The sequence below is a fragment of the Paraherbaspirillum soli genome (assembly GCF_042654985.1).
Taxonomy (GTDB): Bacteria; Pseudomonadota; Gammaproteobacteria; order Burkholderiales; family Burkholderiaceae_D; genus Paraherbaspirillum; species Paraherbaspirillum soli.
This window is the reverse complement of sequence record NZ_JBHSMT010000026.1, coordinates 231,684-347,026: the sequence shown is the minus strand read 5'-3', so window position 1 is coordinate 347,026 and position 115,343 is coordinate 231,684. Positions and strand designations below refer to the sequence as shown.

General features: G+C 58.2%; 97 protein-coding genes and 1 tRNA gene (2 of these 98 cut by a window edge). 48 read left to right on the top strand and 50 right to left on the bottom strand.

Annotated elements, in window-relative coordinates; all coding sequences use genetic code 11:
• Positions 1 to 481 carry the 5' end (the start) of a sodium:proton antiporter gene (locus ACFPM8_RS15410; protein WP_378998536.1) on the bottom strand. The gene continues 929 nt to the left of window position 1, outside the view, so only the first 481 of its 1,410 coding nucleotides appear in the window; the start codon lies at positions 479 to 481; its stop codon lies beyond the left edge, outside the window.
• Between the two features lie 834 nt (positions 482 to 1,315).
• Complete coding sequence (locus tag ACFPM8_RS15405) at positions 1,316 to 2,269, bottom strand: cation diffusion facilitator family transporter (protein WP_378998534.1); 954 nt, start codon at positions 2,267 to 2,269, stop codon at positions 1,316 to 1,318.
• Positions 2,270 to 2,547: 278 nt separating this feature from the next.
• On the opposite strand from ACFPM8_RS15405, the gene fdxA reads away from it, so the two are divergent.
• Positions 2,548 to 2,871 (top strand): ferredoxin FdxA, encoded by a 324-nt coding sequence (gene fdxA / locus ACFPM8_RS15400; protein WP_378998532.1) that lies wholly within the window; start codon positions 2,548 to 2,550, stop codon positions 2,869 to 2,871.
• Positions 2,872 to 3,099: 228 nt separating this feature from the next.
• Entirely contained in the window at positions 3,100 to 4,191 is a 1,092-nt protein-coding gene (locus ACFPM8_RS15395; protein ID WP_378998530.1) for an NAD(P)/FAD-dependent oxidoreductase, read from the top strand.
• A 253-nt stretch (positions 4,192 to 4,444) separates the two neighbouring features.
• Here the strand turns inward: ACFPM8_RS15395 and pnp are convergent, their stop codons facing one another.
• Positions 4,445 to 6,589 (bottom strand): polyribonucleotide nucleotidyltransferase, encoded by a 2,145-nt coding sequence (gene pnp, locus ACFPM8_RS15390; RefSeq protein ID WP_378998528.1) that lies wholly within the window; start codon positions 6,587 to 6,589, stop codon positions 4,445 to 4,447.
• 274 nt (positions 6,590 to 6,863) lie between these two features.
• Positions 6,864 to 7,133 carry a 30S ribosomal protein S15 gene (rpsO, locus tag ACFPM8_RS15385; RefSeq protein WP_014007042.1) on the bottom strand — a complete coding sequence of 90 codons (270 nt, stop codon included), beginning with the start codon at positions 7,131 to 7,133 and terminating at the stop codon, positions 6,864 to 6,866.
• Positions 7,134 to 7,324: 191 nt separating this feature from the next.
• Between rpsO and ACFPM8_RS15380 the strand changes: the two genes are divergently transcribed.
• Entirely contained in the window at positions 7,325 to 7,828 is a 504-nt protein-coding gene (locus ACFPM8_RS15380) for a hypothetical protein (RefSeq protein WP_378998526.1), read from the top strand.
• Positions 7,829 to 7,835: 7 nt separating this feature from the next.
• Here the strand turns inward: ACFPM8_RS15380 and lolD are convergent, their stop codons facing one another.
• Complete coding sequence (gene lolD / locus ACFPM8_RS15375) at positions 7,836 to 8,561, bottom strand: lipoprotein-releasing ABC transporter ATP-binding protein LolD (RefSeq protein WP_378998690.1); 726 nt, start codon at positions 8,559 to 8,561, stop codon at positions 7,836 to 7,838.
• A 22-nt stretch (positions 8,562 to 8,583) separates the two neighbouring features.
• Entirely contained in the window at positions 8,584 to 9,849 is a 1,266-nt protein-coding gene (locus tag ACFPM8_RS15370) for a lipoprotein-releasing ABC transporter permease subunit (RefSeq protein ID WP_378998524.1), read from the bottom strand.
• 345 nt (positions 9,850 to 10,194) lie between these two features.
• Between ACFPM8_RS15370 and ACFPM8_RS15365 the strand changes: the two genes are divergently transcribed.
• The gene (locus ACFPM8_RS15365) at positions 10,195 to 10,947 is read left to right on the top strand and encodes a COG4705 family protein (protein WP_378998522.1); all 753 of its coding nucleotides are present in this window, start codon (positions 10,195 to 10,197) and stop codon (positions 10,945 to 10,947) included.
• A 58-nt stretch (positions 10,948 to 11,005) separates the two neighbouring features.
• On the opposite strand, the gene ACFPM8_RS15360 is transcribed toward ACFPM8_RS15365, so the two are convergent.
• A complete protein-coding gene (locus tag ACFPM8_RS15360) occupies positions 11,006 to 11,371 on the bottom strand; it encodes a hypothetical protein (RefSeq protein ID WP_378998520.1) in 366 nt (121 codons plus the stop codon).
• A gap of 244 nt (positions 11,372 to 11,615) precedes the next feature.
• Here ACFPM8_RS15360 and ACFPM8_RS15355 point away from each other — a divergent pair, with 244 nt between their 5' ends.
• Both ACFPM8_RS15355 and recJ read left to right on the top strand, forming a co-directional pair.
• The gene (locus ACFPM8_RS15355) at positions 11,616 to 12,695 is read left to right on the top strand and encodes a hypothetical protein (protein ID WP_378998518.1); all 1,080 of its coding nucleotides are present in this window, start codon (positions 11,616 to 11,618) and stop codon (positions 12,693 to 12,695) included.
• Positions 12,692 to 14,386 (top strand): single-stranded-DNA-specific exonuclease RecJ, encoded by a 1,695-nt coding sequence (gene recJ, locus ACFPM8_RS15350; RefSeq protein ID WP_378998516.1) that lies wholly within the window; start codon positions 12,692 to 12,694, stop codon positions 14,384 to 14,386. Before ACFPM8_RS15355 ends, recJ begins: the two co-directional genes overlap by 4 nt.
• A 239-nt stretch (positions 14,387 to 14,625) precedes the next feature.
• On the opposite strand, the gene ACFPM8_RS15345 is transcribed toward recJ, so the two are convergent.
• On the bottom strand, positions 14,626 to 15,630 hold the full coding sequence (locus ACFPM8_RS15345; RefSeq protein WP_378998514.1) for a GlxA family transcriptional regulator: 1,005 nt from the start codon (positions 15,628 to 15,630) through the stop codon (positions 14,626 to 14,628).
• The gene (locus ACFPM8_RS15340; protein ID WP_378998513.1) at positions 15,618 to 16,220 is read right to left on the bottom strand and encodes a DJ-1/PfpI family protein; all 603 of its coding nucleotides are present in this window, start codon (positions 16,218 to 16,220) and stop codon (positions 15,618 to 15,620) included. The genes ACFPM8_RS15345 and ACFPM8_RS15340 overlap by 13 nt, the downstream gene beginning before the upstream one ends.
• A gap of 340 nt (positions 16,221 to 16,560) precedes the next feature.
• Here ACFPM8_RS15340 and prfB point away from each other — a divergent pair.
• The 9 genes from prfB (at position 16,561) to ACFPM8_RS15295 (ending at position 26,916) form a co-directional block, all read left to right on the top strand.
• Positions 16,561 to 17,665, top strand: a protein-coding gene (prfB, locus tag ACFPM8_RS15335) for a peptide chain release factor 2 (RefSeq protein WP_378998511.1) whose coding sequence is annotated in 2 segments (ribosomal slippage) — positions 16,561 to 16,641 and positions 16,643 to 17,665 — 1,104 coding nt in all. Because the reading frame shifts where the segments join, the coding sequence is not laid out codon by codon here.
• 61 nt (positions 17,666 to 17,726) lie between these two features.
• Entirely contained in the window at positions 17,727 to 19,253 is a 1,527-nt protein-coding gene (gene lysS / locus ACFPM8_RS15330) for a lysine--tRNA ligase (protein ID WP_378998510.1), read from the top strand.
• 312 nt (positions 19,254 to 19,565) lie between these two features.
• The gene (gene eco, locus ACFPM8_RS15325; RefSeq protein ID WP_378998508.1) at positions 19,566 to 20,090 is read left to right on the top strand and encodes a serine protease inhibitor ecotin; all 525 of its coding nucleotides are present in this window, start codon (positions 19,566 to 19,568) and stop codon (positions 20,088 to 20,090) included.
• Between the two features lie 57 nt (positions 20,091 to 20,147).
• Positions 20,148 to 20,525: a carboxymuconolactone decarboxylase family protein gene (locus ACFPM8_RS15320; protein WP_378998507.1), complete on the top strand. Its 378-nt coding sequence runs from the start codon at positions 20,148 to 20,150 to the stop codon at positions 20,523 to 20,525.
• Positions 20,526 to 20,552: 27 nt separating this feature from the next.
• Entirely contained in the window at positions 20,553 to 22,883 is a 2,331-nt protein-coding gene (locus ACFPM8_RS15315; protein ID WP_378998505.1) for an ATP-binding protein, read from the top strand.
• Between the two features lie 566 nt (positions 22,884 to 23,449).
• Positions 23,450 to 23,896 (top strand): S-adenosylmethionine decarboxylase, encoded by a 447-nt coding sequence (gene speD / locus ACFPM8_RS15310; protein WP_378998504.1) that lies wholly within the window; start codon positions 23,450 to 23,452, stop codon positions 23,894 to 23,896.
• Positions 23,897 to 23,919: 23 nt separating this feature from the next.
• On the top strand, positions 23,920 to 24,984 hold the full coding sequence (locus tag ACFPM8_RS15305) for a fatty acid desaturase family protein (protein WP_378998502.1): 1,065 nt from the start codon (positions 23,920 to 23,922) through the stop codon (positions 24,982 to 24,984).
• A gap of 52 nt (positions 24,985 to 25,036) precedes the next feature.
• Positions 25,037 to 25,900, top strand: coding sequence for a DMT family transporter (locus tag ACFPM8_RS15300; RefSeq protein ID WP_378998500.1), 864 nt, complete (start codon positions 25,037 to 25,039; stop codon positions 25,898 to 25,900).
• A gap of 17 nt (positions 25,901 to 25,917) precedes the next feature.
• On the top strand, positions 25,918 to 26,916 hold the full coding sequence (locus tag ACFPM8_RS15295) for an isopenicillin N synthase family dioxygenase (RefSeq protein ID WP_378998498.1): 999 nt from the start codon (positions 25,918 to 25,920) through the stop codon (positions 26,914 to 26,916).
• Positions 26,917 to 26,948: 32 nt separating this feature from the next.
• On the opposite strand, the gene ACFPM8_RS15290 is transcribed toward ACFPM8_RS15295, so the two are convergent.
• Entirely contained in the window at positions 26,949 to 27,827 is an 879-nt protein-coding gene (locus tag ACFPM8_RS15290; RefSeq protein ID WP_378998496.1) for a LysR family transcriptional regulator, read from the bottom strand.
• Between the two features lie 127 nt (positions 27,828 to 27,954).
• On the opposite strand from ACFPM8_RS15290, the gene ACFPM8_RS15285 reads away from it, so the two are divergent.
• Together ACFPM8_RS15285 and ACFPM8_RS15280 are read left to right on the top strand one after the other, a co-directional pair.
• Positions 27,955 to 28,713, top strand: a complete 759-nt coding sequence (locus ACFPM8_RS15285) for an SDR family NAD(P)-dependent oxidoreductase (RefSeq protein ID WP_378998495.1) — start codon at positions 27,955 to 27,957, stop codon at positions 28,711 to 28,713.
• Positions 28,714 to 28,790: 77 nt separating this feature from the next.
• Positions 28,791 to 29,612 (top strand): SDR family NAD(P)-dependent oxidoreductase, encoded by an 822-nt coding sequence (locus ACFPM8_RS15280; protein ID WP_378998493.1) that lies wholly within the window; start codon positions 28,791 to 28,793, stop codon positions 29,610 to 29,612.
• A gap of 131 nt (positions 29,613 to 29,743) precedes the next feature.
• Here the strand turns inward: ACFPM8_RS15280 and ACFPM8_RS15275 are convergent, their stop codons facing one another.
• The 6 genes from ACFPM8_RS15275 to ACFPM8_RS15250 form a co-directional block, all read right to left on the bottom strand.
• The gene (locus tag ACFPM8_RS15275; protein WP_378998491.1) at positions 29,744 to 30,094 is read right to left on the bottom strand and encodes a hypothetical protein; all 351 of its coding nucleotides are present in this window, start codon (positions 30,092 to 30,094) and stop codon (positions 29,744 to 29,746) included.
• 396 nt (positions 30,095 to 30,490) lie between these two features.
• Positions 30,491 to 32,113, bottom strand: a complete 1,623-nt coding sequence (locus ACFPM8_RS15270) for a GMC family oxidoreductase (RefSeq protein ID WP_378998489.1) — start codon at positions 32,111 to 32,113, stop codon at positions 30,491 to 30,493.
• Complete coding sequence (locus tag ACFPM8_RS15265; protein WP_378998487.1) at positions 32,110 to 33,357, bottom strand: mandelate racemase/muconate lactonizing enzyme family protein; 1,248 nt, start codon at positions 33,355 to 33,357, stop codon at positions 32,110 to 32,112. The genes ACFPM8_RS15270 and ACFPM8_RS15265 overlap by 4 nt, the downstream gene beginning before the upstream one ends.
• 179 nt (positions 33,358 to 33,536) lie before the next feature.
• Entirely contained in the window at positions 33,537 to 34,961 is a 1,425-nt protein-coding gene (aldA, locus tag ACFPM8_RS15260) for an aldehyde dehydrogenase (RefSeq protein ID WP_378998485.1), read from the bottom strand.
• A 33-nt stretch (positions 34,962 to 34,994) separates the two neighbouring features.
• On the bottom strand, positions 34,995 to 35,498 hold the full coding sequence (gene fae / locus ACFPM8_RS15255) for a formaldehyde-activating enzyme (protein ID WP_378998484.1): 504 nt from the start codon (positions 35,496 to 35,498) through the stop codon (positions 34,995 to 34,997).
• A gap of 13 nt (positions 35,499 to 35,511) precedes the next feature.
• Positions 35,512 to 36,513, bottom strand: coding sequence for an aldo/keto reductase (locus ACFPM8_RS15250; RefSeq protein ID WP_378998482.1), 1,002 nt, complete (start codon positions 36,511 to 36,513; stop codon positions 35,512 to 35,514).
• Between the two features lie 224 nt (positions 36,514 to 36,737).
• On the opposite strand from ACFPM8_RS15250, the gene ACFPM8_RS15245 reads away from it, so the two are divergent.
• From ACFPM8_RS15245 to ACFPM8_RS15235, 3 genes are read left to right on the top strand one after another with little or no spacing between them, the layout of a single operon-like run.
• Positions 36,738 to 37,760, top strand: a complete 1,023-nt coding sequence (locus ACFPM8_RS15245) for an ABC transporter substrate-binding protein (RefSeq protein ID WP_378998481.1) — start codon at positions 36,738 to 36,740, stop codon at positions 37,758 to 37,760.
• Positions 37,761 to 37,773: 13 nt separating this feature from the next.
• A complete protein-coding gene (locus tag ACFPM8_RS15240; RefSeq protein ID WP_378998479.1) occupies positions 37,774 to 38,646 on the top strand; it encodes an ABC transporter permease in 873 nt (290 codons plus the stop codon).
• 6 nt (positions 38,647 to 38,652) lie between these two features.
• Positions 38,653 to 39,513 carry a quaternary amine ABC transporter ATP-binding protein gene (locus ACFPM8_RS15235; RefSeq protein WP_378998477.1) on the top strand — a complete coding sequence of 287 codons (861 nt, stop codon included), beginning with the start codon at positions 38,653 to 38,655 and terminating at the stop codon, positions 39,511 to 39,513.
• On the opposite strand, the gene ACFPM8_RS15230 is transcribed toward ACFPM8_RS15235, so the two are convergent.
• Entirely contained in the window at positions 39,467 to 40,441 is a 975-nt protein-coding gene (locus tag ACFPM8_RS15230) for a LysR substrate-binding domain-containing protein (RefSeq protein ID WP_378998475.1), read from the bottom strand. The genes ACFPM8_RS15235 and ACFPM8_RS15230 overlap by 47 nt on opposite strands.
• A gap of 297 nt (positions 40,442 to 40,738) precedes the next feature.
• On the opposite strand from ACFPM8_RS15230, the gene ACFPM8_RS15225 reads away from it, so the two are divergent.
• Positions 40,739 to 41,428, top strand: a complete 690-nt coding sequence (locus tag ACFPM8_RS15225) for an outer membrane lipoprotein (protein WP_378998473.1) — start codon at positions 40,739 to 40,741, stop codon at positions 41,426 to 41,428.
• Positions 41,429 to 41,528: 100 nt separating this feature from the next.
• On the opposite strand, the gene iscX is transcribed toward ACFPM8_RS15225, so the two are convergent.
• The 9 genes from iscX to iscR all read right to left on the bottom strand — a co-directional run bounded on the left by iscX (position 41,529) and on the right by iscR (position 47,821).
• On the bottom strand, positions 41,529 to 41,723 hold the full coding sequence (gene iscX / locus ACFPM8_RS15220; protein ID WP_378998471.1) for a Fe-S cluster assembly protein IscX: 195 nt from the start codon (positions 41,721 to 41,723) through the stop codon (positions 41,529 to 41,531).
• Between the two features lie 17 nt (positions 41,724 to 41,740).
• Positions 41,741 to 42,079, bottom strand: coding sequence for an ISC system 2Fe-2S type ferredoxin (fdx, locus tag ACFPM8_RS15215; RefSeq protein ID WP_378998469.1), 339 nt, complete (start codon positions 42,077 to 42,079; stop codon positions 41,741 to 41,743).
• Positions 42,080 to 42,111: 32 nt separating this feature from the next.
• Entirely contained in the window at positions 42,112 to 43,977 is a 1,866-nt protein-coding gene (hscA, locus tag ACFPM8_RS15210; RefSeq protein ID WP_378998467.1) for a Fe-S protein assembly chaperone HscA, read from the bottom strand.
• 3 nt (positions 43,978 to 43,980) lie between these two features.
• Positions 43,981 to 44,595: a LysE family translocator gene (locus ACFPM8_RS15205; RefSeq protein ID WP_378998465.1), complete on the bottom strand. Its 615-nt coding sequence runs from the start codon at positions 44,593 to 44,595 to the stop codon at positions 43,981 to 43,983.
• Between the two features lie 19 nt (positions 44,596 to 44,614).
• Complete coding sequence (gene hscB / locus ACFPM8_RS15200; protein WP_378998463.1) at positions 44,615 to 45,130, bottom strand: Fe-S protein assembly co-chaperone HscB; 516 nt, start codon at positions 45,128 to 45,130, stop codon at positions 44,615 to 44,617.
• A 102-nt stretch (positions 45,131 to 45,232) separates the two neighbouring features.
• Complete coding sequence (iscA, locus tag ACFPM8_RS15195; protein WP_378998461.1) at positions 45,233 to 45,556, bottom strand: iron-sulfur cluster assembly protein IscA; 324 nt, start codon at positions 45,554 to 45,556, stop codon at positions 45,233 to 45,235.
• An 83-nt stretch (positions 45,557 to 45,639) separates the two neighbouring features.
• Positions 45,640 to 46,044 (bottom strand): Fe-S cluster assembly scaffold IscU, encoded by a 405-nt coding sequence (gene iscU, locus ACFPM8_RS15190; protein WP_378998459.1) that lies wholly within the window; start codon positions 46,042 to 46,044, stop codon positions 45,640 to 45,642.
• 25 nt (positions 46,045 to 46,069) lie between these two features.
• Positions 46,070 to 47,323: an IscS subfamily cysteine desulfurase gene (locus ACFPM8_RS15185; RefSeq protein ID WP_378998457.1), complete on the bottom strand. Its 1,254-nt coding sequence runs from the start codon at positions 47,321 to 47,323 to the stop codon at positions 46,070 to 46,072.
• An 18-nt stretch (positions 47,324 to 47,341) separates the two neighbouring features.
• Complete coding sequence (gene iscR / locus ACFPM8_RS15180) at positions 47,342 to 47,821, bottom strand: Fe-S cluster assembly transcriptional regulator IscR (RefSeq protein WP_378998456.1); 480 nt, start codon at positions 47,819 to 47,821, stop codon at positions 47,342 to 47,344.
• A gap of 316 nt (positions 47,822 to 48,137) precedes the next feature.
• Here iscR and ACFPM8_RS15175 point away from each other — a divergent pair, with 316 nt between their 5' ends.
• Entirely contained in the window at positions 48,138 to 49,145 is a 1,008-nt protein-coding gene (locus ACFPM8_RS15175) for a TetR/AcrR family transcriptional regulator (protein WP_378998454.1), read from the top strand.
• A gap of 14 nt (positions 49,146 to 49,159) precedes the next feature.
• On the opposite strand, the gene ACFPM8_RS15170 is transcribed toward ACFPM8_RS15175, so the two are convergent.
• Together ACFPM8_RS15170 and uvrB are read right to left on the bottom strand one after the other, a co-directional pair.
• Positions 49,160 to 49,966 (bottom strand): uracil-DNA glycosylase family protein, encoded by an 807-nt coding sequence (locus ACFPM8_RS15170; protein WP_378998452.1) that lies wholly within the window; start codon positions 49,964 to 49,966, stop codon positions 49,160 to 49,162.
• A gap of 63 nt (positions 49,967 to 50,029) precedes the next feature.
• On the bottom strand, positions 50,030 to 52,111 hold the full coding sequence (gene uvrB / locus ACFPM8_RS15165) for an excinuclease ABC subunit UvrB (RefSeq protein ID WP_378998450.1): 2,082 nt from the start codon (positions 52,109 to 52,111) through the stop codon (positions 50,030 to 50,032).
• A gap of 126 nt (positions 52,112 to 52,237) precedes the next feature.
• On the opposite strand from uvrB, the gene ACFPM8_RS15160 reads away from it, so the two are divergent.
• The 17 genes from ACFPM8_RS15160 (at position 52,238) to ACFPM8_RS15080 (ending at position 68,580) form a co-directional block, all read left to right on the top strand.
• On the top strand, positions 52,238 to 53,455 hold the full coding sequence (locus ACFPM8_RS15160) for an amino acid aminotransferase (protein ID WP_378998448.1): 1,218 nt from the start codon (positions 52,238 to 52,240) through the stop codon (positions 53,453 to 53,455).
• Positions 53,456 to 53,559: 104 nt separating this feature from the next.
• Positions 53,560 to 53,635: transfer RNA gene (locus ACFPM8_RS15155), tRNA-Asn, on the top strand.
• Positions 53,636 to 54,389: 754 nt separating this feature from the next.
• Positions 54,390 to 54,680, top strand: a complete 291-nt coding sequence (locus tag ACFPM8_RS15150) for a DUF1330 domain-containing protein (protein WP_378998446.1) — start codon at positions 54,390 to 54,392, stop codon at positions 54,678 to 54,680.
• Positions 54,681 to 55,594: 914 nt separating this feature from the next.
• Positions 55,595 to 55,780 (top strand): Flp family type IVb pilin, encoded by a 186-nt coding sequence (locus tag ACFPM8_RS15145; protein WP_378998445.1) that lies wholly within the window; start codon positions 55,595 to 55,597, stop codon positions 55,778 to 55,780.
• Between the two features lie 168 nt (positions 55,781 to 55,948).
• On the top strand, positions 55,949 to 56,563 hold the full coding sequence (locus ACFPM8_RS15140; RefSeq protein ID WP_378998444.1) for an A24 family peptidase: 615 nt from the start codon (positions 55,949 to 55,951) through the stop codon (positions 56,561 to 56,563).
• An 81-nt stretch (positions 56,564 to 56,644) separates the two neighbouring features.
• Positions 56,645 to 57,511 carry a Flp pilus assembly protein CpaB gene (gene cpaB / locus ACFPM8_RS15135; RefSeq protein ID WP_378998442.1) on the top strand — a complete coding sequence of 289 codons (867 nt, stop codon included), beginning with the start codon at positions 56,645 to 56,647 and terminating at the stop codon, positions 57,509 to 57,511.
• Positions 57,512 to 57,566: 55 nt separating this feature from the next.
• Positions 57,567 to 59,174, top strand: a complete 1,608-nt coding sequence (locus ACFPM8_RS15130; RefSeq protein WP_378998440.1) for a type II and III secretion system protein family protein — start codon at positions 57,567 to 57,569, stop codon at positions 59,172 to 59,174.
• Positions 59,175 to 59,184: 10 nt separating this feature from the next.
• On the top strand, positions 59,185 to 59,508 hold the full coding sequence (locus ACFPM8_RS15125; RefSeq protein WP_378998438.1) for a hypothetical protein: 324 nt from the start codon (positions 59,185 to 59,187) through the stop codon (positions 59,506 to 59,508).
• 78 nt (positions 59,509 to 59,586) lie between these two features.
• Positions 59,587 to 60,828 (top strand): AAA family ATPase, encoded by a 1,242-nt coding sequence (locus tag ACFPM8_RS15120; protein WP_378998436.1) that lies wholly within the window; start codon positions 59,587 to 59,589, stop codon positions 60,826 to 60,828.
• A 60-nt stretch (positions 60,829 to 60,888) separates the two neighbouring features.
• Positions 60,889 to 62,262: a CpaF family protein gene (locus ACFPM8_RS15115; protein WP_378998434.1), complete on the top strand. Its 1,374-nt coding sequence runs from the start codon at positions 60,889 to 60,891 to the stop codon at positions 62,260 to 62,262.
• Positions 62,263 to 62,275: 13 nt separating this feature from the next.
• Positions 62,276 to 63,253: a type II secretion system F family protein gene (locus ACFPM8_RS15110; RefSeq protein ID WP_378998432.1), complete on the top strand. Its 978-nt coding sequence runs from the start codon at positions 62,276 to 62,278 to the stop codon at positions 63,251 to 63,253.
• Positions 63,254 to 63,485: 232 nt separating this feature from the next.
• Complete coding sequence (locus tag ACFPM8_RS15105) at positions 63,486 to 64,436, top strand: type II secretion system F family protein (protein ID WP_378998430.1); 951 nt, start codon at positions 63,486 to 63,488, stop codon at positions 64,434 to 64,436.
• Positions 64,437 to 64,474: 38 nt separating this feature from the next.
• Entirely contained in the window at positions 64,475 to 64,987 is a 513-nt protein-coding gene (locus tag ACFPM8_RS15100) for a TadE/TadG family type IV pilus assembly protein (RefSeq protein ID WP_378998429.1), read from the top strand.
• Positions 64,984 to 65,586 (top strand): TadE/TadG family type IV pilus assembly protein, encoded by a 603-nt coding sequence (locus ACFPM8_RS15095; RefSeq protein ID WP_378998427.1) that lies wholly within the window; start codon positions 64,984 to 64,986, stop codon positions 65,584 to 65,586. The genes ACFPM8_RS15100 and ACFPM8_RS15095 overlap by 4 nt, the downstream gene beginning before the upstream one ends.
• 19 nt (positions 65,587 to 65,605) lie before the next feature.
• Positions 65,606 to 67,000, top strand: a complete 1,395-nt coding sequence (locus tag ACFPM8_RS15090; protein WP_378998425.1) for a VWA domain-containing protein — start codon at positions 65,606 to 65,608, stop codon at positions 66,998 to 67,000.
• Positions 67,001 to 67,033: 33 nt separating this feature from the next.
• The gene (locus tag ACFPM8_RS15085; RefSeq protein WP_378998423.1) at positions 67,034 to 68,233 is read left to right on the top strand and encodes a LytR C-terminal domain-containing protein; all 1,200 of its coding nucleotides are present in this window, start codon (positions 67,034 to 67,036) and stop codon (positions 68,231 to 68,233) included.
• 119 nt (positions 68,234 to 68,352) lie between these two features.
• Positions 68,353 to 68,580 (top strand): hypothetical protein, encoded by a 228-nt coding sequence (locus tag ACFPM8_RS15080; RefSeq protein ID WP_378998421.1) that lies wholly within the window; start codon positions 68,353 to 68,355, stop codon positions 68,578 to 68,580.
• A 50-nt stretch (positions 68,581 to 68,630) separates the two neighbouring features.
• On the opposite strand, the gene ACFPM8_RS15075 is transcribed toward ACFPM8_RS15080, so the two are convergent.
• The 10 genes from ACFPM8_RS15075 to ACFPM8_RS15030 all read right to left on the bottom strand — a co-directional run bounded on the left by ACFPM8_RS15075 (position 68,631) and on the right by ACFPM8_RS15030 (position 86,776).
• On the bottom strand, positions 68,631 to 71,084 hold the full coding sequence (locus ACFPM8_RS15075; RefSeq protein WP_378998420.1) for a PepSY domain-containing protein: 2,454 nt from the start codon (positions 71,082 to 71,084) through the stop codon (positions 68,631 to 68,633).
• A gap of 194 nt (positions 71,085 to 71,278) precedes the next feature.
• Positions 71,279 to 71,545 (bottom strand): hypothetical protein, encoded by a 267-nt coding sequence (locus tag ACFPM8_RS15070; RefSeq protein ID WP_378998419.1) that lies wholly within the window; start codon positions 71,543 to 71,545, stop codon positions 71,279 to 71,281.
• A gap of 656 nt (positions 71,546 to 72,201) precedes the next feature.
• Positions 72,202 to 75,324 carry an autotransporter family protein gene (locus ACFPM8_RS15065; protein WP_378998417.1) on the bottom strand — a complete coding sequence of 1,041 codons (3,123 nt, stop codon included), beginning with the start codon at positions 75,322 to 75,324 and terminating at the stop codon, positions 72,202 to 72,204.
• Between the two features lie 366 nt (positions 75,325 to 75,690).
• Positions 75,691 to 76,956: a tetratricopeptide repeat protein gene (locus tag ACFPM8_RS15060; RefSeq protein ID WP_378998415.1), complete on the bottom strand. Its 1,266-nt coding sequence runs from the start codon at positions 76,954 to 76,956 to the stop codon at positions 75,691 to 75,693.
• Between the two features lie 81 nt (positions 76,957 to 77,037).
• On the bottom strand, positions 77,038 to 77,469 hold the full coding sequence (locus ACFPM8_RS15055; protein ID WP_378998413.1) for an ExbD/TolR family protein: 432 nt from the start codon (positions 77,467 to 77,469) through the stop codon (positions 77,038 to 77,040).
• Between the two features lie 169 nt (positions 77,470 to 77,638).
• Positions 77,639 to 78,064, bottom strand: a complete 426-nt coding sequence (locus ACFPM8_RS15050; RefSeq protein ID WP_378998688.1) for an ExbD/TolR family protein — start codon at positions 78,062 to 78,064, stop codon at positions 77,639 to 77,641.
• An 8-nt stretch (positions 78,065 to 78,072) separates the two neighbouring features.
• Positions 78,073 to 78,990, bottom strand: a complete 918-nt coding sequence (locus ACFPM8_RS15045; protein WP_378998686.1) for a MotA/TolQ/ExbB proton channel family protein — start codon at positions 78,988 to 78,990, stop codon at positions 78,073 to 78,075.
• Positions 78,991 to 79,064: 74 nt separating this feature from the next.
• Positions 79,065 to 79,718: an energy transducer TonB gene (locus tag ACFPM8_RS15040; RefSeq protein ID WP_378998411.1), complete on the bottom strand. Its 654-nt coding sequence runs from the start codon at positions 79,716 to 79,718 to the stop codon at positions 79,065 to 79,067.
• 356 nt (positions 79,719 to 80,074) lie between these two features.
• The gene (locus tag ACFPM8_RS15035; RefSeq protein ID WP_378998409.1) at positions 80,075 to 82,792 is read right to left on the bottom strand and encodes a TonB-dependent receptor; all 2,718 of its coding nucleotides are present in this window, start codon (positions 82,790 to 82,792) and stop codon (positions 80,075 to 80,077) included.
• A 1,122-nt stretch (positions 82,793 to 83,914) separates the two neighbouring features.
• Positions 83,915 to 86,776, bottom strand: a complete 2,862-nt coding sequence (locus ACFPM8_RS15030; RefSeq protein ID WP_378998407.1) for a TonB-dependent receptor — start codon at positions 86,774 to 86,776, stop codon at positions 83,915 to 83,917.
• A 507-nt stretch (positions 86,777 to 87,283) separates the two neighbouring features.
• Between ACFPM8_RS15030 and ACFPM8_RS15025 the strand changes: the two genes are divergently transcribed.
• From ACFPM8_RS15025 to ACFPM8_RS14985, 9 genes are all read left to right on the top strand, one after another.
• Positions 87,284 to 89,011 (top strand): ABC transporter substrate-binding protein, encoded by a 1,728-nt coding sequence (locus tag ACFPM8_RS15025; RefSeq protein ID WP_378998405.1) that lies wholly within the window; start codon positions 87,284 to 87,286, stop codon positions 89,009 to 89,011.
• A gap of 113 nt (positions 89,012 to 89,124) precedes the next feature.
• The gene (locus tag ACFPM8_RS15020; RefSeq protein WP_378998403.1) at positions 89,125 to 90,927 is read left to right on the top strand and encodes an ABC transporter substrate-binding protein; all 1,803 of its coding nucleotides are present in this window, start codon (positions 89,125 to 89,127) and stop codon (positions 90,925 to 90,927) included.
• A 241-nt stretch (positions 90,928 to 91,168) separates the two neighbouring features.
• Positions 91,169 to 93,187 (top strand): M3 family metallopeptidase, encoded by a 2,019-nt coding sequence (locus ACFPM8_RS15015; protein ID WP_378998401.1) that lies wholly within the window; start codon positions 91,169 to 91,171, stop codon positions 93,185 to 93,187.
• Positions 93,188 to 93,196: 9 nt separating this feature from the next.
• Positions 93,197 to 94,135: an ABC transporter permease gene (locus ACFPM8_RS15010; protein WP_378998399.1), complete on the top strand. Its 939-nt coding sequence runs from the start codon at positions 93,197 to 93,199 to the stop codon at positions 94,133 to 94,135.
• 9 nt (positions 94,136 to 94,144) lie between these two features.
• A complete protein-coding gene (locus tag ACFPM8_RS15005; protein ID WP_378998397.1) occupies positions 94,145 to 95,335 on the top strand; it encodes an ABC transporter permease in 1,191 nt (396 codons plus the stop codon).
• 8 nt (positions 95,336 to 95,343) lie between these two features.
• Complete coding sequence (locus ACFPM8_RS15000; RefSeq protein WP_378998395.1) at positions 95,344 to 97,062, top strand: ABC transporter ATP-binding protein; 1,719 nt, start codon at positions 95,344 to 95,346, stop codon at positions 97,060 to 97,062.
• A gap of 221 nt (positions 97,063 to 97,283) precedes the next feature.
• On the top strand, positions 97,284 to 98,726 hold the full coding sequence (locus ACFPM8_RS14995) for a TldD/PmbA family protein (RefSeq protein WP_378998393.1): 1,443 nt from the start codon (positions 97,284 to 97,286) through the stop codon (positions 98,724 to 98,726).
• Positions 98,726 to 100,057, top strand: a complete 1,332-nt coding sequence (locus tag ACFPM8_RS14990) for a metallopeptidase TldD-related protein (RefSeq protein WP_378998391.1) — start codon at positions 98,726 to 98,728, stop codon at positions 100,055 to 100,057. The genes ACFPM8_RS14995 and ACFPM8_RS14990 overlap by 1 nt, the downstream gene beginning before the upstream one ends.
• Positions 100,058 to 100,201: 144 nt before the next feature.
• On the top strand, positions 100,202 to 100,630 hold the full coding sequence (locus tag ACFPM8_RS14985; protein WP_378998389.1) for a TOBE domain-containing protein: 429 nt from the start codon (positions 100,202 to 100,204) through the stop codon (positions 100,628 to 100,630).
• 24 nt (positions 100,631 to 100,654) lie between these two features.
• Here the strand turns inward: ACFPM8_RS14985 and ACFPM8_RS14980 are convergent, their stop codons facing one another.
• The 12 genes from ACFPM8_RS14980 to ACFPM8_RS14925 all read right to left on the bottom strand — a co-directional run.
• Positions 100,655 to 101,308, bottom strand: coding sequence for a hypothetical protein (locus tag ACFPM8_RS14980; protein WP_378998387.1), 654 nt, complete (start codon positions 101,306 to 101,308; stop codon positions 100,655 to 100,657).
• A 277-nt stretch (positions 101,309 to 101,585) separates the two neighbouring features.
• Positions 101,586 to 101,936, bottom strand: a complete 351-nt coding sequence (locus ACFPM8_RS14975; RefSeq protein ID WP_378998386.1) for a hypothetical protein — start codon at positions 101,934 to 101,936, stop codon at positions 101,586 to 101,588.
• Between the two features lie 426 nt (positions 101,937 to 102,362).
• On the bottom strand, positions 102,363 to 102,503 hold the full coding sequence (locus ACFPM8_RS14970) for a hypothetical protein (protein ID WP_378998385.1): 141 nt from the start codon (positions 102,501 to 102,503) through the stop codon (positions 102,363 to 102,365).
• A gap of 490 nt (positions 102,504 to 102,993) precedes the next feature.
• A complete protein-coding gene (ldcA, locus tag ACFPM8_RS14965; protein WP_378998383.1) occupies positions 102,994 to 103,935 on the bottom strand; it encodes a muramoyltetrapeptide carboxypeptidase in 942 nt (313 codons plus the stop codon).
• A gap of 16 nt (positions 103,936 to 103,951) precedes the next feature.
• Positions 103,952 to 104,419: a tRNA adenosine(34) deaminase TadA gene (tadA, locus tag ACFPM8_RS14960; RefSeq protein ID WP_378998382.1), complete on the bottom strand. Its 468-nt coding sequence runs from the start codon at positions 104,417 to 104,419 to the stop codon at positions 103,952 to 103,954.
• Between the two features lie 102 nt (positions 104,420 to 104,521).
• Positions 104,522 to 104,980 (bottom strand): 6-carboxytetrahydropterin synthase QueD, encoded by a 459-nt coding sequence (gene queD, locus ACFPM8_RS14955; protein ID WP_378998380.1) that lies wholly within the window; start codon positions 104,978 to 104,980, stop codon positions 104,522 to 104,524.
• Positions 104,981 to 105,008: 28 nt separating this feature from the next.
• On the bottom strand, positions 105,009 to 105,644 hold the full coding sequence (queE, locus tag ACFPM8_RS14950; protein ID WP_378998378.1) for a 7-carboxy-7-deazaguanine synthase: 636 nt from the start codon (positions 105,642 to 105,644) through the stop codon (positions 105,009 to 105,011).
• A gap of 456 nt (positions 105,645 to 106,100) precedes the next feature.
• Positions 106,101 to 110,606, bottom strand: a complete 4,506-nt coding sequence (locus tag ACFPM8_RS14945) for an EAL domain-containing protein (protein ID WP_378998376.1) — start codon at positions 110,604 to 110,606, stop codon at positions 106,101 to 106,103.
• 100 nt (positions 110,607 to 110,706) lie between these two features.
• Entirely contained in the window at positions 110,707 to 111,846 is a 1,140-nt protein-coding gene (locus ACFPM8_RS14940; protein ID WP_378998374.1) for an ABC transporter substrate binding protein, read from the bottom strand.
• Positions 111,847 to 111,856: 10 nt separating this feature from the next.
• Positions 111,857 to 113,968, bottom strand: coding sequence for a TonB-dependent receptor plug domain-containing protein (locus ACFPM8_RS14935; RefSeq protein WP_378998372.1), 2,112 nt, complete (start codon positions 113,966 to 113,968; stop codon positions 111,857 to 111,859).
• Between the two features lie 231 nt (positions 113,969 to 114,199).
• Entirely contained in the window at positions 114,200 to 115,012 is an 813-nt protein-coding gene (locus ACFPM8_RS14930) for a citrate synthase family protein (protein WP_378998370.1), read from the bottom strand.
• Positions 115,009 to 115,343, bottom strand: partial view of a citrate synthase family protein gene (locus ACFPM8_RS14925; RefSeq protein WP_378998369.1) — the 3' end only. It continues 475 nt past the right edge of the window; 335 of the gene's 810 nt are visible here — the last part of the coding sequence; its start codon lies beyond the right edge, outside the window; the stop codon is at positions 115,009 to 115,011. The genes ACFPM8_RS14930 and ACFPM8_RS14925 overlap by 4 nt, the downstream gene beginning before the upstream one ends.

The window sequence follows — 115,343 nt, the reverse complement described above, 5'->3', positions numbered from 1 at the left end:
CCGAGTGTTTGCGATTATCGTTGGCGCGGATCAGCGGCCGGATCAGCAGCATCGACGCGCCGGTAGTTCCCATCAGGCTGGCCAGCACCGCACCCAGCGCCAACAAGCCGGTATTCAACGCCGGCGTGCCATGCAGGTTGCCGCGCAGGCAGATCCCGCCCGCCACCACGAACAGCGCCGCCAGCAAAATAATGAACGGAAAATACTCCGCCGCAAATGCGTGCACCACGCCGGCCGCCGCCGTCGGCACGCCATACCATATCGCACAGGGAATCAAGAAAGCCAGCGACCAGGCTACGGCGATCTTGCCGTAGTGGTGATGCCAGAAGGCCGGCATCAGCAACGGTCCGACCGCAATCGACAACAGCAAACCGATGAACGGCACGCCCCACCAAACCGACAGCTGGCTGCCGTCAAGTTCTGCGGCCTGCGCCGCGATGGGGAGGAAGGCTAGCAGGATAGGGAGTATTTTTTTATGCAATGGTGGCTTTCAAAAGTTGTCGAGAAGCGAAACAATGATCATGCAATCTAGTGTCCTGCTCCGCAAACAAGTTCAATAAACTATTAAAGATCCAGTGTATTAGCGTCTGTGCGAGGGCTATGAGCGAATGCGTTTTGAGGAGTGACGGCGGATCTGAAATAGCGTTAAATCTTACAGCCCCTCCCTCTTATAGCTCCACCGCATTATTGCCGACAGTCGCTGCGATAACGTTCTTCCAGCGTACTGCGTGAGGTGCGTAACGATAGGATATCAAGCAGGCTCGTGCCGCTGTTTTGATTACGCTCGCGAAAAACCGGCACCCCCTCGGGGGTCAGCACTACGGTGCTTCGAGATTCAGAACCCCCACGCTTGCTACCGTCCCAGGAAGCTCCAGCTCCATTCAACAACGCGCCCCCGGGATAACTTCCCGACATTCTCGGCATGGGGTCTGTGGCGCGGTTGATTTCCCGCTTGAGCTCACTGCAATGACTCGTTGTCAGCCGGCTTTGCCCCTTCCCAGCGTCATTCTGCGCAGACTCTCTGGCTTGTTGTATCAACAAATCCCTGCGCACCTCTGGCGGCAAAGCGTTAAAGGCATCAGCCGCAGACGAACCGGCTGTCATACTTCTTGCAGTGCGGGGGTTCGATTCGACGGCCGATACAGGCATGACGGTCAAGCCAGCGGCAACAACCAATGCTGCGTGAAGAAATTGGGACGAGCATTTGCTCATGAAAATGTTCCTTATTAAATGAAATGCCGGCAAGCGTGCAATTGAGCATGGTTCTGTGCCGAGGCGTAAAGATCTTTGGTTGGCGACCGGCCCGTCAAACTGATCAGGCCTTGGCGATCCCGGCCGGCTGCGGCTCGTCCCCCTCCGACAGCGCATGATCCGGCTCAAAGAAGCACCAGCGCACCTGCGGCCACTTGGCTTGTATGCCGGCCTCAATCAGGTTGATCGCATCCACCAGCGCCACATCCGAAGGCTGCGGCCGCATCACGGCTTGCACCGCGATCATCACCTGCTCGCCCCACTGCATCGAAATCATGTTCCTGATGCTGTCGACTGCCGGATGCGCTTCGATGTGTTGCTTGATCGCCGCATGGACCTCGGGCGCGGCCGACTCGCCGGTCACCATTGCTTTCACTTCCCGAATCACCATCACTGCGACGATCATCAACAACACGCCGACCGCAATCGTTCCGCACGCATCCCACAGCGGATTGCCGGTGACCACCGTCATCACCACCGCCAGAAATGCCAGCGCCAGACCAGCCAGTGCCGCGATATCCTCGCCCGCCACCACCATCAATTCCGATTGCCGGGTTTCACGGAACCATTGCATGAACGATTTGCCGTTTGCAATCTTGCGGATCTCGGTCATCGCCCCGTACAGGGAAAAAGCCTCCAACAGCACCGACACCCCCAGCACGCCAAGCGCCACCCACGGGTTGCTGATAGCTTGCGGGTGCTTGAGATGCTCAATACCTTCCATCACCGAAAAGGCGCCGCCGACGAAGAACAATAGCAAGGCCACCATCATTGCCCAGAAATAAACTACCCGCGCATAGCCCATAGGATGCGATTGGTCGGCCGGCTTTTTGGCTTCTTTCAAGCCGATCAGCAGAAAAATCTGGTTGGTGCAGTCGGCCAGCGAGTGGATCGCCTCCGCCAGCATGGCGCCGGAACCGGTCAATAGCGATGCGGCAAACTTTGCCAGCGCAATGCCGCCGTTAGCGCCGAGCGCATAAAAAATGGCCTTGGTGGAGCCGTCCGAATGAGATGACATAATTATTCCGTAGCAATAAAGAGGAACACATTAGCCAATTCGACAACGCTGCGCAAGGGGAGCTTGCGCCGGCAACACACGCAGATCGGCGTAAATTCGGGTAAAGGCCAACGCTTCCCGATAAATGCAATTTGCGCATTTACTTATATGGATTCTATATAACGGCTGTTTGTGGGAAACTTAGAATTACCTTAAAATACAAGGCTTTGCAGCGCATTGCTGCCGAATGCGGCTCACCATCAGCCGCCTCAAGACTCTTTACAGATAGGACTGTTGTTATGACCCACGTTGTCACCGAATCCTGCATCCGCTGCCGCTATACGGACTGCGTGGATGTTTGCCCGGTTGATTGCTTCCGCCAGGGCCCGAATTTCCTGTCGATCGACCCGGACGAATGCATCGATTGCGCAGTGTGCGTCGCCGAATGCCCGGTCAACGCGATCTACGCCGAAGAAGATGTGCCTGCGGATCAACAGCAATTCATCAAACTGAATGCGGATTTGTCGCGCCACTGGCCGTCGATCACCAAGACCGTGTCGCCGTTGCCGGAAGCCGAAGAATGGAAAGATGTGAAAGAAAAGCTGGAGTTTTTGCAGCGCTAATCGACACATCCATCAGGCCCGCTACCGGGATCGTCTTGCCTCGGTAGCGGCAGCAGCTAGTGCCAGCGCTTTGCCTGGATCGCCTCTAGCCTTTACACCCCCAGCCATGAGCGCAATTCGTTCGCAGCCAGGCCAGAAAATCGCCAAATACTCAATGCCAATCGCCGTCGCAGTCAGCACTGCCGCGGCGCTTTGGGGGACCAACTGAAACAGGAATCAGATAGTCGTATGGATACCAACGCCCAAATTGATGCAGTACCCAACTCGATCAACAACGCACTCCCGATTGAGGCGGATGCCGTCATCATCGGCGCCGGTCCGGTCGGCCTGTTTCAGGTGTTTGAACTCGGCCTGCTGGAAATCAAGGCGCACGTGATCGACTCGCTGCCGGTAGTCGGCGGCCAATGCGTCGAGCTCTACCCGGACAAGCCAATTTACGACATCCCGGCGGTACCGGTCTGCACCGGCCAGGAGCTGACCGACAATCTGCTGAAGCAGATCGAACCGTTCGAGCCTACTTTCCACCTGGGCCAGGAGGTCACGCTGGTCGCGCGCCGCGAAGATAACCGCTTCGACCTGGAAACCTCGGCCGGTACCCGCTTCATTACCAAGACCATCTTTATCGCCGCCGGCGTCGGTTCGTTCCAGCCGCGCACGCTGAAGGTTGACGGCATTGAGCGCTTCGACAATTCGCAATTGTTTTACCGGGTCAAGGATCCGGTCCAATTCCACGGCAAGAATCTGGTGATTTGCGGCGGCGGCGATTCGGCGCTGGACTGGGCGCTGAATCTGGTCGGCAAAGCGGAATCCGTGGTCCTGCTACATCGTCGCGAAGACTTCCGCGCTGCGCCGGCCTCGGTCGCCAAGATGAAGGAATTGTGCGACGCCTACGAAATGCAGCTGTTGATCGGCCAGGTGACCGGCCATGAAGTCAAAGACGACAAGCTGAGCGAAATCAAGGTCACGGCCCCGGACGGCGTCACCCGCCGGCTGCCGCTGGATACCCTGCTGGTGTTCTTCGGTCTGTCGCCAAAACTCGGCCCGATCGCCGAGTGGGGCCTGGATATCGAGCGCAAGCAATTGAAAGTGGTCGATACCGAGAAATTCGAAACCAATGTTCCAGGCATCTTTGCGGTCGGCGATATCAACACCTATCCGGGCAAGAAAAAGCTGATCCTGTCGGGCTTCCATGAAGCTGCACTGGCGGCATTTGGCGCTGCGCCATACATCTTCCCCGAGAAGAAAATCCATATGCAGTACACCACCACGTCGCCGAAATTGCACAAGATTCTGGGTGTGGCATCGCCTGTGTTTGACTAAGATCGAAGTCAGTAGAACGGTGGAAGGGTGTAGCAGGGGTTTCAGATGGCATGCCATCTGCCTGCGGAACGATATCCGCTTGCAAGCGGATATGCGCCCTGCAAGGGCTGCGCTTTTCCACCCTACGATTTGCGTGATTTGAAAAAGCCGCCGTAGAAGATCATTCTCCGGCGGCCTTTTTTTCGGGTAAAAAAAAGCCCGGGATGCTTGCGCATCCCGGGCTTTTTCACATCCCCAACTAAGCTGGATCTGCTTAAGCAGCTGGCCCAGCCGATGCCGGTGCAGCTTCGCCGGCTTCATCAGCCTGCGCAGCCTTCATCGACAGTTTCAGGCGGCCACGGTCATCGGTTTCAAGTACCTTGACGCGCACTTGCTGACCTTCTTTCAGGTAGTCGGCGACCGCATTGACGCGCTCGTTGGCGATCTGGCTGATGTGCAGCAGACCGTCCTTGCCCGGCAATACCTGGACAATCGCGCCGAAGTCCAGCAACTTCAACACGGTGCCTTCGTAGACCTTGCCGACTTCAACCGACGCTGTCAGTTCTTCGATGCGACGCTTGGCTTCCTGGCCGGCGGCAGCATCCACCGAAGCGATGGTGACCACGCCTTCGTCGCTGATGTCGATCTGGGTGCCGGTTTCTTCGGTCAACGCGCGAATCACAGCGCCGCCCTTGCCGATCACGTCACGGATTTTTTCCGGATTGATCTTGATGGTGATCAGGCGCGGTGCGAAGTCGGACAGCTCGGTCTTGCCATGCGGTACCGCTTCCTGCATCTTGCCGAGGATATGGATGCGGCCTTCCTTGGCTTGCGCCAATGCGACCTGCATGATTTCCTTGGTGATGCCCTGGATCTTGATATCCATTTGCAGCGCGGTGATGCCGTTGGCAGTACCCGCCACCTTGAAGTCCATGTCGCCCAGGTGATCTTCATCGCCCAGGATGTCGGTCAGGACGGCGAACTTGCTGCCTTCCTTGATCAGGCCCATCGCGATACCGGCGACGTGCGCTTGCATCGGCACACCCGCATCCATCAACGCCAGGCAGCCGCCGCAGACCGAAGCCATCGACGACGAACCGTTGGATTCGGTGATTTCCGATACCAGACGTACCGAGTAGCTGAACTCTTCCGGTGCCGGCAATGCCGCTTGCAGGGCACGCTTGGCCAGACGGCCGTGACCGATTTCGCGGCGCTTAGGAGTGCCGACGCGGCCGGTTTCGCCAGTCGCGAACGGAGGCATGTTGTAGTGCAGCATGAAGCGATCCGAGTACTCGCCCATCAGCGCGTCGATCTTTTGTTCGTCGCGTGCGGTGCCCAGCGTGGCAACGACCAATGCCTGGGTTTCGCCGCGAGTAAACAGTGCCGAGCCGTGAGTACGCGGCAACACGCCGGTACGGATCGAGATCGGACGCACGGTGCGGGTGTCGCGGCCGTCGATGCGTGGCTCGCCGTCCAGGATCTGCGAACGCACGATTTTGGATTCCAGCTCGAACAGGATACCGCCGACTTCTGCCGCGTCCGGTGCTGCCGCGCCGATCGAAGCCGCTTCAGCAGCCAACGCCGCGTTGACTTCGGCGGTGGCATCTTTCAGCTTGGCGGTACGGGCTTGCTTGTCTTTGGTTTGGTAGGCTTCGCGCAGCTTGGCTTCGCCGAAATGGGCAACCCGAGCGATCAGCGCGTCGTTCTTCGGCGCAGGGCTCCACTCGACTTCCGGCTTGCCGCCGTCGCGCACCAGGTCATGGATGGCGTTGATCACGGTCTTCATTTGGTCGTGGCCGTACACCACCGCGCCCAGCATGATTTCTTCCGACAATTGCTGCGCTTCGGATTCCACCATCAGCACCGCGGTTTCGGTACCGGCAACTACCAGATCCATGGCTGACTTGGTCAGTTGCGAAGTGGTTGGATTCAAAACATATTGACCGTCGATATAGCCGACGCGCGCAGCGCCGACCGGGCCCGCGAACGGGATACCGGCGACCGACAAAGCAGCCGAAGCGCCGATCATCGCAGCGATATCCGGATCGATTTCAGGATTGACCGACAGCACGTGAAGAATCACTTGCACTTCGTTCATGTAGCCTTCCGGGAACAATGGACGAATCGGACGATCGATCAGGCGCGAAGTCAGCGTCTCTTTTTCCGAAGGACGACCTTCACGCTTGAAAAAGCCGCCGGGGATGCGGCCTGCGGCATAAGTCTTCTCAACATAATCAACGGTCAGCGGGAAAAAATCCTGACCTGGCTTGGCATCTTTACGTGCAACCACGGTAGCCAGCACAACGGTATCTTCGATCGACACCAATACGGCGCCGGAAGCTTGGCGAGCGATTTCGCCGGTTTCCAGCGTAACTTGATGCTGGCCATACTGGAAAGTCTTGGTAACTTTATTAAACACGGTGTTTCCTTTCTATTTTGCCGACAGATTTTCAGGCGCTGTCGTTCACCTCACCACAGACGGCTGCATCACCGGTTATTCCGGATGAATTGCCGCCTCATTACATAAAACAAACTTCTTACAACTTGCGAGCAGCCAATTCAAGCTGCCAAAAGCAAAAATGCCCGCATCAGAGACTGACGCAGGCATTTTACCTATCGGTCGACCAACGACGTCGTCACGAAAAATCGAAACAAGATGTCGATGAGGATATCGAGGATCGGTGATAAGTCGATTACTTACGCAAGCCGAGTTTTTCGATCAGCGAACGGTAACGGTTGAGATCTTTACCTTTGAGGTAGGACAGCAGGCTTTTACGACGGTTAACCATCATGATCAGGCCGCGGCGGGAATGATGATCCTTGGCGTGGGCTTTGAAGTGACCGTTCAGATCGTTGATACGGGCTGTCAGCAGCGCAACTTGCACTTCTGGGGAGCCGGTGTCGTTTTGACCGCGCGCATTATCAGTGATAATTGCGGCCTTGGCTGTTTTTTCGATAGTCATGCTTTACCTTTCACAAGCGGTGTACAGAGTACGGAACCCTATATACCGTGAACAAACAATTAAAAAAGCTGGTCGAACTTGACCAGACGCGCAGTATATAGCAAAACCCTTGCCGATTCAAACCATTAGCTCGGCCTTTACGGGCCAATTCGCGCCATCCGGCGCATCTTGACCATTTTTTGGAGCTTGCCATGAAACACTTCCCTGCCGCCATCGTCGCCAGCCTGATGCTGACCCTTGGCGGGTGCGCTTCGCTGATGGCGCCGCCGGTCAATCCCGGCGAACCGGAGCCGCAAGTCATCGCCCGCTTGGGGACGCCTACCGGCATTTATCAAGACAACAACGATAAATTATTGGAATATTCGCGCGGCCCGTTTGGCCAGTACACCTATATGGCGCGGATTGGCCCGGATGGCAAATTGATTTCCTACGAACAGGTATTGACCCTGCAAAAATTTGCCACGATCAAGGTAAATCAATTCAACAAGGCCGATGTCCTGCGCACCATCGGCAAACCGAACGATACGATCTATTACAGCCGCACCAAACTGGATGGATGGAATTACGGCTACAAGGAAAACGGCGTCTGGAACTCACAGATGACCGTCTATTTCGACGACGCCGGGATTGTCCGCAAGCTTGAAAACGGCCCCGATCCGCGTTATGACCATGATCGGTCTGGCTTCAGGCGATAAGTACCTATTACTCCAGGTAAGGCTGCAAGCCATTCTCCGACAGCCGCAGGATGCGGCCGCAGCGGCGCGCCAGTTCAACGTCATGGGTCACGATCACGAACGCAGTACCCAGCGTTTGCGATAGCTCCAGCATCAAATCGAAAGTCATCTGTGCGGTCGAGCGGTCCAGATTGCCGGTCGGCTCGTCGGCCATCACGCAGGCCGGCCGAGTGACCAGCGCGCGCGCCAGTGCGACCCGCTGTCGTTCACCGCCGGACAACTCGCCCGGCACATGGATCACGCGCTTGGCCAGCCCTACCCGCGACAGGATCTCGCGCGCCTGCTCTTGCGCATCGCTGCGCTTTACGCGGCGGATCATCAGCGGCATGGCAACGTTGTCCAACGCCGAGAACTCCGGCAGCAAATGATGGAATTGATAGACGAAACCCAGTGCGCTATTGCGTAAATCGCCACGCGCCTTTTCGCCCAGCGTCGTAAAGTCTTTACCCAGCAAAGTCACGTTGCCGGCAGTCGGCGTGTCCAGCCCGCCCAGCAAATGCAGCAAGGTCGACTTGCCGGAGCCGGAGGCGCCGACGATGGCGACTTGTTCGCCCTTGACCACATCGAGGTCGATTCCGCGCAATACCTCGACCGAATAATCGCCTTGTGTAAACGTCTTGCCCAAACCGCGGCCGGACAGCACCGCCTGATTCGCACCGCCATTGATGGCGCCGTGCGCCGCTGCGACATCCATGACAGCGCCATTTGTGATCGTTTTATTCATAGCGCAATGCCTCCGCAGGTTTTACTCGAGCCGCCCACCAGCTCGGATACAAGGTCGCCAGGAAAGCCAGCACCACGGCGACGCCGCCGATGGTCCCGACATCCGGCCAGCGCAGGTCTGACGGCAATTCGGTAATCACATAAATACTCTTGGGCAGGAACTGCACATGCAACAGGCGCTCCATGAACGGCACGATGACGTCGATATTCAACGCCACCAGCACCCCGAGCCCGACCCCGATCGCAGTGCCGATCAAGCCCACCAATGCCCCCTGGACCATGAAAATTTTCATGATGGAAGCAGGCGATGCGCCCAGCGTGCGCAGGATCGCGATATCGGCTTGCTTGTCGGTCACCGTCATCACCAAGGTCGACACCAGATTGAAAGCCGCCACCGCAATGATCAGCGTCAGGATGATGAACATCATCCGCTTTTCGGTCTTGACCGCCGCAAACCAGTTGCTGTTCTGCTGCGACCAGTCGCGCAAATACAAATTGGCCGGCAAGGTGGTCGACAGCTGCTGCACCACTTGCGGTGCTTGCAGCATGTCGGTAATTTTCAGCCGGACGCCGGATGGCGAACTCTGCCGGAACATCTTTTCCGCATCGTCGAGATGAATGAAGGCCAAGGTGGAATCGTATTCGTAATGGCCGGCTTCGAAGATGCCCGCCACCGTGAACTGCCGATTGCGCGGGATCACCCCGGCCGGCGTGACCTGCCCTTGCGCCGCCAGCAGCATCACCTTGTCGCCGATGCCGACGCCCAAGGCGCGCGCCAGCTCAACCCCCAGCACGATATTGAATTCCCCGGCTTTTAGGTCGTTGAAGCTGCCGTGCGTGACCTTGCTGGCGACCTCCGACACTTTCGGCTCTTCCGACGGCAACACGCCACGCACCGCCACCCCACGCAACACATCGTCGCGCACCAGCATCGCTTGCGCATCGACGTAGGGCGCGGCGCCGATCACTTCCTTGTTCTGGAATGCCTCCTTGGCAACCAATTCCCAGTTCGGCATCGCGCCGGAGGCGTCAAAGACCTCGATATGCGCCAACACCGACAGCATGCGGTCCCGCACATCCTTCTGGAAACCGTTCATGACCGACAACACAACGATCAGCGCCGCCACCCCCAGCGCAATGCCAGCCATCGAAATTAACGAGATGAAAGAAATAAAGCTGTTGCGGGCGCTGCGCTTGCCAGCGCGGGTGTAGCGCAAGCCGACCAGCCACTCAAACGGTAAATTTTTTAAAATGCTCAATGCCAGGCTCCCGAAATCAGCCCGCAGTTTGCCACACAATCCGGCTGAAGGCAGCGGAATCAGATGCTTATCGTGCCTCCCAAGAACCTCCCGGATTATCCACAGAAAATGTGGACAGGCTTGTGGACAACTATCAAGAAGAACACCTATGCAATTGATTTATATAGATTTTTTATCGATGCCCAAATTTGATATCATTCGAACTTTAGCCGGTCGCGCCTGCGTATTGAAGCAAAACCCTATGTTTTTCCTAAGTTTCATCCTTCATAGTGCTTCCTGCCAACGGCCTTCCTTCAAACCTCATTCGCCGGCCGCTTATTTCAGCCACCACTAAAAAGAATACAGATGAACAAACTTCCTCAAATCACGCTCATTTTCTGGATCATGAAGATCTGCGCCACCACCCTGGGCGAAACCGCAGGCGACCTTTTGGCGCAGACCATGAACGTCGGCTATGCCGTCAGCTCGCTGATTTTGATTGGCGTGTTTTTTACCGCGCTGGCATCGCAACTGGCGTCAAAAAAATTCCACCCGCTGCTGTACTGGACCGTCATCCTGGCCACCAGCACCGCCGGCACCACCATGTCCGATTACATGGATCGCACCCTGGGACTGGGCTATGCCAAGGGCTCGATGATCTTGACCGCCATTCTGTTGGCGATATTGGCGTTCTGGCGTTTTAGCGAAAAATCGCTGTCGGTCGACAACATCAAAAGCTTCAAGGGCGAATTACTGTACTGGGCAGCGATTCTGTTTTCGAACACCTTGGGTACCGCCTTGGGCGACTTCCTGGCAGATGATTCCGGGCTTGGATTTGCCGGCGGCGCATTCTTGATCGGCGGCCTGCTGGGGCTGGTGGTGTTGGCGGCGTTTTATACCAAGATTTCCAAAGTCTTGCTGTTCTGGCTGGCCTTCGTGTTGACCCGCCCGTTCGGCGCAACCCTGGGTGATTTCCTGACAAAGTCGGTCGACAAAGGCGGCCTGGATTTGGGCACCCTCAACTCGTCGCTGCTGCTGGCGGCTGTGCTTGGCGCGTTCATCGTTTACAGCACTTGGGATAAGAGCCGGGCGAGGCGCCAGGTTCAGCTTCAGTCATAACGACGAGCAAACGGGAGCCGTCCGTTGACCGCTCCCGCCAGGAGATGCGCCAAAAATACTAACGGGTGGTGGAATCGATATCCGCCAGACATTCGCGGCCCTTTTGGGTGATGTCGAAGCCGCCGCCCGCCTCACTCGGCTTTATGTGCCCTTTCTTGCCGAGGAAAGTCGCAACCTCGACCGCAAGCTTGGCCAGCGGATCATCCGCAACGGCGCGCAGTCCGTCGATGCAGCTTTTGACAAACAGCGTTTGCTTGCCCTTGTCGGTTATTACCAGGCTGCCATCTCTTTCGCGCGTGACGAATTTAAGACCGGCCAGACGCTTGGCGTTCCTGGCGACGCACGCGCTTACGCGTCCGTGCCGCGGCGCCTTACTGATTTGTCCAAGCGCGTCGTATTCATCTTTTGTCAAACTGTCGTCCATCACTGCTTCCTATAAAAACTTCTGATTCTGTTTGCGGCCCCTATGGTACGCCAGCGGCGTGGGCATAGGCTTTTGGGCACCTCTAGAAACCGTAGCGAGCGGCCCAAGGTCGGGGCGACGAAGTTGCAACACCTGCAACTGTACGGAAGTACAGCGAGCATCGCAGCCCCGAGATTGGGTCGCGTAGTAGGTTTATAGGGGTGCCCTTTTCGCGAAACCGGCCAGTTTGCCATACAATCGCGCCATGATTCATATTGATATCCTATTACCGTTCGGCCTGCCCCCGCCTGAACTGGCGCGCGATGTGTTGCGCGACTTGAAAGTACCTGCACTTGCCACCCTGCTGGCCCGCTCCAACTGCAAGCGGCAAACCTTTGACGAGTTTGCCCGTGCCTTGCCGCATGAAGCCTGGCTGGCGTCGCAAGCCGGCCTGCCGGCGTCCGCTCCCAGCGATAGCGAGCATCAAAGCAGTCCGCCGATCGCCGTCGCCGCCATGCGCGCGCTCGGCTTGAGCGTCGATCAAGGCATCTGGTTCATGCTGCACCCGGCCCACATCCATGTTGCCCGCGACCACCTGGTTCTGACCGACCTGCGTCAGGTGAATCTGACGGACGCCGATGCACGGCAATTGTTCGATGTCGCCATACCGCTATTCGAGGAAGCCGGCCGCTCCCTGGTCTATGGCAACGCCAATACCTGGTTCATGCGCGCCGACGATTGGCACGACTTGCGCACCTCCACCCCGGATGCCACCTGCGGCCACAACATCGACATCTGGATGCCGCAGGGCGAAGGCGAGCGCGCCTGGCGCAAATTGCAAAACGAAGTGCAAATGGCGTGGTTCACCCATCCCTTGAACCAACAGCGCGAGGCGCGCGGATTACAGAGCGTCAATTCCTTGTGGCTGTGGGGCGGCTCAGCCGCCGCGCCGTTGCCCAGCACGGGGCAAGCCACATATCGTGAAGTGTTCAGCCCGGCCGGCATGTCGTCCGGCTGGCTGGCCGCCTTCGGCCAATTCGCCGCAACCGCCGTCGCCGATTGCCGCGCCGGCGACATCGTCAGCGCCGCTCCCCAGCATGGCTTGCTGATACTGGATCAGTTGATCCAGCCAGCCCTGACGGCAGAATGGTCGAGCTGGCTGCAGCAACTGCGGACGCTGGAGAGCGACTGGTTCGCGCCGTTGCTGCAAGCACTCCAGAGCGGCAAACTGGATCGCCTTTCACTTGTTTTTACCGACAACACACGCATCACCGCATCGACCGCGAGCCGGCTCTCGCTCAAAAAATTCTGGGTAAAACCAGCTTTGACAGGCCTACTATCATGACCCGCATCGTCACCCGCCCCTATTCGTTTAGAGATTCCGAGCGCCTGCGTCAAAGCGGCGTGCATCCGGTCCTGGCGCGCGTCTATACCGCGCGCGGCCTGCTCGATGTGAAAGAACTGGAAAGCGAACTGGGCTCGCTGATCGCCCCTGCCGGTTTGCTGCACATCGACGCCGCCGCCAGCTTCCTGGCCGACGCCATCGCCGCGCAAAAGAAAATGGTGATCGTCGCCGACTACGATTGCGACGGCGCCACCGCCTGCGCGGTCGGGCTGCGCGGCTTGCGCATGCTGGGCGCAAACATCGACTTCATCGTGCCGAACCGGTTTGAATACGGTTACGGCCTGACTCCTGAAATCGTCGAACTGACCGCACGCGAAAAATCGCCCGACATCATCGTCACCGTCGACAACGGCATCGCCAGCATCGACGGCGTGGCCGCAGCCAACCGGCGCGGCATCGAAGTGGTGGTCACCGACCATCACTTGCCGGCCGATACGCTGCCGGCGGCGCGCGTGATCGTCAATCCGAACCAACCGGAATGCGGCTTCCCCAGCAAGAACCTGGCCGGCGTCGGCGTCATGTTCTATGTCTTGCTGGCCCTGCGCGCAGAACTGCGCAAGCGCGGCGTGTTCGATGCCAAAACCCAGCCGAAACTGGATGTGTTGCTGGATCTGGTGGCGCTCGGCACGGTCGCCGACGTCGTCAAACTGGACGCCAACAACCGCATCCTGGTGGCGCAAGGCTTGAAGCGCATGCGCGCCGGCCGCATGCATGCCGGCGTCGCCGCATTGTTTCGCGCGGCCGGCCGCGAAGCCCGGCGCGCCACGCCGTTCGATCTCGGCTTCGCGGTAGGACCGCGCCTGAACGCCGCCGGCCGCCTGGCCGACATGGCGCTCGGGATCGAATGCCTGACCACCGACGACGAAGGCCGCGCCTGGGCCATCGCCCAGCAGCTAGACAGCATCAACCGCGAACGACGCGATATCGAAGCCGACATGCAAGATACCGCGCTGGCGCTGCTGGACGATTTCAAACCGCAAGACAGCACCACCATCAGCGTGTTCGACGCCTCATGGCATCAGGGCGTGATCGGTATCGTCGCGTCCCGCCTGAAAGACAAGTTCTACCGCCCGACCATCACCTTCGCCCCCGGCGGTGAAGGATTGATCAAGGGCTCGGGCCGTTCGATCCCCGGCTTTCATCTGCGCGACGCCTTGGATCTAGTGTCCAAACACGCTCCCAGCCTGATCGAGAAATTCGGCGGCCACGCGATGGCGGCCGGCCTGACGATACGGGCCGACGCCTTCGACGCCTTTGCCGCGGCATTTGAAAAAGTCGGCCGTGACTGGCTCGGACAAAGCCAGCTGGAACGCGTGATCGAAACCGACGGCCCGCTGGAAGATGCCTACTACACCACCCAGTTCATCGAACTGATGGAGGGGCAAGTATGGGGACAAGGATTTGCGCCGCCGGTTTTTTGCGACGAATTCAAGGTGCTCAGCCAGCGCATCCTAAAAGAAAAGCACCTCAAATTGCTCTTGGAGAGAAACGGCACGCGCTACGATGCGATCTGGTTCGGCCATATCGACAACCTCGGCGCACACGCCAAGGTCGCGTTCCGGCTGGACGCCAACGAGTACAACGGCGTCACCAAAGTGCAGTTGATGGTGGAACACGCGGAAGCCATATAAGAGCCTATTCAAAATCTACAACCTGTAGGGCGGATGAGCGTAGCGTTATCCGCCGTTGGATGTACCACATGCGTTTGACGCATCCAGAACGGCGGAAGACGCTGCGCTTTTCCGCCCTACTTACTGTTCAAAATCCGCAACCCGTAGGGCGGATGAGCGCAGCGTTATCCGCCGTTGGATGTACCACATGCGTTTGACGCATCCAACACGGCGGAAGACGCTACGCTTTTCCGCCCTACTTACTGCGCCATCCTCTGCTGACTAGGCGACAACTCCTCGAATTTCTTCCACACGCGGCGCAATTGGCGGGTCGAATGAAACCCGGCCTGCTCGGCCACATGCTCCATATTCAATGTCGATTGCGTCAGCAATTCACGCGCCAGCGCCACCCGGATGCGCTGGATGTAATCGACCAGGCTAGTGCCGGTATGTTCGCGGAACAAGCGCGTCAAATGGCGCTCGCTGGTGAAGGCAATTTCCGCCAATTGCGCCAGATCCCAATCGTTGGCCGGATTGCCGATGATGGCGTCCTGCACCCGATGCACCGCCGGATGCATATGATTGCGACAAGCCAGCCACGGCGACAGTTGCGGATCGCTGCCGGAACGCCGCATATACACCACCAATGAACGCGCAATCGAAGCACTGCGTGCGTGGCCGGCAATTTGGGCCACCACATGCAGCGCCAGATCAATCCCGGTGGTCACCCCGGCGCTGGTGTAGATATTGCCGTCTTCGACAAAAATGCGATTTTCCAGCACCTGCGCGCGCGGCGCGATACGCCGCAAGTCGTCGCAATGGCTGTGATGTGTGGTGCAACGACGACCGTCCAGCAAACCGGCATATCCGGCCAGCAAGGCCCCGGTACAAATACACAACAACCGGTGCGAAGGCCGCCAATGCTTGCGCAGCCATTTCACCGCACGCTGATCGGCAGCGCTGCTGAAGTCATCATCCCTGCCGGTGCAACCGTTCAGCACCAGGATGGCGTCGCCCGGCAGGCTGTCCGGCAGATCGCCGAAGCCGGTCAGGCAAAGTCCGATCGACATATTGATGTTGGACTCGGCACTGATGTAGCGCACATCGAAAAAGTCGGCGCGGCCTTCCCGTTCGGCGATCCGGTTGGCGTAGCGCAGCACTTCCGCCGGACCGATCAGGTCAAGCGCCATGGTCGCTTCGCGCAACAGAAAATAGACCGGCACGGTGGTTTCGGCAGCGTGCATTTGTTCGCTTATTGCAACCATCGATACTCCATTTGTTTAGCGGTGGCAGTCGCCAGCGGCCGTCCCGCCAGCCGCGCAACCAGATGCAAGCTCATATCGACGCCAGCCGAAATGCCGCCCGAAGTCAGCACTTTACCGCAATCGACCCAGGCCACATCGCGCTGCAAAGTGAGCTTGGGAAAGCTGCTCTGCAACTCATCCAGGTCTTCCCAATGAGTAGTGACATCCAGTCCGTCCAGCACGCCGGCCTTGGCCAGCAGGAAGGCGCCGGTGCAGACCGAGGCAATGATTTCCGTACTGCGCGACTGCTCGGCAATCCAGGCGATCACCGCGTCGTTATTGCGGATGACCGACACATCGCCGCCCGGCACCAGCAGCACATCAATATCGGCCACCGGCGGCAGCACGCAATCCGGCAACACCAGCATCCCGCCCCGAGTGCGTATCGGCCGCATGCTGGCCGCCACCAGGAAGCAGCGAAACAGCTGGCCGGCGTCAGCATGGCCATTGGTCCGGCCATGCACCCGGGCCGCGGTCGAAAACACTTCATACGGCCCGGAAAAATCCAGAATTTCGACATCGTCAAAAACCAGTATCCCTACGCTCAACATGATCAGACCTCATCCGAAACACGGGCGATCCGGGAACGGACTGCCATCGTTTGACAGCATGTTAGAAGAGGATCGCCTGTAGCGAAATGCTTGCGCCAGACATAGTGCGGACAAAACCGGACATTCCAGGCCAGCAGCATTGAGCGCATTGCCGGCCTTTTGGATCATTTCAATTTGCTCACTTTCCTGCCTGGAAGAAATTGACGAATCAGCAATCGCGCTTCAATTTGTCGCTTGGACCTGCCTTTTACCCATAAAACCCAACCGTTACGCCGATATAGCGGCGTAACCGCCTATGCGCTGGCGTATAATTTAGGGTTTGATTGCACGAGAGCCCATCATGGAAGCCGAACGCTTAAATTCCCTACAAAACCTGCTCGCCGACTTGACCACGCGCGAAGCCGAACTACGGAGGTATCTTTGACTTCGATACCAAGTCAGAGAAACTAGACCAGGTAACTGCCGAACTTGAAGATCCGGACGTCTGGAATGACCAGAAGCGCGCCCAGGAACTCGGCAAGGAAAAGAAATCGCTGGAAGCGATCGTGTTGACGCTGACCAAGATCGAGGCCGATCTGCGCGACACCGCCGATCTGTTTCAGATGGCGCGCGACGAGCAGGACGAAGACACGGTGGCAGCGGTCGAGGCCGATACCGAGTCTCTGAAAAAGCTGGTGGAAGGCATGGAATTCCGCCGCATGTTCAGCAATCCGATGGACCCCAACAATTGCTTCATCGACATCCAAGCCGGCGCCGGCGGTACCGAAGCGCAGGACTGGGCCTCGATGCTGCTGCGTCAATACGTCCGCTATTGCGAACGCAAGGGCTTCAAGGTCGACATCCTGGAACAATCGGACGGTGAAGTCGCTGGCATCAAGACCGCCACCCTGAAGGTCGAGGGCGAGTACGCCTACGGCTTTTTGCGCACCGAAACCGGCGTCCACCGGCTCGTGCGCAAGTCGCCGTTCGATTCCGCCAATGGCCGCCACACCTCGTTTTCCAGCCTGTTCGTGTATCCGGAAGTGGACGACTCGATCGACATCGAAGTCAATCCGGCCGATGTCCGGGTCGATACCTATCGCGCCTCCGGCGCCGGCGGTCAGCACATCAACAAAACCGATTCCGCGGTACGCCTGACGCATGGTCCGTCCGGCATCGTCGTGCAATGCCAGAACGACCGCAGCCAGCACCGCAACCGCGCGGAAGCCTGGGATATGTTGAAGGCCAAGCTGTACGAACTGGAATTGCGCAAGCGCATGGGCGAGCAACAGAAACTGGAAGACTCCAAAACCGACGTCGGCTGGGGCCACCAAATCCGCTCCTACGTACTGGATCAGTCGCGGATCAAGGATCTGCGCACCAATTTCGAGAGCGGCAATACCAAGGCAATCCTCGATGGCGATCTCGATGATTTCATCGCCGCATCGCTCAAGCAAGGCGTTTAAGGCGAATTCAACTCGACCTTAAACCGCCCTGCTCCACCGCACCAATTAAAAAGAAACTGACATGACGACAGACAATCAGCAGCAACCTGTCCCGCAAGACGAAAATAAAATCATCGGCGAACGCCGCGCCAAACTGTCCGCACTGCGCACGCAAGGCGTGGCCTTCCCGAACGACTTCCGGCCGACCCACAAAGCGGCCGACCTGCACGCGCGCTATGCCGAACTCGACAACGAAGCGCTGGATGCGGCTGCGGTCAAAGTCGTGGTGGCGGGCCGCATGATGTTGAAACGGGTGATGGGCAAAGCCTCGTTCGCAACCTTGCAGGATGCCTCCGGCACCAAGGCCGACGGCCGGATTCAATTGTTCATCACCAAGGAACAAGCCGGCGAAGCCGAATACGAGGCCTTCAAGCATTACGACCTGGGCGACATCCTCGGCGCCGAAGGCACGCTGTTCAAAACCAAGACCGGCGAACTGTCGATCAAGGTCAGCGCCCTGCGCCTGCTGACCAAATCCTTGCGGCCGCTGCCGGACAAATTCCACGGCTTGGCCGATCAGGAAACCAAATACCGCCAGCGCTACGTCGACCTGATCATGAACGAAGACACGCGTCGCACCTTCAAGGCCCGTACCGCAGCGATGTCGTCGATCCGCCGCTTCATGGAAAAGAACGACTTCATGGAAGTCGAAACGCCGATGCTGCACGCGATCCCGGGCGGCGCCGCAGCCAAGCCCTTCATCACCCACCACAACGCGCTCGACATGCAAATGTTCATGCGCATCGCGCCCGAGCTGTACCTGAAGCGGCTGGTGGTGGGCGGTTTCGACCGCGTGTTCGAAGTCAATCGCAATTTCCGTAACGAAGGCGTGTCGCCGCGTCACAATCCGGAATTCACGATGATGGAATTCTATGCCGCCTACGTCGACTATCAGTGGCTGATGACCTTCACCGAACAAGTGATCCGGCAAGCCGCGATTGATGCGCATGGCACTGCCTGCCTGACCTATCAAGGCCGCGAGCTGGACCTGGGCAAGCCGTTCGAGCGCCTGACCATCGTCGGCGCGATCAACAAATATGCGCCGCACTACCAGGATGCGCAGCTGCAGGATGCCGAATTCATCAAGGCCGAACTGAAGAAATTCGGCGTCAAGCCGCATGCCCACGCCGGCCTCGGCGCACTGCAATTGGCGCTGTTCGAAGAAACCGCCGAAGCGCAGCTGTGGGACCCGACCTACATCATCGACTATCCGGTCGAAGTATCGCCGCTGGCGCGCGCCTCCGATACCGTGCCCGGCATTACCGAGCGTTTCGAATTGTTCATCAGCGGCCGCGAAATCGCCAACGGCTTCTCCGAGCTGAACGACGCCGAAGACCAGGCAGCACGCTTCCAGGCGCAGGTTGCGGCCAAGGATGCGGGCGATGAAGAAGCCATGTTTTACGACGCCGACTACATCCGGGCGCTGGAATACGGCATGCCGCCGACCGGCGGCTGCGGCATCGGCATCGACCGCTTGATGATGCTGATCACCGATTCGCCGAACATCCGCGACGTCATCCTGTTCCCGCATCTGCGCAAGGAAGACTGATTCAGCTTGAATCGCACGCGGCAGGTTGAACCACAGCCTGCCGCATCCCCCTCCCCCTTCTTGTCCGGACTACGTTTTTCGAGTCCTGCCCCTCCCCTCTGCAACGCCGCGCTCCTGCTCATTGAATATATTGACATTCGTCATATTGACTATTGGAAATAAATCAAATCTAATCAGATCCTGTATTTGTTTACAGGGTCTATTTGACATCTCCAAAAAACCGTAGCGAGCAGCCCCGAGATTAGCGGGCTTGCCAAACCCTGCAGTCGGTTTTTAGAGGTGCCCTATTGCTATTGATTAAAGGAGCGCTTGATGAAAAAAATGATTTGCACCCTGCTGGCCGCCCCGTTCGCCATCGCGATGTCCGGCTGCGGCGCAGTGCCTACCTCGCAGCAAACCAATGAGGACGGCGCCCAGCCGGCGCTCAAGCCGTTGGCGCAGATCGCCCCTTATCCGGCCGCTGCCGCCGGTCAAACCAGATGGGTGATTCGCTTGCCGCAGGAAGCCGACGAAAAGGCGCTCCAGCTTGAATTGGTGGCCGGCAAAACGATGGATGTCGATTGCAACCGGCAATGGTTTTCAGCAGACATGAAGGCGGAAACCCTGGCCGGCTGGGGCTATACCTATCACGTCCTGCAAGATGTCAAAGGGCCGGCATCGACCTTGATGGCGTGCCGGGGACAGCCGAAAAAACCCGGCTTTGTGCCGGTAAGCGGCGCCGGCTACCTGCTGCGCTACAACAGCAAACTGCCGGTAGTCGCCTACCTGCCTGAAGGTTTTACGCTGCAATACCGGATTTGGCGGGCCGGCGATAACGTCACGGCGAAGGAAGAGTAATTGCCGCGCTGCCGAGTATCGCTTGATGTTCCATAAACAAATATAAAGGAGGACGACATGGGTACAGCAGAATATGAACGCGGCAGCAAACGCCTGGCAGCCGTTACCGGCAGCGCAGGACAGAAAGTGGTCGACGGCTTGCGCAATATCAGCCCCGATTTCGGCCGCTACATCGTCGAATTCGCCTATGGCGAAATCCATTCCCGGCCAGGCCTGACGATGCAGCAGCGGCAATTGATCACGATTGCCGCATTGACCGCGTTGGGCAATGCTCAACCTCAACTAAAGATACATATCGCAGCGGCAATCCATACCGGCGTCAAACGCGACGAAATCATAGAAGCCATCATCCAGATGGCGGTATATGCCGGTTTTCCCGCCACCTTGAACGGCCTGTCTGCAGCCCAGGAAGTGTTCACCGCAAGCGGTTTGTAACGTTCGTGCTTCCAGAGGAACAGCCTGATGCCGAAATTCCCGAATAATCATTTCGCGCGTCCGAGCTGGGCCAGGCTCGGCATCAACAGCCTGTTCGTGGTGGCCATGCTGGGCCTGGCTGCGCTCGGCAGCCACCCGGCTTTCAACCTGATGTTCGGCTCCATCGACAAAGTCCAGTTCGATACCGTTGCCCAGCATTTCGCCCATCCCAATTCGCACAAGGTGGCGGTCATCAACATTGATGAAAAAACCTTGCGTGAACTGGGCCCAAAAAACCTCTACAAATATTACGACCCGCTGTTTGCGCAGCTGACCGATGCCGCCAGCGTCGCGATCGACATCCTGTTCGTGCCGTACACCCCGACCGGCGAACTGGCGCAGGCCATGAGCAAAAACGGCAAGGTCGTGCTGCCGCTGTCGACCGGCGGCACCGATGGCCGCGGCAATCCGCTGGTGCCGCCGCCGCCCGCATTGCAACAGGCGGCGGCAGCGCTCGGACAGCGCGCCGTGACCAGCGGCCACTTCGGCAGCGTCGACGGCATCATCCCTTACCAACAGGTCGGCAACAAGATTTACAGCCACATCACACTTGAGGCGATGCGGATCGCCGGCCTCGGCATGTCTGTCGATGCGCTGCAGACCAATCTGCAAGCGCACACCTTGTCGATAGCCACCGCCACCACCAACTCGATCCTACTGATGCTGCCGCGCAGTTCCGCCCTGTCCCAATATTCATACATCGATGTGGTCCAGGGACGGGTGCCGGCAACCGCCTTCGCCGGCAAAATCGTGTTCATCGGCCACTCGGTGTTCGGCGAGGCCGGCACCTTCCAGACCTCGTCGCTGAACGTCGACGAAGTCAACCGCGCCCAACTCGACGCCTTGCTGACCGAGGCCCTGGTGGACGGCAACATGGTGCGCGAGCTGTCGCGCGCGGAAACGATCCCGATCTACCTGGCGCTCGCGCTGGGCATGCTGCTCATCTGCGCATTAACGCCGGGGCTGCGGATGCACTTGCTGGCGCTGGCCTGGATAGTCTTGCTGTTTGCCGGCTCCATGCTGTTGCTGGCGAACGCCCATATCTGGTTGCGGGTCGGCGTGATGCCCATCATCTACGCCTTGATTTATGCGTTTTACGCCTGGGGCCGACTAGCCCGCACGCACCGTTTATTGCACCATGAAATTCGAGAACTGCGCGGCATCTCGGCGGCAGTCGGCAGCAGCCCCACCCTCGATTCGGCGGTCAGCTTCGATCAAAATAGCAGCGACCCGTTCGAAGAAATCAAGACCGCGATGCGCCAGATCCGGGCCTGGCAAGAAGCCTATGTGAACGTGATCAACCTGCTGCCGTCCCCAATCTTCCTTGAAAAAGACGGCCAGATCGCGCTCTGGAACGACAAGGCGGCAATGCTGCTGGGCGCCGAGGAAATCGCCCAGGGCAGCGCCGGCACCATGATCCCCGCGATCCAGGAATGCGTCAAAAGGAATCGGGGCCAGGAAGGCCCGGCCGACATGGAAATCGAACTGAACGGCCGCGTTCACATGCTGCTGTCGGTGCCGTTCGCCCCGTTCGACCCGCTGATCAGCGGCGACGGCATCGCCAACCTGATCTGCCTGGTCGACATCGCCGACGTCAAGCAAACCGTCAGTCACGACCGCCAGGCGCTGCGCCACATGGCGCACGACTTGCGCAACCCGTTGACCACCATCCTGGCCTTGATCGAAGAGCAAAGCAGCGCGGCCCAGCCGAGCGGCGCCGGCCAGGACGAAAAATTCATCGGCGAGCTGCGCCGGCAAGTCGATTACAGCCTGCGCGTGGCGCAGGATTTCATGCAACTGTCGCGCGCCGAACAAATCGATGCGCAAGACTTCCTGCCGGTATCGCTGCACGATCTGGCGGCCGAGGCAGTCGATCAAGTGGCGCCGGCCGCCGAGCAAAAATCCATCGCGCTGCTGGCCCCGGAAGACACTGGCCAGCCGCTGTTCTTGCTCGGCAATTGGAATATGCTGATGCGCTCGCTGGTCAACGTGCTAGACAACGCCATCAAGTATTCGCCGCCCGGCAGCGCGATCACGGTCCGGCTCGCCCGCGAAAACGGCGACCAGGGCGAGCTGGCGACGATCCACGTCATCGACCAGGGCATCGGCATCCCGGCGGACGCGCTGCCGCACCTGTTCGAACCCTTCTTCCAGGTCGACGGCCGGCACGACGGCAAGACCGGCATCGGCCTCGGACTGCCGTTCGTGCTGACGGTGGTGGAACGGCACGGCGGCACGATCAGCGTCGCCAGCCATGCCGGCCTAGGAACGGATTTCCGGATCGCGTTGCCGTTGGCGGTGGTGGCTGACACCGCGTAGGGCGGATGAGCGCAGCGTTATCCGCCGTTTCACCGCATTAGGCACATCAAGCGGCGGATAACGCTACGCTCATCCGCCCTACCGACCTTGACCGTACACGGCTACACTTTGCGCTGCCCACTAAGGGGCTCCCTACCTCGCCGCCCGTGGAGGACGACAAGGAGCGTGCACGTAGAAAACCGCTAGCTTTCATCGCGACCAGACGTTGGACTTTGCAACCCAACGACACCACCGGCACAGGCGCCATGCCTGCCGATCTGATCGCCAGACCATCAACAACAGCTGATAAAGCTGTCAGTCAACCGCAATGTCAACTGCTAAGCATGACAGTTTCCAATGTCGTCGCAGCCTATTATCTTTTGCAGCTTGACGTTGCTCCGCCGGCTTGCTTGACGGTCCGGCATCGGCCTGTAGTTCGCACCTGTAGTTGACACATCAAGCACCATTTCAAATAGCACATTGTCGATAATTTCAGAAGTTCCGAATCGGAATCCGGCCGCTCGATAGGCGGCTTGGATGATATGGCGAATGCTTGTTTCAAGCACACAAAATAGGATGGAGACCGTATGACTGTCGTTGAACAACTGCACCTGGAAAAAAATCTCAAGCAAGTCGAAGTACAACATTTTGGAGAGCATCTGACGATCGACGGCTATCTCGGCGATCACGACAAACTCAATGACAAGTCGCTGGTGCTGCATGCGCTCAATACGCTGCCGGAACTGCTGGGGATGAAGAAGCTGACCACGGCCGAGGTGCATTTTGCCAAGGGCAACGACATCAAGGATCCGGGCGGCTGGAGCGGATTTGTGGTGATCGAGGAAAGCCATATCAGCATCCACACTTTCCCCGGCACCCGATTTATCAGCGTCGATGTGTACACCTGCAGAAACGGACTGGACAAGCCTTACATCCTCGACTTCTTCAAAAATACTTTCGACATCGAAGAATTCGAAACCAACTTCATTCAGCGCGGCAAGCGCTATCCGGGATTGCAGGCAGCGGCGCGCTGATCGTTTGTTTGCCGGAGCGCCATATGATCGTTTATTCCGAATCCCAATATGTAGGGCCGCTCGGCCATCCCGCCACCCGCGCCGCAGTGACGCAATTGGTGGCGCAGCGCGCAATGCTGCCTAACCTGTGTGTGTTTGCCGCGATCAACCTGCTGTTCCTGGCCGGCGTCTGGGATTTGGCCGCCGGCTCGCTGCTGCAGTCGGCGATAGCGGTGCCCTTGCTCAGCGTGGCGATGATTCTGGCCTGGTATCTGGGCCACGACTGTGCGCATTCCATCGTTTTCGAAAACCGGAAATGGAATTATCGTCTCGGCAGTTACCTGGCCTGGATCAATGGTTTCGCGTATTTCAGGTTCCGCGATTATAGCCACGACCATATCCGCCATCATGCGCAAAAGGTCGATCTGCTGGGAACCGATGTCAATCAGCTGCTGGCAAGCTTCCCGGGATGGATCAGGCGTCTCGTGTTGCGGCTGGAGCACAGCTATTTTCCGGTGCTGCATTATCTGATCAAGATCGACGGCGCGATCGCCATCCTGCGCGCTGATGACAAATGGTATCGAATGCGGGTGTTGGCCATGGCGGCGCTGTCGGCCGGATTTCTGGCGCTGATCACGCTAAAACATTGGTTCGCATTGCCACTTTATTTTGCGGCACAAGGCATCCGGATTCACTGCACCCGCTTCGTCGATGCGTTCCAGCATAGCTACATCGAGGCGGACCCGGCCGACCATACGGCGCCGGGGGACAAGTTGTACGAGCACAAAAACACATTCTCGTTCCCGGTCGCGTACCGGCATCGCTGGCTGAATCTTCTGATCCTGAATTTCGGATTTCATAATGCGCACCACAGCATGCCGAGCTGCCCCTGGTATCACCTGCCCCGGCTCGACACCCTTCTCACCTCGCATGACTGCGGTGCGCCGCAGGACCTGGCTAACGTAACAATGCGGAATTTGCTGGCGGCCTATCACCGGCATCGCAAAGTACGGGTGACGGCGTCGGATGAGGGGCAGCCATACGATGCCGGGGGACGATTCTCGCTGGAGAAATTCACCGGCGCCTTTACGGACAAGCTGTTGGGTTGATGAGTGCGATCGGCATCGACCTGACTTTAAAACATATGTGGATAGGCCGAATATGAACAGAAATTATTTAACTCACAGCTTGATACTGCTGGTGGCAACTGCCATTTTCGCGCTCGAGTACATCTCGCTGGAATGGTCTTCCGCCGGGCCTTTGTGGACGATTGAGCTGAGCCTGATTGCATCGACAATCCTGATCGTGCCGTTCTTTCCGTGGAAGAGTTTCAAGGCCTGGGATATCTCTTTAAGCTGCGGGCTGTTGTTCGGCATCTTTCTGTTTCTGCAGGCGTTCTCACTGAAATACACGTCGATCAACAAATCCGCTTTTCTGATTTCCGCCTCCGTTTTGTTTATTCCCGTGATTGGGCGGATGTTCGGCAATCGCAGAACCACGTTGATCGAATACGCCACCTGCCTGGTGGGTTTGATCGGTATCGCGATCATGTGCAAACCCACGGTCGACGACATCAATTTTGGCGATGTCGCCGCATTTATGGCGGCGTTGTCGCTGGCGGGTTATACGATCGCGATCGACCGCGCGGTGGAAAAAGTGACCGACATGTGGACCTTCTCGCTGGCGCAACTGATCGTCGCCACCCTGGTCAGTCTGCCCCTGGTGGTGATGACGGAGCCGGCCCTGCCGATCGTCCGTCCGCTATTGCCGAACATCGCCAACATCCTTTTTATCGCGGTCGCCTGCAATTTTATTGCGAGCTATCTGCGCAACCGGTCGCAGGAAGTGTTGCGGCCGACCACGGTCGGTATCGTGGTCTTGTTTGAATCGCCGCTGGCGCTGTTGTTTTCATGGGTCATGATCAGCCAGAAACCGGAAGGCCATGAAATCTTGGGCGCGGTCATCATCATATTTTGCACGCTGTTCGCGGTCGGCATCGCGTCGAAGAACCAAGCCGAAATTTAAATACAGGAGGAATTGTCATGCCGCACCAAGCTGCCAGCTCGCCATCCATTCCAACCATCGACATCGCCCCGCTGTTCGGCGGCAATCAACGCGATGTCGATCACATTGCAGAATCGATAGCGGATGCCTGCAAGACGGTTGGTTTTTTTACCGTCGTCAACCACGGCATTGCGCCGGCGCTGATCGACAGCATGTTTCAGGAATCGAAAAATTTCTTCGCCCGTCCGCTGACCGAAAAAATGTCGATCAGCAATGACAAATCGCCGCACATGCGCGGCTATTTTCCAGTCGGCGCCGAAACCCCGGAGTACGAAGCCAAAGGCGATCTGAAGGAAGGTTTCGACATGTGCTCGGATCTGCCGCCGGACGATCCCGACGTGCTTGCCGGAGCGACGCTGCACGGCCCGAATGTGTGGCCGCCAGGCTTGCCCGGCTTCAAACGCACGATGACCGAATATCACGCGCAAATGCTGCATCTGTCGCGTCGCTTGCTGGCCGTGTTTGCACGCGGCCTGGGCAAGCCCGACGATTTTTTCGACGACAAGCTGACCAAGCCTTTGGCGCAACTGCGCCTGCTGCATTATCCGCCACAGCACGGTCCGGTCAGCCGCGAGCAAATGGGTTGCGGCGAGCATACCGACTACGGCACCATCGCCTTGCTGTCGCAGGATATCGAGGGACTGGAGATTCTGGCCAAGGATGGCAGCTGGATCACCGTGCAACAGAATCCGGCCGCCTTCATCGTCAATATCGGCGATCTGATGGCGCGCTGGACCAACGACCGCTACGTCGCCAATCTGCACCGCGTGATCAACGCCAGCGGCCGCGACCGCTATTCGGCGGCATTTTTCCTGGATCCGGATTACCACGCAAAGATCGAGTGCATCGACACCTGCGTGTCGGCCGACGCGCCTGGAAAATACGCGCCCATCATTTTTGGCGAATATGCGGAAGCCAAACTGGACGCGACATTTCAATTCCGGCAGGCTGAACCGGCTGCGGCGGTATCGGCCTGAATCGCCCAACAGACAAGAGTTTCCTGCGTCGCTCAGCAAAACCGCTCCACCAAAAAATCCACAAAGCTGCGCAGCTTGGGCGAGCGATACCGATCCGGCAGGTAGACCACGCTCATCGGGCGGCTGGCAAGTTCATACGTGGGGAAAAGTTGAACCAGACGGCCCGCCCGGACATCGGCCTCCAGCAGGATCGCGGGCTGCAACACGATACCCAGGCCATGCAATGCCGCCACGCGCAGCGCTTGGCCGTGATTGACCTGCAAGCGGCCCGAGACCGGAACGCGACATGCGCCGTCTTCGTCCGTCAGGCGCCAATGCGCCAGGGCTGCGGGAGAGAAAGACAGGCACTCATGCCGGCTTAGATCCTCCGGCTTGTCCGGCGTACCCTTGCGCGCCAGGTACTCGGGGGATGCGCAGATCATCAGCCGATACGGTGCCAGCGCCTTGGCGATCAACGCCGAATCCGGCAACTGGCCGATACGGATGGCCGCCTCGAACCCTTCCTCCACCAGATCCACCACGCGGTCGCACAAGGCCACCTCGACGCTGACCTCGGGATAGCGCTCCAGGTACACAGACAAAGCAGGCATCAGCGCTTCGGTGCCGAATGTGACGGGCGCGGTGACGCGCAGCTTGCCAGCAGGAGCCAGTTGCAGGTTCTGCGCTTGCGCATCGGTTTCGGCCACCAGCCTGAGGATTTCCTTGCAGCGCGTGTAGTAGTCCTGGCCGAAGGTGGTCAGATGCTGGCGCCTGGTGGTCCGGTTGAGCAACTGCATGCCCAGGCGTTTTTCCAGCGTCCGCAGGTGGTTGCCGGCCATCGTCGCCGAGATGCCGCAAGCGGTCGCGGCCGCGCTCAAGCTGCCTTTTTCCACGGCCAGAACGTACACCTCCATGCTGTCCAGCAAATCCATTCATAACTCCTGATTTCAAATCTATCAATCAAAACGCGGTTTATCTCGCATTGATTCTAAATGAAACTGACGCCTTTCCCGCAAGCGGGCTTGCGGTCAACTGCCAAACATAGATAGAGGAGTCACCATGGAATTAAATCTCAAAGGACGTACCGCGCTGGTTTCGGGCGCCAGCGCCGGCATCGGCGCCGGCGTTGCGCGGATACTGGCCCAGCAAGGCGTCCGAGTCGCCATCACGGCGCGGCGACGCGACCTGCTTGAACAGCTCGCCGCGCAAATCGCCGCCACTGGTGCTGAAGCGCCCATCGTCGTCACCGGCGACGTGACCGCTGCCGATGATGCCAAGCGCATCGTGGCCGAAGCTACGGCCGCCCTCGGTCCGATCGACATCCTGGTCAATTGCGCGGGCGGTTCGCGGCCGACGCAACAAGATGCCGCCGACGCCGACTGGGATGAAGCCTTTGCGTTGAACTTCACCGCAGCGCGCCGGCTGACACAAGCAGTGCTGCCGGCGATGCAGGCGCGGCAGTGGGGCCGCATCGTCAACATCAGCGGCTCGATGGAGCCGCGCTCGCTCAATGCCGCCAGCGCCGCCAAGGCGGCGCTGCACCTGTGGGCCAAGGGCCTGTCCTGCGACGTGGCGGCACACGGCATCACCGTCAACACCATCCCGCCCGGCCGGATCAACAGCGAACAGATTCGCGACAAACTGCACCCGAGCGAGGAAAGCCGGCGCGCCTTCATCGCCCGCAATATTCCCATCGGCTACTTCGGCGAGCCGGAGGACATCGGGCACCTTGTGGCCTTCCTGGCCTCGCCGCTGGCGCGCTACATCACCGGCGCCGTGATCCCGGTGGATGGCGGCATGCATTACTACGCACACTAAGTTTTGGCAGACAAGCCGAATCCCGATCGTTCATCAATGGGTGGGCTGTACCCACCCATCATTTGGAGAAATTGAAAATGACTACAAACACATCCCCGGAAAAACGATTTACCGGACGCACGGTTCTCATCACCGGCGGCGGAACCGGCATGGGCAAGGCGGCCGCGCTGCGCTTCGGGCGCGAAGGCGCCAATGTCGCGATTGCGGGCCGACGGCCGGCCGAGTTGAATCAAGTCGTCGCCGACATCACGGCTGCCGGCGGCATCGCCCTGGCCATCCCGACCGATGTGTCCGATGCCGAGCAGGTCGAGGCGCTGGTGAAGCAGACGGTGGCCACCTTCGGCGCCTTGCACATGGCCTGGAACAATGCCGGCGTGCTGGGTACATTCACGCCGCTCAAGGATATGAGTCTGGCCGACTTCGATGCGGTGACGGCGACCAATCTGCGCGGCGTGTTCGCCTGCCTGAAGTATGAGATTGCCGCCATGCTGGAGGCCGGCGCCGGCGGCGCAATCGTCAACACTTCATCGTGGACGGCGCATGGCGCAATGCCGGGGCTGGCGGCTTATGCAGCGGGGAAAGCGGCGCTGGATGCGCTGACCCGCACCGCCGCGCTGGAACTTGGTCCGCAACAGATCCGCATCAACAACGTCAGTCCCGGCATCATCGCCACGCCGATGGCCAGCGGCGTGCTTGCCACCGAAACGGCCGCGCTGCCGTTCCGCAAGCACACACCGTTGCAACGCATCGGCCAACCGGAGGAAGTCGCCGACGCGGTGGTCTGGCTGCTCTCCGACGAGGCCCGTTTCGTCACCGGCCAAAGCCTGCTGGTCGACGGCGGCTTTACGCTGGGTGGATTGCGTCCCTGGTTCAACAACTTTGTGGCCGAACATGTCTGAACCTCAAGGTCACGCGTAGGGCGGATGAGCGTAGCGTTATCCGCCGCTTGATGCACCATCTGCATTCGGTGTGTCTAATACGGTGAAACGGCGGATAACGCTGCGCTCATCCGCCCTACCGACGGTGGCGGTCAGCGGTTGGTCGGGCGCTGTCTGGCTATCAGGTCGTTCAGGTAATTAACGCTGGTCTCGGATTTCCCCAACACCGCCTCGGTCGAGCCCATCATCCAGCGCAGCAGCAGGTCGACATCGCAAGCATTCAATGGCGGCGGACAATCGAGGTCGCCGTGCTCTTGCGCCAGATGGTTGGCATGCAGCATAGCCAGCCCCTTATAAATGCCTTGGCACATGTCCAGCGTGAACGCGATGCATTGCGCCGCTTGGTCGGTGCGCAGGTCTTTGTCCAGCCATGAGAACGGCTGGTGCTCTGGAATATCTGGGATGGGTGGGAATGGACGAGGCTTCTTCTTACTACTAGTCATGTCGGTCTCCTAGCGGTGGATGAATCCGCGCCCCGCCGTCTGGCGTGGGTGGGCGGCGAAGGCAGGATTAGACGACCGGTCAAAAGCTTTAACACCCTCCGGCAGCCCCCGAGGGGGCTCCCTACCTCGCCGCCCGTGGAGGACGACAGAGGGTGGCACGTAGAAAACCGCAAGCCGCGGTCCGTGCGCTTTTGATAGTGGCGTCTAAACCACGTCCAGGATTTTTCTCTCAGGGACGGGACCGACTATAAACGCTATCGGATGCGATGGCAATTATTAGCATCATGCTATTTTTAGATGCGTTGCGAAGAAGCGATTTGATCGCCGTCGGCGATAAAAAACCCAGCGCGTGGCTGGGTTGGGGATTGGGTGTTTCGGGCTACTGTGGTCTATTGTTCACGCCAACCCATCATGCTCGACCAGGATTTGCTCCGCCCCTTTTTCCGCCACCATCATCACCGCCGCATTGATATTGGCGGAGGTGATATTGGGGAAAATCGACGCATCGACCACCCGCAAACCGGCCATGCCATGCACCTTCAGCGTGCTGGAGACCACCGCGGTTCGCGGGTCCGGTCCCATCGCGCAGGAGCCGCACAGGTGATAGATGGAGCCGGCTTGCTCGCGGAAAAATTGCAGCAGGCCGGCGGCGTCGGTCACGCTCGCGGCCGGCCTGAGCTGTTGCGCGGTGATGCGTTGCAGTGCCGGTGTTGCGGCCAGCCGGCGTATCAAGCGGCAGCCCTGGATCGCTTCGTCGACATCTTTTTGCGTGCTGAGGTAGTTGGGCTGGATCCGGGGCGGGAGCATGACGTCGTTGGCGGCGATTTGCACGCTGCCGCGGCTGCTTGGACGGCAAGCATTAAAAAACAGCAGGAAGCCGGAGTAAGGGTCGGGCTTCAATTTCGCCTGCGGATTATTGGGGACGGCATACGACAGCGGATTGAAATAGAGCTGCAAATTGGGGTGCTGTTCCTGATCCGTGCCTTTGAAAAATCCGCCCGCCTGATTCACGCTGAGCGCCAGCGGGCCGCTGCGTTTGAACAGGTATTGCAAGCCTGCCTTGAGCTGTCCGCCTAGCGATCCCAGATCGTCATTCAACGTCTTTCGGTTGGCCTTGAAATAAAACGATGCGCACAAATGGTCTTGCAAATTGCGGCCGACCGCCGGCAAGTGATGCATCAGCGGAATCGCATGGCTGGCGAGCAGCGCGGCGTCTGCCACGCCGGACAATTGCAGCAGCTTGGGCGAATCGACCGCACCGGCGGCGACGATCACTTCGCGCCGGGCTTTGAACACGCGGCTGACGCCATGCTGCCGCACCGCGACGGCGGTGGCGCGTTTGCTTTCGTCGAACAGGATGCGTTCGGCCAAGGCGTGGTATTCGAGCTTGAGATTGGGCCGCGGCAAGGCCGGATGCAAATAGGCGGCGCTGCTGGAGTCGCGCCGGCCGTTGCGGATGTTGGCGTCGTAGATGCCGGCGCCTTCGAACTGTGCGCCGTTGAAATCATCGTTGAGCGGATAGCCCATTTGCCGGCAGGCTTCCAGGTAGTCGTCGCAAATCGGGTGCGCCTGCTGTCTCATCTGGCTGATGCCGATCGGCCCGCTGGCGCTGTGAAAGGCGGTGTCGCCGAGCGGATGTGATTCCAGTTTTTTGAAATACGGCAGCAGGTCCCGATAGCCCCAGCCCGGATTGCCGGCCGCTTGCCAGTCGTCGAAATCATGCGGCTGGCCGCGTACATAAATCATCGCGTTGATGGCGCCGGAGCCGCCCTGCACTTTGCCGCGCGGCGCGTACAGGCGGCGGCCCGCCAGCTGCGCTTGCGGCTCGCTGTGGTACATCCAGTTGTATTTCGGGTTGGCGTAGGTTTTGGCGAAACCCAGCGGCAGTTTGAACCAGTACGAGCTGTCTTTGCCGCCAGCTTCCAGCAGCAGGACACTGTAGCGGTCGGATTGGCTCAGTCGGTTGGCGAGGATGCAGCCGGCCGATCCGGCGCCGACGATGATGAAATCGAAAGTCATGCGACCTGCTCCGCGTGCCAGCGCTTGTTCCAGCTGTCGGACGCTGCTTGTTTGACGTCGAACGGTTGCGGGTCCATAGCCAGATGCAGCTGGTCGCCGCTGTACGGCGAGTGCGCCGCCACCACGTCCATATCGAGTTCGACTCCCAGGCCCGGCTCTTGCGGCGGAATAATGAATCCGTCTTGCCACTGGATCGGCTTTTTCAGGATATCGGCATGGAAGCCCTGCCAGCGCAGGATGCTTTCCTGGATCAGGAAATTGGGGGTGGCGGTCGCCAGCTGGATGCTGGCGGCGGCGCCAATCGGGCCGTTGTATAAATGCGGTGCGATCTGGGCGTAATAGGCTTCGGCCATGGCGGCGATTTTCTTGGCTTCCAGGATGCCGCCGACCCGGCCCAGATTCATTTGCAGGATAGACGCCGCGCCGCGCTTCAACAAATCGAAAAATTCGTACTTGGTGGTCAGCCGTTCGCCGGCGGCAATCGGGATACTGGTTTTGGCGGCGACGCTGGCCATGGCGTCGCTCTGCCCCGGCGGCACCGGTTCTTCAAACCATAGCGGGTCGTATTTCTCAAGCCGCTTGGCCAGGCGCACCGCCGATGCCGGCGTCATTTGTCCGTGCGTGCCGATCAGCAAATCACAGCGATCGCCGACCGCGGCGCGGATCTTGCGGCAGAACTGTTCCGATTTTTCCAGCAATTCCAGCGAAATATGATGACCGGAATAGCTGCTGTAAGGACCGGCCGGATCGAACTTCAACGCGGTGAAGCCTTGCTCCATCAATGCCACCGCGGATTCCACCGCCAGCTCGACATCGTCGTAGTCAGGCTCGCCGCGGCTGTTTTGCGGATATAGATAGGTGTAGGAGCGCAGGCGCTGGTGGACCTTGCCGCCTAGCAGTTGGTACACCGGCTGGTTGGCCGCTTTGCCGATGATGTCCCAGCAGGCCATTTCCAGGCCGCTGACGATCCCCATCATGGTCAGGTCCGGGCGCTGGGTGAAGCCGCTGGAATATGCCTGGCGGAAGAAGCGTTCGATATGGTGCGGGTCGTGCTCCAGCAGATAGCGTTCGAACACATCGGCGATCGCCGCCGCCATCACCTTCGGGTGAAAGGTCGAAGCGTAAACTTCACCGACGCCTTCAATCCCGCAGGCTGTTTTGAGGGTAACGAATATCCAGTATCTGCCGCCGAGATACGGCGGCGGTACGGCTACCACGTGGGATTGCATTGATATGATTTTCATGGCTGGGCTTTTTGTTTTGAACACGATCTGTGCAGCGCAGTATTTGGAAATGGGACTGTATTAATGTAGGGCGGAAAAGCGTAGCGCCTTCCGCCATGCATACCTCTGTCGCATGTTGTGCGGGCTATACGGCGGATAACGCTGCGCTCATCCGCCCTACTCCCACTTTTTCAGTCCGATTAATACTTCATGACCACTAGACGGGTCTGGGTAAACTCCAGCATCCCGTGTTTGCCATCGTCGCCGCCCAGGCCGGAGCGTTTCCATCCCGCGTGATAGCCCTGGTAGGGATCGGCGGGAACGCGGTTGATGTACAGTTCGCCGGCCTCGATATTGTTCGCGACCAGCATGGCCGAACGATAGTCCGCGGTGTAGAGGACAGAGGACAAACCGAACTGGTGATCGTTGGCCAGTTCCAGCGCTTGTTCGATGCTGTCGTATGGCAGCACGCATAGCACCGGGCCGAAAATTTCTTCTTGCACGATGTCCATCTCCTGACGGCAGTCGGTCAGCAATGTGAGCGGGTAAAAGAATCCTTTACCACTGGGTATCGCGCCGCCCATCTCCAGCGTGGCGCCGTCGGTCACAGCGCGCGCCACCATTTGATGCACCCGGCGCCGCGCCTGCAGGTTGATCAACGGCCCCATGTGATCCGGATTTTGCGCCCGGTCGCCGCATTGATAGCCGGTCAGTTTTTGCTTGAGCAGCGCCAGGAATTGTTGGTAGACGTCGCGCTGCACATAGACTCTTTCGACTGCGGTGCAAAGCTGGCCGCAGTGCGTCGCTTTTGAGTTGGCAATCGCGCCGGCAGCTTGTTCGAGGTCGGCGTCGGCCGCAATAATGGCCGGGGTTTTGCCGCCTAGCTCCAGTGACGTTTTGGCGATGTTGGCTTGCGCATATTGCAGCACCTTGCGGCCGGCGGCGACACTCCCGGTCAGCGTAATCATGCCGAGCCGGGCATCGGTGCACATGCTGCCGGCGGCCGGGTGGTGCATCGCCAGGATATTGATCACGCCGTCCGGCAGCCGCGCATCGCGCACGGCCGCGGCGATCTCGAAAGCCGAGCATGGCGTGTTGCTGCTGGGACGCACCACGACGGTATTGCCGGCGATCAGTGCCGGAGCGATTTTGCGCAGCAAGGTATACACCGGGTAGTTGAACGGGATCAGGCAGGCCACCACGCCGATCGGCTCGCGCTGCAGCAGCATGGTTTCCGACGGCGAGTCGCTGGGGATGATTTCGCCTTCGATGCGACGCGCCCACTCGGCGTGGTAACGGGTGATTGCCGCGGCGTGGACCACTTCGTTGGTGGCGTCATCCAGGCTCTTGCCCGATTCCAGCGTCAGTACCTGGGCTATGACGCCAGCACGCGCCAGCAAGGCATCGGCAAATCGCTGCAAATATCCGGCGCGTTCAATCGCGGGTAGTTTGTGCCACATTTTTTGCGCGGCCGCAGCGACATTCACCGCACGCAGCGCTTGGGCTGCCGTCGCCGCGGAAACCCGTCCGACCAGTTCTTCGGTAGCCGGGTTGTGCACGGCGATGACGTCGTCGCTGTACGGCGCGACGAAGGCATTGTTGATGAAGTTTTTATAGGTTCGCATCGTCATCTCCTCCGACAGAAAATTCGGCTGAATTCAGTTTTTCGGGGTGTAGAACGGATTGGAAATACTGCCCAGCGCTGCAGCCAGTTCCGCCCGGCTGGGCCAGCCTGTAGTCAGTGCGCGTTGCGCCGCCAGATAGATCGCATCGCAATTATTTTGATATACCTGATCGGCATCGTCGGCCAGCGGGTTGACCCACACCGCGGCCACGGCGATCCAGTGCTCCTCGGCTTCCGGCGGCAACACGCGATCCAGCAAAGCTTTGGTCATACCGTGGGCGACGCCGGCCTGGGCCGGGCCCCAGCTCATGTTTTCATGATGGGGAGTGGTCAATACCGCCTTGGCGATGAACAGCGTGGTCGGCTTGACCGGCAGATTCGGCTTCAATACCGTTTGGAACGGAATATGCCCCGGCCCCGGCGAACTGGCTGCGGTCACTACTGCGCCGCCCATCGGGCCGCTCTTCGGACCGATGAACAGATTGATATGCGCAGCGTTGGGTCCGCTTCCGCAAAACCCTTCTCCGATTTTGATCATGCCAATTCCTTAGCTAGTGACAGTTGTCCAGCGCACGCGGACGCCGCACCGGGTTGTAATCGTTGATCATGTCGCGCGGACGATACGGTTGTTCCAGATAGCCGCATTCATCGGCGCTCAGAACAATGTCGCCGGCCGCGACCGCCAGTTGCAATTGCTGAGGGCTGTCGGCGCCGATGATGGGCACATTTGAATTGCCGTTTTGCGCCACCCAAGCCATTGCAATCTGTGCCGGATGCACATCGCGATCGTTGGCGACTTCCAGCACGCGCTCGGCGATCTCGACGTCGATCTGGTCGCCGAAGAATTGCGACAGGAAGGGGTCGTGTTCGGTGCGAGCGCTTTTTTTCAACGCCGTCAGGTAGCCGCGCGCCAGCGGGCTGAAGGTGGAAACGGCGATGTCCCGGTGCCGGCAGTACGGCATCATTTCGCGTTCCTCTTCGCGATACAGCAGGCTGTACTGGCATTGCATGTTGACGAATTCGGTCCAGTTGTTTTGGCGGGCGATTGCATTCATTTCTGCAAATTGCCATGCATACATGGTGGAGGCGCCGATGTAGCGCGCCTTGCCGGCCTTGACGATGTCGTGCAGGGCTTCCATCGTCTCGCGCATCGGGGTGTGCGGATCGAACGCATGCACCATGTAGATATCGACGTAATCGGTGCCTATCCGTTGCAAGGAGCGATCAATCGACGACAGCAGATGTTTGCGCGACAAGCCCTGGTCATTCGGATCGTCGCTCATCGGATAAAAAACTTTGGTGGCCAGCACCAGGCTGTCGCGCGGCTTCAATTTCAACAAGGTGCGCCCCACCACTTGTTCGTTGGCGCCCTGCGAATACCAATCAGCCATGTCGAAGAAATTGATGCCCAGATCCAGTGCGCTTTTCAGAATCGGCACCGATTTTTCTGTATCCAGTACCCAGCCTTTCCAAGCCGGGTCCCCCATCGACATGGTGCCGAGACAGAAGCGCGAGACCTTGAGGCCGGTGCGGCCAAAACGAACAGTTTGCATGGCGTGTTTTTCTTAAATCGGTTTTGAGGTGCACTCATCGTAGGAGCAGGCGGCGGCGCGTGACAAACGCAAAATACAGATTGCTCCATCTAAAAAATGCATAGCCGGGGCAAGCGTTTACGCATCGTAATTTTCGATAGGGCTATCTAATTATTGTGTTGGGCGAGATCGGCCTTTGCGTTGAAGATAGGCGCAGGCTGTTATAAAAATTCCAAGGAGAAGAAATGAAATGGAAGCCAATGATCGCGGCTGCGGCGCTGGTGTCGGCCGCCTCTGCCGCGCAGGCAACGGCGGTGCCGCAGTGGTGCGCCGAAGGCAAGCCGGTCAGGTTCGCCGGCGTCACCTGGGAGAGCGCGCAATTCTTTACCGCCATCGCCAGCTTCATCGTCGCCAACGGTTACGGCTGCAAAATTGAAAGCGTCAGCGGCAGCACCGCCGTCACGGAAGCCGCGCTGGTTGCCAACGATCTGCAAGTCTGGATGGAACAGTGGGAGCGCACCAATGTGATCAAGCAAGGCCGCAACGACGGCAAAATCGCGCTGGTCGGCAGCATCCTGACGGGCGGCACGCGCGAGGGCTGGTTTGTCCCCGCTTACCTGGTCCACGGCGATCCGAAACGCGGCATCAAGGCCAGCGCGCCGGAGCTGAAATCGGTGGCCGATCTGCCGCGCTACAAGCATTTGTTCAAGGACGATGAAGAACCGACCAGAGGCCGCTTCCTGAACTGCCCGAGCGGCTGGGATTGCGAACGCATCAACAACCAGAAATTCAAGGCTTACAAACTGGCCGCCAGCTACACCAACTTCCGCCCCGGCACCGGCGGCGCGCTGGACGCCACGATTTCTTCCGCTTACGAGCGCGGCAAACCCATCCTGTTTTATTACTGGTCGCCCGCGGGCTTGATGGGCAAATATCAATTCATCCAATTGCAGGAGCCGGAGTTTAGCGAGAAATGCTGGAGGACCTTGCAAAACAATACGACCGATGCAGTCTGCGGCAGCGGCACGCCGTCTTCCAAATTGACCATTGGCGTTGCCACCCCGTTCATCAAGGGTGCGCCCGACATCATTGCTTTCTTCGATAAATTCTCGGTGGCTGGCGACATCGTCAATCATGCGATTACCGAGATGCGGGAACGCAAAGTCGACGCCGCGGTGCTGGCCAGGGATTTCCTGCAAAAGAATAAGGCGCTGTGGAAACAGTGGGTGCCGGCCGACGTGGCTGAAAAAGTCGACAGCAAGCTGTAGCGAGGGAACCGGCATGTCTTTCGAGTTCTTTATCCCTGTCAGCTTTTCCGAAGTGTTAAATCACGGCATCGCCGGCATCGTGCAGGACTATGGCGATGCGCTGCACGACGTTTCCAGCTTCATGCTGCGCTTTCTGCTGGTGCCGCTGGAAAGCTTGCTGCAGTCGATACCGCCGTGGCTGATCCTGACGGCGGTCGGTTTGATCAGCTATCACGCGCTGCGGCGGATCGGTTTGAGTTTGTTGTCTGTCGCTGCGCTGTACTTTATCGGCTGCCTCGGGTTGTGGGAAAAAACCATACAGACCCTGAATATCATGCTGGTATCCATCATCATTTGCCTGCTGATCGGCATCCCGGCCGGGATCCTGATGGCCAGGAGCAAATTGCTATCGCGCCTGTTGCTGCCGGTGCTCGATGTGATGCAAACCTTCCCGATGTTTGTCTATATGCTGCCGGCGGTCATGCTGTTCAGTATCGGCAAAGTACCCGCGGTGCTGGCGACCGTGATCTATGCGCTGCCGCCGCTGATTCGCCTGACCGAACTGGGCATCCGTCAGGTCGATGAAGAAACCCGCGATGCAGCCTGGTCGTTCGGCACCACTGGTTTGCAGTTGCTGCTGTGGGTGCAGCTGCCGCTGGCGCGTCCCAGCATCATGGCCGGCATCAATCAAACCACCATGCTGGCGTTGGCGATGGTAGTGGTGGCGTCGATGATAGGCGCGCGCGGCCTGGGTGAAGATATCTTGCAAGGGTTGACCAATCTCGACTTCGGCAAAGGCGCGCACGCCGGCATTGCGGTGGTGATCCTGGCGATCGTGATTGACCGCATTACGCAAGCCTATGGCATGAATCGCCGTCAACGCGCTCAACTGAAACAGCCGGAGTAGACCGCCATGCACACCACCGCCGACAGCGTTGCACAAACTGCGTGCAGCAAAATTTCAGTACGTAATATTTACAAGGTATTCGGCGCGCAAACCGCACCCGCACTGGCCTTGCTGAGACAGGACAAAAGCAAGGCGGAAGTGTTGCAACAGACCGGCTGCAATGTCGGGCTGCGCAATATTTCGCTCGACATCCCGGAGGGGAAAATCGCCGTCATCATGGGTTTGTCCGGATCGGGAAAATCGACGCTGGTGCGGCACTTCAATCGGCTGATCGATCCGACCATGGGAGAAATCCTGATCGATGGCGCAAATATCCTGGCGCTGGATGCCGACGGCCTGCGCCGGCTGCGCCGCAACAAAATCAGCATGGTGTTCCAGAGTTTTGGCCTGCTGCCGCATTGGTCGGTATTGGACAATGCCGCGTTTGCGTTGCTGACTCGCGGCGTCAAGAAAAAGGAAGCGCACGAGCGGGCGCAGGAATGGCTGGAGCGGGTTGGGCTGAAGGCGTATTCAAAAGCTTATCCGGATCAACTGTCAGGCGGCATGCGGCAACGGGTCGGCTTGGCGCGGGCGTTGGCGGCGGATACCGATATCATCCTGATGGACGAGGCGTTCAGCGCACTCGATCCCTTGATCCGCGCCGAGATGCAGGATCAGTTGCTGGCATTGCAGCAGCGCTTCCATAAAACCATCGTCTTCATTACCCACGATCTGGATGAGGCGATTCACATCGGCGCGCAAATTTCAATCTTGCGCGACGGCGTGCTGGTGCAGGTGGGAACTGCCGACGACATCCTGCATCGGCCGGCCGATGAGTATGTCAGGCGCTTCGTTGAACGACGCACCAGCGGCGGCAGTCGTCATTGATCGGTGAGGATTCCGTTACCGGCGCAGGGACGCTGAAGCGCTGGATCATCCACGAGCGAAACGACGCAATCGCCTGATCCAGCAAGTCATCGGAATGGGTCAACAAATAATAGCCATAGCCGTCGTCGACCCAGACATCGAACGGCTGCACCAAGGCGCCGGTACCCAGTTCTTGCTGGAACAGCAAAGGATCGAGCAGCGCAATGCCGCTGCCGCTCATCGCATATTGCGCCGCCAGATTGGCGGTTTCGAACACCAGCCCGCGATCCACTGCCAGGTTCGGCAACTCGGCTTGCCGTACAAAGCGATCCCACAAGCGGTGTCGAGGCTGGCCTTCCAGCAGCACGTGGACGATCTCGTTGCCGGCGATGAAGGCGCTCAGGCATTCCGCTTGCGTCCCCTTCAGCAAAGATGGATGACACAGCGGTGTCAGTCGCACATGCCACAACAGGTCGGCGATCAGGTGATTGGCTTCCGCTTTGGAATACACCACGGCGACGTCGCCGTTAACCTCCGGCATGCCGACCTTGTTGGGGATCATCAGGTCGAGCATCACTTCGGGAAAGGCGTTTCTGAATTCACGCAAAATCGGCACCGCCAGATTATGTGCAAAGGTCGATGGCATTTGTATATGCAGGATGCGATGCGGGGCCGCGCCGTCTTTCAAAATGTCTTTCAACACGTGTTCGATGCGGTCGAACGATTTATTCACGACCGGCAACAGGGCCCGACCCGCCGCGGTAAGCATCAGGTGCTGATGCTTGCGCTCGAAAAGCTTGACGCCCAACAATCCCTCCAGCGTCAGGATATGGCGGCTCACCGCACTTTGCGAAACGAACAAACTGTTCGCCGCCGCCGTCACGCTCAAATACCTGCCGGCTGCCTCGAAAGCGCGCAACGCATTTAATGGTAAGCAACGACGGTCCATATTGATCTCCCACGTTGTTTTGATCCTGACGACGTCTGACGATGACAATTGCGCATTCAAATTTAATTGCGTATTTGTCATGCATTCTACTGACTGTGGGCCGATCAGGTGAGACACGATGCTTTTTAATAACGTTTTTACGGCCGCAATTGTGATAGCCTGCAGCCGAATATTTCGCGTGTCGCAACGAACCGTTACATAAGATTACATTTGACACACTATCTGGATATTCTTCGCTTGCCGAAGCTTCGATAATGTAATGATCGTAATCAATAAAAAAACCCACAGGAGGTAATTATGGACAGCCCAAAACCAAGCAATCGCATTCATCCGCTAGTCGCTACTGCCGCGGTAGCGGTAACCATGGCTAGCCTGGTCGGCGTCGCCGCCATCACTGGCCTGATTCCAGGCGCAAACAGCTCGAACCCGGCCCCAGTCGCCGCCATGTCGGCTCCGGCACAGGGCTACAATTCCAATGCCTTGCCGCCCAACCAGCCGCTGCCAGGCCCAAATAGCAATTACGCGCAAGCGCCGGCAAATTATGCGCAGGCGCCAGCTCCGGCAAATTACGCACAAGCACCGGCCCCCGCACCGGCAACCCGTCCCAACTACACTGAAGAACCACGCCCGCAACACGCGGCACAGCCAGCCGTCTGCCACACTTGCGGTCATGTCGAGTCGGTCCAGGCGATTCAGCACGCGGCCAAACCTAGCGGCGTAGGGATCGCGGCGGGTGCGGTACTGGGCGGTATCCTCGGCCATCAAGTCGGCCACGGTCGCGGCAATACGCTGGCTACTGTTGCAGGTGCGGTCGGCGGCGGTTTTGCCGGTAATGAAGTAGAAAAACGCACGCACACCACGACCACTTATCAAGTCGAAGTGCGGATGGAAGACGGCAAGATGCGCAGCTTCCCATCGTCGCAATCGGAATGGCGAGTCGGCGATCCGGTCCGTGTAGTGAACGGTCATCTGGAATCGCGCGGTTAACACGTAGCGTCAAATCCGCAGTGTTCATTTTCTGCGGCGCATAAAAAAACCTCTGTCACTACAACAGCGACAGAGGTTTTTTTCTGCAATGTACGACGGTTTACTTTGCTTCTTCAATCCAGGCGGCCTGGATCGCTTCCAGGATTTTCTCGCCGGAACGATGCCGGTCGTCGTCAAACCCATCCAACTCGCCCACCCAATTATGCAAATCGGTAAAGCGAATCTTGGTCGGGTCGATGTCCGGAAACTTGTCGTATAAGGCTTCTGCGATCAGCAGTGAATCGGTCCATTTCATTTTTCCAGTCCCCCTTATCAATGGTTTTCGCTGGCGTGGTTGATCGTGTATTTCGGGATTTCCACCACCAGATCTTCTTGTCCCAGAATAGCCTGGCACGACAGGCGCGATGTCGCTTCCAGTCCCCAAGCCATATCCAGCAAGTCTTCTTCCTTTTCGTCCAGTTCGTTCAATGATGCGAAGCCTTCGCGCACGACCAGATGACAGGTAGTGCAGGCGCAGGATTTTTCGCAAGCGTGTTCGATTTCGATATCGTGGTTGAGCAATGCGTCGCAGATGGACTGCCCGCTTGGCGCATCAATCACGGTACCTTCAGGACAGAAGGTTGGATGGGGTAGTACGACGATTTGTGGCACTTGGTTTACCTCGGGAATATGTTTAAAACAATTTACGAAACTTGGTCCAGCGTCTTGCCGGTCAGGGCGTCGTGCACGCTGCGGTCCATCCGGCGCGCGGCGAAATCTTCGGTGCCATGCGCCAGCGCATCGACCGCGGCCTTGATCGCCAGATGATCGTCGCCCTGCGCCTTTGCGCGCACGTCGGCAATCAGCGCCGCAATCGAGACCCGCTCCTGCTCCGACAACAGCGCGGCATCAACCGTCAGCGCCGACTCGGTGGCAAGGATGATCCGCTCGGCCTCAACCTGCTCTTCTTTCAATGCGCGCATGCGCATGTCGATATCGGCCGACGCAAACGAGTCCTGCAACATGCGGGCGATTTCATCGTCGCCCAAGCCATAGGATGGCTTGACGCTGATCGACGCTTCTACGCCGGAACGCAATTCGCGCGCGGAGACCGACAGCAAACCATCCGCATCGACTTGATAAGTCACCCGAATCCGCGCCGCGCCTGCAGCCATCGGCGGAATCCCGCGCAGTTCGAATTTGGCCAGCGAACGGCAGTCGCTGACCAGCTCGCGTTCGCCTTGCAGCACCTGGATCGCCATCGCGGTCTGACCATCCTTGAAGGTGGTGAATTCTTGCGCGCGGGCGCATGGGATGGTCGAATTGCGTGGAATCACTTTGTCGACCAGGCCGCCCATGGTTTCGATACCGAGCGACAGCGGAATCACATCGAGCAGCAACCAGTCGTCGCCCGGCGCCCGGTTGCCGGCCAGCAGATTGGCCTGGATCGCGGCGCCCAGCGCCACTACTTTGTCCGGGTCGATATTGGCCAGCGGCGTGGTCTGGAAATAAGCACCGACCGCTTTGCGGATGCTCGGCATGCGGGTAGCGCCGCCGACCAGCACCACACCATCGACATCATCGACGCTCAGGTCGGCATCGCGCAGCGCCTTCCTGGTCGGGGTCAGGGTCTTGGCTACCAGGTGTTGGGTAATCTGGTCGAAGATCGCGGTGGTCAGCCGCAGATGCACCTGTTCGCCGGAACTCAGCGCGGCGTCGATGCTGACTTCGGCGTGCGTCGACAGCAGTTCCTTGGCTTCGCGTGCCTTGACCATTAGCACCCGCGTATCCTCGTCGGACAGCGGCGCCAGTTGCGCCTCTTCGCTGATCCAGCAAAATAATCTATGGTCGAAATCGTCGCCGCCCAGCGCTGAATCGCCGCCGGTAGCCAGCACTTCAAACACGCCCTTGGTCAACTTCAGTACCGAGATATCGAAGGTGCCGCCGCCCAGGTCGTAAACCGCATAGACGCCTTCGGAAGCGTTGTCCAGGCCGTAGGCGATCGCGGCCGCGGTCGGTTCATTCAGCAAACGCAAGACGTTGAGGCCGGCCAGTTTGGCGGCGTCCTTGGTGGCCTGACGCTGTGCATCGTCGAAATAAGCCGGCACTGTAATCACCGCGCCGACCAGGTCGTCGCCGAGCGCGTCTTCCGCCTGCTGACGCAGCGTTGCCAGGATTTCGGCAGAAATCTCGACCGGACTTTTGACGCCGGCGACGGTCTTCAATTGCACCATGCCCGGCACATCCAGAAAATCGTAGGGCAGGTTTTCGGCGTAAGCGATGTCTTTCAGGCCGCGTCCCATGAAGCGTTTGACCGACACGATGGTGTTCTTGGGGTCGGTGGTCTGGGCCGATTGCGCCTTGTAGCCGATGTGCGCGTTACCGTTCGGCAGGTAGCGCACGATGGACGGCAGCAATGAGCGCCCTGCCTCATCGTTCAATACCTCGGGAATGCTGTTGCGCACTGTGGCCACCAGCGAATTGGTGGTGCCGAGATCAATCCCTACCGCCAGCCGATGCTGATGCGGGGCGGTGGACATGCCAGGTTCGGAGATTTGGAGGAGAGCCATAATTTATTCCGGCAAAGCGATGCGAATACCGAGTCCGATAAACGCACAGCCAGCCAATCGATTCAAGTAGGTGGCGGCCGAAGCTTTGCGTTGGAAAAACGCTCCGACCATGCCAGAAAAACAGGCGATCGCGCTAAAAATTGCCAGCGCCTGCAAAATAAACACCGCCGCCAGCAATAGCATCTGCGCTGGAATATGGCCGGCGTGGGAGTTCACGAACTGCGGCAAAAATGCGATGAAAAACAAGGTCACTTTCGGATTCAGCATATTCGCAATCACGCTTTGCCAGTAAATCCGCGGCAGCTTCAGCGACGTTGGGTTGCCTGGCACATGAATCGCCGGATGTGAGCGCAAAGTGCGAATCCCGATGTACACCAAATAGCCGGCGCCGGCATAACGCAATAGCGAATACGCGGTCGGCGAAGCCTTGATCAGCGCGGCGAAACCCAGCACCGCCAGCATGGTATGAAAAATCAGACCGGAGCTGAAGCCGAGCGCGGCGACCAGACCGGCTTTTTTTCCCTGCGCAATGCCGCGCGTCAGCACATAAATATTGTCCGGACCGGGCGCTATCGTCAGCGTCATCGCGGCAACTAGAAACAACCCAATCTCAGGCATGCTCGATCTCGACTATCCGCTATGACTCGATAATGGCAAACGCATTACCGATCTCTTCGCCGAATTTTTCCAGGAACATCAACTGCCGCACATGTTGCGCCGCCGTCACGAAATCATGCGCATCCAGCAAGCCGGCAATCTTCAGCAGATCGGCCTTGCGCGCGGCACGCAATTCGCTGTCCAGTTGCTCCAGCGCCGGCAAGTCTTTGGCGGCACGCGCGTCTTCAAGCGTTTCGCGCCATTCCATCTGCTGCATCAGAAACGCGCCCGGCATCGCCGTGTTCGACTCGGCCTGTAATGCCACGCCGTTCAACTCGCATAAATAAGCGGCGCGTCTGAATGGGCTTTTTAGCGTCTGATAGGCTTCATTGGCGCGTGTCGTCCATTGCATCGCAACGCGCTTTTCGGCGCCGGTCGCATTGGCGAAACGATCGGGATGCGTTTGGTTTTGCACCTCGTGATAGGCCTTTTCCAGCGCCGAAGTATCAAGCGTGAAGCGTTGCGGCAGGTGGAATAACTCGAAGTGGTTTTGCATAGTTACTTAAAACAAAAGCCTGTTGTATTGCAACAGGCTTGCGAATTCATCTGCTCCATCATGTGGCGGTCTGTTTGCCGTCAAGCCCAGGCAATGCCAATCTCAAATCCGGAAACTCTCACCGCAACCGCATTCATCCTTGACGTTCGGATTGTAGAACTTGAAGCCTTCGTTCAAGCCCTCGCGCGCGAAATCGAGCTCGGTGCCGTCGATGTAGGGCAGGCTTTTCGGATCGACGAAAACGTGGATGCCATGCGATTCAAAGACGGCATCTTCATCCGTCTTTTCATCCACATATTCCAGCTTGTAGGCCAGACCGGAACAGCCGGTGGTGCGCACGCCAAAACGCAAGCCGATACCTTTGCCCCGCCGCTCGAGGTAGCGGTTGATATGTTTCGCTGCTTTTTCAGTAAGTGTGATTGCCATAACCCGTCGATCTCTTTTCCGGTCGTTTCAGCCTTCCGGCAACCGCGACGATGCGTCGCCGGTTACCGGGGGATGCCACGTATTTACGCTGCTTGCTTTTGCTCAGTCGTGCCGTGCTTGGTCTTGTAATCCTCGACCGCGGCCTTGATCGCATCTTCCGCCAGGATCGAGCAGTGAATCTTGACCGGCGGCAGCGCCAGCTCTTCGGCGATCTGGGTGTTCTTGATCGACAAAGCCTGGTCCAGCGTCTTGCCCTTGACCCACTCGGTCACCAGCGACGACGAAGCAATCGCCGAGCCGCAGCCGTAGGTCTTGAACTTCGCATCCTGGATCACGCCGTCTGCGCCAACCTTGATCTGCAATTTCATGACGTCGCCACATGCTGGCGCGCCGACCATTCCGGTACCGACGGTGTCGTCGCCTTTTTCGAAGGCGCCAACGTTGCGCGGGTTTTCATAGTGGTCGAGAACTTTTTCTGAATATGACATTTGCTACTCCTTGTTGACGCTGCGATTAGTGCGCTGCCCACTGGATCGTACTGATGTCGATCCCGTCCTTATACATATCCCACAACGGCGACAGCTCACGCAGTTTCGCCACTTTTTCCTTGATCAGGTTGATCGTGAAGTCGATGTCTTCTTCGGTCGTAAAGCGGCCGATGGTGAAACGGATCGAACTGTGCGCCAATTCATCGCTGCGCCCTAGCGCACGCAATATATAAGAAGGCTCCAGGCTGGCCGAAGTACAGGCCGAGCCGGACGACACCGCGATATCCTTGATCGCCATGATCAGCGACTCGCCTTCAACATAATTGAAACTGACGTTCAGATTGTGCGGCACGCGATGTTCCATGTCGCCGTTGACGTAGACCTCTTCCATCGTCAACAGACCGTTCGCGAGACGATCGCGCAAGGCCTTGATGCGGACGGTTTCGGTTTCCATTTCTTCTTTGGCGATACGGAAAGCTTCACCCATGCCGACAATCTGATGGGTCGGCAAAGTACCGGAACGCAGGCCGCGCTCGTGACCGCCGCCATGCATTTGCGCCTCGATACGGACGCGCGGTTTGCGCCGCACATACAAAGCGCCGATGCCTTTAGGTCCATAGGTTTTGTGGGCGGTAAAGGTCATCAGGTCGACCTTCCATTTTTCCAGGTCGATCTCGACCTTGCCGGTTGCCTGGGCCGCATCGCAATGGAAAATAATGCCTTTTTTACGGCACAGTTCGCCGATTTCCGGGATCGGCTGGATCACGCCGATTTCATTATTCACCAGCATCACCGACACCAGGATCGTGTCCGGGCGGATCGCCGCTTCCAGTTGCTCCAGCGTGATCAAGCCATTGTCCTGCGGTTGCAGATAGGTCGCTTCGAAACCCTGGCGCTCAAGTTCACGCACGGTATCCAGCACAGCCTTGTGCTCGGTCTTTACCGTGATGATGTGTTTGCCCTTGGTTTTGTAGAAATTGGCTGCGCCCTTCAATGCCAGGTTGTCGCTCTCGGTCGCGCCGGAGGTCCAGATGATCTCGCGCGGGTCGGCGTTGACCAGTGCAGCGACCTGCTCGCGTGCATCTTCAACGGCTTTTTCAGCGGTCCAGCCATACATGTGGCTGCGCGAAGCCGGATTGCCGAACTGCTCACGCAAATACGGGATCATCTTGTCGGCAACACGCGGATCGATCGGCGTGGTTGCCGAATAATCCATATAAATTGGGAAGTGCGGCGCCTTCAAGGTATCTATCAGGCTTTGTTCCAGAGGGGCATTCATACTTTTTCCAGGCTCCAATCAGGCAATCAGGTGGGAACGGTGCATCACCACCACATTTTGTTCAAGGGTCTTTTGCTGCGCATGCTGCTGTTCTACCAAGTCTTTCAGCGAAACCGAATCCAGGTATTCGACCATCTTGGCATTCAAGGTCGACCACAGATCGTGCGTCATGCAGCGGCTGCCGCCTTCATGATCCGGGCTGTGACAGTTTTCCTTGCCACCGCATTGGGTCGCATCGAGCGGCTCGTCGACGGCGATAATGATGTCGGCCACGGTGACGTCTTCGGCACGGCGCGCCAGGTTATAGCCGCCGCCCGGTCCGCGTACCGACTCCACTATCTGATGCCGGCGCAGCTTGCCAAACAGCTGCTCCAGATAAGACAAGGAAATTTCCTGCCGCTCGCTGATTGCGGATAAAGTCACCGGACCTTTACCCTGGCGCAATGCCAAGTCAATCATGGCGGTCACCGCAAACCGTCCTTTAGTAGTCAGACGCATGTAATCTCCGCTCGCAAACCAATCCGCTGTGTCCTTACCCTGATGAATCCCTGAACAATTCGAACAGTATATCAAACTTGAGTGATTTCATCAGGTATTGCCCATTTTTCAGATCTCCCTATGAAAACCCGTCCGAATACATTGCCGCCAAGGTAACTTTTCGAAAAATATCGGCACTTTTCCCCCATAACAAACATCGCCTTCAGGACCAGCCAAAAAGAATCCGGATTCAAAAAGCTGAAAAAGGAGCTGATGTTCAACCTATAATAGCGCCCCTCTTCCCGCAAAGAATCCTTTAGTTAGAACAGTATTCAGCATGGTCCTTCGCAAATCCAAAACACCGCAATCGCCCACTCAAAGAGCAGAGCAAAAGCGCGCCGATATCCTGAAATCCGCGGGAAAGTGTTTCCGCAAGACCGGATTTCACCAAACTTCGATGCAGGAAATCTGCACCGAAGTAGGACTCGGGCCCGGTGCGGTTTATCGCTACTTCACCGGCAAGGATGCGATTATTGCGGCGATGGCGGAGGACGAGCGGCGCCAGGCGCGCACCTTATTATCGGAATACCACGATACCGATGACCTGCCCCAGGCCTTGTCGGCAATTACCAAAGCCTTCGCCAGCCGCTATACGGTCGTCAGCGACGCCGGCCTGATGACCGAGATTTACGCTGAAGGCCTGCGCAACAAGCGCGTAGGCACCGTCATCAAGAAGGCTGAAGCGGAATGGATAGCCGGTCTCGCCGACATGCTGCGCACCGCTCAGCAACGCGGCCAAATCGACCCGGCACTCGACGCGCAGCAGGCCGCCCTGTTATTGACGGCGATGTGGGATGGAATAGTCATTCGACAAGCCTATACGCAAGATCAGCCGCAAGCGATGCTGGCGCTGTTCGACGACATGCTGAGACATTGGCTGGGACGCGAAGGCAAGATCGAAAAACGTGCAAAACCCGCACCAATATTGGCGAAAGCACCCGCACCTGAGCTTGCACCGGCTCCGGAAGTTGCACCAACTCCTGTGGTTGCACCCACACCGGTGATTGCATCTACCCCCGTGGTTGCACTTGAGGTTGCAACTGCACCCGTAGCTGCACCTGCACCTGTGAAAGCGCCAGCACCTGCGAAAGCACCGGCTTCAGTAAAAGCGCCGGCACCTGCAAAGATACCAACCCAGACAAAAACACCAGCTCCAACCAAAACGCCCACACCGGCACAAAAAACGCAAAAACAAAAAGTACCGGCCATCAAAATTCCCAGCGCGACCGTCGACAGCATGCAGGGCCAGGTCGAAATCGACTTGCGACAGCTCAGCCTGATTTGATTCGCGCCTAACTATTAGGCAGGCGTGTGTTGCGCGCTCTTTTTCAACAATTGCATCGGACCGAACAAAGCCTGCATCCCTGTATTGGCGATAAACGTCAGGTTATACGGATGCTCCGCCACGGCTTTTGGGAAGCGTGCAGTGAGCGGATAAGCATTCAGCTGCTCCGCAATCTTTCCCCACAGCACCAAGGTCGGCAACGCGACCGCATGACGCTCGGCATGATCGGCGATGCCTCGCAGCACAGCTTGCATGAACGGCTGCCAGGCCTTGGCCTCCTTCACCGGCGGCACATCCGGCCGGAACACCAGTGTTGCATTGAGCAGCAAAAATCCGTGCGCCGTCATATTTCCCTGCAAATCGGCCAGCGCCTGGATCATCGTTGAAGCCGTACCCTGCGCCCGCTGCGCCACCGCCACCATGGCGTCGCCGGTGGTACTGTCGACCGCCAATTGACCGTCGGCGACCAGCAACATTTTCATAAAATTACGCAAGGAAGTGGCGCGATTGACCTGCTTGGACAAACCCTTTTCCGACCACAGGGAACCGACCGCGCCATCCATGAAACACACCCCGGTCGCGCTTGCCGGACGAGGATACGGCCCCTCCCCCACCAGCACATAGCGGACCGCATTGAGCGGCTGGGCGAACGCCGCAAACAGTCTGCCTTCGGTCGGCAAATAGTCCGTCAACGCCAAGTCCGACAAATAAGCCGGATGCGCCTGCGCAACTGCGCGCAAACCCTCCAGCACGATCGGCTGCCAGGATGAATGGGCCACTTGCAACGCTTCACGAATTGAAACAGGGAGAAAATCAGTCATAACTCTTCAAAAACGGTTTTTACCAACACATGGAACCGAGCGCATCTTCAAACGCTCAAGCAATTACAAAGCAATGCTGTCCGCGCCAGGCGCGCCAAACAATTGCTGCTTCAGCACATGCAATTGGTCGCGCACCTGCGCCGCTTTTTCGAACTCCAGGTTCTTGGCGTGATCGAGCATCAGTTTTTCCAGCCGCTTGATTTCCTTGCTGACCTGCTTCTCGCTCATCGCCTCGTATTTGGCCTGGTCCTGCGCCGCATGCAATTCTTCACGCGCTTCTTGCTGGCTGTAGACGCCGTCGATCAACTCCCTGACTTCCTTGCGGATACCCTTTGGCGTAATGCCGTTGGCGGCATTGAACGCGATCTGCTTGGCGCGGCGACGTTCGGTTTCATCTATCGCACGCTTCATTGAATCGGTCATCCGGTCCGCATACAGGACCGCGGTACCGTTGAGGTTACGCGCGGCGCGGCCTATGGTTTGAATCAGGCTGCGCTCGGAGCGCAAGAAACCCTCCTTGTCGGCATCCAGAATCGCCACCAGCGACACCTCGGGAATATCCAGACCTTCGCGCAACAAGTTAATCCCGACCAGCACATCGAATGTCCCCAAACGCAGATCGCGAATAATCTCCACCCGCTCGACGGTTTCGATGTCGCTATGCAGATAGCGCACCTTGATGCCGTTATCGCTGAGGAACTCAGTCAATTGTTCTGCCATGCGCTTGGTCAGCGTGGTGACCAGCACCCGCTCATTCTTCTTGATGCGCGCGGTCGCCTCGGTCATCAGGTCATCGACCTGACTCAAGGCCGGACGCACCTCGACCGCCGGATCGATCAAGCCGGTCGGACGCACCACCTGCTCCACCACTTGATCGGCGTGCTGCTTCTCGTATTCGGATGGGGTCGCCGAAACAAAAATTGTCTGCCGCATCTTGCCCTCGAACTCGTCGAAACGCAGCGGCCGGTTATCCAGCGCCGACGGCAGCCGGAATCCATAGTCGACCAGGTTGGTTTTGCGGGCGCGGTCGCCGTTGAACATGCCGTTGAGTTGTCCGATCAGCACATGCGACTCATCCAGGAACATCAGCGCATCCGGCGGTAAATAATCCACCAGGGTCGGCGGCGGCTCGCCCGGCAATGCGCCGCTCAGATGACGCGAATAATTTTCGATGCCTTTGGTAAAACCGATTTCCTGCATCATCTCCAGATCGAAGCGCGTGCGCTGCTCGATCCGCTGTTCCTCGATCAACTTATTTTCCTTGCGGAAGAATTCCAGGCGTTCGCGCAGTTCGGCCTTGATGGTTTCAATCGCGCGCAGCACGGTGGCGCGCGGCGTGACGTAATGCGAGCCCGGATAAACCGTAAAGCGCGGGATTTTTTGCCGCACCCGGCCGGTCAGCGGATCGAATAATTGCAAGCTTTCAATTTCATCATCGAAAGTTTCAATTCGCAGCGCCAATTCGGCATGCTCGGCCGGAAACACATCCACCGTATCGCCGCGCACGCGGAAGGTGCCGCGCCCGAAATCGATTTCATTTCGGTTGTATTGCATCTGGATCAGCCGCGCGATCAGGTCGCGCTGGCTGACCTTGTCCTTGGCGCGCAAGGTCAGGATCATCTGGTGATATTCATTCGGGTTACCGATACCGTAAATCGCCGACACCGTTGCCACAATCACCACATCGCGCCGCTCCATCAGCGACTTGGTGCAGGACAGCCGCATCTGCTCGATATGCTCGTTGATCGACGAATCTTTCTCGATAAACAAGTCGCGCTGCGGCACATACGCTTCCGGCTGGTAATAGTCGTAGTAACTGACAAAATATTCCACCGCATTGCGCGGAAAGAATTCGCGGAACTCGCTATATAACTGCGCCGCCAGTGTCTTGTTCGGCGCAAACACGATTGCCGGCCGCCCCATGCGGGCGATCACGTTGGCCATCGTATAAGTCTTGCCGGAGCCGGTAACGCCGAGCAAGGTCTGATAAAACAGGCCGTCCTCCACCCCTTCGGTCAATTTGGCAATCGCGGCCGGCTGGTCTCCGGCCGGCAAGAAGGGCTGAAAAAGCTTGTAAGGCGAGTTGGGAAACGTGACGATTTTGGACTCGTCGATCGTGCTGGGAACCTGTGATATGTCAGTCATGGACCTCGACCTTTGGTAGAATAGGCAGCAGTAAATCCGCGCCGATTCGTGATTTATTCGCAACTCGGCACAGCATTCAACCCGACTGCAAAACCCGCTTTGCAGCCAACTTTTTATGTTATCACGATGAACGCTCCCCAATCATCCTCCCTCTTCGCCGCCATCGAAATGGCGCCGCGCGATCCGATCCTCGGCATCACGGAAAGCTTCAATGCCGACCAGAATCCGAACAAAACCAATCTCGGCGTCGGCGTCTACTACGACGACAACGGCAAAGTGCCCCTGCTGGAATGCGTGCGCAAGGCTGAAGCGCAATTGATTGAAAAACTGTCGCCCCGCACTTACCTGCCGATCGACGGCCTGGCGGCTTACGACAAGGCGGTGCAAGAGCTGGTATTTGGCGCCGACAGCTCGGTAGTTAAAGAGAAACGCGCGATCACCGTGCAAGCCATCGGCGGCACCGGCGCACTGAAGCTCGGCGCCGATTTCCTGAAGCGTTTCGCGGCCGACAACGCGCAAGTCTGGATCAGCGATCCAAGCTGGGAAAACCACCGCGCACTGTTTGAAACTGCCGGCTTCACCGTCAACAATTATCCGTACTACGATGCCGCCACTCGTGGCGTCAATTTCGCCGCCATGCTGGCAGCGTTGAACGCCATGCCAAGCGGCGCCATCGTGGTGCTGCATGCCTGCTGCCACAACCCGACCGGCGCCGACCTGAGCGACGACCAGTGGACCGAAGTGATCCAGGTCGTCGCGCAACGCGGCCTGATTCCATTCCTCGACATGGCTTATCAAGGCTTTGGCGACGGCATCGACGCCGACGGCCAGGTAGTCCGCCGCTTCGCTGATGCCGGCGGCCCGCTGTTCGTTTCGAACTCGTTCTCCAAATCGTTCTCGCTGTATGGCGAACGGGTTGGCGCGCTTAGCATCGTCGCCGCCAGCACGGAAGAAGCCGGCCGCGTTTTGTCGCAACTGAAACGCGTGGTGCGCACCAACTACTCCAACCCGCCGATCCACGGCGGCCAAGTGGTTGCCACCACACTGGCATCGCCGGAACTGCGCAAGCTGTGGGAAGAAGAACTGGCCGGCATGCGCGTGCGGATTCGCGAAATGCGTCAACTGCTGGTACAGAAATTAAAAGAGCAAGCACCTGCCCACGACTTCGATTTCGTCATCAAGCAACGCGGCATGTTTTCGTACTCTGGCCTGACCAAAGCGCAAGTGGATCGCCTGCGCGACGAGTTCTCAATCTACGCGGTAGATACCGGCCGCATCTGCGTCGCCGCATTGAATTCAAAAAATATCGATAATATTGTCGCCGCAATCGCAAAAGTGCTGTAATATTCGGTCCCCGGGGAGTTGTTAAGGACTTCCCGGAAATGCAGAAAAGTTTAGAAAAAAGCTTTGACAAAAAAGAAGATTCAAGACTATAATTCTGCTTCTTTTCCCTGATAGCTCAGTCGGTAGAGCGACGGACTGTTAATCCGCAGGTCCCTGGTTCGAGTCCAGGTCGGGGAGCCAAGAATATCAAGGGGTTACGTGAAAACGTAACCCCTTTTCTTTTGGCCTTTTAGACAGTTTGTTAGACAGTGTCTAACAAACTTGAATTGGCACGCTTTCTTGCCTATCGGTTTTGCGCTTGATTCTTCACTCGCCGCCCTCGTTATTTCTTCGCCGATTGCCTTATCAATGATGGCTGTATCAAATGAAATAAATGAGTAGTGGATTGCAATCTGAGATTCTTCGGCGAACAACGGATTGCAAGCATGGGACCCAAAATCCCGCGTTGGAGACAGCGTGCCGGTTCAATTCCGGCTCTCGGCACCAATAGATATAAGGCTTCCAGATTTGGAGGCCTTTTTCTTTTGCTCCTCAATTCTAGCTTTGCCCCCGCCCTTGCCGCTTAGCCAGTCATGCGACACCAGCACATTGCGGGAGAAGGAATCGAATTCGGCCGGCGTCAACTCCTTGACCTCGGCAATACAGACCTTCTTTACTGCGGATCGACCCCTGCCCTATCCGCAAGATCAACGAGCGTCGCCCCCTCGGCCGCACCGATCCCAACCAAGAGGCTGAATTGCTCGGCCGTCAGCCTGAGCGGCTTGAAGCAGGCATTGTAGTATCGCGTGAGTGCACGCGCCGTTGCGCGAGCCTGGAAGCCCGGACACTCCCTGCGACGCCCTTCAAAGATTCTGGATCAGAACCGTTCACGTCTACCCCATTGACAAGCCCATCCTCGCATAATAGTGTATATACATTATTAATGGAGGACACAATGCCAGCATACGTACACGTCAATCTACGCGTCATCGATTCCGCCAAGCAGGCCGCGCTCGCTCCACGCTTTCAGGCGGCGCTAAAAGAGGCGGGCGGGCAGATTCTACATTTCGGTCCTGTTGCGCAGATTCTAGAGGGGGATGAGGTGCCGCTGCCGATGGCCGGCGTGTTTGAGTTTCCGACTCTCGCCCAAGCGCAAGCCTTCTACAATTCCGAGAGGTATGCGCCGATCAAGGCCGAACGTCGGGAAGCCCAGCAAGCGCGGATGTTCATAGTCGAAATCGCGTGAAGCGCCCGTCCTGAACATTTCGCGCTTTACGGCTATGACCGCTCGTGGCCGATTGCGGTCCTTCAAACAGCGACTTGGCACTTTAGCCTGATTTCAACCAGCAAAACCACGTCCATTTCCCGTCTAACCAAGGAACGCCCCTCCAATATACATGCGGGTCTTGGCGGGGCAGAAAATCGACTTTTGTTAGACAGCGATCGCCCACAAATGCTATACCCCGCGCGGGTTAGCGCCATGAAAGACCGTGAGCTTGTTAATCCGCAGGTCCCTGGTTCGAGTCCAGGTCGGGGAACCAAGACATATAAGGGCCTAGTTGAAAAACTAGGCCCTTTTCTCGTTTACGCGACAAAATTAAATCCGACCGCGCCCTGGTCATTTCCGTCATTTCGCTTTCGCATGAAATTACGGGCTTGTAATTCAAGAAGTTGTTTTTAAATTTACAGCGCGCCGATTTCTGCTCGCCACATTTTGAAAGCAGCCTCTTCACATCGCAGAATCAGTCACTGGCACCAGCACACGCTTCCAAACAAATTCTTCAACATCACGAGTCGCGGACTTTGCAAAATAAATAGCTTTGCACGAAGGCCAAGGTGTATGCCCATCACGACGTTCTTCGCGCATGCACAATAATTTTTCCAACACCCTGTTAACTCACGCATCAAAAAAGCCTGACCTCACTCTGCAAGCAATGCGAATAAAGGTTTCATGATTCAGGTGAAGCTTATTAAATGCATAAAGCTTGCTTGCATTATTGACGATACGGAATATATTCAAGTCAACTGATGTGAATGAATGTTGCCGAAAGGGAGAGTAACAATTCAGTCAGACTTCACCGCCAAGTGAGTTGGACTCCCTCGTTCTCGTATCAATGATCCGCATCAGGATTTTCTATTCATCTTAATGAAGGAATAATCATGAGCACATTTTTTACACACGCAAAACGCTTTGCACGCGATGAAGAAGGTGCATCAGCCGTTGAATATGGATTACTGGTAGCGCTGATCGCCGCTGTCATTGTCGCTACCGTTGCCACCCTGGGCACCAAGATCAAGACTGGATTCGTGGCCATCTGTACCGCACTCGCCGGCGCCGCTTGCTGAAATTTTAAAACACACAGATACCCCGCCTGCTTAAGGCCAAACCCTGAGGCGGCGCGGGGTACGCAACGATGACGTGATAAATAGCGTGACATTGGCAGCAAACATAGCAATGCCACGACCTCTATTGATTTTCCGGCTGGATGTCAGGCGTTTGAATAGAGAGAAAACATGGCGCATCTCACCCCAGCACTGCTTGCCGACATCGTCCTCCTGGTCCTGTGCGGGTTGCTGTCAGCGGCGGTCTGGAGCGATATACGCAGCCATCGCATCCCCAACCTACTCGTATTGTCCGGCGCGGCCCTGGGGCTGGCGCTCAATAGCGTACTGCCGGAAGGCTACGGCTTCATCAGCGCCCTGCCCGGCGCACTGGGATTCTGGACCGCGCTGGCCGGCATCGGACTGAGTGTGGCGATTTTGCTACCGCTCTACCTGCTGCGCGCGATGGGTGCCGGTGATGTGAAACTGATGGCAATGGTCGGTGCGTTTCTCGGACCGAATGCGATGATCGGCGCCATCCTGCTGACCTTCATTCTCGGCGGCGTGCTGTCCCTGCTGGCGGCACTGCGCTACGGCACGCTGGGCCGCATGTTAGGCAATGTACGCACGATGCTGACCAGCAGTTTTTTCAAAATGACTTTTCATCAGATGCCGACCCTGGATGGCGTATCGGCATCGGCTGGCAAACTGCCTTATGGTCTTGCCATCGCGTTGGGAACATTCGCCTACATTGCACTTGAACAGGCTGGTCATATGAATTTCCTGAAATTTTTCTGGCCCTACTAGCCGGAGGAGGCGAGGCATGAGCAAACAACACACCTGATTGATCCACATCGGATTGCTGATAACCGGAACCCAGGGGGCACCATGAAAAATTCCAGAGCCATTGTGATGATAGGCATATCGATCCTGGCGGCGCTGCTGGCAGTCGTGCTGGCAGCGCGCTGGATTTCGCAGCAAGCCAGTCTCAGCACCAATAAAGTGGCGGTGGCGGCAGTCGACATCAATCTGGGAACGCGCCTGACGCCGGACATGATCCGGCTCGCCGACTGGCCGGCCGGCAGCATGCCGCAGGATAGCTTTACCGACCTCAAGCAACTCGATACGCGCGTCACGCGCACCAGTCTGCAACGCGGCGAGCCGCTGACGGAATCGAAACTGGCGCCGCACGGTGCCACCGGCGGCCTGTCTGCGGTGGTGGCGGAAGGCAAGCGAGCAATGACGGTGCGAGTCAACGACGTGATCGGCGTCGCCGGTTTTGCGTTGCCTGGTAATTTCGTCGATATCCTGGTCAGCACTCAGGAAGAAAACAACGACAAGAGCAGCGGCAGGGAATTGAGTATTTCCAAGTTGGTGCTGGAACGCATCCTGGTGTTAGCGGTGGCGCAGGAAGCCAGCCAGAACGAAACCAAACCCAAGGTAGTGAGCGCGGTCACGCTGGAAGTCTCGCCTGAACAGGCAGAAAAACTGGATCTGGCGCGCAGCATCGGCCAGCTCTCATTAGTGCTGCGCAACCAGGTCGATCTGCAACCGACGCAAACCGACGGCGCCACCAAACACTCCTTACTCGAGCGCTCCGCCGACGCGCCGCTCGCCACGGCATTGCCAAATCCGATGCTGAAGCCGATTCCGACCAAGATCGGCAAAGCTCCAAAAAACCGCACACCACGCCCATCGGAGGAAGCGTGCCAGCAAGTCATCACCGGCAGTGGACGCATCACCCAGTGCTATTAACGCAGGGGCATTAACAAGATGCGCATAACTTAACTGGTGATTCCAGAGGGATACCATGAACAACAACAAAATTTGTGAGATGAAAATGGTTGGCGGGGCTAGCTGGACACGCATTGGCAAATCGTTGCTGATGGCGACGGCCGGTCTGGCAATGGCACTGACGACCGCCATCCAGGCCCAGCCCGCAATGGAAAGCACAGCGCCGATGAGTGCGCTGCCACTGCCGGCCATCGCAGCGCCAGGCACGGCCGCAACCGCAGCGGCCGCACCGGCGCGGCGGGGCGTGACCCCTACTTGTATTGGCGAATTTGCGCCAAGCGCCAACGTCAATCTGCCCGAGGGAAAATCGGGCCAGCTCGATTTGCAGCAATTGCATTTGCCGGCGCCGGCCTGGTTGCGCACCATCGGCAATCCCGAGGTGGTGCAAGTGGAACCCCTGACCTCACCCACCCCGCGCACCACCTTTTTCCTGTTCGGGAAAAAAGTCGGCTCAACCAATCTGATGTTCCAGAACAGGGAGGGACGCTGCGCGATGGTCGAAGTCTCGGTGGGAATCGATACCGCGTCAGTGCAGTCGAAAATAAACCAGCTGATGCCCGAGGAAAAAAATATCAAGGTCGGCGCTGCCTCGGATTCGCTGGTGTTGAGCGGGGTAGTGGCCGATACGATGGCAGTCGACCGCGCGCTGGCCATCGCCAATGCCTACGTGCGCAAAGGCAGCGGTGGCGCGGGCGGTAGCGGCGGCGAAAGAATCGTCAATATGCTATTGGTTTCCGCACCTCAGCAGGTCATGCTGGAAGTGAAGGTGGCCGAGATATCAAAAACCCTGCTCGACCAGTTGGGCGCGAATTTTTCCGCGATCCTGCACCGGGGCAAATGGGCAACCAGCCTGGCATCCAACTTCCTGACCGGCGCCAACGGTGTGCTCAACGTGACCAAATCGACACCCGGCGATTCGCTGACCATCGACGCCGAGAAAAAAGACGGCTTCGTGAAAATCCTGGCTGAACCGAACATCATGGCCATCAGCGGACAGGAAGGCAGTTTCCTTGCCGGCGGCAGGATTTTCATTCCGGTTCCACAAAGTTCCGCTAGCGGTATCGCAACCATCACACTGGAAGAAAAGGAATTCGGGGTTGGCCTGCGCTTCACGCCCACCGTACTCGACGGCGGCCGCATCAATCTGAAAGTCGCGCCTGAAGTCTCCGAGCTGTCGGGACAAGGGGCCAGTATTTCCGGCATAGGCACGGCCGCCTCCATTATTCCGCTGATCACGACACGCCGCGCTTCGACCACGGTGCAGCTATTCGATGGCCAGAGTTTCGCAATCGGCGGATTGATCAAAAACAACGTCACGCAAAACGTCAGCGCCTTCCCGATCCTGGGTGAAATCCCGGTGCTGGGCGCACTGTTTCGCAGCAGGAGTTTTCAGACCGACAAAACGGAACTGGTGTTCATCATCACCCCACGCCTGGTAAAACCGCTGCCGCCGGATTATCCGCTGCCTACTGACGGTTTCATCGAACCGAGTCGCGCGGAGTTTTTCCTCGAAGGGAAAATGGAAGGCGCAGCTCCGGCGGCCAAACCTGCCCCGGCCCCGGCAGCAGCGATGCCGATGCCGGCGGCGGAGACCGTCCCCCCTTCCGGCTTCGAACTCAAATAAGGAGATGGCCATGAAGATGGACAAGAAGACGGACAGAAGCGCGCATCTGATTCCGTGGCATGTCATTGTTGCCGCTACCTCCTTGCTGACGCTGGCCGGCTGCGTATCGCTGACGCCCAACCTGGATAGCCAGTTCGGCAACAGCGTCAATCTGCTCAAGGCGGAGCAGACCATCGCCCCGAACGCCTCCGCCAACACCGCCGCAGTGCGTATGGACGGACAAGCGGCACGGGAGGTCGTCGATCGCTATTACAAATCGTACAAAGCGCCGACGCCGCAGCCGAACGTGTTCGCCATCGGCGTCGGCGGCAGCAGCAATGGCGGCGGGCCGTAATCGGCGTCGACAACCTTCGGCCAACAAGCCGCGGGGAAGCAGCGAGCATAAACGTTCTTGCATAGCAATGAGGAAAACATGAACAAATCCATGCAATCAAGCGCAACGCCAGAAAACCGCGACAAGGCGAGCGGCAACGACGCCTTGCGCATCACGGTGGTATCTCCCAACAAACAGCATCTGGACGAGATCGTGCGCGTACTGGGCGATGCCGCCGGCAGCGCCAGCGTCTCCACCATCGAAGGCAAGCTGAATCAACACGGCATGCTGACCTCGGTACTTCCCGTTCAATCCGTGCCGGACATCCTGATCGTCGACAGCGCGTGCGACGGCCGTGCCGATCTGGCACCACTGGAGCGGCTCGGGCAGGTCTATCCGAACATGGCTTTCATCGTCTTGTGCGAACAGCAATCGCACGATTTTTTGATCCAGGCAATGCGGGTCGGAGTGCGTGAGGTGTTGCCGTCGCCGGTCAATGCCGACGCGCTCAAAGCGGCGATTGAGCGGCTCCAGCACAGATTGGATTTTTCACCGGCGACCGCGGGCAAAGTACTCGCCTTCATTTCCTGCAAAGGCGGCAGCGGAGCGACTTTCCTGGCGGCCAACCTGGCCTATGCGCTGGCGGCGCAAAGCAGCAAGAAAGTGGCCTTGTTTGACTTCAACCTGCAGTTCGGCGATGCACTGTTGTTCCTGTCGGAACAGAAGCCGAGCGCGACGCTGGCGGACGTGGCGCGCGGCATTCATCGACTGGACCCGGCCTTCCTGGCGTCGAGCATGATCCATGTGGCGCCGAACCTGGGCGTGCTGGCAGCGCCGGAAGATCCGGCCCACGGCATCGCGGTCCTGCCTGAACACATCGAAACGCTGCTGAAGATGGCGCGCAGTCAATATGACTTCATCATCATCGATGCCGGCCGCAGTCTCGATGCCCAAACCATCACTGCACTCGATCAGGCGGACATGATCTTTGCAGTGTTGCAGATTACTCTGCCGTTCATACGCGACGGCAAGCGGTTGCTGGATGTTTTCCGCACGCTCGATTACCCGAAGGACAAAGTCCATCTGATCGTCAACCGCTTTGAAAAAGGCGGCGATATTGCGCTCCATGACCTGGAGCAGACGCTAGGCAGCAAGGTATTGCGGACCATCCCCAATCATTACGAAGCGGCAGCCGCTTCGGTGAATCAGGGCATACCGATCAACAAACTATCCCGCAACAGTCCCATCGCCAAGGCATTGAATGAATGGAGCGAGCAGCTTTTGCGCGAACCTGAACCAGAAAGCAGCAGCTGGCTGACGCGCGTGTTCAAGCACGTTTGATGAGCAACGGGCAATACTGACAGGTCCTGCCGCAGGTCATCAGCATCGGGGAGAAACATCATGTCTTTGCGCGAACAGTTGGGCACGAATACTAGCGGGATCGGAGTCGGCAGCGCCGCCGCCGCGCACCTGCATACCAAAACCGTCGACAACCACACCTACCGCGAATTAAAGACTCGCATCCTTGCCACCCTGCTCGACCGCATCGACCTGCAAGCGATGGAAAGCCTGACCCCGCCTCAGCTCAGGGATGAATTGAAAAAACTGGTGGAAGAATTGCTGAGCGCGGAAAAAGTGGTGGTCAACGAACACGAGCGCAAAAACCTGGTGCGTGACATCCAGTACGAAATGCTCGGTCTCGGACCGCTCGAACTGTTGATGGCCGACCCCGCCGTTTCCGACATCCTGGTCAACACCTACAAGCACGTGTACGTCGAGCGGTTCGGCAAACTGGAAACCACCGATGTCTGCTTCAACGACAATGCCCACTTGATGAAGATCATCGACAAGATCGTCTCGCGCGTGGGACGCCGGGTGGATGAATCGAGCCCGATGGTCGATGCGCGCCTGCCGGATGGCTCGCGGGTCAACGTGATTATCCCGCCGCTGGCGATCGACGGCCCGCAGATGTCGATCCGCCGCTTTGCCGTCAAGCCGTTGACGATGGACGACTTCATCCTCTACCAGAGCCTGATTCCAGCCATGGCGCAAATGCTCGGAGGGCTGGTCAAAGCCAAGGTCAACATGATCATCTCCGGTGGCACCGGCAGCGGCAAAACCACGCTGTTGAATATTCTTTCCAGCTTTATAGGCGCCGCCGAACGTATCGTCACGATCGAGGATGCGGCCGAACTGCAGTTGCAGCAGCCGCATGCGGTGCGACTTGAATCGCGGCCGCCGAACATCGAAGGCAAAGGCGAGGTCACGCAACGCGCGCTGGTACGCAACGCCTTGCGCATGCGCCCCGACCGCATCATCCTGGGCGAGGTGCGCAGCGCGGAAGCAGTCGACATGTTGCAGGCCATGAATACCGGACACGACGGATCGCTGGCGACGATCCATGCCAATACGCCGCGCGATGCACTGACCCGGCTGGAGAATATGATCGGACTGGCCGGCATGAACTTGCCCACCAGGGTGGCGCGGCACCAGATCAGTTCGGCCATCACGGTTGTGATCCAGATCGCCCGACTGGCGGACGGCAAACGCAAGCTGGTCAGCATCCAGGAAATTACCGGGATGGAAGGCGACATCATTACGATGCAGGAGATCTTCGCCTTCCGGCAAACCGGCATTACCGGCAACGGCGCAGTGGCTGGACATTTTTGCGCCACCGGCGTACGGCCGCACTTCGCCGAGCGTTTGCGGGTGAATGGCATCGAGCTGCCGGATGTGCTGTTCGACCCGGTCCGGTTGTACACGGTCAAAACCTGAAGCGGGGCCAGCCATGGACTATCTCTTCATTTTCTTTGCGGTCGCGATCTTCATTGCCGTGGTGCTGTTGGTCGAGGGCCTCTACGTTTCGTGGAACAGCTCGCGCGGGCCGGAAGCAAAACGGATTGCGCGGCGCTTGCGCATCATGTCGGCCGGCGCACAAAGCGGTCAGGAAGATGTGTCGATTCTTAAAAAGCGGCTGCTGAGCGACGCTCCTGCCATGCAACGCCTGCTGCAGCAGTTTGTGCGCTTGCACTCGCTGGACCGTTTGCTGGAACAGTCCGGTTTGACGCTCAATGTGTCCCAGTTCTGCCTGGCATCGCTGGCATGCGGTGGCGCAGTGTTCGCGCTGCTGCTGTTTGTGTCGGGTCAGCTGTTCGTTTCGCTGGTGCTAGGACTTGCGGCAATCGGGCTGCCGCTGCTGCTGGTGATGGGGAAGAAAAGGAAGCGGCTGGCGCGGATCGAAGAGCAACTGCCTGCCGCGCTCGACCTGATGAGCCGCGCGCTGCGTGCCGGTCACGCTTTTTCATCGGCGCTACAGATGGTCGGCGATGAAATGCCCGATCCGATCGGCAGCGAATTCCGTACCGTGTTTGATGAAGTCAACTATGGCATCCCGATGCAGGACGCGCTCAAAAGTCTGTCTACCCGCGTGCCCGGCACCGATGTCGGTTACTTTGTGGTGGCGGTGCTGATCCAGCGCGAAACCGGCGGCAGCCTGGCCGAACTGCTGGGCAGCATCGCCAGCATCGTGCGCGAGCGCTTCAAGCTGTTTGGCCAGATCAAAGTGCTGTCGGCCGAAGGCCGTTTATCGGCCTGGATCCTCAGCCTGTTGCCGGTTGGCCTGGCGGCGGTGCTGCAAGTCGTCAATCCTGATTTCTTGAAAGTGCTGTGGACCGATCCGATTGGCCGACAGATGCTCGGCGTGGTCGCAGTGATGATGGTGGTCGGCGTGCTCTGGATGCGCAAGCTGATTCGCATCAGGGTGTGAGTAAGGCGGAAAAGCGCAGCTCTTGCAGGGCGCGTATCCGCTTGCAAGCGGATACCGTTGCGCAGGCGGATGGCATGCCATCCGAAACCCCTGCTTCACCCTTCCACCGTTTGAGATGCGTCAAACACGTGCGGCACATCAATGGCGGATAACGCTGCGCTCATCCGCCCTACTTGTTACAGACTTTGTGTAAGCAAATTTTGAACAGGTTCTGGAACGAAAGGACAACACCATGCCCGCGATCTACCTGTTTTCCCTGGTCGTCATTTTCTTCGCCGTGTTCGGCATCGTCATGCTGTTGCTGCACTACCTGACGCCCAACGTGGTTCAGAAGCGCTTGCAACTTTATACGGAAGGCGCGGTGACCGGAACTGGCGCAGTATCGGCCAAACCGACCGATACCTGGGTCGCCACGATTGCCAAACTATCGAGTCCTTTTGCAAAACTGGCGGCCCCTGAGGAAGGCTGGGACAAGTCGGCGCTACGGACCCGTTTCATGAATGCCGGCTTTCGCGGCGAGCATGCACCGATCATTTATTTTGGCCTCAAGACGCTGCTCGCCATTGCATTGCCGATCCTGCTGTGGCTGCTGCTCCTGGCGTCGGGTACCAGCCTGAGTTCCGAGTTCCTGATGCTGTACCTGGTGCTGGCCGCAGCGGCGGGTTTTTATTTTCCCAATCTGGTGCTGGCCCGGATAGTGGCGGCGCGCCAGTTGGAAATTTTCGAACACTTTCCCGATGTGATGGATTTGATGACCGTTTGTATCGAGGCCGGCTTGGCGATGGATGCGGCTTTTGCCCGGATTGCGGAGGAAATGGCATGGACCACCCCGTTGCTCAGCGAAGAGTTGCATCTGGTCACGCTGGAAATGCGCGCCGGTAACAGCAAGGAAAAGGCGCTGCGCAATCTGGCGCTGCGGACCGGCGTGGATGACGTCGATGCGCTGGTCGCGATGCTGATTCAAGCCGAGCGTTTCGGCACCAGTATTGCCGATTCGCTGCGCGTGCATTCTGATTCGCTGCGCACCAGACGACGCCAGATCGCCGAAGAAACTGCTGCAAAAATTGCACTCAAACTGCTGTTCCCATTGATTTTCTGTATTTTTCCGGCGCTGCTGCTGGTGGTGCTCGGCCCGGCAATGATCCAGATCTATCGCACCCTGCTGCCGGGGCTGGGTACTTAATGAGCGGTTCCGGATGGTGCTGAAGATGGAGGTTGTCGATGTTGGCGAAAATACGCGCTGGAAAAAGAAGGCAGGAGCGCGGCGCGTCGGTAGTCGAGTTCGCGTTGATCGCGCCGCTGTTTTTCCTGTTGCTGTTCGCCGTGTTTGATTCCGGCATCATGTTCTGGGTCAATCTGACCATGCAATATGCGGTCCGGGAAGGCGCGCGTTACGCCGTTACCGGGCAGTCCAATCTCGATCCGAACCAGTTGGCGCAGCAACGTTACCTGGCCGTGATCCAGGAGATCAAGAATAACTCGCTGGGCTTGTACGACACGCTCAACCCGGTCATCACGATCACCAATTACGGCAGCGACGGCAGCAGCAAAACTACCCAGACTTACGACCCCAAAAATCCGTCCTCCACCATATTCGGCGGCCCCGGCGACATCGTGGTGCTCCAGCTCGACAATTGCACCTGGTCGAACCTGACCGTGCTGGCGCCTTTTTTCCCGAACCGGAAATACCAATTCAATGTCGCCGCCACCATGCGTAATGAAGCCTTTCCATGAACCGCCAACAACGACTACGCCCCGCCTGCGCCGGGATCGCCGCAATCGAGTTTGCCCTTATCTTGCCGCTACTGCTGCTGTTGGCGCTGCCGATAGTCGACTTGGCGCGCGCCATCCAGGCCAACATGATCCTGATCAATATCAGCCGGGAAGGCGCCAATATCGCGTCGCGCAGCGCACAACTCGACAGCGTCTCCAGCCAGAATGTGATGAATGCGCTGGCCGCGACCACGCCGCCGCTGGACATGAGCAAACAGGGCATGGTGTATATCACCAAGGTCATGGGGCATCTGCAGGCAGGCGTCGTCAGGAACGTGATCCTGGAACAATACCGCTGGACCGGCAACCCGGGCTATGCCCCGGCCAGCACGGTCTGGACATGCGCCAGCTGGGCCAACGATGGCAGTTGCAGCGGCATCCCGGCCAACCCCGACAACGCCGGCACCGCCAATACCATGACCGGACTGCTGGCTGACGGCGACGTGGTCTATGCGGTCGAAGCCTTTTACAATTTCAACACCATGTACGCCGGCTTGAATCTGGGATTCGGCAAGCTGCCAGCGATCGGGCCCAATCTTTACTCGAAGACCATATTCTGACTTTCTCTCAGGAGTTGTCATGAGAACGTGCAAGGCAGCAAAACAACAAGGCCAGGTCTTGTTTATCGTTGCTCTTTCCATGGTCGTGCTGCTCGGCACGCTGGGCTTGGCCATCGATTCCGGCATGGGATACATCAGCAAGGCCAAGTTGAATGCGGCAGTCGATTCCGCCGTTATCGCCGCCGCCAGGGCGGTGACGCAGGGCGCCACCCAGGCCGAGCAGACCGCCAACGCGCAACAGGCGGCACGGAATTTTTTCAGCGCCAACTACCCTAACAATTTTCTCGGTTCCAACCCGGTATTTCCCGACCCCACGGTGACCTTCAACGGCGGCCAGGTGACCATTGATGCCTCGGCCACCGCCACCGTTCCGGTCTCGTTGATGGGAGTAATGAACTTCAAGTTCCTGAATGTAGCTGCCAGCGCGCAAAGCGTCAGGAAGGATCTCGACCTGGCGTTTGTGGTGGACACTACCGGCTCGATGGCGGTTGATCCGACCGTGCCGCCCAAAGTGCGGACCAATGCAAAATTATTCCTCACCAAGTTCAATCAAACGCTGGACCGGATAGCACTGATCCAGTTCGCCTACGGCGCGGTGGTGCGGGACCCGTTCAAACCGGTCCTGAGAGGCTTCGACATCAACAGCATGAACACGCATATCGACGCCTTTAATTTTGCCGGCTCCACCAACTCGGCGGAAGGAGTCTGGCAGGCGCGCGATCAACTCAACAATGTCATCGCCCCGACCAAACGCTCCAGCCTGCGCGTCATTGTTTTCTTTTCCGACGGCGCGCCGAACTCCTTCGCCTCCTATTTCACTTTTAAAACGCCGGCCGACTGCATTTCTGCCGGTACCCTTTCCACCGGCGACCAAACAACGCCGAACTGGCCGGCCGGCCTGCGGCATGATGACCAGATCAACTCCCAGCTGCCGTTGAAATGTTGGCAGAACGCGAGCATTGTCAATACGACGAACACCAGCTACATCACCAAACTCCCTGACTGGTACAACGCGCATAACCCATTGAATCTTCCGGCCCTGCAGGAATTCCCGGTGGTAACGGCGACGCCGCGCGTGGTCACCAACGACACCAGCACGCAAACCAATGCCTGGCGCAATGTGAACCGGGCATCCAGAAACCTGCTGGAGGCAATGGCGGCCAAATCGAGAAACGAAGGCGTGTATGTGTTCACGCTCGGCCTCGGCCAGGAGTTGACCATACCGGAGGGCGCAGACGGTGAAATCGGCGAAAACGTGCTCAAGTGCATGGCCAACACAGCCGATGCCTTGCCGCGCTGCGTCACCGCCGGCGCCGGCCAACCGGTCGGCCTGTATTGCCATGCGGTCGACGCCAATGGATTAAAACCTTGCTTCGACAAACTGGCGTCGGCCATTCTGCGCATCACCAAGTGAGCGGCATCGCCGGCGAATAAAAGGGGAATCACCATGAACAAGATTTTCTTGCTGTTGCCGCTGGTATGCGGCGTACCGGCGCTGTCAGGCTGCAGCAGTGCCATCCCACGCACCGAAAAGGCAATGCGCGTCCAGCCGGTATTGAGCGTCCGCAATTCCGACAGCAGCGCGCGCGGCTTCTATCAGTTGGGCTTGTACTATCAAGGCCAGAATCGCTTGGAGCCGGCGGCCGATGCCTACCGCAAGGCGCTGGCGCTGCAGGGAAGCTATATCGAAGCCCACAACGCACTCGGGACGACTTATTCGCTACAGGGAAAATTCGACCAGGCGATTGCCGAATTTCAGCTGATTTTGCAAACCAAACCGCAACTGGCGCACATTTATAACAACCTCGGCTACACCTACTATTTGCAACAGCATTTCGGCGAGGCGATAGCCGCCTACGAAAAAGCGATCGCACTGGATCAGAGCAATCCGAGAACCTACAACAACCTGGGGGCGGCATATGCCAAGCTGGGCGAGACGGAAAAATCACGGCTGGCAATCGCCCGCAGCGTCGCATTGAACGCGCACCATGCCGAGGCCGCCCCAGCCGCAAGCACCAACGCAGACATCGAAGCCGGCGCTGCGCTGGCGCTGACCCAAGATACGGGCAGTGTTGCGCTGCCCCCTCTGACCAGCGGCGCATCGGTGGCTATGGGCAGCGACACGATTGAGGTCGCCGCCTCCGCAGAGCACGCGCAAGACGGCCGTGCCCCTATCGCCCGGGCCTTGCTGCAGTATGAAAGATGGGGCCAGCGGCTAGACCCGGCCACGCCCATGGCCCCGATCCAGGCTATGTCGCCCGCTATCCACCGCAGCACGCGTGACGGTAAAACATTCCGGCTCGAAATCGCCAACGGCAACGGCATCGCCGGCCTGGCCAGGAAAGTCAGCGATACGCTTGCCAGCCACGGCTTGCCGATCTCCAATCTGATTAACCTGAAACCCTATCGCCAGCAGAAAACATCGATCCAGTATCGCAAGGGCTTCCGTGACGAAGCGCTACGCCTGAGCCGCAAATTGCCCACTTCTCCCAGCCTGGTCAGCAACGACCATTTGCGCGATAGCGTGGACGTGCAGCTGATTCTGGGGAAGGATGTCACCAGCCTGGCGGCGCTGTCCGGAGCGGATGCTGCAACCGTCATACAGTTGTCTGGAAAAATGCTGGCGGAGCAAGATAAGGGGCATTGATGCGGCGGCGACGCGGATGAATTCCGTTGCAAAAACCTGTGAAAAATATGCTATCGTTCTTTTCCTTTTGGAAATAAACATCCCTGTTTTTCACTCCTTGCCACCAATCAGATAGCCCCATGAAAACAACCATTATTTGCGCGCTTACCTTACTCACCTTATCTGCTTGCGCAGCCCCTGAGACCGAACCGGAGAACGTGTCCCCACGCGCGGAAGCAAGCTACACCACTGGCAGCAATCTCCCGAGAAAGATCGCCAAAAAGGACTCAAGCGTGCAAGTCATCTCTCCCGCCGATGCGGCAGACATGCAAGGCTTCACGTATAGGCCTGCGGCCAAAAACAACTAAGCTGCGGCGATGGTGGGAGGCAGGTCATGACGACAACCTCCCTTCATGACTTAGTAGATGTCGCGCCGATAGCGCCCTGCCGCGGTCAAATCGTCCAGCATCGCGCTGCCGAGAATGTCAGCCAGCGCCGCATCCACCCCAGCCGCCATGCCATCCAGGCTGCCGCACACATAAATCAAAGCGCCATCGTCGACCCAGGCCCGCAGCGCAGCGGCAGCGGCTGGCGTGCGCAACTTGTCCTGGACATAAATGCGCTCCGCCTGATCGCGTGAAAACGCCAGATCGACCCGCTCCAGAAAACCGTCCGCCTGCCAGCGCTCGATCTCATCCCGATAGTGAAAATCATGAGTCCGGTTGCGTTCGCCAAACAGCAGCCAGTTGCGCCGATGTCCGTTGCGCACCCGCGCTTGCAGGTGCCCGCGCAAGCCGGCCAGACCGGAACCGTTGCCGATGAAAATACAAGGCGCATCCCCCGCCGCCAGTTCGAAACCGGGATTGGGCAGCAAACGCATCTCGATCACGCTGCCGAGCGGCATCCGTTCGGTGAGCCAGCCCGAGGCCAGCCCCAGGCCATGCGCATGCCTGACCTGGCGCACCAGCAAATGCATGCGGCCGGCAGCCGGGATCGACGCGATCGAATAGCGGCGCGCTGCTGGTAGTGGTGGCGGCGAATGATCCCCAGATGTTGGCAGCGAATGCTCAGGCGCATGACGCGGCACGATTTTCACCAAGCCGCCGGAAAGCCAAGCCGGCGTCGACCGGTCCGCGGCCTCGAATTCAAGATGAAACATGGCGCCGCCCTGGCTGCCGGGATTCAAGCAGCGCCTTTCGCTCAAGCGCCATGCGCTGTACGACACCTGCTCCTGCATGCTCGCTGCAAGCTGACCATCGGCGATCCCGGCCAAGCCGCCCAAGGCCTGCTGCCATTGCTTCAGCGCCGCAGCAGCGGCAGCCGGGTTGCCATGGTCCAGTTCGATCATCGGAAACAAAACGCGTGCGCCCTGCCCGCTCAAGCACTGGACCAGGCTATGCGCGAAGCCGCAAAATCTTTGATAATGCCGCTCCCCAAGCGCCAGCACGGCGTACTGCATATGACCGAGGCCGCTGCCGGCCTGCTGCGCCAGCTGCCGGGCGAAGCGGCGCGCGCTATCGGGCGGATCGCCGTCGCCGAAGGTACTGACCACGAACAGCACCCGCTGGTAATACCGCAAGCGCTCGGGAACAAGCTGAGCCAGCGATTGCACTGCCACCGGCATTTCCGCCGCCTGCAACGCGGCGGCCGTGCGCAAGGCCAGCCGTTCCGACTGCCCGGACTGGCTGGCGAAAGCGACCAGGATCGTATCCTGCACGCGGTCGTGCGCCGCCGCGGATGAACCCAGTTGCGCACGCTCGGCCAGCACCCTGCGTTGCTTGCGGCGGCGATCCAGATACAGCATCCAGCCGCTGATGCCGAACAGCGGCAAGCCGCCGCCGGCCAGCATCATGACGATCCGCCCCGGCCAGCCGAAATACGTCCCCACATGCAGCGGATAGACGCTCGCCAGCAAGCGGCCGGCCGCCGTCTTGTCGGCATACCGTTCATGCAGGGCGACTTGGCCGCTCGACGGCTGCACCGACATCCGGTTGCGCGCCTGCTCATGGGCCGGATCGGGATCGAGATAATTGATCTGGACCGGCTGGCCGAGCTGTTCCGGCAACCGCAATTGGGCGCTGCTATAAGCGCCCCCTGTCTCCCGCAAAAACACGCTCCAGGTTAATGTCAGATCGGTGGGCACGCTAGGACGCGGCGCCGCCTTTGCCAGCTTCTTCGGCGCCCCCTGCGGCGCTGATTGCCCGGCCAAAAAGTCCGCCGCCTGCTTGAACCAGCCGAAGGCGAAATACATCCCGGTCAGGCTGAACAACAGATACACCAGCAACACCCAGGTGCCGAGCACCGCATGCAGATTCCATAAAAGCGAGCGCCCGCTCAAGCCGAAATCCAGCTTGATCCAGTTGCGCCACGCCAGCGGCCGACGCGGCCAGCGCAGGTACAAACCGGACAGCGCCAGCACCAGCAGACATAGCGTGGCGCTGCCGGTCAGCACCTTGCCCAACTCGCTGGACGCCAACAACCAGCGGTGCAGCCGCTCGACGAACTGGAAAAAATCATTACCCTTTAATCGCGCCAGCAAAGCGCCGGTATAGGGATCGACAAAACGCGTTTCACCGCGTCGCACTCCAGGCGGCGGCGCCAACATGATGCGCGCCGATGCGTCGGCCTCACGCGACACCCGCACCGACACCACGCGCATATCCGGCTCGGAAACTTGCAACCGCGCCAGCAACTCGGCCGGCGTCAACAGCGCTGCTGCACGCGGCGCCACATGCATCACAGCCGGATTAAACAGATCCAGGAACTCGTCGCTAAACGACAGCAAAGCCCCGCTCACCCCCACCACCATCAACACCGATCCCGCAGTAATGCCGAGCAGCCAGTGCAGTTGAAACCAGATTTTCTTGAACATGTTTATTTTCAGGCGTGACGGTGCTTCGCGGGATGGAAGCAAGCGGGAGTCGGAATTTTGGGTCCCGGCATTATAGCAATTGAATCTAAATGGTAATCATTATTATTTGTGTGTTTTGATCTTCGACTGTGGGGGAAGAACCCGCCTCTGTAGTGTGTGGGGACATAGTTTATGAGGCGCCGTAGCGGGCCGAATTACTGTGTCCCCGCACACGGGCTACGGAGCGCCGAGGGGTTGCTGTTGACGTTGCTGTTGAAGTTGTTGTTGAAGTTGCTGTTGAAGTTGTTGTTGAAGTTGCTGTTGAAGTTGCTGTTGAAGTTGCTGTTGACGTTGACGTTGCCTTTGACGTCGAATTCCGCATTGGGACGCTGCCAAATGGGATGACTGGCAGTCGGGAATTGTGGGAAGGCATGTTTGAGCGCAGCGAGTTTGCCTTCACACCCGGCTGACAGTTGGCCCATTTGGGGACCCGACCAACGGGAGGGCAGTGGCTTGCGGTCGCCTTTTCTTTGCTTCCTTTCTTTTGGCGAAGCAAAAGAAAGGGAGTCGCCGTCAGGGCGAAAAGCTGAGATCGCCAAGACCAGCAAACATAAAAACAACCCCTCGGCGCTCCGTAGTCCGTCACTCAGGGACACAGTAATTCGGCACGCTACGGTGCCTCTTAAACTATGTCCCCGAGTGACTAAGCAAAAGCAAGTGAATCGCCGTCAGGGCGAAAAGCTAAGTCCGCCAAGACCAATACAAACCAAAGCAACCCTCTGCACTCCGTGGTCCGTCACTCAGGGACACAGTAATTCGGCACGCTGCGGTGCCTCTTAAACTATGTCCCCGAGTGACTAAGCAAAAGAAAGGGAGTCGCCGTCAGGGCGAAAAGCTGAGTCCGCTAAGACCGACAACCGCAAAGGCAACTACAACACCTCGGCGCTCCGTAGCCCGTTAAAAGGGGTCAGAGTAATTTTCGTCAAACTGCCGACGAAAAGAAACTCTGACCCCATTTAACTATGTCGTCGCTGCATTCTGACCCCGGCGAGCTACTTTTTGGGGTCGCGGTCAGCATTGGAGATGCGGCACATCCAGCGGCGGATGAGCGCAACATCATCCGCCCTCTCGACATTTATTACCAGATCAACCGCACCCCGACCTTGCCATCGTAAGCCCGGCTATGACGGCTCCCGATCCCTTTGTCGTAGCCGACGCTGCCGAACACCGACACCGCTTGCGTGACTTGCGCAGTCACGCCGCCAGTCAACTCCAGCCAGGAACCGCCCAGGTCGGACTGGAACGACACCGGCGCCGCCGTGCTGGAAAACCCAGTCTTGGCATCGCCGCGGAATTCGTGCCACAGATTGGCCCGCAACCAAGTGGTCAGCATGCGAGCCGTGGTGCCCGAATCCAGTTCTATGCTTTTGGCGATGCGCGCGCCGACCCGAGCCGCAAGCGAATCGGCATCGGCGAAGCTGACGTCAGCGCCAACGTCGCTGGCGCTGTTCAGCTTGACCTTTTGATAGACCAATTGCGCCTGCGGCTCGATCACCAAGCCATTGCCAAACTGCAGCGGATAACCGCCCTCGACCGAGGCGGCAATGCCGACGCCGTCAGTCCTCAGACTGGGCAAGCGGCTCGATGCTGCCGACACCTCATACCAGCTGCGCTGCAAGACACCGTCCAGATACCAGCCGGCGGCACCGATATGGGTCCAGTAAGCGCCCAGCGTCGTGGTGTCGATGGTGTCCTGGCCGGCACGCATGCCGCTGACGTGCTGCACGTCGCCGTCAATCCAGCCGGTGGCGGCATAGATGCCGGCGTAGTCGCGGCTGTGGTCGGCGTGCTCGCTACGGTAGAAATCCACCCCGGCCTGCAGCGCGGAGATGTTGTAGTTGAAGCCCGGACCGCTGCTATAGATGCCGTCGCGCGCGCCGTCGTCGCTGCCGTGTTTGCCGATCGCCCGCGCCCAAGCGCCATTGCCGCTGCTGTTGCCAGCCTGGCCGCCGGGAGCGCGCAACTCGCCGACCCGCTCATGCAAGGTGTCGAGCAAGCTGCGGCCGTAGAGCAGAGACATCGACGGTATCGCGGTGTACAGCGAAACTTCCTTGCGATAGTCCGGCTGCGACATGATAGGGGTCCCATCGGCGTTGGTTGTCGGTATGCCTGGGACTTTCGGCGTACCGTCATTCACGTCGCGCGTGATAGGCGTCTGCGATTCCGAGCGCAGATACCAGCTTTGCGGAGCGCTGCTGTCCTTGCTGCCGCGGTACAGCGTGTATTCATAGGGACCGACGACCACCGGTGCGGCCAGCTTGAAGGCGCTGGCGGCGGTACTGCCGCCATTGACCGCGTCCACCACCAGGATGCCGTTGCCGCTGGTGATGGCGCCGCTGCCGCCGACGTTGTTGATCTTCACCTTCGACGAACCGCTGGCCGTGCCGCCGTCGATGACCAGCCGATCGGAAGGCGAGCCGTCTTTGCCGAGGTAAGTATTGAGCGAGATGCTGCCGTTCTGGCCGACATAATTGCCCGTCACCCGCAGCGCATTGCCGACGCCATTGCCGCCGATATTGACGAGGCCGCTGTTGATCAGATTGCCGTTGATGGTAAAGCTGCCGTTCGGCCCGGTCGCAGATGCCGCCAGAGCATTGGCAACGCTGATGGTGCCGTTGTTGGTGACGGCGCCCTTGACGCTGCCGTAACCGCCCAGGGTGCCGGTCGCCGCGATAGTGGTCGCGCCTCCGCCGGACAGCGCCGCGTTCGGATGCGCGGCGTCGCCCACTGCCAGCGTCCCGGCAGTGACCGTGGTGCCGCCGGTGTAAGTATTGTCGGCAGTCAGGGTTAATGTGCCCTGGCCGGCTTTGGTCAAGCCGCCGATGCCGCTGATGCCCTGGGCGATGTTGGAGTTGAAGCTCTGGGTGTCGATGGTGCCGCCGCCGGCATTGAGCACGATTGCGCGGCTGGCGGCAAGATCGAAGCCGCGGTTGAGCTGCAAGGTGCCGCCGTTAAAAGTCAGTCCGCCGCTTGCCGCGCCCAACACATTATCGGCCGCCACTGCGAGCGTGCCCTGATTGAGGAAGGTGCCGCCGGAATAGGTATTGTTGCCGGCAGCAGGCGCCAGCGTGAGCGTGCCGGCACCGTTTTTTTCGACGGCGCCGGTGCCGCTGATTTGTCCCGCATACGTGGCCGCATCCGCTTGCGTAAAACGCACCAGGCCGTTATCGGTGATGGTCGGCGGCAGACTCTGCGCCCGCGCCTGCAAAATACCGGGTTGCTCAACCAGTACGCTGCCGGTATAAGCCGCGTTATTCCCGCTCAAAATCAGCGTCCCCTGCGCCACTTCAGCCGCAGTCACGCCAGTGATGCTGCCGGTCAATTCCCAGGTGCCGCTGTCGTTCTTGACCAGCGTCTGGAAATTCTTGATCGCGCCCGGCATCGATTGCATGCCGGCGCCGTTCAGCGAGATGGAATTGGTACCGCCGCCGCCGTCGAACGAACCGGTGATGGTGGAGCCGGTGTAAAGATGCAAGGCGTCGTCGCCGCCCGCGAACACCAGGTCGCCGATCACCGTGCCGCGGTTGGTGAAATCGACAGCACCGTTGCCGGAGCCGCCGATCACATTGCCCGGCGCCTGGATCACGCCGGTCGCGTTGTTGATGATGGCGTTGCGGCCGGAGACGTTCTGGAACCAGATGGCCGTCGCGTGCTGGGCCTTGATGGTGCCGTCGTTAGTGATCGTGTTGCCGGTACCTTCGACGTTGATGGCCTCGGCGCTGCCTTGCGTGCCGTTCGCCAGGATCTGCGCGCCGGCATTGATCTGCAGTGTGCTGTTGTTGCCGAATTCAACCGTATTGCCGCCGGTGGCGTAGAGCCCGTTGGCGCTGACGGCCGTGCTTTGCACAATCGCGCCGTTCGACAACTTGATGGTGGCGTTATCGCCGAGCGAAATCGCGTTGGCGTCGCCCACTACAATCTGCGCGTTTGGATTGAGCGTGACGCTGGCGCCCGTCGCGCTAGCGGGGCCCTGGCCAACCGTATTGGCAAAAGGATTGGGCGCGGCCGCGTCGCAGGTGGTGATGACACCGGCTGTACTGCAGTTGGCCCACGCTGATGCCGGCACCAGCATCGCAGCCAGCAGCACCATGGCGGCAGCGGCATGGTTGCGCTCGCGGCGTTGAAATTGCGTCGTTTCGGATTGATATAAATCCGCCACCTGCAAGCGCAAAGCTCGTGTATTTCTGTTCTTATGTTCCATCTGTTCTCATTCCCTCTATGTAATCCAATGCATCGCCGTACGACGATGCATTTGCCGCTCTTTTGTGATTATTTAATGTCGGCGATTGTAAAATTGCGGCAATTCTAATGGGGAATGGTTGCCAGATGGAACTCTTTGCCGGTCAAAACAACACTTTGGCTCGATAAGTAACAACCTTTTACATTCGTGTCTGTATACGTAGTCGCTGATGGCAAGCCCATGAAAAAAGCCGCCACTTTTGCAAGTGGCGGCTTTTCGTACGGGTTTTAGAGGTGCCCGGTAGGGCGGATGAGCGCAGCGTTATCCGCCGTTTTGACACCTCAAATGGTGGATAACGCTACGCTCATCCACCCTACTTCTTTTCGCTCAATTCATCGGGTGGTTGACCAGGATCTGCCACAGGCGCGCCAAGTCCGCTACGCCATCGGCGCCTTGCACCGTTTTGAACGTTTGAATCGCATTCTCTTTCTGGCCTGCCAGCTGATAAGCAATCCCCAAATGCAATTTGGCGTCTTCGCTACGCTTGACGCCGCCTTTGCGTATGCCGTCCTGCATCAGCGCAATCCCTTTTTCAAACTGGCCGCTGGTCACCAGCGCATAGCCAAGGTTGATCTGGCCTGTGCCTTCTTTTGCCTTGGCTACCCCGGCTTCGCTTTGGGCCATGGTCTTCAGGTCGTCGGCGGCGGTTTTTGTCGCCAGGTCGCGCAAGCGCTTTTGCTTGGCGCTATCTGCGCCCGATCCCAGCAGGCCGGACTGGAAACCCTGATCCAGCGTTTTTTTCGCCTCGGCGGGAAATCCGGCATTCAACGCCAATTGCGCCATGTCCATGTAGTCGGCAGCTGATTGCAGCTGGACTGTAGCGGCTTTCAAGCGATACATATCAAGCACCAGATGCTCCGAGAAACCGGGTTTTGCCTGCACCCGATTGAGCAGATCGGCCCAGTATTCCTTCTTCGGATAATAGGTGTTCAGTTTCTCCAGCGCCGTCAGATAAGCCGCTTTGTCTTCGGTCTTGATGGCGCAGCTGATCAGCAATTTCAGGTTCATCTCGCTCGGCGTGCGGCCGGCGCTCTCATCGGCGGCCAGGTCCGATTTCAATTCACTGGCGGCGCGGGCGATATCGTTATTCAGGTAGTAGGACTGGACCAACAGGCTGCGCGTTTGCGGATCGCTGCCACTGTCCTTCAGGGAACGCGACAGCCAGGTGATGGCTTTGGGATAGTCTTTAGCTTCGTAGTACAGGCTGCCCAGTCCCTGGATAATCTTCGCTTGCTCAGGCGCCGGCAGACGGCCGGAAGCGATCACGGCTTCGAACGATTTGCCTGCCTGCGCAGTGTCACCGGCACGTGCCGCGACGGCGCCGCGCAGGCGTTCAATCGCGAAAACTTCATAGCCTGTCTTGTCGCCGACCGCGTCGGTTTCGGCGATCTTCGCCAATGCTTCTTTGTACTTTTGTTCTGTCGCCAGACCTTGCGCGGCCTGCAGCGGGGCGCCTACTTCCGCCCGCACTGTTTCGGTTGCGGCCGGGGCATCCGCGGCTGCAGCGGTAGCAATCGGCGCAATGCCGGCGGCAGTGGTGAATCCGATAGCGGCCAACAGCAGGCAAATGGGAGCAATTCGTAGCTTGGACATGATGGTTATTCTTTCAATCGAAAACGAAAATGGGCAGGCATCAAGCCTGCCCATTTTCTGGTGCGGAAAACAAATATTTACTTATTGATCCAGGTACTGCTCATTGCCGACGATACCTATCTTGGTCACGCCAAGCCGTTGCGCCGACGCCATCACGGCCGCGACCGACTTGTACTCCACCAGTTTGTTCGGCCGTATATGCACCTCGTCCTGGTTCGGCATCGCCGCCACCGCCTGCAACTTGCCTTCCAGCGCAGCCCGGCTCGGCATCGGGGTGCCGTTCCACAGGACCGTTCCGGCCGGATCAATGTCGATGACGTCGACTACCGGCGGTGTGGTTGGCTTGGACGGAGTGCTAACCGGCATATTCAACTTGATCGCATGATTCTGGATCGGAATCGTGATGATCAACATGATGATCAACACCAGCATCACGTCGATCAGCGGCGTCATGTTCATTTCCATCATTGGCTCTTGTTCGCCAGAATTGCTTGAACCGACGTTCATACCCATAGAGTGCTCCTAAAATTTGGGGGCGGAGTAATTCGGCATGCTGTGGTGCCTCTTAAACTTCGTCCCGTAATTGCTTTTCATTGCAATTTATACGTCTTGCCTGATCAGTTGGGGACAGAGTAATTCGCCGCGCTTCGGCGGCTCTTAAACTCTGTCCCACAATGAATATTTAACCGCCCCGCGCAGGCGGCTCGGTAATGAACCCGATCTTGGCGATGCCTGCCCGTTGCGCGGTCAGGATTACCTTGCCGATGGATTCATACTTCGTTTGCTGATCGCCGCGAATATGCAATTCCGGTTGCGGCACTTGCACCGAGACTTCCTTCAACTTCGCCAGCAACGCCGTGGTGTTCGGAACCAACTGCTCGTTCCAGAACATGTCGCCGTTTTTATTCACCGCCAGATTGATGTTCTCTGGCTTGGTTTTATAAGGCTCGTCGAATTCGTTAGGCAGCTTGACCGGAATGGTATGCGTCACCACCGGGATCGTGATCAGGAAGATGATCAGCAACACCAACATGACGTCCACCAGCGGCGTCGTGTTGATGGTGCTGTTCACCTCGTCTTCATCTCCATCAGGAGAGCCGAGTGCCATCCCCATGATTAGCCAATCTTCTTTTTAATGTTGGCGACTTGGCCGGCCGAGCTGGACGACATCACGCCGCTCAGCAATACCGAATGCAGGTCGGCGCTGAACGAACGGATTTCTTCCATCGCGCTCTTGTTACGACGCACCAGCCAGTTGTAGCCAAGTACCGCAGGCACAGCGACTGCCAGACCGATTGCGGTCATGATCAGCGCTTCACCGACCGGGCCGGCGACTTTGTCGATCGAAGCTTGGCCGGCGATACCGATCGCGGTCAACGCATGGTAAATACCCCAGACGGTACCGAACAGGCCGACGAACGGTGCGGTCGAACCAACAGTTGCCAGGAAAGCCAAGCCGTCTTGCAGGCGGCTTTGCACTTTTTCAACCGAGCGCTGGATCGACATGGTGACCCAGGTGTTCAGGTCGATCTGTTCCAGCAAGGCGCCGTCGTGGTGTTCGGTCGAAGTGCTACCAGTTTGAGCGATGAAGCGGTAGGCGCTGGCTGGCTTGAGGCCGGCAATGCCTGCCTCGACCGATGGCGCTTTCCAGAATGACTTCTTGGCATCTTTAGCCTGGCCCATCAATTTAACTTGTTCGATCAGTTTGGTGATGATGATGTACCAGCTGCCCATCGACATCAGGACCAGGATGATCAAGGTGCCACGTGCCACGAAGTCGCCGCCCTTCCACAGCGCATCCAGGCCGTAAGGATTGTCGACGGTTTCCTTGGCTGCTGGTGCAGGTGGTGGGGCTGGGGTGGCTGTGATGTCTGCCGCCGGTGCGCTGCTGTCAGCGGCTTTTGGCGCGTCGGCAGATGCGGATGCGGAAGCTGCTGCCGAAGCTGGTGTCTGGGCGCCTGCGATCGGGGCTGCGATGGTCGCTGCGGAGATCAGCAAGGCTGCAATGAAAGCGGAAAAACGGTTACTAGTGATAGACATACATGCTCCAAATTTTTATAAATTAGATTGCTGGGATATTAGATAGAAGAGTGGTTTCTAGGATCTGCTTATTCCAGCTTCCAGGCGTACTGCATTTTTGTCCAAGACTGCTCGGGTTTGCCATCGGTCGTCGCAGGCTTGAATTTGCAAAGACTCAAGCCGGCTTGTGCCGCCCGGTCGAGGTCTCTGAAACCACTGGATTTTTCTACCTTGGAGTCGACCACGGTGCCATCGACGCCAATCAAAAACGCCAGCGTTACAGTGCCTTCTTCTTCATTGCGTAATGAAGTTCTTGGATACTCCGGTTTTTCACAACCCCGCGCATCTACCACGGCGGCGGTATGCGACGGCGCTGCCGGTGCTGCCGGAGCAGTTGGGGCAACGGTTGTAGGTAAATCATTGGTTGCCGGTTTGACATTAGAGACCGCTGCAATCACGTTTTCCTGCGGCTGCTGCTGAACCTTGACCTCTGGCGGAGGCACGAACGGCGGCGGCGGCGCCATAGACTTAGGCGGCGGCGGTACTGGCTTGTCCGGCGGTGGCGGCGGTGGCGGTTTGAATTCTTCGATGATCTTGGTCTCGACCGGTTGTTGTATGACTTCAACAACTTTACGGGCAAGTCCGGTCATCAGTGCATAAACGATAAATACATGCAGAAGAACCACCACGCTGATACCAACAAAATTCTTGGAGGGGTTCTTCCCATCCTGCGTGAAATCCATGCCTCTTTCCTCCAATCCAACATTATTCAAATGCCAAAAAGTCCGCAATTTGATTTGATGAGTAAATTACTAGCCGACGACGATCCCGCAAAAACTGCTTGAATCATGCAGCAACTACCCTGCCGCATGATTCAAACTGAGATGAATGACTTGGGTTCCTTTTATTAGCATTCAAACAAAGGAGCTCCCGTACATCATCATTAATTAATGCGTGGTCGTGAATCCTACATCAATCGGCGATAAAACAGCAGGACATTATTACCTCAGCAGTGCAATCCGAAAAGCTAAAACCACCTGTAAAAAATCCCAGGTGGCCCAGTTACGGTAAATAGCTTCAACCGATCAGATCCTGTTTGTTAGAAGAACTGATAGTTGGCACGGACGAAGAACGCACGGCCGATTGGATCGGTGTAACGCGCATCGTAACCATACTGGAAGTTATCGGTCACGTTACTAGCTGGCGGATCGGTATTGAACAGATTCTTGATACCTGCAGTCAAGCTCAGGTTCTTGAAACCGGTGTAAGTACCGGACAGGTTGTAGCGTGTGTACGAAGCAACCTGGTGCTCTTTGTACGCAGCCGCAACGGTTTTGCTGTTTTGATCCCTATACCCAGTGGTGAAGGATTGCTGCAACACTGCGCTCCATGGACCTTTGCTCCAGTTCAGCGTAGCGGTGTGACGCCAGCGAGCAACTACACCGCCGGCATTGCCGACACCGCCTGCATACACGGCCAGGTTGTTCTTGTATTCGCCGCCGCGCTCCGCCTGGTAGTCATACTGGGTGACGTAAGTGCCATCCAGCGCCAAGCCAAAGTTACCCCATGCAGTCTTCGGCAGACGCCATGCGAAGCCCAGGTCGAAACCTTGCGTGTGAACGTTACCCAGGTTGACGTTGGTGTCCGTGATGTAGTCCAGGGTGCCATCTGGCTTACGCACAAAGTTTTCTGCGTACTTGACTGGATTGCCAAAAATATCCGACGCAGGCACGACGGAAATCTGGTTCTTGATTTTGATGTTCCAGTAGTCAACAGAAACCATCACGTCCTTGACCGGCTCAAACACCGTGCCCAGCGAAAACGAGGTGGATTTCTCCGGTTCCAGTTTCTTGTTGCCGCCGCCCAGTCTGAGGAACTGCTGTTCACAGTCGCGCGCTGAAACACCGTTCGGGGCAACCTTTCCACCTGGGCACAACACTGGGTCGTTAAATTGGCTGGCAGTAAAGGTTTTCGAATTTGGATCATTCATTTCGTACAGGCTTGGCGCACGGAAGCCGGTGCTGTACGAAGTGCGGAACATCAGATCCTTGGCAGGCTGCCAGCGTAATGCGACCTTAGGATTAACCGTGTTGCCGACATCGCTGTAGTGGTCGCCGCGCAACGCAACTTGCGCTTCCAGCGACTTGACGATAGGTATGCTCAACTCGGTAAACAAGGCGCCGATATTGCGACTGCCTTCGGACGACTTGGCATCCTTGGAACCGGTACTATCGGAGAGATCGGCCAGCGCATGATTGACGTTGAAATTGGCGGTTTCACGGCGGAATTCACCGCCAAAAGCGAAACCGAGCGAACCCGCCGACCATCGTGCCAGTTCACGGCTGGCGGTAAAGTCGGCTGCCGCTACCGTTGTTTTGGCATCCTCATAAGTGCCAAGAACCTGCGCATTTTTCAGATAAGCTGTGCCAGCCGCGTTCTGTTCGCCGAATGGATTGATGATGCCATTCAACAATCCAGCCCGGACCGAATCATTGTTCAGATAACCGCCGAGCAATGTATCGCGCGCCTTGCTTATCGAGTAAGACAGGCCGGTCTTGTAATCCCAGCCAGCCAGCGTGCCATCCAGGCTCAACAGCAAACGGTCGGTGCTGTTTTTGGATTCACTTTGACGCCCACCAAAATCCGCCGAACGATAGCTCAGCGACAGAGGGCCGCCGCTCAAACCGGCTACGCCTGGTGTAATGCCATTGCCAGGGTAATAAGGGCTATTTTTCCCGATCAGGTAATCGGTCTTGGGGTCGCCTGATTGGTCACCGGCGAAAACGTCGCCCGCAACTTGCGTCTTGACCTTGCTCTCAGCGTGCAGAACTTCAACCGATGCCTGATTATCGGCATTCAACTTGAAAGTCCCTTTGCCGATCAGCGCGATATCTTCGGTCTTCGGCACAATGCCGATAGTCGCCTGGCTGTTGAAGCGGCAAGTGCCGTCGCCTTTAGGGAAAGCGTTTGGAGAAGTAGTATTGCAACCGGTAGCGGCATAAGGATTGCCGGCAGTCTTAGACCCAAAATCATAATAATTGGCCGGCCAGGAATTGCCGCTGCCGGTATTCAGGCCCACGCCAGGGTTCCGCCCGCCAAAACTGGCGAAGCTACGATCGCTGGCTTTGACTGCATTCTGGCTGTGATAATCGATCACGCCGAAGAAGTTGTAGCCGTCCTTGTCCAGATCGCCGTGGCCGCCCGACAGGTTGAAACGCTTTTCAGCGCCGCCCTTTTGCTCCGGCGCGATGCCTTCGGCGCTCAGGTTGAGGCCGGTATAGGAACGTTTGGTAATGAAGTTGATCACGCCGCCGATCGCGTCGGTACCGTAAATCGCCGATGCGCCATCGCGCAGAACTTCGACCCGATCCAGCGCTGCAATCGGGATCACATTCAAGTCGACCGCAGAACCGTCAAATGCGCTATTGGCCAAACGACGGCCGTTCAGCAGCACCAGTGTCTTGCTGGAACCCAGGCCGCGCAAATCAGCGGCTGCGCCAACTGTCTTACCGGCGCCAACATTCGATGAGGTATTGAATTGCGTCTGGTTGCCCGCGATATTGGACATGACCTCGGCCGCTGTGGTCGATCCCGTTTTGGCGAAATCGTCGGCCTTGATGACTGTGATGGGCGAAGAGCCTTGGGCAGCAACCCGCTTAATCGATGAGCCGGTAATTTCGACTCGTTGCAACTTTGGTGCGTCATCCGTTTTTGTCTCCTGCGCCTGCACCGAGTGGGCCATCAAACCCAGCCCAACAGCTACGCCGCTTGAAAACATCAGTCTCAGCGAACGTGGCAGTCCCCGTTCTTTCATCATAACCAAACTCCCTGTGGGTAAAAGTTAGAGTTGAAATTTAAATTTTTGTAATTTTCAAACAATATTTATTAATCGCCTTCTGAGCGATGCGTCAAAAATCTTTTGTATTCAACGACCAGAAAGCAGATTTTCTTCCGCGTGTAAAACCAATGTAAAACGGGTCTCTCAGCGATTTCCAATTGGTAATTGGCAATCAATAAAATATCCGCCGGCCAGACACAAGCAATAAATATGCCACATGATGTAATGCAGCTAAAATAGTGTATCTCAAAAAAATAAAAACAACATTTATTTTCAACAACATCGTTAAATCTGTTGCTTATATGCACAAAAAATAATTTCACATATTCTCATATATAAAAGAAGTTATATGGTTTTTATTGAAACATAAGAACTTTTACAAACAGATAGCCGATAAATACTCACAAAAAAAAGCATGAAAATAAGTGGAAAGATACGGAACCTAAGACGATTTTAATGATCGTGCATTGCACCAATATGGGTCGCAAGCCGTGTCGCAGCAGCAACAGTCCCAAGCAATCCGTCCAAAGTGGTGCGCGAGGCATCCGAGGATCTCGGAGCATGGCTCAGACACCAGAATGACATTCGATAACACCATTGAAGATGGGACGGAAATCCGATTCCCGAGGCTCTACTGAGCAACAACCTCTCCCACTGCAAACGCACTCCAGCATCGAAAAAAGCATTCAAGGGATTTCCTGAGCCTTCCTACGCATTCACAGTTATTGTGAATTGCATAATTTATTTATAGGTTGCGCCAATAGCGGATTCAATAAGTTGATTCCAATAGCGCGTTACGAAATCTCTGAAATTCACTCTAGGACGTCGTTAAAAACCATAGCGAACGACCCAAGATCGGACGAGAAGCGCCATCCCAAGATTGGGTTGCGCAGTCGGTTTTAGACGTCACCAGAAGCCATGCTGGAAGTCAGCGATGGCGGCGACATCCCTATTTCTTTGCACCAAAAGAGGGATTTACTGTGAGCCCAACCCGCCCCTTAATGGAGCGCACCGGGAGTTGACTATGCCGTATCGCCGGCCGGAAAAACGCAACGCCTCCCCGGCCAGCTCGACTCTTTTGAGAAAATGCTCAAACAGCGCTTAGAACTTATACGAACCAGTCAAATAAAACTGGCGCCCCAACGCGTCGGTGTAACGAGCGTCATAGCCAACCTGATTGCCGCCACCGGCCGTGACGATCGAGAACGGCGGAGTACGATCGAACAGATTCTTGATGCCGGCTGTAATCACCAGGTTCTTTTGGATCTGCGCCCGTGTTTGCCAATCGAAGGTCGTGTAAGAACTGACATTGTGGTTAGGCATGGCCACGTAACCACCGAATGACCCATCCGGATTCACGACACGAACCGTACCGTCGTCCGGTGTGTAGGTCTGGTCGTGATAGCCCGAACGGTAGTTCGCAGCAAGCGTATGCGTGAACATGTCCGACACCTTCAGCGACGCCGCCAGTCGAGAAATAATGCGGAACACTACATTCTGGTCCGCGCCATACTTGCCGAGGCTGCTCTGCACGCCGCTGCCAGGGAACTCCTGCTCGGATTTCAACATGTAGGTACCGGTCCAATTCAAATTCAAGTCGCCAATCGGCGTCTTGCTCTTGAATGTATGGTCCCAGTCTATGCCCTGATATTTCGCGCTCGCCAGATTCACAGGGACCTGCAGGAAGGCCACGGTCGGCGCCCCCGAGATTGGATCGTTGAATAGCGAGAACAGACGCGAGTAAGTGACTGGATCGCTGAACGCAATGTTTTCCTGGATGAAGCTGATCTGGTTCTTGATCTTGACGGTCCAAAGATCAAATCCGAGCGAGAGATTGCGCACTGGCTCGACCCGGAACCCGACCGTACTCTGGGTCGAAGTTTCCGGCTTCAAACCTGCCGTACCACTGAGCGGATTACCCACTTGCAGCACGTCGTACTGGGTCAGGCCCTGACAACCCGCCGCCCTAGGATCAGGCGCAGAAACAGGACAAGGATGCTGTTGCGCGGTATTTCCGGTGAACTGAATCGGCGAAGTGATCTGACCCAAGGTCGGCGCCTTGAACCCGGTCCCGTAAGAGCCGCGCAACAAGAGCGAGTCCACCGGCTGCCAGCGAGCGGAAATCTTATACGTCGCCTTGCTTGCCGAATTCCCCTGGGTTCCCGATGGCAGCGGATTGCCCGAACTGTCGAAATTCGAGTCGTTTTTTGCGGCCTCGTAACTGTCGTAGCGCAACGCACCAGTAACGTCGAGCGTCTTCGTCAGGGGCACCAGCAACTCAGCGAAAGTACCGTAATTCATCCTGCTGGCGCTGAATGGGAGCGAACCTGCAGCACCGCCGATGATGGCGTCGGTAAAGTTCGGCTGCAGCGCATTGGTGCTTTGCTGAATAGCGCTAGGGCTGTCCGAATGGGCTTCCTTGGTCGCCTCCGCGCCAATACCGAGTTGCGCCATGCCGCCGGGCGCCTTGAACAGTTCGTGTGAGCCGTGCAGGTTAATGATGTCGAGCTTGGATTTCGATTGATCGAGGATCTGGTGCAACACTGCCGGCGCCAATGCCGCCACCGAAGATCCTGGCGGCTGAAATGGATCAAAACCACCGCCCGCAACGATATTGTTAAACGCTATTTTGCCGACATATCCGGCTTTCGCTTTGTCGGTAAATTTGTTTTCCGAATGAGTAAAGGACGCGTTGTAGTCCCAATCCATGAAGCGCCCGTCAACACCAAACGCAAGGTGGTAAGCAACAGTCTTATATTCATCGGTACGACCCCCGGCATCAAACAACCGTACGTTCATCAACGCCGAATCGATGTTGGCCGGATCTTCACCAAGCCGCGCCAGATAAGGGGCGATGTATTTGGCATAAAGCGGGCTATTGGTCGCCAGTGACAACGGCTGGGCCGGCGGTGCGTAACGGGGCGTCATCGTGAACTGCGATGCCACCGCTTCCGCGAACAGCGTCGTATCGCTATTGAGCTTGAAATTCGACGAGACAACGAAGCTGTCGCGCTTCGATTCAGGCACCAGCTCAACCGTCGACGAGTAATCGTACTTACAATAGTTGCCGGAACGGAAAGTCATCGGCCCACACGTTCCATTTTTTAAAAAATCAGGCGAAAACTGCGTCGGGTCTGAATTGTCACGATGCTGCAAACTCACGCCAGCCGGAGCCGTATAGCTGCTTAGCTGGTACAGCGTATAATTTTTTCCATCCACGCTGAAGGGCCGCACACCGCTCCGAGCGAAATCCCGCTGGCTCGCATTGAGCGGCTTCTGTTCATCATGGCTGTAGGCCAGCAACACATTGAAGCCGTTTTTGTCCAGATCACCGAAACCCTTGGAGATGCCGAAATTGGCACTCTTGCCACCGGCCTTCTCCGGCGCATTGTAGGTGGCGCTGACCACCAGATCGGTAGAGTTTTTCTTGAGGATGAAGTTGACGACGCCGGCAATGGCATCGGAACCGTAGAGAGCGGAAGCGCCGTCGGTCAGGATTTCGACACGTTCAACGGCAGCGAGAGGAATACTGGCGAGATTGACTGCATAGTCGTTGTTGGCGATGGCGGACTTGGCGATTCGTCGTCCGTTCAGAAGTACCAGCGTGTATCCCGAACCTAGTCCATGTATCGAAGCTGTCTCGACACCAGCGCCGCCGCCGTTGACTGAACTTGCTTGCGGAACAAAACCTTGCATCGCGGGCAGTGCCTGGATCAAGTCGGCGACGTTGTTGGCGCCGGTCTTGGCAATATCTTCCTTGGTCAGCGTTTGAACCGGTAATGCACCTTCTTTTGTGATTCGCTTGATTGACGAGCCTGTAATTTCGACTCTTTGCAATTTTGGTAAATCATCTGTTTTTGTCTCCTGCGCCTGCACCGAATGCGCCAGCAGGCCTATCCCAACCGCTACGCCGCTTGAAAACATCAACCGCAGCGAACGCGCCAACACCAATTCCTTCGTCATAACCAAACTCCCTATGGGTAAAAGTTAGAGCTGAAATCTAAGGCTTTGTAAGATTCAAATTATTTTATTAATCGCCTTCTGAGCGACGCTTCAGAATTCCCTTATAAAAAAATGAATGGAAAGCAGATATTCTTCTGCAGGTACAAACAATGTAAAAAAACGGGATTTTTATTGATCCCCAATTTGTGATTGGCAATCAATAATTTCCCGCCGGCAGCCACAAGCAAAAAATATGCCATATGATGCAATGTAGCTAAAATAGTGTATCCTAAAAAAATAAAACCAATCTTTATTTTGAACAACAACGATAATACTGTTGCTTATATGGTCCAGATACCAAATACACAAACCCCTCTGCATCGACAAAATTAGGTTATTTTCGATCAAGATAATCAATTTTAACGACAGATAGATAAAAATTACCTGCCCACAAGGCATGAAAAAAGGTGGCTAAATATGTGGAACTTAACTCGATTTAAACGATCGTGCATCGCACCAATATTGCTCATGAGCTGTATCGCGGGCGCAACAAATCCAGCAGATCCGTCCAAAGTGGTGCATGAGGCATTTGAAGCCACGGATGACGGTTTCGATATGGTGAAGACATTCAATTACTATTCTGGATATGTCTGCGATGCGATTTTTGAAACGCTGCTGACCTACGATTACCTGGCGCGTCCGGCCAAACTGATCCCCAACACCGTCGAAGCGATGCCGGAAGTCAGCGATGGCGGCAAGACTTATGTGTTCCATCTCAAAAAGGGGATTTACTTTGCGCCCGACCCCGCCTTCAAGGGTGTGCGCCGCGAGCTGACCGCGCAGGATTACGTGTACACCTTCAAGCGCTTTCTCGACCCGCAAAACCGTTCTCCGAACGCCAATATCCTGGAGGGAAAGATCGTTGGCCTGGATGATCTGGCCAAGCAAGCCAAAAAGACCGGGCATTTCGACTACGACGCGCCGGTCGCCGGCTTGCAAACGCCGGACCGCTACACCTTGCGGATTACGCTGAATGCCCCTGAATACAATTTTCTGTACCTGATGGCGTTCACCGCTTTTGGCGGCATGGCGCGCGAGGCGGTCGAGGCTTACGGTCAGCAAAGCGGCCAGCATCCGGTCGGCACCGGCGCTTACATGATGAAGGAATACGTCCCGCGCAGCAAAATTGTGCTGGTCGCCAATCCTGAATACCGCGGCTACACCTGGGACTTCAAGGCATCCGACGATGCCTGGGACAAGCAGTTGGTGCACGACATGAAAGGCAAGAAAATGCCGCAGGTCGGTCGGGTCGAAATCAGCTTCATCGAAGAAGAGCAGTCGCGTTGGCTGGCTTTTCAGGATGGCCAGCTCGACTATGACAAGATGCCCCAGGTGGCGGCCAGCAGCGCACTGGACGGCACCAAACTGAAGCCTGAAATGGCCAAGCAAGGCATCACCCTGTTCCCGCAGATCGAAGCGGAAGTGACCTATACCTACCTGAACTATAAAGACCCGGTTATTGGCGGCGACAGCCTGGAAAAAAACGCGCTGCGCCGCGCCATCGTGATGGCCTATAACAACAAGGATGAAATTTCCCAAATGCGCATGGGTCAGGGGATCAAAGCGGAAATGATCATTCCCGCCGGCGTCGAAGGTCACGACCCAAAATACCGCAACAGCACCACTTATGACCCGGACTTGGCCAACAAGCTACTCGATCGTTTCGGCTATAAACGCGGCGTGGACGGCTATCGCACGCTGCCGGACGGCAAACCTTTGACGATCAAGATCACCACCCAGGCGGGCGCGGTTTACGTGATCTCATCTGAAATATGGAAGCGCGGTCTGGACAAGATAGGCATACGTGCGGAATTCCCGGTCAGCAATTTCGCCGACAACCTGAAGGCCGCAACCGAATGCAAGCTGATGATGTGGGGCAGCGCCTGGCATGCTGATTTCCCCGAAGGCGAGAATTTCATGCAGCTGTTGTATGGCCCCAATGTCGGCCGCGGCAATAACGGCTGCTACGCATCGCCTGCATTCGACGCGCTGTACAACAAGGCCATAGCGCTGCCGCCAGGCCCGGAACGCAATCAGCTGTATGTCCAGATGAATCGCCAAGTGGAAGCTGATACGGCCTGGGCGCTGCATACAACGCGCGTTCGCAGCTGGCTGGTTCGGCCATGGGTCAAGGGCTTCAAGAAGCACCCTATCCTGCATTCCGACTGGCTATACATTGATACGGAAAAGCATTAATTCAACATCAATTCGACGCTGTTTCGGTACTATCTCGACTTTAATCCGGCATGATGCAACATCGTGCCGATACCCCCCATTTCAATAGCACCATATAAAAGGAGACAAATGGTATGAACTCGCTTTGGTTACGCGGGATTCTGGTTGCTTGTTTAGCGTGCCTGTTACCGATGCAAGCATCGGCGGCGGCCCCCGCCAATTCATCAGCCGACCCGGATAAAGTACTGCGCTATATATTTATTGCAGCCGAAACCGGATTCGATCCGGCCATCACACGCGATCTGTATTCCGCGCACATCGTGCAGTCGATTTTCGAAACGCTGTACACCTACGACTATCTGGCCCGGCCGGCCAAATTGATCCCGCTGACGGCAGAAGCCCTGCCGGAAGTCTCCGAGGACGGCAAGACCTATACCATCCGCCTCAAAAAAGGGATCTATTTCCAGAGCGATCCGGCCTTCAACGGCAAGAAGCGCGAACTGACGATGGCCGATTATGTATATACCTATAAGCGGCTGTTCGATCCGAAACTCAGCTCGCCGCATACCTGGCTGCTGGAAGGCAAAGTGGTCGGCCTCGACGAGATGGCGGAACAAGCCCGCAAAAACAATCACTTCGATCCCGACGCCAAGGTCGCCGGCTTCGAGCTGCTGGACCGCTACACCTTGCGCATCCATTTGAAGCAACCCGACTTCAACCTCGGCATGATCCTGGCGCATGAGCCGACTAGCGCCGTCGCGCGCGAAGTGGTCGAGAAATATCGCGACGCCCAAGGCCAAGTGATGTCGAACCCAGTCGGCACCGGCCCTTACGTCTTGAGCGAATGGGTGCGCGGCTCGCGCATGGTATTGACCGCCAATCCCGATTTTCGCGGTTCGACCTGGGATTTCCAGGCCGGCAGCGATCCTGAAGACCAGGCCATCGTCGCCAAGCTGAAAGGCAAGCGCATGCCGCAAATCGGCCGCATCGAAATCAGCGTGATGGTGGAAGATCAATCGCGCTGGCTGGCGTTCCAGAATGACGAAATCGACATATTCCAGCTGGAAGGCCCGCTCGCCCCGCAAGCGCTGTCCGGCGGCAAATTGAAACCGGCGCTGGTCAAGAAAGGCATCCAGCTTTCGCGCATCGTCGATCCTGAAATCAGCTACTACTACTGGAATATGAAGGACCCGGTACTGGGCGGTCTGAGCAAGGAAAAGATCGCCTTGCGGCGCGCGATTGCAATGGCGCACAACGTCCGCGAAGAAATCAAGATCGTCTGGAACGATGAAGCGGTACCGCTCGAATACCCGATCCCGCCGGGCATCGTCGGCCACGACCCCGACTACAAAAGCAGCATCCAGTACGAACCGGACGCCGCCAATGCGCTGCTCGACAAGTTCGGCTACAAAATCGGCAGCGATGGCTATCGCACCCTGCCGGACGGCAAGCCGCTGCAGGTGCGCTACTCGGCCCGCTCGGATTCGAATGGACAGCAACAATCCGAAATGTGGAAGAAAACCTACGACAGCATCCACATCAAGATGGTCGGCGATTTGAAACCGTTCCCGGATCTGTTGAAGGCAGAAAAAGAGTGCCAGCTGCAATCGCGTACCGCGCCGTGGATTGCCGACTATCCCGATGGCGACAACTTCATGCAATTGTTCTACGGCCCCAATACCGGCCAGAACAATAACGGCTGCACCAAGATCCCCGAATACGACAAGCTGTATGCCGAAACGCAGAAACTGCCGGCCGGCCCGGAGCGCGATCTGCTGTACCACAAGATGACGCGCATCCTGGAAGTGTATTCACCCAGCCGCGTAGGTTATGCCCGCTATCGCAACATGCTGGCGCAGCCGCGCGTGATCGGTTTCAAGAAACACCCGATCCTGCATTGCGAGTGGATGTATTTCGATATTGAAAAGGGCAAGTAAAGTCGGTTGGGGCAGAGTAATTCGTCGCGCTTCGGCGCTACTAAAACATCAGCTCCCTTAATTCTTTTCTTTGCAATTTATGCGTTATATCTAGTTAGTTGGGGACAGAGTAATTCGTCGCGCTTCGGCGACTCTTAAACTCTGTCCCGCAATTAGTTGGCTTGTTGAAGACAGAGTAATGCGCCACGCTACGGCGGCTTTTAAACTCTGTCCCACAAATAATTTTAATTAAAGGAGATGTATGAAACCATCATCATTATTCTTGCCGGTCACCGCAGCGTTACTAACGCTCACACTGAACCAGGCAACAGCCGCACAAGACAAGCAACGCCCGTTGATCCCGTTGTTGAAAGCGGAAGAAGTCACCTCCCTCTGTGACAGCACGCTGAAGACCTTGCGCAAGCGCGTCGCCGCGATCGAGAAATTGCCGGCAGCGCATGCCAAGGACACCAAGAAAGTATTAGCCGACTGGAACAAGCTGCAAATCACCCTGGAAGATTTGCAAGGCCCGGTGGACATCCTCAACAACGTCTCGCCCGACGCCAAAGTGCGCAGCACGACCGAAGCCTGCCTGATCGAAACCAACAAATTCTCGACCGATGTGCTGCAAAGCGAAAAGCTGTACGCCCGCTTCAAAGCCATCCAGCCGACCGATCCGGTCGAGCAAAAACTGCGTCAGGACATCCTCTACAGTTTCGACGACACCGGGGTCTCCTTGCCGGCGGAAAAACGGGCGCGGATGAAAGCCATCCTCGACAAGCTCGGCGAACTGAGCCAGGAATTCGCGCGCAACATCCGCGACAACAATGAGAAGCTGACCTTTACCCCAGCCGAACTGCAGGGCTTGCCGGCAGCCTATCTGGCACGCGCCAAGCGCGACGACAAGGGCAACTACCTGCTCGGCTTCGAATACCCGGATTTCAAGCCGTTCATGGAATCGGCCGACAACAGCGACGCCCGCCGCCGCTATCAAATCGCGTTTGCCAATCACGGCACGCCTAAGAACCTGGAAGTGCTGAAGCAAGCGATGGATCTGCGCCACGAAATGGCCGGCCTGTTCGACCTGCCGAGCTACGCCGACCTGATGATCCGCCGCCGCATGGCGAAGACCCCGCACACCGTCGACGCCTTCCTGGATGAAGTGCAAGGCGCGGTGACCCAACTCGAAATCAAGGAAATCGAAGAGCTGCGCGCATTCAAGGCGGAAGCGCTGAAGACGCCGCTGGCCGACACCAAGATGGAACGCTGGGATGTCGATTACTGGCAACAAAAACTGAAGCAATCGCGTTACAACGTCGATCAGGAAGCGCTGCGCAAATACTTCCCTACCGAGGCCGCCGTGCCTTGGATCATGCATGTGTCGAGCACCTTGTACGGTGTCGATTTCAAACGGGTCGAGGTGCCGGTCTGGAACCCCGAAGTCCAGTATTACGACGTCATCGACAGCAAGAGCAAGGCCCGCATCGCCGGCATCTATCTCGACCTGTTCCCACGCGAAGGCAAGTACGGCCACGCCGCCGCCTGGGGCACTCGCGGCGTCAGCACGCTGGCCAAGCGCACGCCGATTTCGACCCTGGTCACCAACTTCGACCGCAACGGCTTGAACAGCGATGAACTGGAAACGATGGTGCATGAATTCGGCCACGTGCTGCATGGCGTGCTGTCGCAAACCAAATATCTGACGCAAGCCGGCACCAACGTCGAGCTGGATTTTGTCGAAGCCCCTTCGCAAATGTACGAAGAGTGGGCGCGCCGCAAGGAATCGCTGGTGCTGCTGGCAAGCTTTTGCAAGACCGCCTGCCCGACCATCGACGACGCCCTGCTGCAACGTCTGACCGCCGCTCACAACTACGGCCGCGGCATCCGCTACGCACGCCAATTGCTGTACGCGCGCTACGACATGGCGATTCACAATGAAAAAGGCGCGCAGGAACAACCGCTGGACGTCTGGCAAAAAATGGAAGGCGCGACGCCGCTGGGCTATGTGCCAAACACCGAATTCCCAGGCCAGTTCGGCCATCTGATGGGCGGCTACGGCGCCGGTTACTACGGCTACATGTGGTCGGAAGTGCTGGCGCTCGACATGCTGTCGCGTTACGACGACAAGCTGATGAATCCGGAAGTCGGACAGTTGTACCGCCAGACCATCCTGTCGCGCGGCGGCGAACGTCCGGCCGACCAGATGGTCCACACCTTCCTCGGACGCGAACCGAACAGCAAGGCCTTCTTTGCTGAAATTTCCGGCCAGCGCCTGCGATAAGGAGCCGACATGACCGCTTATATCCTGCGCCGCTTATGGCAGATGGCCCCGACCATGCTCGGGGTCATCGTCCTGGTATTTTTCCTGTTCAACTGGGTCGGTGGCGACCCGGCCTATATCCTGGCCGGGAAAATGTCGAACCCGCAACAGATCGCCAATATCCGTACCCAACTCGGCATCGATCAGCCGTACACCGTCCAGCTCTGGATTTTCATCAAGCAAATCGTCACCTTCGACTTCGGCACCAGCTGGAGTACCGGCGAAACCGTGGCCAACGTCATCATGACGCGCCTCGGCCCTTCGATGACGGTGCTGATTCCGCTCACCATCCTGGAAACCCTGATTGCCGTGGCGCTGGCGCTGGTGGTGGCTTTTGTCCGCGGCTCATTGACCGACCGCGCGGTGATGGTCGGCTGCACCGTCGGCATGTCGATCAGCATCCTGGTGTACATCATCCTGTTCCAATACTGGTTCGCCTACAAACTCAGCATCTTCCCGGTGCAAGGATGGGGTAACAGCGTGTGGGAAAACCTGTTCCATTATTCTGCCCTGCCGATCCTGATCGGACTGGCGGTCAGCATCGCCCCCAGCCTGCGTCTGTACCGCACCTTCGTGCTGGACGAAGTCAACCAGGATTACGTCCGTACCGCGCGCGCCAAGGGCGTCAGCGAGCGCCGCATCCTGTGGGTCCACGTATTGCGCAACGCCGCGATCCCCATCATCACCAACGTCATGTCCAACCTGCCGGCATTGTTGATCGGCGCCTTCCTGATCGAGCGCTTCTTCTCGATCCCGGGCATCGGCCGCGAAGTCATCCTGGCGGTGGAACGCAGCGATTTCCCGGTGATCAAGGCGATCACGATTTATGTCGCCGCCGCCACCATGTTATTCAATCTGTTGACCGACCTGATGTATCAAGCGGTCGATCCACGCGTTCAGCTGAAGTAAGGGGCCGCCATGACACAAATAGTAAATACTGCCCCATCAGCGGCAACTCCAACCCCGCCGGCCAACCCGGCGCCGCATGCCGCGGCACCGGCGTCCGGCCACTCGCCCGGTCTGTGGGCGCTGGCCTGGCGCCGCCTGCGCGCCGATCGCACCGCCATGTTCGCGCTGCTGGTCGTGGCCTTGTATCTGGCGATGCTGGTACTGTCGGCCACCGGCTTGATCGCCAAGGACTGGTCCAAGGAAATCGGCGTCAACTATGCGCCGCCGACCTTTGTCGGCGCCCAAAGCGACGCCGAGCGCGGCTTTGCCGACAACGACGCAGTGACCGACGCAGCGCCGCCGGAAAATCCGGTCGACCCGCTGGGCCCGGTCCTGCGCGAACTGCGCAAGAGCGGCACGGCCGCCCCTGCGCAACCGGTGATCGCGAACGACTACGGCATTGCCGATCCACTGCAAAAGGAAATGGCCGAGATTCGCGCCAAGCTGGCGCAAGAAGGCTCGAAAGCCACCTTGGTGCGTCAAGCGACGCTGCCGTTCGGCGCCGACAAATGGGGCCATGACATCATCCAGAAAACCATCAAGGGCGCGGAAACCTCGATCATCGTCGGTCTGGTAGCCGCGCTGCTGGCAGTGGTGCTGGGCACCATCTTCGGCGCGGTGTCCGGCTATTTCGGCGGCTGGGTGGATGACGTGTTCAACTGGTTCTACAGCATCTTCACCTCTATCCCCTACCTGCTGCTGATCCTGGCCGTCGCCGCCGTGCTCCAGCAAAAAGGGGTCACCGCGATCGTGCTGATCCTGGGCCTGACCGGCTGGACCGGCACCTATCGCCTGATCCGCGCCGAGTACATGAAGCACAAGTCGCGCGAATACGTGATGGCGGCCGACGCCATCGGCGCTACCCACTGGAGCAAAATGTTCACGCACATTTTCCCTAACGTCAGCCACGTGGCGCTGGTGCAGCTGTCGATCCTGGTGGTCAGCTTCATCAAGTCGGAAGTGATCCTGAGCTTCCTCGGCTTCGGCGTGCCGGTCGGTGTGGTGTCCTGGGGCAGCATGCTGAACGAAGCGCAGAACGAACTGATTCTCGGCAAATGGTGGCAGCTGACTGCCGCAAGTATCGCCATGGCAATCCTGGTGACGGCGTTCTCGCTGTTCACCGATGCCCTGCGCGACGCCCTTGATCCGAAGTTGAAATAGGAGACATCATGCATCCACATCCTCAAAAAATAGAAGCGCCGTTGTTGCAAGTCCGCGATTTGCGCGTCAGCTTCCGGACCGACAAAAAACACACGGTCGAATGCGTCAAGGGCGTGTCCTTCACCATCCCGCACGATGCAACAGTCGCGCTGGTCGGCGAATCCGGCAGCGGCAAATCGGTCAGCTCGCTGGCCGTGATGGGCCTACTGCCGCCGGACAACGCCAGCATTGCCGCCACCAGCAGCATCGAGTTCGAAGGCCGCAACCTGCTGGCGATGCCGCTGGCCGAACGGCGTCAAATGTGCGGCAAGGAAATCTCGATGATTTTCCAGGAGCCGATGACCTCGCTCAATCCGGTGTTCACGGTCGGCTTCCAGATCGGCGAAGTCTTGCGCCAGCACATGGGCATGAACGCCAAGCAAGCCCGGGCCCGCACCATCGCCCTGCTGGAAGAAGTCGGGATTCCCTCCCCCGCCACCAAGATCGACGCTTATCCAAGCCAGATGTCGGGCGGCCAGCAACAGCGCGTGATGATCGCCATGGCGATCGCCTGCGAACCCAAGCTGCTGATCGCCGACGAGCCGACCACCGCGCTCGACGTCACGATCCAGAAGCAAATCATCGACCTGATCGAAGCGCTGCGCAAACGGCGCAAGATGTCGGTCCTGTTCATTACCCACGACCTGGCCCTGGTCGGTGAAATCGCCGATCAAGTGATCGTGATGCGCAATGGCGAAGTGCGCGAAAAAGGCGATGTGCGGCAGATTTTCGAAGCGCCGCAAGACCCGTACACCAAGGCCCTGCTGCGCTGCCGGCCGTCGCTCGACACCCGCCCATGGCGTTTACCGGTCATCAGCGACTACATGAATGGCCATGCCGACGGCCACCAGCCGGTCCAGAAAGAACGCAGCCGCGGCTGCAGCGGCAAGGAAGACATCCTGCTCGACGTGCGCAACCTGGGCAAGAGCTTCTATACCCGCGAAGGCCTGTTCGGCCGCAAGGAATTCCAGGCCGTCAAGGACGTGTCGTTCACCCTGCCGCGCGGTAAAACGCTGGGCGTGGTCGGCGAATCCGGCTCCGGCAAGACCACGGTCGGCCTGACCCTGATGCGGCTGCATCAAGCCACCTCGGGCCAAGCGCTGTTCGAAGGCAAAGACATCATCGGCATGTCGAACCACGAGTTCATGGCCTACAAGCGCCGGATTCAGATTATTTTCCAGAATCCGTACGCCTCGCTCAACCCGCGCTTCACCATCGGCCAGATCCTGCTGGAACCGATGCGGATCCACAAGATCGGCAGCGACGACAACGAACGCACCGAAATGGCGATGCAGCTGCTGCAAAAAGTCGGCCTGCCGACCGCCGCCTACCACCGCTATCCGCACGAATTCTCGGGCGGACAGCGGCAACGGATCGCGATCGCCCGCTGCCTGACCTTGCGCCCCGAAGTCCTGGTCTGCGACGAGTCGGTATCGGCGCTCGACGTCTCGGTCCAGGCGCAAGTGCTGAACCTGCTGCAAGACTTGCAGGAAGAATTCGGCATGAGCTACATCTTCATCTCGCACGATCTGTCGGTAGTCAAATACCTGGCCGATCAAGTGATGGTGATGCATCAAGGCAAAGTGGTGGAACTGGCGAACTCGGATGACCTGTATCACAATCCGCAGCACGCCTACACGCGTCAGTTGTTGAGCGCAATTCCACGCGGCTTGCAAAACGCCGCGTAAGGACCGTAACACCGTAGGTCGGAAAAGCGCAGCGTCTTCCGACGGCGTGAATCGCATCAGCCGGTCAAGCCCTTGGTCTTTTTTAGCGGCCGGTGGCACGTCGGAAGGCGCTACGCTTTTCCGACCTACGTTTTCGGTGTTTTATTAATTAAGTTGATCGCATTACCAATAGGCGTCCCGCAAGCGGTCGCCTATTTTTACTTTCACTCATGAGGTGAACCATGCTCGACACCATCCGCGCCCGTTTCAAGCGCCTCGCTCCCGCCGTCGATTTCTGTTCCCTGCGCCTGGTTGATGAAACCAGCGAGCAAATCATGGTCCGACAAAACGTATTGCAGCCGTTCGCCACCCGCTCCGATCTCGGCGTCATGCTGACCGTCATCCATCGCGGCGGTTACGGCTATGCCGCCACCAGCGACCTCAGCGAGAGCGGCCTCAAGCAAGCGTTGCAGCGCGCCGTCGCATGGGCCGCCGCCAGCGCCGGCCGCTCGGTGGTGGATTATTCCAGCATAGCCTTGCCGCGCCCCGCCGGCAGCTACGCCAGCCCATCGGTCGGCGACCGACCCGACTGGTCGCGCAAGGAACTGATTGACTTGCTGATGCGTGAATCGAACGCCTGCAAGATCGACGGCCGGATTGTCGACTGGTATGCAGCACTCGGCACCACCAGCACCACACAGCTGTACCTGAGCGCCGACGGCGCCGACGTGCTGCAACAGTTTCACTACGTGATACCGAACCTGGCGGTCACCGCCAATCAAGGCGCCGACACTCAAACCCGCAGCCTGGGCGGTCAATACAACGGCTACTGCCGTCAAGGCGGGATGGAAGTGCTGGCCGCGGCCGGCTTCGACGGTTCTGGTCAACGGGTCGCCGAACAGGCGCTGGAATTGCTGGCGGCGCCGAACTGCCCGACCGGCATCATGGACCTGCTGCTGATGCCGGAACAAATGATGCTGCAAATTCACGAGTCGATCGGCCATCCGGTCGAGCTCGACCGCATCCTCGGCGACGAACGCAATTTCGCCGGCACCAGCTTCGTCACGCTGGATATGTTCGGCCATTTCCAGTACGGCTCCGAACTGCTCAACGTCACCTACGACCCGACTCGCGCCGAGCAGTTCGCCAGCTATCAATGGGACGACGACGGCAGCCCGGCCGAGCGCAGCTACATCATCCGCAACGGCATCCTGGAACGGCCATTGGGCGGCGCCATCTCGCAAGCCCGCGCCGGCATCCGGGGGGTCGCCAACTCGCGCGCCTGCAGCTGGAACCGGCCGCCGATCGACCGCATGGCCAACCTGAATATCGAACCCGGCAACAGCTCGCTGGACGACCTGGTCAAGTCGGTCGAGCGCGGCGTGCTGATGGACACCAACGTCTCCTGGTCGATCGACGACTCGCGCAATAAATTCCAGTTCGGCTGCGAATCGGCCCGTCTGATCGAAGACGGCGAGCTCAAAGGCGTACTCAAGAATCCCAACTACCGCGGCATCTCCGACAGCTTCTGGCGCTCGCTGAAAGGAGTCGGCGATCAATCGACCTTCAGCGTGATGGGCACCCCGTTCTGCGGCAAGGGCGAACCGTCCCAAGTGATCCGGGTCGGCCACGCATCACCGGCCTGCCTGTTCGGCAATATCGAGGTGTTCGGAGGACAAGCCTGATGAACAATACACAGCAATATTTCTACGAGCTGGCAGCGTTTCTGAACACCCGCTTGCAAGGCAACGAGCAGTTCACCTGCTGGTTCTCGGCCGAAGCGTCCGACTTCGTGCGCTTCAATCGCAGCGTCATCCGGCAACCCGGCCACGTGCATCAAATGACGCTCTCGCTCAGGTTGATCGACGGCCTGCGGCATGCCGAAACGACGCTGTCGCTGGCCGGACATTTGACGCAAGACAGCGCGCTGTGCGCCACCCAGTTGAGCGGCTTGCGCAGCCTGTTGGGCGATCTGCCGGAAGACCCTTACCTGCTGATTTCGCAAGAGGTGCAGTCGACCGAACACATCGTCCCCTCGCAACTGCCCGACAGCGCCAGCATCGTCGATCAGATCCTGAGCGCCGGCCGGGACTGCGACCTGGTCGGCATCTTGGCCGCCGGGCCGGTGTATCGCGGCTTTGCCAATTCCTTCGGCCAGCGCAACTGGCATCAAAGCGCCAACTTCAATCTGGACTGGAGCCTTTACCAAAACCGCGACAAGGCCGTCAAAACCTCGTATGCCGGCTTGCAATGGGATGCCGCCGCGTTCGCAGACAAATTCCGCAACGCCACCGAACAACTGGCACTGCTGGAACGCACTCCGATCACGGTCAAGCCTGGCCCATACCGGGCTTACCTGACGCCGACCGCCTTGAACGAAATAATCGGCATGCTGAATTGGGACGGCCTGTCCGAGAAAGCATTGCGCACCAAGCAAAGTTCGCTGCGCCGGATGCGCGACGAACAACTGCCATTGCACGCCGCAGTCAACTTGAGCGAAGACACCGCCAACGGCATCGCGCCGGGCTTTCAAAGCGACGGCTTCATCAAGCCGGACCAGGTCAAATTAATCGAGCACGGCCAACTGGTCGGCAGCATGATTTCGCCGCGCACCGCGCTGGAATACGGCATCCAGACCAACGGCGCCGACGGTCGCGAATCAACCGCGGCGTTGGCCCTGGCGGCCGGCGATTTGCCGATGGCGCGCGCGCTGGCGGAGCTGGACACCGGCATTTACATCAGCAACCTGTGGTATTTGAACTTCTCCGACCGCGCCAATTGCCGCATGACCGGCATGACCCGTTTCGCCAGCTTCTGGGTCGAGAACGGCGAGATCCAGGCACCGCTCAACGTGATGCGTTTCGACGACTCGCTGTTCCGCCTGCTCGGCGACAAACTGCTCGGCTTGACCCAGGAACGCGAACTGCTGATCGACAGCGAGTCCTACGGTGAACGGCGCGCCGGCAGCACGCTGTTGCCGGGGGCGTTGGTGAAGGATTTCAGCTTTGTGCTTTGATCGATCGTAGCTTGGGCTGGAAAGCCCAACGTTTCTTTCATCTTTCTTTAATCGCTATCAAACGTTGGGCTTTCCAGCCCAACCTACGACTGTGCAGCAAATTTTCAGTATTTTCACGCAACCACACACTCTTGGAGATTCAACATGAAAACCAGCGCTCGCAACCAATTCTCCGGCAAGGTCAGTCAGATCAAGGCCGGCGCCGTCAACGATGAGATCGAAATTGGACTGCCCGGCGGCGACAAGCTGGTCGCCATCATTACCCACGAGAGCACTACCAATCTCGGCCTGCAAGTGGGCGGCGCTGCGATCGCCTTGATCAAGGCGCCGTGGGTGATTGTCGCGACCGGCGACACCGGCATCCGGCTGTCGGCACGCAATCAGCTGGCCGGCACGGTGAGCAAACTGACGCTAGGCGCAGTCAACGCCGAAGTGACGATCCAGCTAGCCGGCGGCAACGCTGTCTGCGCCATCATTACCCTCGACAGCGCGACCGAACTCGGACTGGCGGAAGGCAAGCCGGCTACCGCGATTTTCAAGGCATCGCACGTGATTGTCGGCGTACCGGCTTAACAATTTCAAGGGCCGGCTGTTGGGTCAAGCAGCCGGCTTGCAGCGATTTGTTTTCTGCCCCCTTGGCGGCAATGACAATTGCCGATTGTCCGGGAGCATTTCAGCGCCTTTCGCGAAGCGATAACACGCCAGGCGATAAAACGTCGCTTTATCTTTTTTGAATTTCAATTTCTTAAAAACAGACTGCATCCTTCTTGCATATTTTGTGCAATAGCCGATAACTTCGGTGCCATCCGGAACCGTTTCCATGAACATCCGGATCATCTGAGTGCCGTGTTGTTGATCGCGATACGCATGCGCGATCGAGCACATTGAAATTGTCTTCTGGGGCAGTCCTGCCTTCGATTGATCGCTGATAATTTGAATGAAACCGATAGCTTCCTGGTTCAGCTCAAATATGAATAATTGACTGTCGCTGGTTTTCGGTTTGATGAAATGCGGCAGCGACAGCACATCCGACAGCAACAGACGAAGGATATAAACATAGCCTGTGGCGGACAGCATACGGTCGCTGAATGAGCCCTCTCTGCTGCCTTCGTAGACCAGATTGAAAACAAAAGGAAGGTCGAGCAAATTGGCTCTTCGAAACGCGTAATCCCGGTCGCGGACAACAGTGGAAGCTGTAATAAATTTGCCAGATAGGAAATCAGGTCCAAGCGCCAATCTACTCTTATTCACACGTACTCGCCTTCATCTTTCGAATTGCCAGGACGGTAGTAAAACGTATCGAGAATATCGGCGTCAACGGCCGAAATGAAACAGTTTTTTAACATACGCATTTACACAATCGTGGACAAATTCGGGGCGGATGAGCACCAATTCATCCCGCTCGCCGTTCGACATTCGCGTAGGGCGGATGAGCGTAGCGTTATCCGCCGCCTGATGTACCACAGGTGCTTGACGCATTCAAAACGGCGGATAACGCTGCGCTCATCCGCCCTACCGACGGTGGCAGTCAGCGGTTGGTTGGACGCTGCCTGGCTATCAAGTCGTTCAGGTAATTAACGCTGGTCTCGGATTTGCCCAATACCGCCTCGGTCGAGCCCATCATCCAGCGCAGCAGCAGGTCGACATCGCAAGCGTTCAACGGCGGCGGACAGTCGGGGTCGCCGTGCTCTTGCGCCAGATGGTTGGCATGCAGCATAGCCAGCCCCTTGTAAATACCCTGGCACATGTCCAGCGTGAACGCGATGCATTGCGCCGCTTGATCGGTGCGCAAGTCTTTGTCCAACCACGAGAATGGCTGATGCTCTGGGATATCTGAGATGGGTGGGGATGGGCGAGGCTTCTTCTTACTACTAGTCATGTCGGTCTCCTAGCGGTTGATGAATCCGCGCCCCGCTGTCTAGCGTGGGTGGGCGGCGAAGGCAGGGTTCGCAGACCGGACAAAAGATTTAAACGACCCCGGCAGCCCCCGAAGGGACTCCCTACCTCACCGCCCGTGGAGGGCGACAAAGGTCGTGCACGTAGAAAACCGCAAGCCGCGGTCCGCGCTCTTTTGTTAGTGGCTGCGAAGCCACGTCCAGGATCTTTTTCTCAGAGACGGGACCGACTATAAACGCTATCGGATGTGATGGCAATTATTAGCATCATGCTATTTTTAGATGCGCGGCAGGTTGGCGTTGAGCCGCAGGCGAAGCCCAACCTACAAAGCCCGGCAGCATGAATAAATTTTGATAGGCGGTGCGTTGGCGCAGCAAAAAGCCCCGACCGTTTCCGGTTCGGGGCTTGTTCAGGATCGCAATGAAAACAGCGCCCTGGCGGCTTTCCAGCTTTCCGCCTCTTTGACATCGAGCTGCGTGCATCCTTCGTGAAGTTTGTCGTCAATGAACCTTCGACCCGTTGCATCCTTTTGCAAGTAGTAAATTTTCATCGTCCCTCCAATGGCAGAAGCATCAAAACACTTGCTCTGTGCGAGCAGTGCCGACTCGTGCGCCGACTCCAACCTTGCCAGACGATGCTGCTGCGGCAGGTGGATTTTTTTAATGGTGCCGATGATCGAGGCTACCGGCTAACCTGCTGATGTGCAGAACACCCCGTGACAAATCCGTAGCCGATCTGGCGTGCGATTCATGATGGGCGTGTCGTTTCAAGCGTTTGAATCTTACGCGTCTTACATGAGGGGATACAGCTGTCACTAATACCAGAATGCGACGTAACAGGTAGGGCGGAAAAGCGTAGCCCTTGCAGGGCGCGTATCCGCTGGCAGGCGGATACCGTTGCGCAGGCGGATGGCATGCCATCCGAAACCCCTGCTACACCCTTCCGCCGTTATGGGCGTGCCAAACATATGCGGCACATCCATCGGCGGATAACGCTGCGCTCATCCGCCCTACGGGCCGTTGGAGATTTTCAACAGCTTGTTAGAACTGCCCAGCCAAGGTCAGCTTATTGTGGGTGGTCAACTGAAACCCGTTTGCATCGGCAATCAAATGCGCTTGCGCACCGACCGGCAAGGTCAGCTTGTCGCGGATGTGGCCGAACGGCAGGCCGGTCAGGATAGGCACCGACACATGTGCGCGCAGATAGGTCAGCATCGCATCGAAGTCATAACCGTTGTCGTGCTCGGCCAGGCGGTAGTTGGAAAAATCGCCCAGCAAAATCGCCTGCTGCCGCCCGAGGATGCCGGCATATTTCAGCTGCAGCAGCATGCGTTCGATGCGGTACGGGTGTTCGCCGATATCTTCCAGGAACAGGATGCCGTCTTCGATCTGCGGCAAATAGGGGGTGCCGACCAGATGGTTCAGCATCGCCAGATTGCCGCCCCACAGCATGCCGCTGACATTGACCTCAGGGTTATTGGGCGCGCTCACTGTCACGGTCTGCTCCGGCTGTTGCAGGCATTGCCAAAAATGCGACAGCGTGAAGTCGCTTAATTCAACGTCGCCGAAATCGCTGCACAGCATCGGTCCGGCAAAACTCTGCATGCCAGTTTGCGCCAGCAAGGCCAGATGGAAGGCCGTGACATCGCTATGCCCGACGAACAGTTTTTTGCTGGCCGCCAAGCGTCGGAAATCCAATAAGGGGAGCAGGCGCGACATGCCGTAACTGCCGCGCAGCGCCAGCACCACCTGGACCTGCGGGTTATCGATTGCGGCATAAATCTGCTCCACTCGCGCCGCATCGGTGCCGCCGAAACGTTGATGCTTGGCGTCGTGATCGTAATAGTCATGCACGACGCAGCCCTGCGTCCGCAGCGCCTGGATGCCGCGCGCCAGTGCTTGCTCGTCGAGGGCGTAACCGCCGGGAGCGATCAGGGCGACGCCGATCTGGGTTTGGTGCTGGTATTGGAGTGTTTTAGTCACGATAGGCCCCCTTTGATCACGCTTGTTTTTGTTGCGCCAGACGGCGCTCTGCGAAAAATTCCTTGAGCAGCGCGCCGCATGCATCGGCCAGCACGCCGCCGGTCAGTTCGGTGTGGTGATTCAATTTTTCTTGCTCGAACAGATTGAGCACCGAGCCGCAGGCGCCGGTCTTGGGATCGCTGGCGCCGTACACCACCCGCGCCAGGCGGGCATGCATCATGGCGCCGGAGCACATCGCGCAGGGTTCCAGCGTGACGTAGAGTTCGCAGCCGGGCAAACGGTAATTGCCGAGGATTTCCGCCGCTGCCCGCAAGGCCATGATTTCCGCATGCGCGGTAGGGTCGTGGGTGCCGATCGGCTGATTGAAACCGGTCGCGATCACTTGTCCATCCTTGACCACCAGCGCGCCGACCGGCACCTCGCCCAGCGCCCAGGCATTGTGGGCTTGCGAAATGGCTTGTTGCATGAAGATGGCGTCACGCATGTCGGGGGCTATTGAGGTTGGGAGGTGCATAAGACTTGGCTACTGTATGGGGCAAATTGCAAGACGATCGGCACGCAACGCGCCCCGTTCGTCAGCGTGTCATTAATGGTCTGCTGGATCTTCGGAAATCTCCGCCCAGCAATTCGGCGTCTCGTGCAGCACCAGTTTTTGCAAATGCAGGCCGGTGCCGTAATGATCTTTGTAGGCCGCTTTGAGGATGTCGAAAGCGGTGCGCGCCAGATTTTCGACCGTCGGGATACGGTCGATGATGACGGTCTTGTGGTCCGGCAGCGTGGCCAGGAAATCGCGCACGGCGGCGTCTTTTTCGTACACCAGGAAGGCGTGATCCCAGACATCGACCAGATGCTGTTTGGCCAGCGTCTTGATGTCGGAAAAATCCATGATCATGCCGTTGTCGGAACTGCCTTCGACTTCGATGACGGCGCCGACCAGGGTGATTTCCAATGTGTAGCGATGGCCGTGCAGATTGCGGCATTGGCTCTTGTGATCGGGAATCCGGTGTCCGGCATCGAATTCCAGTTTGCGGGTGATGGTCAACATAAAACGGTATCGGTTCTTATTAGGGGATTTAAGGAATTTGCAGCAGTTTGTGGGTTTGCAGGCTGAGCTTCCATTTCGGGTTGCGCTTGCAGGTCTCGATCGCCAGTTTCAGATTATCCGCCAGCAACGGGCCATCCATGGCCTGCACATAGAAATGTTCGAAATCAAGCGACTCGTAGCTCGCCAGCGATTGACCGAGCTGCGGGATCACGACTTTCAGTTCGTTCCCCTTATGCACCTTCAACACGGAACCCATCTTCGGGCTGACGCAAATCCAGTCGACGCCGGCCGGCACCTCTATCGTGCCGTTGGTTTCAATCGCGATTTCAAAACCGGCCGCATGCATGCTGGCTATCAGCGCGCTATCCAATTGCAGCAAGGGCTCGCCGCCGGTGAACACGACAAATTTGCTGCCGGCGTAGCTGGTCGGCCACAGCGCATTGATGGTCTGCGCCAGGCTCTCGCTATCCTTGAACTTGCCGCCGCCCTCGCCGTCGGTGCCGACAAAATCGGTGTCGCAAAACTGGCAGATCGCCTTGCTGCGATCTTCTTCGCGGCCGGTCCACAGGTTGCAGCCGCTGAAACGGCAAAACACCGCAGGACGTCCGGCATGGGTGCCTTCGCCTTGCAGGGTGTAAAAGATTTCTTTGATGCTATAGGTCACTGTACTTCTCGCATTGGCTCACGGATGGAGCGTGTTGTACTAATTTACGCTGTTTTTATTGTCGGCACTTGCTCATTATCCCGGCGACAAGAATGCCGAATGCTGGGCGAAAAGCCGCATGGTTACTGGGTTTGGATTGTTTCTAGCCGGCTTGAATGCGGTCCACGGCGGCGGCAGGAGATCAATGAGGCCGCCATTTTCTCATTAATTGGCGAATCACGGGTTGCTGCACGGATGGCGTCAGCATATTGATTGCGCGGCAGAGCTTTGACCTTGCGCTAGCTTCCGTAGAAATATTTTCTTTAAAACAACAAAAGCATGACCCGGAATCGTAGGGCGGAAAAGCGCAGCGTCTTCCGCCGTTGGATGTACCACCAATGTTTGACGCATCCAGAACGGCGGAAGGCGCTGCGCTTTTCCGCCCTACAACACCATTAGATGCCACGACAATCCACGCTAGCCCGGCCCCGGCAATTCCGCCAACCGAAGAGCGTTCTGCGCCGTGACAAATTCGGCGAATTCTGCTGCCGGGATCGGCTTGCTGAAGTAGTAGCCCTGCATCATGTCGCACGACAGATCGCGCAGGAAGTTGAGCTGGGCTTCGCTTTCCACGCCTTCGGCCACCACCTCCAGCCGCAGGCTGTGCGCCAGCGCGATGATGCTTTTGACGATGGCGGCGTCGTCCAGGTCTTGCGGCACGTCTTTCACGAACGATTGGTCGACCTTGATGATGTCGACCGGGAAGCGCTTCAGGTAGGCGAGCGACGAATAGCCGGTGCCAAAGTCGTCGATCGTCAGCCGTACCCCGAGGCCGCGCAGCCGGTGCAACGCCTGCAAGTTGTCCTCGGCATTTTCCATCAGGGTGCTCTCGGTGATTTCCAGTTCCAGCAGGTGCGGCGGCAGTCCGGTGTCTGCCAGCACCCGTTCTACCGTACTGGCGAAATCGGTTTGCAACTGCCGCACCGAGAAGTTCACCGCCACCCGCATGGCCGGCATGCCGGACTTGATCCAGCTCTGGAGCTGGGCACAGGCGGTACGCATGACCCAGCCGCCGATCAGGTTGATCAGGTCGGTTTCTTCCGCCAATGGAATGAACTCTTTGGGCGCAACCATGCCGCGGGTCGGATGATGCCAGCGCACCAGTGCTTCGGTGCCGACGATCTGGCCGTTATCGGAGCGCACTTGCGGCTGATAGAACACTTCCAGCTCGTGCCGGTTCAAGGCCTCGCGCAGGTCGCTTTCCATCCGCATTTGTTCGGAGATCAAATGCTCCATCGCCGGTTCGAAAAACTTGAAGCCGGAACTGGTCTTCTTGGCGCGGTACATGGCGGTATCGGCGTGCTGCAGCAAGGTGCCGACATCGGTGCCGTCGTGCGGATAGAGCGAGATGCCGATGCTGGCGCTGACGAAGATGTCGTGGCCGTCGATCAGGAACGGCGCGGCGACCGAGCGGCAGATGTTCTGGGCCACGGTAGTAGCGGCATTGGGGCTGGCCAGGTCGGCCAACACCACGGTGAATTCGTCGCCGCCCAGACGGGCCACGCAGTCGACGATGCGCACGCTGCGCCGGATCCGCTGCGCCACCGCGATCAGCAGTTTGTCGCCGACATCGTGGCCGAGGGTGTCGTTCACATATTTAAAACGATCCAGGTCCAGGAACAGCACCGCCACGCCCTCCTCGGTTTGGCGCGCCTGCTCAATGCTGCGCTTTAGCTGGTCGAAAAACAGGGCGCGGTTCGGCAAGCCGGTCAGCGAGTCGTTGAAGGCCAGGTCGCGCACCCGGCGCTCGGCCCGGTTGGCCTCGACGATGCGCCTGACGCGCTGCGACAGCACGGCGAAATGAATCGGCTTGGGGATGTAGTCGCTGGCGCCGGCGGTAAACGCCCGCTCTACCGACGCATTGTCTTCCAGCCCGGTGATCATCAGCACCGGGATGTTTTGCCGGTTGGGCAGCTCCTGCAGCCGGGCGCAAGTGGTAAAGCCGTCCATCACCGGCATCACCGCATCCATCAGGATCACGTCCGGTTGTATGCGTCTGAGCAGGCGCAAGGCCTGCACGCCGTTTTCCGCTTCCGCCACCCGGAAGCCGTCCCGCAGCAAGGTATAGCGCAATGCGCTGCGGGTGCTGCGATCGTCGTCCACCACCAGCACCAGGGCGCTCTCTATCATCGGTTGGTTGCCGCGCGGCCCCTCGACCGCGCCCTCGCTGCCCAGCAATGCTGCGACGTCGTCGAAGGCGGAGCGCAAGCGCGGCAGCAGCGGACGGATATCGGCCAGCTGGCGGTTGATCGCGTGTTCTTCCGCCTCCTTGGACAACTGGGCCATGCAGGCCGCGCCCAGGTTGCTGCTGCTGCCCTTGAGGGTGTGGGCCATGGCGCGGGCGGATTCCGAATCGCCCTGATTGACTGCCTTTTCCAGTTGGTCCAGATAGGCCGGCGTATCTTCCAGGTAGGGCGTCACTGCCTGTTGCAGACCGGGCCCCAGGATTTCCCGCAGCTTGTCGAAGACATTGCGGTCGAGCGCGCTGTATTCGCTCTCGTTCAGGTTTTCCGTGGCCGTTGCCGCCTGCTCGGCGATGCTGTTGATGGCCTCGGCGGCGCCGGCGTTGGCGGCGCTGGCATGAATCAGCCAGCGCTCCAGTTTGCGGCGCAGCTCGATCAAGGTGATCGGTTTTGCCAGGTAATCGTCCATGCCCGCTGCCAGGCATTTTTCCACATCTCCTTCTTGCGTATTGGCGGTCATGGCGACGATCGGCGTGCGCCGGTCCTCGGTCTGCTCAATATTGCGGATGCGCGCGGTGACTTCATAGCCGTCCATCTCCGGCATATTGCAGTCCATCAGGATCAGGTCGAAGCGGCGGTGCTGGGCGGCTTCGATCGCCTCCCAGCCGTTGGACGCAAATTCGCAGTTGCAGCCGCTCATGGTCAGCATGCCGCCGGCCACCACTTGATTGGTGCGATTGTCTTCCACCACCAGCACTTGATACTCCTTACCGGCCGTCGGCAGCTTGCCGGGCTGAGGAGCGGCCTCAACCGCAGCAGGCGGCGCGGCCGCGGGTTCCTGGTCCGACAGCAGTTGCAAGATGGCGTCCAGCAGACGATTCAAACGCAAGGGCTTGGCCAGCATGCCACCTGCTCCCGGCGGCTGGTCGGTCTTGGGCGAGCCGTCGCGCTCCAACAGCAGCAGCCTGGTCGCCGCCAGCGCCGGCTCGGAGCGGATCTGGCGCGCCAGGTCGGCGCCGTTGCCGTCGCTGATGCCGCGATCCATGATCAGCAGCGCATAAGGCGCTGCGCGCGCCCGGCCCAGTTCCGCCAATGCCTCGGCGCCGTTGCTGACGACCTGGCAAGCCATCCCCTGACGGCCCAGGCTTTGTTGCAGGAAGCTGCGCACGATCTCGCTCTCGTCCACCACCAGCACCCGCACCCCGAGCAGGGCCGGTTCCGGCGCGACGACGGGCTGTTCCTCGCCCGGCTGGCAGCGGATCGTGAACCAGAACGTGGCGCCTTGGCCGGGTTCGCTGACGACCCCGATCTCGCCCTTCATCAATTCCACCAGCTGTTTGCAAATCGCCAGGCCGAGGCCGGTGCCGCCGTATTTGCGGGCGGTGGTGCCGTCGGCCTGGGCGAACGATTCGAACACATGGCGGATGGCATCCTGGTCCATGCCGATGCCGCTGTCGCTGACTTCAACCCGCAGGCCGAAGCCGGCGTCGCTGTCGACGGCGCACGAGATGCGCACCGCCACCTGGCCGTGTTCGGTGAATTTCAAGGCGTTGCCGACCAGGTTGATCAGCACCTGCCGCAAGCGCATCGAATCGCCCTTGATCCGTTCGGGGACATCGGGCGCCAGCAGGTAGCCCAGTTCCAGCCCTTTTTGCTGGGCCAGCTTGGCCAGCAGTTCCAGCGTTTCCTCGACCAGTTTGCGCAGGTCGAACTCGATCTGCTCCAGCACCATCTTGTTGGCCTCTATCTTCGAGAAATCGAGAATGTCGTTGATCAGGTCGATCAAGGTGTGGGCCGAGTTCCAGGCCACCTCGACGCATTCCAGCTGGGGTTTGGTGAGGCGCATCTCTTTGAGCATGTCTAGCATCCCCACCACGCCGTTCAAGGGGGTGCGCACTTCGTGGCTGACGGTGGCGGCGAATTGCGCTTTCATCAGCGCCGCTTGCAGCGCCTGGTCGCGCGACTGTTTCAATTCCGCTTCGCGCTCTTCCAGCACGGCCATCATCTTGTTGAAGGCATGCGCCATCTCGATAATGTCACGCGGTCCCTCCGGGTCAGCGCGCATGCCCGACTCGCCGGATTCGGCGCGTCCCATCAGGCCGGACAAGGCGTTCAACGGCCGGATCACATGACGCGCCAGCAAGCGCATGACAATCAGCAGGATGATCGCGAAGGAAAGCGTGATGGCCAGGTTGGCCACCAGCAAGGAAAGCACCAGCCGATTCATGGTGCCCTTGCCGAGCACGATATGCACATACCCCAGCAATTGCGGTTTGCGCTCCTGCAGCTCGAACGGCGAGCTTCCTTCATGGCTTTCATAGACCGGTGCGCCGAAGCGCCATACCTCATCGTTTTCCTGCTGCAGCATGGCGCGGCTCAGATCGCTGTCGGGCAGCCCTCCTTGATGCGGTTTGATGACGGCGCCGGCCTTGGTTTCGGATACCAGGATTTTTTGGTTGGCGTCGATGATTTCGACCTTCAGCACGTCCGGGAACGCCAGCGTGGTGGCGACCTCTTCATGCACGTTGTCGGGGGAATGGTAGAGCAGACCCAGGGTGCTCTGGCGGGCCAGGTTTTCGGCGATGTGCCGGCCTTGCTCGATCAGGTAGCCGCGCATGCTCTGCCTGGTTTCAAACGAGTTCATCAGCGAGGAGAACAAGGCCAGGCCGAGGATGGAGACGGTGACGATCACCATCAGCTGGCGGCGGAATCCGGTGCGGCGTAGGTAAGCTTGCAACATGATGGGCTCGTCAAGATGAAGGGAAAGGTGTCGGCCTTGACCGACTACACGTATTTCAATCTCTGATCAAAACCAATGAGCACTCAACCGTTTTTTAAGTTCACGGCTCCGGGAAAACGAAATCGAAACTGCGTTGCTGCTGATAGTCGATGTTCAAGCCGACGTGACTGGCGGTGCGCAGATTGATCGCCGTCAGCACTTCGCGCAACGGCGACAAGCCATGCTTGCGCGAGTCTCCCGCCAGTACGCTGAGGGCGGTGCTGGCCAGGTCGTGGCCCAGCCCCAGGTTGTTCGGATACAAGGCGAACAGCGCGCCCTTCTTGACGTGCAGGAAGCTGCTGGAAAAAACCGGCACGCCGCGGTTCCAGGATTCTTTCAAGACCAGCGGCAAGATCGTTTCTTCGTCCACCGTGGTGGCGTCCTGCGGCAGCCAGACCGCGTCCAGCCGGCTGTCGGCGCCGGCGAACGCGGCTTCATACAGGCGCGCCGCCGAGGCCAGGTCGTGCGCTTCGTGGACCACCAATTCCAGGCCCAGGGCCTTGGCCGCTTCACGCGCCAGTTTGAGCAGCCATTCGTTATGCTGCGGGTCGTAGATGACGGTCACTTTTTTGGCGCCGGGCAGCAGTTTCTTCAACAGCGCGAACAGCAGCGCCGGGTCCGGCGTCAGGCTGATGCCAGTCAGGTTGCGGCTGTCGCCCTCGGGCACCGACAGCACGCCGCCGACCACCACCGAGATGTCGCGCTCCAGCCCGGATGCGGCCTTCAAGCCTTGCCGCCCGAGCGCGATCACGACCTTGGTGCCACCGCGTTTGAGTTGGCCGCTGAGGTCGGCCAGATTGCTGTTGGGGCCGATCGGATAGCTGCTTACCTTGGTTTTGGTCTGCTCTTCGATGCCCTCGATGATCTTGGCGAAGATACTGCGATAGGGTTCGGGCAGATCCGGATAAATCACGGCGAGCGCCGCTTTGCTATCGGGGATTTCCGCGCGTTTGGGCGGTGCGTCCAGGCCGGCCAGCACGATAGGATTGAGTTCATTGAGCGCGAGGCGTGTTTCGGCCGCGCTGCCGTTCAAGTCCGGCGAGCGGCTCTTTACGGTCCTGGCGCGCTTGCCGGGGTCCGCATGGGCGCTGTCCTCGCCGGCGTAGGCTAGCGCGCATAGCAGCAGCAGGAACAAGCCGAACTCGATCCGCAATGCCGCTGGCAATCCGAATCGATAGCAGATCCCGAGGCGCCGATTCATCGTGAGCGGCTCAGAGATTATGTTGAAGCTGCACATAGAAAGCGCGCCCCGGAAGCGGCAAGTCGAACGGGATATTCCCCGGCGCGAAACTCGGCTCTCTTGCATCCCGGTTGAACAAGTTGCGCACGATGGCGCTGACTTCCCAATTGCCGGCAAGCTTTTCTCGCCGCAGATTCAAGTCCACCGTCGTGTAGTCGGCAATCTGGGGCCGGGTGTCGCCCGGCTGCCGCTTGCGGTCGGCCACGTAATTGATCGTCGTGCCGACCTGCCACAGCGGCGCGAAACGCCAGTCGGCGCGGCCGAACAGCCGGTGATGAGGCGCCAGACCGGCATCCTGGCCAGTCTTCTGGTCGGTCGAATGTTGCAGCGAATAGCTGCCTGACAGCCGCAAATTGCGGGTGGCATTCCAGGTGACTTCCATTTCCAGGCCGCGTCCGGTCTGATCGCCCTGATTGCCGTAGGTGGAGCCGGTGGTCGGATCGGCATTCGGCTCAAACCGGATGATGTCGTGTATCCGGTAGCGGAACAGGTTCAAGCTGGTTTGCAGCGTGGGCGCCGGCTGCCAGGAGAATGCCAGCTCGTTGGTGACGATGGTTTCCGGCTGCAGCTTGGGATTGCCGATCGTGACCGGATTGTTGATCGCATACTGCTCGGAGAACGAAGGCGCACGGAAAGCGCGGCCATGCAGTGCCTTGATGACGAAGTTGTACGAGGCGTCCCACACCAGCGCCAGGCGCGGATTGATGGTATTGCCGAAGTCGGAATAGTGGTCGTCGCGCACCCCGACCGTCAGCGTCCAATCCCTCGCCAGAGCCCATTCGTCCTGGGCGAACACGTAGGAGATGTTGCGCTTGTGCGGCAGCATGAACACCAGGTTGGGATTGCCGGTGGCATCGACCACGCTGGGGAAAGGCATGAATACCGGGCCGATCCCCGGCACGTCAACGATATTGAAATTTTTCGCCTCGCTGACTTTGTACAAGTCTTCTATCTGGTAGCCGCCGCCGACACGGACCCGATGATGATCGAAGCCGGTATAAAAGGCGGACAGGCTGACCTGGGTATGGCGCTCGGAATGACCGGGATTGCCGATCACGCCGTTGGGAAAGGCGCCGCCGAAAGCCCCGGCCGGGAACAAGGTGTAAGGCGGGTCGCCCTGCTTTTCCTTGATATCGGAATAAGCGAGCACGCCGGACACGTCCCAATGCGGGGCGAAATTGGCTTTTTCATAGTTCAGGTCAAGATACAGCCGCGACGACGGCATGCGGCCGTTGGGGTCGACGCTGTCGGCCAAGCCGTAACCGATCCCCACTTCCCGCTGCTGATAACCGGCACGAAAGCGCCATTGTTGGTAGGACAGATCGGCCCGCGCATCCAGGGCATTGCGCACCGCATTGACCGGTCCCGGCGCGAGCGAGGCGTGGGTGCCGAACACCGGGTCGAGCTTCGACTGCAAGTCCTCCTGGATGGTGGTGTGTTGACCGTCGGTATGGCCGGCACGCAGATAAAAAGCTGCCTCGAACGGACCTAGCGGGCCGCCGTGCTGGATCCAGCCGTCGCGGGTATGGAAGCTGCCGGCGCGCACGCCGTATTCGGTGCCGTTGACATCTGCCGCGGTCTTGGTAATGACATTGATCACGCCGGAAAAAGCGTCGGCCCCGTACAGCGCAGATCCCGGACCGCGGATCACTTCGATCCGCGCCACATTCTCCAGCGGCATGCCGCCCCATGCCTGGCTGCGGTCGCCCAGAAACACATTGGTCATCGGGATGCCGTTGACCAGCACCAGGGCTTGCGGATTGTGGGCTTCGACGATGCCCCGGAAACTGTAGATCGGATACAAGGGCGCGGACCATGTGGAGACATGCAGTCCGGGCACGCTTTCCAGTACTTGGTCGAGGTCGAAGGCGCCCATCGCCTTGATATCTTCGGCAGTGATGACGGAAGCCACGGCCGGTGCGCGAGACAGGGATTGTTTGCTGCCAGTGGCGATGCTGACGGAGGATTTGTCACCATAAGAAAGCGCCAGTTCATCCTCCTCGTTTTGCTGAGCCGCCGCGCCGCCGGCACTTAGCAGTAGAGCGACTGCACACAGGATTCTGGATTGCAAACGTTTTACCATTTTCGATCCCTCTCTGGAGTATTGTTATCGCGCGGTTCTATTCATCTTTCTTCCTGCCATGAACAGGGCATCTCTAAAAACCTACTGCAGGGTTTGGCAAGCCCGCCAATCTCGAAGCGGCGATGCTCACCGTACCTCCGTACGGCTGCAGGTGTTTCAAGTTCGTCACTTCGACCTTGGGCCGCTCGCTACGGTTTTTAGAGATGTCCAACAGTCTCAACATTTACTACTTTATTCCGCTTGCCAGCGGCGATCTGCCGGCCCGTCGTAATGCAACTGGGAACAGCGCAGCGCAAATGTCGCGCCTTCCGGACGCTCGGCGGCTTCCAGGTAGCACGGAGGCATGCCCGCCTGAAACGAAGGCAGCAGGAACAGATAGCACTCGCGCAAAGAAAATCCCATATCGAGAGGAATCGCGACCACCACCCCAGCGTAGTTGATCGGCAGCCGCTTCCCCATCTGCGACAGGGTGCGCTCTATCTCGAAGGCCAATTGCAGATAGGGGCCTTGCGTTATTTGCTCGCGCTCCATGCGCGCCAGGATGGCCGGAATCCGTTCGTCGACCTGGAGTGCGGCAACCGGCCGGCCATATCCCAGGATGCGCCGTTGCTGCTGCAACTCCTGCTGTAGCACCGCCTGCAGCGACTCCCCTGCCTGCATGCGCTGCCGGGCCCGCAACAAAAGATCGGCGGCGGACGTTTCCGGCTGCCAGCCGTAAATCGTCGCTTCCGACACCGCGATCGCAGCGGCAACGCCGAGTGCGCCGGTGCTGCGGGCGCTGCCGGCCAGCGCCGCGACGCGGTTGTTCCACAGCCTGGCATCGGGGTAGCTGGTATAGGTCCAGAGCGCGTGCAGCAGTCTTAACTGTTGCGCCGAAAAGCGGCGGCCGGTGATGCCGAAGGTGTAGAGCTCGACCCAATCCATATCCTTCAAATCCGCATGCAGGTCGTGGCCGCGAAAGACTGCTCGTTCGCCGGGAAAGCATTTGCCGACTTTGGTGCGCAGCGGGCCTTCGTAGGCGAACAGAGTTTCGGGGCCGCTCATGCTTGCTCCTTGGGGCCGGGGTCGTTTTCCAGATCCAGTGCGAAGAAAGGAAATTGACGGAATCCCTTTTTGCCTTGTTCCAGCGCGTGTGCGGCGGCGCCGGGCAGGCGCAGCAGCAAGGTCAGCATCTCGCCTTCGCTGGCGGAAAATCCGAGATCGGCCAACGCAGCTGCGGCGACTCCGGTCATGGCCAGCGGATGACCGGCGGCCGCTTCCAGTGCCGGCCTTTCTCTGGCCAGCCAGGACAGATATCCGCTTGGCAGTAGTGCAGTGAGTTGCGCCATGGTTTGCAGTACCGGATGGGTGCAGCGTTTGCCGTAGGGGTCGAAAC

Bases quoted from the DNA above. Each gene is read 5' to 3' on its own strand.
- ACFPM8_RS15405 (WP_378998534.1), bottom strand. From the start codon at position 2,269: ATGTCATCTCATTCGGACGGCTCCACCAAGGCCATTTTTTATGCGCTC.
- fdxA (WP_378998532.1), top strand. From the start codon at position 2,548: ATGACCCACGTTGTCACCGAATCCTGCATCCGCTGCCGCTATACGGAC.
- ACFPM8_RS15395 (WP_378998530.1), top strand. From the start codon at position 3,100: ATGGATACCAACGCCCAAATTGATGCAGTACCCAACTCGATCAACAAC.
- rpsO (WP_014007042.1), bottom strand. From the start codon at position 7,133: ATGACTATCGAAAAAACAGCCAAGGCCGCAATTATCACTGATAATGCG.
- ACFPM8_RS15380 (WP_378998526.1), top strand. From the start codon at position 7,325: ATGAAACACTTCCCTGCCGCCATCGTCGCCAGCCTGATGCTGACCCTT.
- lolD (WP_378998690.1), bottom strand. From the start codon at position 8,561: ATGGATGTCGCAGCGGCGCACGGCGCCATCAATGGCGGTGCGAATCAG.
- ACFPM8_RS15365 (WP_378998522.1), top strand. From the start codon at position 10,195: ATGAACAAACTTCCTCAAATCACGCTCATTTTCTGGATCATGAAGATC.
- ACFPM8_RS15360 (WP_378998520.1), bottom strand. From the start codon at position 11,371: ATGGACGACAGTTTGACAAAAGATGAATACGACGCGCTTGGACAAATC.
- ACFPM8_RS15355 (WP_378998518.1), top strand. From the start codon at position 11,616: ATGATTCATATTGATATCCTATTACCGTTCGGCCTGCCCCCGCCTGAA.
- recJ (WP_378998516.1), top strand. From the start codon at position 12,692: ATGACCCGCATCGTCACCCGCCCCTATTCGTTTAGAGATTCCGAGCGC.
- ACFPM8_RS15345 (WP_378998514.1), bottom strand. From the start codon at position 15,630: ATGGTTGCAATAAGCGAACAAATGCACGCTGCCGAAACCACCGTGCCG.
- ACFPM8_RS15340 (WP_378998513.1), bottom strand. From the start codon at position 16,220: ATGTTGAGCGTAGGGATACTGGTTTTTGACGATGTCGAAATTCTGGAT.
- lysS (WP_378998510.1), top strand. From the start codon at position 17,727: ATGACGACAGACAATCAGCAGCAACCTGTCCCGCAAGACGAAAATAAA.
- eco (WP_378998508.1), top strand. From the start codon at position 19,566: ATGAAAAAAATGATTTGCACCCTGCTGGCCGCCCCGTTCGCCATCGCG.
- ACFPM8_RS15320 (WP_378998507.1), top strand. From the start codon at position 20,148: ATGGGTACAGCAGAATATGAACGCGGCAGCAAACGCCTGGCAGCCGTT.
- ACFPM8_RS15315 (WP_378998505.1), top strand. From the start codon at position 20,553: ATGCCGAAATTCCCGAATAATCATTTCGCGCGTCCGAGCTGGGCCAGG.
- speD (WP_378998504.1), top strand. From the start codon at position 23,450: ATGACTGTCGTTGAACAACTGCACCTGGAAAAAAATCTCAAGCAAGTC.
- ACFPM8_RS15305 (WP_378998502.1), top strand. From the start codon at position 23,920: ATGATCGTTTATTCCGAATCCCAATATGTAGGGCCGCTCGGCCATCCC.
- ACFPM8_RS15300 (WP_378998500.1), top strand. From the start codon at position 25,037: ATGAACAGAAATTATTTAACTCACAGCTTGATACTGCTGGTGGCAACT.
- ACFPM8_RS15295 (WP_378998498.1), top strand. From the start codon at position 25,918: ATGCCGCACCAAGCTGCCAGCTCGCCATCCATTCCAACCATCGACATC.
- ACFPM8_RS15290 (WP_378998496.1), bottom strand. From the start codon at position 27,827: ATGGATTTGCTGGACAGCATGGAGGTGTACGTTCTGGCCGTGGAAAAA.
- ACFPM8_RS15285 (WP_378998495.1), top strand. From the start codon at position 27,955: ATGGAATTAAATCTCAAAGGACGTACCGCGCTGGTTTCGGGCGCCAGC.
- ACFPM8_RS15280 (WP_378998493.1), top strand. From the start codon at position 28,791: ATGACTACAAACACATCCCCGGAAAAACGATTTACCGGACGCACGGTT.
- ACFPM8_RS15275 (WP_378998491.1), bottom strand. From the start codon at position 30,094: ATGACTAGTAGTAAGAAGAAGCCTCGTCCATTCCCACCCATCCCAGAT.
- ACFPM8_RS15270 (WP_378998489.1), bottom strand. From the start codon at position 32,113: ATGACTTTCGATTTCATCATCGTCGGCGCCGGATCGGCCGGCTGCATC.
- ACFPM8_RS15265 (WP_378998487.1), bottom strand. From the start codon at position 33,357: ATGAAAATCATATCAATGCAATCCCACGTGGTAGCCGTACCGCCGCCG.
- aldA (WP_378998485.1), bottom strand. From the start codon at position 34,961: ATGCGAACCTATAAAAACTTCATCAACAATGCCTTCGTCGCGCCGTAC.
- fae (WP_378998484.1), bottom strand. From the start codon at position 35,498: ATGATCAAAATCGGAGAAGGGTTTTGCGGAAGCGGACCCAACGCTGCG.
- ACFPM8_RS15250 (WP_378998482.1), bottom strand. From the start codon at position 36,513: ATGCAAACTGTTCGTTTTGGCCGCACCGGCCTCAAGGTCTCGCGCTTC.
- ACFPM8_RS15245 (WP_378998481.1), top strand. From the start codon at position 36,738: ATGAAATGGAAGCCAATGATCGCGGCTGCGGCGCTGGTGTCGGCCGCC.
- ACFPM8_RS15240 (WP_378998479.1), top strand. From the start codon at position 37,774: ATGTCTTTCGAGTTCTTTATCCCTGTCAGCTTTTCCGAAGTGTTAAAT.
- ACFPM8_RS15235 (WP_378998477.1), top strand. From the start codon at position 38,653: ATGCACACCACCGCCGACAGCGTTGCACAAACTGCGTGCAGCAAAATT.
- ACFPM8_RS15230 (WP_378998475.1), bottom strand. From the start codon at position 40,441: ATGGACCGTCGTTGCTTACCATTAAATGCGTTGCGCGCTTTCGAGGCA.
- ACFPM8_RS15225 (WP_378998473.1), top strand. From the start codon at position 40,739: ATGGACAGCCCAAAACCAAGCAATCGCATTCATCCGCTAGTCGCTACT.
- iscX (WP_378998471.1), bottom strand. From the start codon at position 41,723: ATGAAATGGACCGATTCACTGCTGATCGCAGAAGCCTTATACGACAAG.
- hscA (WP_378998467.1), bottom strand. From the start codon at position 43,977: ATGGCTCTCCTCCAAATCTCCGAACCTGGCATGTCCACCGCCCCGCAT.
- ACFPM8_RS15205 (WP_378998465.1), bottom strand. From the start codon at position 44,595: ATGCCTGAGATTGGGTTGTTTCTAGTTGCCGCGATGACGCTGACGATA.
- hscB (WP_378998463.1), bottom strand. From the start codon at position 45,130: ATGCAAAACCACTTCGAGTTATTCCACCTGCCGCAACGCTTCACGCTT.
- iscA (WP_378998461.1), bottom strand. From the start codon at position 45,556: ATGGCAATCACACTTACTGAAAAAGCAGCGAAACATATCAACCGCTAC.
- iscU (WP_378998459.1), bottom strand. From the start codon at position 46,044: ATGTCATATTCAGAAAAAGTTCTCGACCACTATGAAAACCCGCGCAAC.
- ACFPM8_RS15185 (WP_378998457.1), bottom strand. From the start codon at position 47,323: ATGAATGCCCCTCTGGAACAAAGCCTGATAGATACCTTGAAGGCGCCG.
- iscR (WP_378998456.1), bottom strand. From the start codon at position 47,821: ATGCGTCTGACTACTAAAGGACGGTTTGCGGTGACCGCCATGATTGAC.
- ACFPM8_RS15175 (WP_378998454.1), top strand. From the start codon at position 48,138: ATGGTCCTTCGCAAATCCAAAACACCGCAATCGCCCACTCAAAGAGCA.
- ACFPM8_RS15170 (WP_378998452.1), bottom strand. From the start codon at position 49,966: ATGACTGATTTTCTCCCTGTTTCAATTCGTGAAGCGTTGCAAGTGGCC.
- uvrB (WP_378998450.1), bottom strand. From the start codon at position 52,111: ATGACTGACATATCACAGGTTCCCAGCACGATCGACGAGTCCAAAATC.
- ACFPM8_RS15160 (WP_378998448.1), top strand. From the start codon at position 52,238: ATGAACGCTCCCCAATCATCCTCCCTCTTCGCCGCCATCGAAATGGCG.
- ACFPM8_RS15150 (WP_378998446.1), top strand. From the start codon at position 54,390: ATGCCAGCATACGTACACGTCAATCTACGCGTCATCGATTCCGCCAAG.
- ACFPM8_RS15145 (WP_378998445.1), top strand. From the start codon at position 55,595: ATGAGCACATTTTTTACACACGCAAAACGCTTTGCACGCGATGAAGAA.
- ACFPM8_RS15140 (WP_378998444.1), top strand. From the start codon at position 55,949: ATGGCGCATCTCACCCCAGCACTGCTTGCCGACATCGTCCTCCTGGTC.
- cpaB (WP_378998442.1), top strand. From the start codon at position 56,645: ATGAAAAATTCCAGAGCCATTGTGATGATAGGCATATCGATCCTGGCG.
- ACFPM8_RS15130 (WP_378998440.1), top strand. From the start codon at position 57,567: ATGAACAACAACAAAATTTGTGAGATGAAAATGGTTGGCGGGGCTAGC.
- ACFPM8_RS15125 (WP_378998438.1), top strand. From the start codon at position 59,185: ATGAAGATGGACAAGAAGACGGACAGAAGCGCGCATCTGATTCCGTGG.
- ACFPM8_RS15120 (WP_378998436.1), top strand. From the start codon at position 59,587: ATGAACAAATCCATGCAATCAAGCGCAACGCCAGAAAACCGCGACAAG.
- ACFPM8_RS15115 (WP_378998434.1), top strand. From the start codon at position 60,889: ATGTCTTTGCGCGAACAGTTGGGCACGAATACTAGCGGGATCGGAGTC.
- ACFPM8_RS15110 (WP_378998432.1), top strand. From the start codon at position 62,276: ATGGACTATCTCTTCATTTTCTTTGCGGTCGCGATCTTCATTGCCGTG.
- ACFPM8_RS15105 (WP_378998430.1), top strand. From the start codon at position 63,486: ATGCCCGCGATCTACCTGTTTTCCCTGGTCGTCATTTTCTTCGCCGTG.
- ACFPM8_RS15100 (WP_378998429.1), top strand. From the start codon at position 64,475: ATGTTGGCGAAAATACGCGCTGGAAAAAGAAGGCAGGAGCGCGGCGCG.
- ACFPM8_RS15095 (WP_378998427.1), top strand. From the start codon at position 64,984: ATGAACCGCCAACAACGACTACGCCCCGCCTGCGCCGGGATCGCCGCA.
- ACFPM8_RS15090 (WP_378998425.1), top strand. From the start codon at position 65,606: ATGAGAACGTGCAAGGCAGCAAAACAACAAGGCCAGGTCTTGTTTATC.
- ACFPM8_RS15085 (WP_378998423.1), top strand. From the start codon at position 67,034: ATGAACAAGATTTTCTTGCTGTTGCCGCTGGTATGCGGCGTACCGGCG.
- ACFPM8_RS15080 (WP_378998421.1), top strand. From the start codon at position 68,353: ATGAAAACAACCATTATTTGCGCGCTTACCTTACTCACCTTATCTGCT.
- ACFPM8_RS15075 (WP_378998420.1), bottom strand. From the start codon at position 71,084: ATGTTCAAGAAAATCTGGTTTCAACTGCACTGGCTGCTCGGCATTACT.
- ACFPM8_RS15070 (WP_378998419.1), bottom strand. From the start codon at position 71,545: ATGGGCCAACTGTCAGCCGGGTGTGAAGGCAAACTCGCTGCGCTCAAA.
- ACFPM8_RS15065 (WP_378998417.1), bottom strand. From the start codon at position 75,324: ATGGAACATAAGAACAGAAATACACGAGCTTTGCGCTTGCAGGTGGCG.
- ACFPM8_RS15060 (WP_378998415.1), bottom strand. From the start codon at position 76,956: ATGTCCAAGCTACGAATTGCTCCCATTTGCCTGCTGTTGGCCGCTATC.
- ACFPM8_RS15055 (WP_378998413.1), bottom strand. From the start codon at position 77,469: ATGGGTATGAACGTCGGTTCAAGCAATTCTGGCGAACAAGAGCCAATG.
- ACFPM8_RS15050 (WP_378998688.1), bottom strand. From the start codon at position 78,064: ATGGCACTCGGCTCTCCTGATGGAGATGAAGACGAGGTGAACAGCACC.
- ACFPM8_RS15040 (WP_378998411.1), bottom strand. From the start codon at position 79,718: ATGGATTTCACGCAGGATGGGAAGAACCCCTCCAAGAATTTTGTTGGT.
- ACFPM8_RS15035 (WP_378998409.1), bottom strand. From the start codon at position 82,792: ATGATGAAAGAACGGGGACTGCCACGTTCGCTGAGACTGATGTTTTCA.
- ACFPM8_RS15030 (WP_378998407.1), bottom strand. From the start codon at position 86,776: ATGACGAAGGAATTGGTGTTGGCGCGTTCGCTGCGGTTGATGTTTTCA.
- ACFPM8_RS15025 (WP_378998405.1), top strand. From the start codon at position 87,284: ATGAGCTGTATCGCGGGCGCAACAAATCCAGCAGATCCGTCCAAAGTG.
- ACFPM8_RS15020 (WP_378998403.1), top strand. From the start codon at position 89,125: ATGAACTCGCTTTGGTTACGCGGGATTCTGGTTGCTTGTTTAGCGTGC.
- ACFPM8_RS15015 (WP_378998401.1), top strand. From the start codon at position 91,169: ATGAAACCATCATCATTATTCTTGCCGGTCACCGCAGCGTTACTAACG.
- ACFPM8_RS15010 (WP_378998399.1), top strand. From the start codon at position 93,197: ATGACCGCTTATATCCTGCGCCGCTTATGGCAGATGGCCCCGACCATG.
- ACFPM8_RS15005 (WP_378998397.1), top strand. From the start codon at position 94,145: ATGACACAAATAGTAAATACTGCCCCATCAGCGGCAACTCCAACCCCG.
- ACFPM8_RS15000 (WP_378998395.1), top strand. From the start codon at position 95,344: ATGCATCCACATCCTCAAAAAATAGAAGCGCCGTTGTTGCAAGTCCGC.
- ACFPM8_RS14995 (WP_378998393.1), top strand. From the start codon at position 97,284: ATGCTCGACACCATCCGCGCCCGTTTCAAGCGCCTCGCTCCCGCCGTC.
- ACFPM8_RS14990 (WP_378998391.1), top strand. From the start codon at position 98,726: ATGAACAATACACAGCAATATTTCTACGAGCTGGCAGCGTTTCTGAAC.
- ACFPM8_RS14985 (WP_378998389.1), top strand. From the start codon at position 100,202: ATGAAAACCAGCGCTCGCAACCAATTCTCCGGCAAGGTCAGTCAGATC.
- ACFPM8_RS14975 (WP_378998386.1), bottom strand. From the start codon at position 101,936: ATGACTAGTAGTAAGAAGAAGCCTCGCCCATCCCCACCCATCTCAGAT.
- ACFPM8_RS14970 (WP_378998385.1), bottom strand. From the start codon at position 102,503: ATGAAAATTTACTACTTGCAAAAGGATGCAACGGGTCGAAGGTTCATT.
- tadA (WP_378998382.1), bottom strand. From the start codon at position 104,419: ATGCGTGACGCCATCTTCATGCAACAAGCCATTTCGCAAGCCCACAAT.
- queD (WP_378998380.1), bottom strand. From the start codon at position 104,980: ATGTTGACCATCACCCGCAAACTGGAATTCGATGCCGGACACCGGATT.
- ACFPM8_RS14945 (WP_378998376.1), bottom strand. From the start codon at position 110,606: ATGTTGCAAGCTTACCTACGCCGCACCGGATTCCGCCGCCAGCTGATG.
- ACFPM8_RS14940 (WP_378998374.1), bottom strand. From the start codon at position 111,846: ATGAATCGGCGCCTCGGGATCTGCTATCGATTCGGATTGCCAGCGGCA.
- ACFPM8_RS14935 (WP_378998372.1), bottom strand. From the start codon at position 113,968: ATGGTAAAACGTTTGCAATCCAGAATCCTGTGTGCAGTCGCTCTACTG.
- ACFPM8_RS14930 (WP_378998370.1), bottom strand. From the start codon at position 115,012: ATGAGCGGCCCCGAAACTCTGTTCGCCTACGAAGGCCCGCTGCGCACC.